The sequence below is a fragment of the Pseudosulfitobacter pseudonitzschiae genome, assembly GCF_900129395.1.
In the GTDB taxonomy this organism is placed as follows: domain Bacteria; phylum Pseudomonadota; class Alphaproteobacteria; order Rhodobacterales; family Rhodobacteraceae; genus Pseudosulfitobacter; species Pseudosulfitobacter pseudonitzschiae.
On sequence record NZ_FQVP01000010.1, the window covers coordinates 1 to 110775 of the forward strand.

Genomic DNA, 110775 nt, shown 5'->3' on the forward strand with positions numbered 1-110775 from the left:
ACTACTGCATGGCGGCGCTTTCGTCCAACATATAGTGCACAAAGCGCCCCACCTTACCACTCTCCACTATGTCCAATAAGTTTGCATTATCGGACGTATGTGGAATAGGCTTAGAAACATGAGCACAACTCCCAGAATCCAGCCCTCAGAGCACGAAAAACCGAACTCAGCGTCCATGGATGCGGCCACCGAAGACGAGGTCGACGAGAGCGTGTCTCCGGAAGAGCATGAGATTGCCCTGCCCTCTCATGTGGCGGGATCCGGCACACTCGATCGGCTGGTCGACACCGCCCGCGACTATGCCAAGGCCTCGACAGCCGAGAACACCAATAAGGCCTACGCCGCCGACTGGAAGCACTTCGCGCGCTGGTGCAGACTGAAAGGAACAGATCCCATTCCTCCGTCGCCCGAATTGGTTGGGCTCTATTTGGCAGATCTCGCGGCGCCGACGGACTCCTCCCCTCCGCAGTCGGCGTTCCGACCTCTCTCGGTCACGACCATCGAGCGTCGCTTGTCCGGGTTGTCGTGGAATTACACGCAGCGCGGGTTCACGCTCGATCGTAAAGACCGCCACATCGCCACCGTTCTTGCCGGGATCAAACGCAAGCACGCGCGTCCACCAGCTCAGAAAGAAGCCATCATGCCCGAGGACATCCTCGCCATGGTCGCCACCCTGCCCTTCGATCTGCGTGGGCTACGGGACCGGGCGATCCTGCTTTTGGGGTTTGCCGGCGGTCTCCGCCGTTCCGAAATCGTCAGCCTCGATGTCGGCAAGGACGATACCCCCGACAGCGGAGGTTGGATCGAAGTTCTTGACGGCAATGATGGCGGGGGCGTCGTACTGACCCTGAACGCCAAGACCGGCTGGCGTGAAGTTGAGATCGGGCGCGGATCCTCAGAGCAGACCTGTCCCGTGCATGCGTTGGAACAGTGGCTGCACTTTGCCAAGATCGACTTCGGACCCGTGTTCGTGCGCACCTCGCGCGACGGCAAGCGCGCCCTGGAGGCGCGGCTTAATGACAAACACGTCGCCCGACTCATCAAGGCCACAGTTCTCAAAAGCGGCATTCGCGCGGAGCTGCCCGAAAAGCAACGTCTGGCCCTGTTCTCTGGCCACTCCCTGCGCGCCGGGCTCGCCAGTTCTGCAGAGGTTGACGAGCGCTACGTTCAGAAACAGCTTGGGCACACCTCCGCCGAAATGACCCGCCGCTATCAACGCCGACGCGACCGCTTCCGCGTGAATCTCACCAAGGCCGCCGGGCTTTGAAATCCGTTCAAACCCACTGTTCCCGTGAAACGCTTAGGTGAAATTTCTGCGCCTGGCTTACAGCTTACCGCTTCAATTGAAATCGGGAGTTAAACGCGACAAACGGTCGATTGGTGACGTGATCCCTATTTGCAAAGAGCCAGAGAAGGGGAAGCCCGGGTGCCGGGCTTGAAAGGATAGAGAGAGTCTCATCCGGGTCCGGCGTGACAAGGATCCTGACCATGGCCAAGAACACGACCCGCCCGAAACCCACCACCGCGAAAAAGACCGAAGCCGCCGGATCGACCGCTCCCGACGGCGCCGCCGACATCCGGATGATTCCGCTCGACCAGCTGGAGCCGAGCCCTCTCAACGTCCGCAAGGTTGCGGCAAGCGCGAGCGATGACGCAGAACTTCTTGCCAGCATTCGCGAGACCGGTATCAAGCAGAACCTGGTGGTTCATGCGCTGTCTGAGACACGTTTTGCCGTCGATGCGGGCGGTCGTCGCCTCAAGGCGCTGAAACAACTCGCCGAGGACGGTGTGATCCCCGCAGACCACCCGGTGCCCTGCCTCGTTGAAGACGAGCGCAACGCCGTCCTCACCTCCGCCACGGAAAACCTTCAGCGCGCGGCCATGCACCTCGCTGACCAATTCGAGTCCTTCGATAAGTTGATCGGCGAGGGGCGCAGCGAGGACGAAGTTGCACTTAAGTTCGGCGTCTCCGTCGATCTGGTGCGCCGCCGTTTGAAACTCGCCCGTGTTGCGCCCGAGATCATCGAACATTTTCGTACGGGCAATCTGACCCTCGAATGCGTCATGGCCTTCACCCTCACCGACGATCATGATCGTCAGTTGGCGGTGTGGAACGTGGTGAAGGGCGGCTATCACATCCATCCGCAAAGTATCAAACGCCACCTGACTGAGACCGCGCATTCGGCGAACTCGGCCCTTGGGCGCTTTGTCGGCATCGAGGCATACGAGGCGGCGGGAGGTGTTCTGCTCCGCGATCTCTTCGATGACCGCGCCAGCGCCCATATGGAAAACCCCGAGCTCCTCGAGCGTCTCGCCATCGAGAAACTGAAGGCTGCGGCAAAACCCTTGGAGGCGGCGTGGAAATGGGTCGAGGTACATCTATCGGTGGATTACGGCGCGTTTCGCAGTTTCGGGCGGGTCTATCCGCAGGACATTGAACCCGATCCGGCCCTGCTCGCCGAAGAGGAACGTCTGATTGCGCGCGAGGAAGAACTGGCATCGCAGAATGACGGTGAGGACTGGACTGACGCGGAGACCGAAGAATACTACGCCATCGAGCCGCGGCTCCGCGAGATCGAGGCCTTGCAGCGCGAACGGCAACCTTACGCAGACGAAGATCGCGCTATCGCCGGTGTCGTTCTGACCATCGGCCATGACGGGGCGCTGCGTGTCGAGAAGGGCCTCGTGCGTCCCGAGGATATTCCAGCCGCACCCGAGCCTGACGAGACCACCGCAGATGCAGATGGCGCGCCCTACCCTTCCCGCCCGCATGTGACGCCGCCGACCTCATCGACACCGGTTCCGACCTCCGAGCCGGCGGCAACTTTGCGCAAGGCGGACGGTATTTCGGCAAGCCTGGCCGACGATCTTCGCGCGACGCGTCAGCACATCCTGCGGGCGCATCTGGCGGCGGATTTCGAGATGGCGTTCGACGCGATGCTCTACGCGCTCTGCGAGCAGGCACTGGGACGCTCCTACAACAACGAGGCACTCGACATCTCGATCCGGCCCTTCCAGGCGCAAAACTGGACCTGTCGCGGTTTGGTGCCGCTCCTTTGATAGCATAATGTGCAGCAAAGGAGACGAACTATGGGCACAGGAAGAACGGATGAATTTCGCAGAGACGCGGTGCGAATTGCACTGACCAGCGGGCTTACACGGCGTCAGGTTTATCTCCGGCACGGCGAGGACGCCCCCGATCTGCCGCAAAGGGCCCCTGCCCTGCTCGCGAAGATCACTGACAATCGGGGGCAGGTCACCGGATGAGCGCCAGCCCCCTCTGTGACGCCCGACAGGGCAAAGGTTCCGCAGGTTCGATCTGATCCCGTTTGGATTTCGGGAGCGATGGACCGGCGGGTCGGGGCAGAGCGCCCCCTGCCCCAGCCCGACGAGGTTGACCTCGCCATGGCGACACTGTTCGAGACCACCATCGGCCTCCTTACGGGCAGCCAGTTGGAGGACAATCTCGAAGAGTTGCTCTGGTCGCTCACCTCGATCTTCCATCGCCGGCTTGCCCATATCCAGAAGCTTCTCGACGACAGTGAATTCGAGGTCCGGGAAAGTCTGGCAATCCAGGACGGATCCGAGGTTGCCTCAGTCGAGCTCGAGCGCCTCCAGATGATCGGGCTCAAACTCTGGGACCACCGCGACGCCTTCGAACAGATGCGCGACCTGGCCGTAGATCGCTTCTCGGCTGCCACAGGCTCACCCTGGTTGCCCCGCACCGGATCCAAGGTTTCCCATCGCGGCTTGACTTCTGCGGTGGTGGACAGCCGGGCCTATCTCTCGGCCAAGCGCCGCAAGGAGACCGAGGTCCACTGCCCCGAAGGCACGCGGATCGCGTTTTCGGGCGGGGACTATAACGCCTTCGATCTGATCTGGTCCGTCCTCGACGCCACTCATGCGAAATACCCCGACATGGTGCTCTTGCACGGAGGCACGCCCAAGGGCGCCGAGATGATCGCGGCCCGCTGGGCAGATACGCGGGGAATCACCCAAGTGGTTTTCAAGCCGGACTGGAAGAGCCACGGCAAGGCCGCTCCCTTCAAGCGCAACGACAAGATGCTCGAGACCATGCCGCAGGGCCTGATCGCCACGCCCGGTTCGGGTATCACCGAGAACATCGTCGACAAGGCCCGCAAGCTCGGGATCCGTATCAAGAGGATCGGGGCTTAGGCCCCGGTTCACGCACCGCGGAGCAGATCTTGCACCACGGATGGTTTCTTGGCGATCAATGCCAGCAGAACCTGGGCCGGACCCGTCGGGTGCCTGCGCCCATGCTCCCAGTTCAAGAGCGTGCCCTTTGCCACGCCAATGCTCTTGGCGAACTCGGCTTGAGAGAGGCCAGTCCGTTGACGGACTTCGGCAACATCGACCTCTGCAACGGAAACTTCGTGCACCTTCGTGCCTGCCAAATCGCCATTTGCGAACGCCAGAGCCTCTTCCAGTCCCTTGGAGATGGATTCGAATGCAGTCATGTTGCGTCTCCATATTTCGCGATAAGCGCCTTGCTCATCCCTACCGCGGCGGCCTGTTCGGTCTTCGACAGGTTGGCCTTCTCGTTCTTGGCGAAGACCGTGATCAGGAAGATTGGCATATGGGTCCCACCAAAAACATACACCGTTCTAAAGCCACCACTCTTGCCGCCCCCTTCTCTTGGGATGCGGACCTTGCGCAGACCGCCTCCGAGAGAGACACCAGTCTCCGGATTGGCAGCAATGAAGTTGATCGCAGCCTCGCGTTCGTCTTCCGACAAGATTGCCTTGGCCCGTCTTTGGAATTCGGGCAGTTCAACCACTGTCTGCAATCGTGTCATCTCTTGTCCCATATAGGTTTCAGTGGTGTGTGTGTCAATGACGTATAGCCCATTCGCTAGGAGGGCAAGACGACATCTGATGCGTGAACCGGAGCCACTGTGTCCTTGCTTCTGCGTTCGCGCCGTGGGGGCTGTCGTGAGGGCCTGAAGGGTTGCAGCCGCTTGAACCTGCCTGATCGTCGTGCCGCATGGACAGATACCGAGTTTCGTATATGGCCATGGCGGCCTTCGTTCTGCTTGAGTGCTGCCGCATGGGATCCGCAGATGAGTGTGCATGTGGGCAGGAACTCGGCAATGGTGAGCGATCTGGGAACTGGCTAATTTCAGGTTCGACGTATGCCGTGTTCCTGATCGGTCTCGAAAATGGCTCTGAAACTTTTTGGCGGTTCTCCTCGGCTGTTCACCACCTTCATTCGCGGCCACCGCAATTCTCTTAATGTGTCGCGTTGCATGACATGCTGGTCGCAGCTGTCGTCCCGTCCACAAAGGTTGTCGCCGATCTTTTTCCCCTGCCCCTGCGGGTCATTCCGCGCGGATCAAAAAGACCGGCGCCTGCCCCTCTCCGCTGCGCTTCGCCTTCGGTGTTGCCGGGCCTTGGCCAGCTGCAAGGAGAAGAGCAATGACCACGAACTGCATCAAATTCACCAGCGACGACATCGAAACCGCAAAAGGTATAGGCTCCATCTCGACCCTGACCTTCGACCTCGACATCACGGTCGAACCCGTCGCGAGCTCGAATCCCATGGCCCCCACGCACCGCGTTCTCGGCCGCTCTCCGCGCGGCAAGCTGGTCGAGTGCGGCGGCATCTGGAAGAAGCAGAACAAGGAGACCGGCGCCGACTACTACACGCTGACCATTCGCGACCACGGCTTCAACGCCAACCTCGGCAAGGCCGCGAACCAGGATGATCTGTCCCTGCAGGCCATCATCCCCTGGGGTCCCAAAGACGCCGCCTAAGCCAAAGAATCGGCCGGGTTGCTCCGGCCGATTCCCATCCTTTCTACTAATATCTGTGTTTCAGGCTACCTTCCGCTGATGCGATTTGGTTGCCACAATTGGCTCGGCTTAAGAGCTTCGTCCCGGCGACGTTTTTCAAACTTACGACGCAAGCCACAGGGTCCCTCGTCCCGATTGGAAAGCGAACTTACAGCAAAGTATCGGCAGTTTGACAGCCGTGCAAATCTATAAATGCCTTTAATATCAAAGCTGTAAGCGTATCCGTCGCGCGAGCTGCATGATCAAATGTGGGCACGCGCGTGCGAGGAAATCTAGATGTTGGGCTGTGGTGTGACTAGGTCACTACCTTTTGCGACGCCACCTAACGTCAACATCTAGGCGGGTCAGAGTTGCGAGCAGAGCAATAATCGTTGTGAAGACTCATTTTTCCGTGTAGATGACACTTTAAAGAGCGAATTCGCTGAAAAAGCGATATTTAGAGGGCGGGCAGATGAGAGAAAGGTCTTTTGAGACTGATACGAAGGATCAACCCTTCGATGAGATCATTCTCCAGCAGGGGGAGCTGATCTCTGATCGCCTCAACATGTTGCGGCAAGAGCAGTATCCTCCGGACGCTCAAAAAGGTCTACGTCAGTTTTCCTTGGCGGAAGTTGCCTACTACCTTGGTGTAACGCAGTCGACAATCAAGAAGCTCCACCTAGAAGGTAAGGGGCCCGATCCCGAAACCTCGTCGTCGGGAAGGCGTAGTTATTCAGCCGAGCAAATGCTCGAACTGCGGGCGTATTTGGACAAGCATGGTCGGCCTGGAAAGCGGCGGTATGTGCCCCATCGGCGTGAAGGTGAGGAACTGCACGTAGTTTCTGTCGTCAACTTCAAAGGCGGGTCCGGGAAGACGACTACTGCGGCTCATCTGGCTCAGCATTTGGCGCTGAAAGGGCATCGTGTGCTGGCGATCGATCTTGACCCGCAGGCATCACTGACAGCTCTGCATGGCATTCAGCCAGAGCTCGATAATGTTCCATCGCTCTACGAAACGCTCCGCTACGATGATCAACGCAAGCCAATTACCGAAGTAATCCGACCAACGAACTTTCCTAACCTTGATATCGTGCCTGCAAGTTTGGAACTTCAAGAGTATGAGTACGATACCCCCGTTGCCTTGACGAGCAGCGACCCCCACGAGGGGCGGCTTTTCTTCACTCGGATCTCTAAGGCGCTCGACGAAGTCGATGATCGCTATGATGTCGTGGTGATCGATTGCCCACCGCAGCTTGGCTATCTCACGCTGACCGCACTGACAGCCTCGTCGTCAGTCATCGTCACCGTCCACCCACAGATGCTGGACGTTATGTCGATGAGTCAGTTTCTGCTCATGCTTGGCGGAATCATGAAGACAATACGGGAAGCTGGCGCGAACATGCGGCTGAAGTGGTTTCGCTATCTGGTCACCAGGTTTGAACCCACTGATGGCCCTCAAAAGCAGATGGTCGGGTTCCTGCAGGCGATGTTCCCGAACCAGATGCTTACCGCGCCTGTATTGAAATCCACGGCGATTTCCGACGCTGGGATTACTAAACAGACACTCTACGAGGTCGAGCGCTCCCAGTTTGTTCGCACAACCTATGACCGGGCAATCACTTCACTAAACGACGTGAACGATGAGGTTTCGGAGCTGATCCACAAAGCATGGGGGCGCGAATGACTACGTCTTTGACAGCCGTGCAGATTGTTAGTTTTGACAGCCGTGCAGACCGCCGTTTGTCCAGAGTGTGCACGGCTATGATCGCCCAGAAGGAGATAGCTCGATGGCTCGTAAAGACCTCCTGAAAAGTGTGATGGCCAGTTCTTCCGAGCAGCCGAAAGACTCTGGCCGATCAGGCTATGCGATGCGCGGCGCGTCAAAGTCCATGAAAGTCTCGATTGACAATCTCGCCGAAAATTCGAAGCGCTTGCTCGAAGGGGAAACCATCGTCGAAATCGATCCCCAATTGATCGATGTGTCCTTCGTCTCGGATCGTCTCAGCGACGACGACGAGGCTTTCAACGAGCTGAAGGAGTCGATTGCAGCTGGTCGCCAGGACACTCCAGTACTGCTTCGCCCGCACCCGGATCTGGCCGGGCGCTATATGATCGTCTTTGGCCATCGGCGAGTGCGAGTGGCGTCAGCCCTTGGCCGGACAGTTCGCGCTGTCGTCAAACCAATGGACGATGTGGCGCACATTCTCGCCCAAGGGCAAGAGAACACGGCGCGCGCGGATCTCTCATTCATCGAGAAGGCGCTTTTCGCGAAAAGCCTCCTTGATATGGGGCAGGCGAAGGATGTGATCCAGTCGGCTCTGACCATTGATGGAACGCTGTTGTCACGCATGTTGTCTGTCGCGCAGAACATCCCGAGGCACGTGATTGAGCGGATCGGTCCCGCCAAGCAGATTGGCCGTGACCGCTGGGAGGATTTCAAGAAGCTGGCTTCGGAGTCTGCGAACCAGAAGGTCCTTGAAGGTGCCTTGGAACTCGAGGGGCTTCACGAGCTGGATAGCGATGCAAGGTTCGAGCTCCTGCACAGCAGACTGGCAGAGGTGGGCAGGACACCCAAGCGCAGAAAGACGCGCGTGGCACCCAAGAAGCGCACCTGGACCGCCGGCAAAGGCCGCATCAAAGGGGTCATCGGCCGGTCCGGGAGAGCATTCAGTATTTCGCTGACAGCACAGGATTCAACCGAGTTCGGAGACTTTCTCTCCGGTCGACTGGATCAGCTCTACAGCGAATTCCTCGCAACAAAAGAGGAGCAGTCGGAACAATGATCTAGGCAAAAGAAAAGCCCCCAAGCAGCGTGGCCTGAGAGCTAATCTGAAAAGTTTGGTCGCTTAGAAGATACCTCTCCCACGAATCACTGTCAACGATGAACGCTTTTGAGCGAACGGCTTTCTTTTGCCTCCACATAACCGGAGGTGAGATACAGGCATGAAATATACAGGTTGGCGCAAGCCGACACCGGGTCTTGGGGTTGCTGAGCAGCTTGCCCAAGCCGGTGAACGGGTAGCAGTACCCAAGACACGAGCATTTGTCGCGCTCAAGCGCGTTGGGGCGCATATTGGCCTGAAGGCCGGCGACATGATGCTCCTCGATACACTGGGGGCCTTCACACAGGCCCAGGACTGGGAAGAGGGGCAGCGCCCGATCGTCTGGGCCTCGAACGCCTATCTGATGGAACAGACGGGCTATTCACTGTCTGCCCTCAAGCGCCATGCGCGGCGTCTGGCGGAGATCGGTGTGATCTCCTTCCAGGATAGCACCAATGGCAAGCGGTGGGGCCGCAGGGACGCTGAGGGGCGTATCGTCGAGGCCTACGGCTTCGACCTGTCGCCGCTTTCGGCCCGAGTCGAAGAGTTCGAAGAGCTGCAGGCCGAGTTGCAGGTCGAGCGCGATCTCTGCCAGCGCCTGAAGCGTCAGATCACGGTGGCGCGCCGAATGATCCGTGCTCGGATCGAGGCGGCCCTCAGCAGCGCGCTGCGCGGGCCTTGGAGGCAATTCACAGGTGTTTTCGAGGAGCTTCTGGACCGGCTTCCGCGCCGTCATGAAGCCTCAGAGCAGTTGGAGCGGCTACTGTCGTGGTTCAAGGATCTCCAGGAACGGGTCGAGGCGGCCTACCTCAAAGCGATAGGCGCGGTGAAACCTGTGGAAAACACCGATGACAAAGATGTCGAAGTCACGAAAAAGACTCAAGATATGAACCCCAGGGAGGTCATTTCCGAACCCCATATACTAACTACAAATCAACTTAATCCTGTAACTAGTAATTCCTCAAAAAACGAGGAAGCGGCGGGTGTGGTCCCCAATGCGCCACCCGAAGAGCGGATTGATAGGGATCTGGAAGACTGGGTTGCAGAGGTGCGCAAGAAGCGGACGGCCCTCGATCTGCCGACAATCATGCGAGCTTGTCCGGAATTTGCCTCCTGGGCGCGCAACATGGGAGGGTTCCTCAACGATTGGGGCGATCTGCATCGGGTTGCAGGGCAACTCAGGCCGATGATCGGGATCTCAGAACATGCCTGGAACGTGGCCCAGGACCGAATGGGCACACAGGTAGCCACGGCAGCCTTTGCACTCGTCTTCGAGAAGCACAGCGCGGGCGAGGTTGCCTCGCCGGGCGGCTATCTGCGGGGTATGGTCGAGAAAGCCGGGGCAGGGGAACTGCATCTTGAGCGCAGCTTCTACGGCAGGCTCAGCGGGCAGGCGGCGTGATAGGGCAGGGGCTCAGAGACCGGCGGCCTTGGTCAGGTTCATCCGGAACCTGTCGCCCCGGCGCTGGTAGCGGCGGGTCATCTCGGAGGAAGCGTGGCCGAGGTGTTTCTGGACATAACACTCGTCGACTTCGGCAGAGCTGGCGAGACCGGCGCGCAGCGAATGACCGGAAAACATCGCCAGGCGCTCTTTCTCGGGTAGTTCGGATCGGATGCTCGCGTCGAGCACGGTGCGCTTGATCAGCCGCGCGACGTGCTTGTCGTTCAGGCGCGTTTCGGATGCCTTTTTGCCATCGCCCGAGGGGCCGACGAAGATTGGACCGAAGTCGATCTTCGCGAAGTGCAGCCATTGCTCGAGCGTGTACACCGGACAGGTTTGATCCTTGGACCCGCGGCCGATCTCGACCTCGCGCCAGCCAGTCTTGGCGTTCAGGGTGAGGAGGGCACCCTTGTCGAAGATCTCGATCCAACCGCCCGAATCTGGCGTGTCGTCCTTGTGCACGTCGAGGCTGACGATTTCCGAGCGCCGGAGGCCGCCAGCATAACCCAAAAGCAAGATCGCCCGTTCCCGCAGGCCGCGCAGATCGTAGGGCAGGGTGGCCACCATCGCGAGAATGTCCTCGGCCAGGATCGCTTCCTTCTGCACCGGCGTGCGCGCGTGTTTGCGTTTGATCCCGGCCAGCACGGTGGCGATGTGGCGGTTCTTGCGATCGAGGGCGAAGCCACGCTGGGCGTAGTTCCATGCGAGACCCGACAGGCGCCGGTCGATGGTACTGACCGATAGGGCAGGGGAGGGGCCCGAACCGGACGCTAGGTCTGCAACATAGAGCCCGATCATTTCGTGCGGCGGGGGCAGAGGCTCTGCGCCTTTAATCCGACACCACCGCGCGAAATGCGCCCAATCCTTGGTATAGGCTTTCAGCGTATTGTCAGAAGCAGCGGCGCGCGCATAATCTCGGGCGGCGTCGACCAGGCGATCAAGGCTGCCGGATCCTACGACGTGGGCGGGTAGGTAGATGTCGTCGCTTTTTTCTTGATCGCTGTCGCCGTTCTGAGCGATACGAAACGCATCAGAGTTTGATGATGTCGACTTCTCGTCCTCTGAGGCCATTTTCCAGTGAATCCAGCGATGAAATTGAACTGTCTCGCAGCATATCTTTTTGTGTCCGATAATGCAAACTTATCGGACATAAGATTAACCCCTTATGTGGGGCGGTTTCTCTATACCATTGTACATAAAAGCGCCGTCGCAGAATAGTGTTGGGGCTTGCCCTATCAGCCCACAGTTATCTCCGACGACTTAAACAGCCTACCCAAGTTACTCGCATGGGTCACCTCCGGATGGGTGGAAACACTTTAAACTGTGACATTTCGGATTGCGGCCGCCCAGATGAACGGGCTTCTTGTTTGGTCGTCCTGAATCGTAACCTTTGTTTGCGACCAAACTTAATATGCGGTCCGAATTACCGCGGCTAGCTCTGTTTACGACGATCACATCATACTTTGCTGTTCAACCTCGAGAGAGTTGGTTGTAACGGGTCAAAGATCGATTAAGGTAGAGTTCTGATTTACGCGGAACCAGCAAAGATCTGCCCCACGGTCCCCGGCCCCACCAGAGACGTGCTATTGAGCCTACACCCCACCTCACTGACTGACCGTTCCGCTGAATTGCTGCTTGATGGTGTTGCACTGCGCCTGTCCGGGCGCGTGGTGCTGGAAGGGCTGTCGTTTTCTGCCGACGAACGGCGGATCGGCATTGTCGGGCGCAACGGGTCGGGCAAGACGTCGTTGGCGCGGCTGATTGCGGGCTTGATTGCGCCTAGCGCCGGGCAGATCACCATTGCGGCCACGGATATGGCGCGCGACCGCAAGGCGGCGCTGCGCAGTGTCGGTATTCTGTTCCAGAATCCCGATCATCAGATTATCTTTCCAACCGTGTCCGAAGAAGTCGGCTTTGGCCTGACTCAGCTTGGCCATGACAAGGCAGAGGTGGCGCGACAGACCGGCGCGATTTTGCAGCGCTTTGGCAAGGGGCATTGGGCCGACGCCGCCACCCACAGCTTGTCGCAGGGGCAAAAGCAGCTGGTCTGCCTGATGGCGGTGCTGGCGATGCGGCCCGCGCTGATTGTGCTGGACGAACCCTATTCCGGTCTGGACATTCCGACACGGCGGCAGCTGATGCGCTATGTCGACAGGGTCGAGGCCAGTGTTGTGCTGATTTCACATGATCCGGCAACACTTATGGGGTTTGACCGGGTGATCTGGCTGGATCAGGGCAAGATCCGCGATGACGGCCCGGCGGCGCGGGTTCTGCCCGTGTTCGAGGCACAGATGCGGGCATGGGGGGAAGAGGATGATCTCACTCACCTCGCCGGTTAGGATATGGGCCCACGACATGCGGGCAGGCGTCAAGCTGGGCCTCTTGTCGCTGGCCACGGTGGCGCTGTTTGCCAGTGAAAGCCCGCTTGTGCTGGGTGGCGCTGCGCTGGGTGTCGGGGCGCTGTACCTTACGGGTGGCGCGCGGTTTGCCCGCGCGGGGCTGGACGGGCTGCGTATGCTGTGGCCGTTTTTGGTGGTGATCGCGCTCTGGCACGGGGTGACGGGACAGATCGAGGCGGGGGTGGCCGTGACGATGCGGCTGCTGACGGCGGTGGCGCTGGCGAATTTTGTCACCATGACCACGCAGCTTTCGGATATGATTGCGGTGATGTCATGGCTGTTGACGCCGCTGCGACGTCTGGGCTTGTCGACCCGCGCGCTGGAACTGTCGGTGGCGCTGGTGGTGCGTTTTGCACCGGTGCTGGCGCAAAAGGGCGGGCGGTTGACCGAATCCTGGCGGGCGCGGTCGCCGCGCCGGGCCGGATGGAAAATCGTGACACCGTTGGCGGCGCTGGCCATCGACGATGCGGAATATGTCGCCGAGGCACTGCGCGCGCGCGGTGGTATGGAATAGAAGACCTTCAAACCAGAACAGGACCTACCTATGGAACGTAACCTTGCCCTTGTTGCCATGTTTGCCGCACTGATTGCAGCACTTGGCCTGATCCCAAAACTGACGCTAGGCTTTGGCGTGCCGATCACTGCGCAGACCATGGGTGTGATGCTGTGCGGCACCGTGCTGGGCGCGCGACGCGGGGCGTTGGCGGTGCTGTTGTTTCTGGCACTGGTGGCACTTGGTTTGCCGTTGCTGGCAGGCGGGCGCGGCGGGCTTGGCGTCTTTGCAACACCTTCGGTCGGGTTTCTGGTGGGCTGGCCGGTTGCGGCCTTTGTCACCGGTCTGATCGTGCAGAACTGGCGTGGGAATCTGGCGGTTGTCTCTGCCGTGGCCTCGGTGCTGGGCGGTATCGTGGTGCTGTATGGCTTTGGCGTGGTGGGCATGGCGTTTATGCTGGATAAGACGCTGGCCGAGGCCGCGCTGCTGGTCACCGCCTTTATTCCGGGCGATGTGCTCAAGGCGGTTCTGGCCGGTGGCATCACCTCGGGGCTGGCCAAGGCACGGCCCAACAGCATCCTGTCGCGCGGATGAGTGAAACCGAGGCCCTGCTGCTGCACCGCCGTTCGGTGCGGGGTTTCCTGCCCGATGCGGTGCCGGTGGCAGACCTTGTGCGCATCCTGCGGGTGGCCCGTGCCGCCCCCAGCGGGGCCAATCTGCAACCCGGTCGGTTCCATGTGCTGACCGGCGCGCCGCTGGACGCGCTTGCCGGCGCGCTGGAGGGCGCGGTGCGGGACGGGCGGCCCGAAGTGGCGCAGTATTCCTATTTTCCGCAACCGATGCCTGCCGATCTCAAGGCGAAACAGCGCGCGGCGGGCTTTGCGCTGTATCAGGCGCTTGGCATCGGGCGGCGGGATGTTGCAGCGCGGCGCGCGCAGTTCACTGCCAACTACCGGTTTTTTGGCGCGCCGGTGGGGATTGTGGTGACGATCCACCCCGAGATGGGCAAGGGCTGTTTCATGGATCTTGGCATGGCTCTGATGGGGCTGATGACCGGGGCCGAGGCCTTGGGATACGCCACCTGCGGCATCGGAGCACTGGCCAATCACGGTGATGTCGCCCATGCGCATCTGGGGCTTGGGGCCGACGAAATGGTGGTTTGTGGCATCGCATTGGGGCGGGCCGACCCGCAGGCGGCAGTGAACACCGTCAGAACCGAACGCGACCCTTTGGACAGTTACGCGACCTTCAGCGGCTTTGACCAGACGCCATAAGCAGTGCAGTGCCCAACCCGCCGGCGGCGGCGATGGCGGTTAGGCCGCTGCCGCCGGTGCGACGCAACTCATGAAACAGGCGCACCGCGTTGATCGCACCCGACGCACCAATCGGGTGGCCTCGGGCCAGTGCGCCGCCTCCGGGATTGACCACGGCGGGGGCAATGCCGGTCAGCCGGACACAGGCCATGGCCTGCACGGCATAGGCTTCCATTACTTCGGCCACAGACAGGTCGGTGGCTTTCAGGCTGTGGCGGGCCAGAATGGTGTTGATGGCCGCAACCGGCGCGACGCCGGGACTTTCGGGCCGGTCGCCCAGCGTGACGCCGCCCAGCAGTGAAACACCCGTGGCCCCCAGACGCGCCGCGACCCGGTCCGATACCAGAATGCAAAAGGCCGCCGCATCCGCCGCCACCGCCGCATTGGCCGCGCTGATCGTCCCGACCAACTGCGGCGCGCGGGCGCAAAGCCGTGTGTTCAGCGTGCGGGCAAAGGCATCTTTGGAAAGCCCGCGGAGCGGCAGGATTTCACCGGTTGGCGGGGCGGCCAATGCCTTGCGGTGGCTTTCGATGGCCCAGGCGTCCTGTTCGGCGCGGCTGATGCCCAGATCGGTGGCCAGCGCATCGGCGGCGGCGTCCATATCGGGGTCACGCGCGGGCCACGGTGCAAAGGGCGGGCGGTCATAGGGTTGTGGCGGGCCTCCGTCGGGATCGGTGCGCAGGCGCAGGGGACGGCGGGAATAGGATTCGACACCGCCCGCCGCGACCACATTGGCCTGACCCGACGCAATCAGGGCCGAGGCCAGCAACAGCGCATCCAGCCCACCGCAGCATTGCCGGTCGATGCTGAGGCCTGCAACGCGTTCGGGCAGACCGGCGGCAAGGGCAACCATCCGCGCCGGATTGCCACCGCCGCCAAGGGCATTGCCGGCAATCACCTCGTCGATGGCATCGGGTGTCAGCCCTGCGGAAGCAATCGCCGCCTGCAACACCGGCGCACCCAGATCGTGCAGCGCGAAACGGGCCAACGCGCCACCGCGCGGTGCCGCTGGCGAACGGATGGCCGACAGGATTTGCACCCCGCTCATGTGCGGTCCTCCACCAGCGCGGCAATGGCCCGCATGTCCGGTTTGCCCGAGGCCAGCAGCGGAAAGTCGGGCAGGGCAATCACCTGGCGCGGGGCCGCCAGCGGGCCAAAGGCGGCGCGGCACTGGGCGATCACCTCTTGCGCCTGACCAGCATCCGGCTGCCCCGCGATCACCGCAACCAGAACCGTGCCGCGCAGGTCGTCGGGCAGGGGCATCACCGCGCAATGGGGAATATCGGGGCGGCTTTGCAACAGCACCTCGATGTCTTCGGGAAAGACGTTCTGACCTGCGATGGTGACCATGCGGCTGTGCCGCCCGGCAACAAAGACATGGCCTGCGTTGTCGATGCGCCCCAACTCGCCCACAGTGACAAAGCCGTCGTGCCAGCGGGTGTCGCTACTGTGCCCTTCGGCATAGCCGTCAAACAGATAGGGGCTACGGACCCAGAGTTCGCCGGTGCCATCGACCGGATTGCGGATGTCGATCTCGACTCCCGGATAGGCCTTGCCGACCGCGCCGTCAGGGCCGGTGCCGTCTCCCCAAGCGATAAAACTGGTTTCCGAGGTGCCGTAAAATTCGGTCACGGTGGCCTGCGGGCAAAGCGCGGCAAGACGGCTGCGCAGGCCCTGCGGCATGCGTCCGCCGCCGCTCAGGATTTGGCGCAGCGATGGGATTTGTCCGCCTGCATCACAGAGCAGGCGCAATTGGGTTGGCGTGGCATAAAGCACTGTCGCGCCTGCACGGGCCAACTGTGCGACCTGTGCACGCGGGCGCAATTCTGCCAGCAGGTGCAGGTCGGCGTCCAGATGCGCGGCCTCGACGATGGCAAACAGCGCAAGCGAATGCGACGGCAGGCTTAGGACGCCGTAGACATCGCGGGCGGACAGGTTGAAGCGGTTCCGGCTGATTTCAAAGCTGGCAATCCACGAACGATGACTGCGCCGGATCGCTTTGGCCGGGCCGGTGGTGCCGCCCGAGCGGCTGTGAAACAGGCCCGGTTTTCCGGGGTCTGAGGGCAACACGTCGATCCCGTCCGGGCCGACCGAGAAATCGTGACCGCCGCGGATGGCTTGCCGCAGGGTGTGGATTTCGGCCTCGTAGGCAGGGGGGTGTGAGGTCTGGACATCGAGGGGGATGCCCTGCACGAACAGGCGCGTCGCATCGCTCCAGCGGAAGCGGTCGTTCGCCACGTTTGTTTGTTCCGGATGGTCGCGAGAAGGCTTTGCGGCGTTTTGCATCGGGCTCTGGGGGTTGGGGGCGCTGGCCCGCACAATAGACTGATTTCGCAGTGTTGGTATCATCTCCCGGTGCGCAATGGCAAATGTGAGTGTTTCATGCGCGCGATTGGTTGACGTCAGGCGGGTTCAGGCATTTTGTCGGACCCAGTTGGCAGGTCGGATCCAACCTTGACCGGTAGATTGTCGATCAACCGGACCCCGTTCAGCCAAGCCGCCACGAACAGACGCCCGGGACGGTCCGCCGACATCAGCGGCTGCAAGTCGGGATCGCCACGCAATTCAAAATAGTCGACTGCGTCAAAGCCTGCGGCGCGCAGGGTCTGACGGGCGGTATCAAGCGCCTGCGCGACGCTTTCGCCACGGGCGATTGCATTGGCCGCGTCGTCGAGCGCGCGGCCGAGACCGGGCGCCACGTTCCGCGCTTGCGGTTCAAGTCGCAGATTACGCGAAGCCATGGCAAGGCCGGCATCCTCGCGGACTGTGGGGCAGGCGACAATTTCGGTTTTCAAATCAAGGTCAGCGACAACACGACGAACCACCTGAAGCTGCTGGAAGTCTTTTTCTCCGAAGAACGTGAAATCGGCGTCGGTCTGTAGCAGCAGCTTGGTCACGACGGTCGCCACGCCATCGAAGTGACCGGGCCGGTCGCCGCCGCACAGTCCGGCGCTGACACCGGACACGGAAATCGTCGTGGAGAAATCTGTGGGGTATATTTCCTCGGGCTCTGGGATATAGAGCACGTCAATTTCAAGTGGCCCGAGTATGCGGGCATCGCTGTCTTCGGTTTTGGGGTATTTTGCCAGATCTTCGGGATTGTTGAACTGACGCGGGTTGACGAAGATCGTCACGATAACGCGGTCGGCGCGGCTAAGGGCGGCCTTGACCAGGCTCAGGTGTCCATCATGCAGCGCACCCATCGTCAGAACCACACCAATCGTGTCCCCCGTCTGGTGCCAGTTTTTTGTCAGGTCACGCAGCTCGGACTTGCGGCGGATGATTTTCATGACGTTGATCCTTGATCCGTAAAGATGTGTTCGGCGGCGGGAAAGGTGCGCGCGCGGACTTCGGCGGCATAGGTTTGGATGGCTGTGGATGCATCTGCGGCCAGATGGGCATAGCGTTTGACGAACTTTGGTTTGAATTCGTCGAACAGGCCCAGCATGTCATCAATCACCAGGATCTGGCCGTCGCATCCTGCTGACGCACCGATCCCGACCGTGGGAATTGCAATCTGGGCCGTAATGGTATCGGCCAAAGCGGCAGGCACCTTTTCCAGAACCACAGAAAACGCACCGGCATCCGTAACGGCTTGGGCGTCGTCCCGAATACGCGCTGCATCTGTTCCACGGCCTTGCACCTTGTAGCCGCCAATGGCGTTTACCGCCTGCGGGGTCAGCCCGATATGCGCCATCACGGGGATGCCGCGTTCGGTGAGAAACCGGATCGTATCGACCATGTGGCGTCCACCCTCCAGTTTGACGGCACCGGCGCCGGTGTCAGCCATCAGCCGTGCGGCGTTGCGAAACGCCTGGACCGGGCTTTCTTCGTAGCTGCCAAAAGGCATATCGATCACCATCAAGGCCCGTTTGATGCCCCGCGCCACGGCACGCCCGTGCAAGGTCATCATTTCCATGGTCACATCGAGGGTTGAGGTCAGACCGTGCAGCACCATCCCCACACTGTCGCCCACCAACACAAGATCGCAGTGTTCATCCGCGAGTTTTGCCACCGGTGTGGTATAGGCGGTCAGACAAACCAGGGGCGTCGAACCTTTGCGGGCAAGAATATCGGCGGCGTTCAACGCTTTGATCTGTGCAGGTCGGCTCATCTCAACATCCAAAGTTTACGTTAGGGCAACTCACTAAGAGGCTCCGGGGCACTTTGCAAGTGCAGCGTAATATTATTGCGCTAACATCGCGATGCTTTGCTGATTAGAAGTCCAGCCCGATGTCGAGCGTCTGTGCGGAATGTGTCAGCGCTCCTGACGAGATATAATCGACGCCGGTCGCTGCGACCTCGGCGATGCGGTCGATGCGCATGTTGCCCGAGGCTTCTAGCACCAGACGACCGGCATTGATCTTGACAGCATCCCGCAAGGTTAGCGTGTCCATGTTGTCCAGCAGGACCACGTCCGCGCCGCCTTCGTCCAGCACCTCTTGCAACTGGTCGAGCCGGTCGACTTCAATTTCGGTTCTGACCATATGCGACGCCTGGGCCTTTACGGCTTGCAACACAGTCCGGATACCGCCCGCAGCGGCAATGTGGTTGTCCTTGATCATGATCGCATCCGAGAGGGAGAACCGGTGATTGAACCCACCGCCGTGCAGCACGGCCTGCTTTTCGACCAGTCGCAAACCTGGCGTGGTTTTGCGGGTGCAGGTGATGCGCGTGGCGGTGCCTTTTGTTTCGGCCACAAAGCTGGCGGTCAAAGTGGCGATGCCCGAAAGACGGCCGACAAAGTTCAGCGCCACCCGCTCGGCCGATAGGATAGAAGCGGCGCGGCCTTCGATTTGCATCAGCACATCACCCGACGCGATGCTGTCACCGTCGCTTTTGTGGGCGGTGACTTTCAGGTCCGGGTCAATCAGCCGAAACGCCAGCGCCGCGATTTGTATGCCTGACAGCACACCGTCGGCGCGTGCATTCAAGCGTGCTGTATAGTGTGTATCAGCGGGGATCACCGTGCGCGTGGTGATGTCGCCATAGGTGCCCAGGTCTTCCATCAATGCGGCGCGGACCAACGGTTCAAGAATGAGGTCGGGCAGGGGGGCTTGGGTCATGTCGTCTCCAGTGGCGCGGAAAAACGCGCTTGGGTGAGTGTGAGAAAGGAGCGCGCGCCGGTTGCGCCGTCGCAGTCGGGATGGTCAGACCGGAAATGCGCCCCGCGGCTTTCGCGCCGGTTCAGCGCGGCGGTCGTAATCAGCGTTGCGGTTGCGGTCATATTTGCCAAGGCGGTGCAATCGGGTTGGTCCGCTTCGATTGTGGCGATCTCGTTCAGGGTCCGCTGTAGCCCTTGGGCCGTGCGGATCACGCCTGCGCCATGCGTCATCGTTTGGCGTAGCCGGTTCACCAGGTCGCTGCGCGGTGCTGTTGTGGGGGGCAGGTCAGGCAGGGTGACAGCTGCCTGTTTCATTGCAACAGGTCCAAGGACGGCATCCATGTCAATCGCTGCGCGCCGCCCGTAGACCAGGGCTTCGAGCAGGCCATTCGATGCCAGCCGGTTCGCACCGTGCAATCCGGTCGATGCCGCCTCGCCGCAGGCCCAATGTCCTTCCAGCGATGTGCGCCCCGCCGCATCTGTGGCAACGCCACCCATATGGTAATGGGCCGCGGCTGCCACGGGGATCGGGGTGACCAGCGGGTCCAGTCCCGATTGTTGGCAGGCCGTCGCGACAGCGGGAAAATCGCGCAACAATCGTGCGCCCAAGGCCGTGCGCGTGTCCAGGGCAGGGGCCAGACCGGCCTGCGATTGGGCAAAGACCGCACGGGCCACGATGTCGCGCGGGGCCAGTTCGGCGTCGGGGTGGGCCTCTTGCATGAACCGGATGCCGTGGCGGTTGATCAGGATGGCCCCTTCGCCCCGCAGGGCTTCGGTGGCCAATGGGGCGGGGTCCAGACCGCAGTCGATGGCCGTGGGGTGAAACTGCACGTATTCGGCATCTGCGATCACCGCGCCGGCCCGTGCGGCCATGCCGATCACCTGACCGCGCACACGCGGCGGATTGGTTGTCAGCGCGAACAAGCCGCCAGAGCCGCCGCCCGCCAGCAACACGGCGGCCCCACGGATCAGACACGGCGCGGATTGACCGTTGGTGCAGTGCACCACCTCGACGCCGCAGACGGCGCCGTTTGCCATTTCAAGGCCGGTGGCCATCACACCCTCCAGGATCTGAATATGTGGGGCGGCGCGCACCTGTGCGGTGAGGGCGCGCATGATTTCGGCCCCGGCCTGATCGCCCCGCACGCGTACCACGCGAGCAAAGGAATGCGCCGCCTCGCGCGACATGACGTATCCACCTTTGGGAGTCCGGTCGAAGAGGGTGCCAAGTTCAGTCAGGTCCAGAATATGCATCCGCGCCTCATTGGCCGCAGCGTGTGCGACCTGTGCGTCCACCGTGCCTGCACCAGCCTGCACCGTGTCGCGGGCATGGGCGGCGGCGCTGTCTGCCGGATGCATCGCCGCGGCCACGCCGCCTTGCGCCCAGGTCGAGGATGCGCCTTGTCCCAACGGTTCTGGCGAGATCATCAACACCGGGCGGGGTGCCAGATGCAGCGCTGCATACTGCGCTGCCAGCCCCGCGCCGACGATGACAAGGCGACCCGTGTTGATACGCTTCATGCGATCAGCCGGCCAACTGCCGGGACAGATCAATCATGCGCTCTACGGCGATGCGCGCCTTGTCTGCCACGGCTGCATCCACTTCGACCGCCCCCTGCATTGTGTGCAGGGTCCACAGCACTTTTTCGAGTGTGATCTTTTTCATGTAAGGGCACATGTTGCATGGCCCCACGAAGTCTACGTCCGGCAGGCTATCGGAAATATTCGAGGCCATTGAGCATTCGGTTACCAGCATTGCTTTGGCGGGGCGTTCGCGTTCCACATAAGCGATGATGCCGCTGGTTGAGCCTGAAAAATCCGCAGCTTCCACGACTTCAGGCGGGCATTCCGGGTGCGCGATGATGCGGGTGTCGGGGTTGTATGTGCGGAAATCGTTCAGATCCTGTGCGGTGAAACGTTCATGCACGATACAGGCGCCATCCCACCAGACAATGCGTTTGTGTGGCACCTGTTTGGCGACGTTCTGCGCCAGATATTTGTCCGGTGTCATGATCACCGTATCGCTTTGCTGTGCTGCGACGATCTGCGCGGCATTGGACGAGGTACAACAGATGTCAGACGCGGCTTTGACCTCAGCCGTGGTGTTCACATAGGTGACCACAGGCGCACCGGGATATTGCGTGCGCATCTGTGCGATGCCGTCTGCCGTGATACTTTCGGCCAGCGAGCAGCCTGCTTCCATATCAGGGATCAGCACAGTCTTGGAGGGGTTCAAGATCTTCGACGTTTCGGCCATGAAATGCACACCGCATTGCACGATGACATCGGCCTCGACCTTTGTTGCCTCGATCGCCAGTTGCAGGCTGTCGCCGACAACGTCGGCGATGCCGTGGTAGATCTCGGGGGTCATGTAGTTGTGGGCTAGGATCACTGCATTGCGCTGTTTCTTCAGCGTGTTGATCGCGACCACATAGGGGGCGAAGATCGCCCAGTCGGGCGGCGAGATCACCCGCTCCATCTTGCTGTAAATCCCGGCATGTGCCGCCGCCAGTTCGGCGGATGGGGCAAGATCGTAGTGATGGGCAAGTTCGGTGCGCAGCGCGGTCTGATCAAGCAAGTGCTAAATATCCTCGGGTTATTACAGCCCATTCCGGGCAGAGCGGTCGAACCGGCAACGTTGAGATTTCCGGTGGTGGGATGTTTAGGGGGCGGCTTACGTAAGGGCAAGCGAGTAACGGTGGCGCGATCCGAATGATCGCGTACCTTAGGTCGTGGGTCCATCTGTTGGGTTGCTCCGGCGGGTTTTGAAGGAAAGTGGCGCGCTTGCCTCTGCAAAGCTGTAAGGGCAAAAGAGGCTTCCATGACCTTCACCTAAGGACAAAGAAATTGATCCGGCACATCGTCTTTTTTACTGCCAAATCCGAACGCGACGTCACGGACATTTTAGAGGGACTTTCGATCCTGAAAGAGATTCCCCATGCATTGAAGTTGGAAGTGACAGCGAACCGGAAGACCGATCCTATCAGCCAAGAAGTTGACGTGGTTGTATACGGCGAATTCGAGGATTCCGCAGCACTCGATGCCTACAAAGCGCATGATATTTATCAAGCTTCCATACGCCGGGTACGTCCATTGCGTGAACTGCGGTTCGCTGCTGATTTCGAAGCATGAAGGCGCGCGGAGGGTATCCCGTCGTTTACTGATGGGTCAGGAAGAGTTCAACTGCGTGACGGGTTAGAAATGACTGACGCGGGATGAACGGCTTTCCAATCTGCGATTGCCCGATGAAGCGGCCCATATGGGCTGGCGTCGATCTTTCAACGGGTTGCTTAGGGGGAGCCGTGCTTTATAACATCCTTCGGGCGAGGTGCTCTTTGAGAGCGCGTGTGCTTTGAGCCGACGAACTTACGGGTTTGCGGTCACGTTGTTACATTCATCTGATGCGGTATGTGGGTATAGATGTGCGGATCATCTACTGTCCGGGCAAGCCCAGTGAGGAGACTTTCGATGAAACAATCTATTCTGCACGAACTGAAGAAACGAGGTGCTGTCAGCCCCATGGAAGCGGTTTCACCGGAAGTTATTCAGGAAAGCCTAGCAGTGGAGCCAGCGCAGTTTGCTGCGGTTTTATCTGAGCTCACAGATTTTGAGCAGGTAGGCATGGTCGCAGGTGAGATCTATCTACGAGACACGTCATGCTTATAGCCGATACAAAATAGGTGGTCTGTTCTATGACGATGCTCTGCAAGCGCGTCACCATTTATTGCCCAAGAGTTATCCCCAAAAAGTGGGGGTAACTCTGTTGATGAAATCAGCCTTGGGGAAGCCAGCTTGGGCGCGCTCTTGGGTGCTTGAATTTTAAGCATTTGTGACAGATGCGGCGCGCGGTTGGCCGCGATTGCGTTGATTTCCACGCAGAATTGACACCGGGGGTCGGGCAAAAATTTGGACAGTTTTCACAGCTTAAAGCGTCCCGCCCAAAACGATCGCCGGGATCGAGGCTGCACACATGATCCGAAAGAAAGCCCGGACAGCGTCTCATTTTTAGGTGATGCTGCCTCCAATGCTGCGATGTAATCTTCCCATGCGAACAGACCTTTAAACTGATCGTTCACGACGGTGCCAGAAGCATGGATATGTGGCTTTCAATGGCGTCATACGGACCCCCGACTAAGCATAGATATTCACTTTCTTCCCGTTCATGATTGGTCGTCTTTCGATTGCGGTTTGTGGCGCATTGCGGTGACCGCGGCCGGCATCAGAAATCCCGCCAACGTTTCAACCACCCCCGGCAACGGCCCCGGGTCGAAGGAGACGTCTCGAATGAAAGCCGCCCACTGGCGCTGCTTGGCTTCGTCTTTACTGAACGCGGCGGTCAACGCATCTGGGGCCTCTGTCGGAACGGCCGTATCGCGCCGTTCAAATGTCGCCGCGATTGCGCGGCCGAGTTGCGCTTCGTCAAACTCGAATGATCGGCTGAGCAACCAGACGTCATAATAGTCCTTGATCCTCGTATTGGTGAGGCCGAGGGCCACCATCGCCTGGAATTTCTCCGCGACGACGGTTTCGCGCGCATACCCCCGGAGCGGCGCAGTCGGCATGTCGAGAAGCCCAGGCAGATCAAGAATCTGTGGTTCGGGCTCCATGGCATCGCCAAACCCGACATCGACGCTGATCGAAACCCGGGCACCACCAACATTAGCGGTGGTCTTGATCCGCAGCCCTCCATACTCGGTGTCTTCGCGGATACGTCCAATCTGCGCACCGTCGGCGTCAAATTGGACACCGTCCGGTGCGTCCCCTGCGAAGATGTCTTTGAAAACGCCAAGAACGGCGCTTGGGTCAGGATCTCCGTGGCCCAGTAGATCGACATCACGGGTGCCGCGAAAGGGTTCGTCGAACCAAGCCATCAACAAAACAGCACCTTTGAGAACGAAACGTTCGGCATGCGCAGACTTTGCTAAGCGATAGAGCAAACGCTCATTGGCATAGCGTGTGAGGACAAGCTGATAGTTTTGTTCGCTGTCTTTGCTGATCTTGAGCAGCCGCGCGCGAACCGACGCGCCCATATTCTTGATCTCTCTAACCATTCGCCGTGAGCGCCTCGAGATACGGGCGGACGATTGTGGAGACGCCGCCGCTGGCCGCCGAGCGTGCAATCTCTGCCGGTGTAGCCTTGCGCTGTCTCAGCGCCTCCTGAAGCCCCTCCAGAGCAACCGATTGACCAACCGACCGCCTATGCCGAAAGCAATCGGCGATGGTTTTGGCGACAGCGAAGACCTTGACCGGGACACCTTCAATCGATGTCGTCTTGACGTCTTGGGCCAGGAGAGTGTCCGTGAACCGAACGATGCGCAGCGCTGGCTCATCCTGCGGGGACCAATCGTTCTTGCCGATTGCCATCCAGACAGACCGAGGCAGTTGATCGGTGAGCTCGTGAAACGCGAGCGCGGATGTAAGGCAGACAACACCTTTGGGAACACGCTTCGCCGCTTCGGCAAGGCTGTGATTGGCATCCAGCGGCGCATCCGGTAGTTGATATAGTCCTCGCGCCAGCCGAATTACATCGCCATCGTCCCGCATCCGGCCGATGGTCGCAGCCGTGATGCCCGCCGACTTGAATTCAGACAGCCGGACGATGCCCCTATCCCAGAGCATCTCTTTTGCTTGTTCACGCTGTGTTTTGCGCCCCGGCATTGATATCAAACCACCGATCTCTGGATCTATGTTATGAGGTTTAGTATCATAGCCACAGCTTCCGGTAAAGTCAGTCCGGTGGTCGAAAGCGTAAACTTACAAAGGAGTTCAGAACACGCACTTGATCCAAACCAGCCCCGTCTCAGGAAACCTCAGCTGTCTACGCACGCTCACGACGCCATTCGGAGACCCGCAGAGTCATCCCTGCAAAATGACCTCATCCGGGAGTGCCTGACGAGCTCGTTGTGCAGGATCAAAGCCAAGGCCCGCCCATGCAGCAGTAAAATCTATGGGATGGGGCCGCCCCTTACGCTGGAGATTGAAGACGAGCGCGACCGGGAGAAGGATCAGGAAGACGAGAAGTATCGTGATATCGACCTCGATTCGGGCCTCAGTCACTGAAGAGGCGATGAGAGGTCGTTTCCCCGTTCTTCATGGGAATGCTCGCCTGAAAGAACCCGACACCAACAAGGAATGAAATCACGCCGGTTGCCGTCTTGAATTCGCGCACCCTGATCGCATTCTGCGTCACGCGCGTTCTGGCAGTGACAAGGATTTTCGCCTGCCCATCACTCCCAACCGTCCGCATGATCCACAGGCCGTACCAGCTTGGTCCCTTGCGTTCAGGATCGGCTTTGCACAGCACTTCGACCGTGTGTCCCTCCTCAGCAAGTGCCCGAAGGCCTTGTTCGGTGGTGACGTTTAGTTCGAGGTCAATCGTCTGGTTCATCGCGCATACCAACAGAAACAATGATGGTCGTCTTGTGCCTGAATCTAACAAAGGCATCAATCGTATATTATCGAGTTAGATATGGCTCGATGGAGTTCAGTGATCCCGGCAGTGCGCCGGTATCGCTTTGAGCGATAGACAGGGCTGGGGATCGACGGGCTGACGCCCGCTCACCCCGGCCCTGACAGTTTCCAAATCCTGTTGATCCGCCTGCCATCCTGGCAGGTCCGAGAAAACCGGCAAGCGCCGCCCCAAGGCGTCGGTTCCGGTCGAGAATTCCGGTTCCTCCCACGCGCGAGGCGCGCGGTTCCCTCCCAAATTCACGCCCTCCACCCGGTTGTCACGGCCCTGCCAGGCCGCAGGACGGGCTTTGCCCTTACCTGCTCTGCCCTTCGGAATGCATGGGCATTCCAAAGATCAGAACAGGAAGGCCCGCCCATCGGCGGAAAGGGAAAGAGACCCGGCCCGCGTCACTCTAAGGAGGGTCACAAATGACCGCAGAGAAGTTTGACGTTTATTCCTATGTCACCAATCAGATCATCGCGCAGATCGAGGCGGGGACGCCGCCTTGGCGCAAGCCGTGGACCGGCGGAGGAGGAGGGGTCAGCTTGCCGGAACGGTTCAATGGCGAAGCCTATCGGGGCATCAATATTCTGATGCTTTGGGCCACGGCGATGGCTAAGGACTACAGCTCAGCACGCTGGATGACGTTCAATCAGGCCAAGCAGCTCGGGGGTCATGTCCGCAAAGGTGAGAAATCCGCAACCGTCGTGAAATACGGCACCGTTGAGCGTGAGGACGAGAACGGCGAGGAACGCCAGATCCCCTATGCCAAAGCCTACCGCGTGTTCAATGCCGACCAGATCGAGGGCTTGCCCGCTGAATTCTACATCTTGCCCGATCCGCCCCGTGATCTTGGCACCGTGGCCGACCCCGCGTTGGAGGCGTTCTTTGCAGCGAGTGGCGCTCAGATCGACGTGACCGAAGAGCCGCGCGCCTATTACAACATCAAGACCGACCGCATTCACATGCCGCCGATTGGCACCTTTCACAGGGCCGCAGGGTATTACGGCACCTTGGCGCATGAGCTGACCCACTGGACAGGGGCGACAAAGCGGCTGGACCGCTTGGGCCGGTTCAACGACCGCAAGGCCTACGCGTTCGAGGAGCTGGTCGCGGAAATCGGAAACTGCATGCTTTGCGCGCAGATCGGGGTAGAGCCTGAGTTCGACCAGAGCGCTGCCTATGTCGAAGGATGGCTTGAGGCGATGAAAGAAGACAGCCGCGCAATATTTCGGGCAGCCTCGGAGGCGCAGAAGGCCGTGGATTACATCATGGACCGCACCGCACAGGCCGACCGGATGGCCGCCGAGTAACAGCCCGCACCACTGAAATAATCGAGGCCCCCGTCAGCAAGTGGGGGTCTTTTTGCGTTGTGGCGTGATCGTGGGCGTGGACGGTTTCAGGGTGACCTGTCGGCGGGCAACCTGAAGGCCACCCGCCGACAGGCCCGGCGCTTCGCGCGGACGCCCCAAGGGCGAGGGCGACGTAATGTCTGCTGTAGCTTCAATGCTTCAGATCGCGTATTTCTTCATTGGAAGCTATGCATAGCCCACCCGGACAAGTGGCAAACCTTCGGCCACGTGCTAATGCTGGTTGGGTTGATAGCTGACCGCAATGTCGCCCCGGCCAGCCGCAACCAGTTTCGGCGGGGCGGACGGATCAGCGGGTGGGATAATCTCGACCTCAAGGCCTTGATCGGCGAAATAGCCCAGCTCCTTGACCACGATGATCGGGCGGTGATCGGATTTGATGAACCAGTCCAGCAACACGGTCATTTTGTTTTGTGCCAATGCTGGCGTTGCGACCAATAGCGCCGCAGCGGTGATGAGGTATTTCATATGGGTTTCCTTACCCTCCGAGTGCGAGAAGTTTGATCTCCCCCTGCCAATGTTGTGAAAGCCGCTCCGCCGCCTGCCAGGCGCGAAGGCCCGACCGACAGGCCAGAACGGCGCGTTGGGTGTCGTGTGGTGTGGGGCCGTCTGGTCCAAAATCGGATACGGCATGGCGTGTGGCGCGCGGCAGGTCCGGGCCAGGCTCTCCCTGAGAGCGCAGGTCGATCAGAAAATCGGCTCCGGTGATGTCGCAGGGTGCAATAAAGGCCGGGCTGGGCGCGGGATCGACGGCTGTGTCAAAGCGGAACCCGCCGAACCGTAGCGTGGCGGCATCGTAGCTCACAAGCTGACCCAAGCCGCGCATGTCGCCCGTCAGGACCGCCATCGCCATTTGCGCTTGAAGGCTGCCGATCACGCCGACGCTCGGCCCCAGCACACCATCCGTGTCGCAAGATCCAAGTTGGTCCGGCAGATCCGGAAACACCGCGCGCAAGCCCGGTTTGCCGCCACAAAAGCCGCCGACATAGCCGTCGCGCCCCACCACGCTGGCGCAGATCAGCGGCTGGCCCGTGCCAAGGCAATGATCGGACGCGATATAGCTCACCGCAAAGCTGTCCGCACAATCAAGAACCAGCGTCATGCCTTTAGACAGCGCCGCAATATTGGCCGGGTCGACGCGATGGTGAACTGGTTCAATGGTGGTGTCAGGGTTCAATGCGGCCATCGCGGTGGCAATCACGTCGACCTTGGGCCGACCAATATCCGCCTCGCGAAACAGCGTCTGGCGGTGCAGGTTGGACAGGCTAACCACATCTGCATCCGCAATTCGAATATGCCCGACCCCACCGCCCACGAGGTATTGCATCACAGGGGCGGCCAGACCGCCACCGCCAATCACAAGCACCGAAGCGCTGGCAAGACGCGCCTGCGCGCCATTTCCCAGGACAGCCGTTTGGCGGGCGTAGCGGCTCATCCGCAGACCTCAAGCCACGCTTTGACGCGGTTCTCAGGGTCGTCATGCAGCGTGATATCCGTCACCGCCGAGACCACATCCGCCCCGGCTTCGAATGCCCCCGTTGCGCGGTCCGTACTCATCCCGCCAATGGCGACAAGCGGGATGTCCCCCACAAGCGCCTTCCACACGCTCAGCTTTTCAATACCCTGCTGATGCCATTTCATCTTTTTCAGGATCGTCGGATATATCGGACCAAGGGCCACATAGTCGGGCTGCAACACCAGCGCGCGGGCCAACTCGGCCTTGTCATGGGTAGAGACCCCTAGCTTGAGACCCGCGGTCCGGATTGCCGTCACATCTGCCGCGTTAAGATCCTCTTGACCCAGATGGACCCAGTCGCAGCCCAGCTCGATGGCCAGCTGCCAATGGTCATTGACCACCAGCACAGCCCCATGAGCCGCGCAGAGTTCACGCGCTTCGCTCAGTTGGGCGCGCAGCGCGTCTTCGGGTTTGTCCTTCAGGCGCATCTGCACCAGCTTGATCCCCAAGGGCAGCATCCGCCGTAGCCATGCCACATCGTCGAAAATCGGGTAAAAGCGAGGCAGCATCATAGCATGGCCTTTCCAAAGACAGGAGTCGACGGGGCCGCCATATCGCGCGCGTCCATCGGATCGGCGCGGGCGGCCAGCGCGCCAGCCTCCACTGCAAGGCCAAAGGCCTGTGCCATCGCCGCAGGGTCGCCCGCTTTTGCGACGGCGGTGTTCAGCAAAACGGCGTCATAGCCCAGCTCCAGCGCGTGGGCGGCTTGCGACGGTAAGCCCAGCCCTGCATCGACCACCAACGGAATGTCGGGAAAATGCGCCCGCAAGCTGCGCAGCCCGTAGATGTTGTTCAGGCCCAGCCCTGTACCGATGGGCGCGCCCCATGGCATCAACACCTTGCAGCCCACTTCCACCAGCTGCTCGCACAGCACCAGATCCTCGGTGCAATAGGGGAACACCTCGAACCCGTCCTCGGCCAGCTGTGCCGCCGCGTCGACCAGGCCGAACGGGTCAGGTTGCAGCGTGTCCGCATGGCCAATGACCTCCAGCTTGATCCAGTTGGTGTCGAACAATTCCCGCGCCATCTGTGCCGTGGTCACGGCCTCGCGCACGGAATAGCAGCCGGCCGTGTTGGGTAGCACCGCGACGCCCAGATCGCGAATCAACGCCCAGAAATCCTGCCCTGCCTGATCGCCGCCCGCCTCGCGGCGCACAGACACTGTCGCGATCCCCGCGCCGGAGCGGCGAAACGCCTCCGCCAACACAGCCGGAGAGGGGTATTGCGCGGTGCCCAGCATCAGCCGCGATGTCACTTCGGTGCCGTAAAACGTAGGCATGCTATCCTCCTTGTCGGGGGGCGACGATTTCGACGCGGTCACCCTCCTGCAAGCTGCGATCCGCGCGCTGTTGTTTGGGCACGAACCCCTCGTTGACGGACGTAGCGACCTTGGCCGCGCCCTTTCCAAGCGCATCCAGCAGCGCCGCCAGCGTGGACGCGCCGGTCTCAAGCGCCTCACCGTTCACGATAATCTTCATACCAAACCTCCGGTATCTTGCCCTCCAGCACCAGATCCACCGTCATCTGCGCCAAAGCCGGTGCAAGCAGAAACCCGTGCCGAAACAGGCCATTTGCGTAAATCACATCCCCAATCCGCCGAATGCGGGGCTGGTTGTCGGGAAAGGCGGGGCGTGCATCGACGCCGATCTCCAGCAGCTCCGCCTCGCCAAAGGCGGGGTGCAGGGCGTAGGCCGCATTCATCAATTCCATGACGGACCGCAGGGTGGCCCGGCTGCGCTCGCCGGTTTCAATCTGCGTGGCGCCCAACATGAACACCCCGTCGCCGCGCGGCACAATATAAAGCGGAAACCGCGGATGAAGCAGTCGAACGGGCCGCGACAGCGTCACGTCCGTGCAGCGGACCACAAGCATCTCGCCTTTCACGCCGCGTAAATCTGTGAGGGTGTCACGCGCAACAAGGCCACGGCAGTCAATCACCTGACCCGCGATATCACCGCCAAAACGCACGCCCCGTTGCGCAAGCCTCGCATGCAAAGCCGTCAGGGTCGCGCGGGGGTCAAGATGGCCTTCATCCGCCAAAAACAACGCCTTGGAATAGCGCTCTGCCAGATGCGGCTCCTGCTCGGCGATCTGCGTTTTCGGCAGGGTGGCAGCACGCGGCGCACGCCGCGCAAACGTCGCCAGATCGCTTTGATCGCGATTAAGTGCGACTACAAGCGTCCCCGCATGATGGACCGCCGCCCCTTGGCTTTCCCACCACCCGGCGGCCTTGCGGCCTTGGCGCACGATCTCAGGCTCTGCGCTCACCCCTTCGCAATCAGGCGCCAGCATGCCACCGGCCCACCACGAACAGGCATGACCGCCGGGCGCCCCTTTTGGGTCAATGACCGTGACCCGCGCGCCGCGAGACGACAGTTCGGCAGCCATGGCAAGGCCACACACACCGCCACCAAGGATGGTGAAAGGGCCGCTCATGGCCAAAGCGCGTGAAAGTGGTGAACCGGCCCATGGCCTTGCCCAACATGCAGCCCATCTGCATGCAAGATCGCCTGATGCAGCCACGTATGGGCCCGCAATACCGCATCGTTCAATTCCATGCCCTGAGCCAACCCCGCCGCGATGGCCGAGGAATAGGAACACCCCGTGCCATGGGTGTTGCGTGTGTTCACACGTTGGGCCGAAATTTCCTGCGTGCCCGTTTGCGAAACAAGCTGATCCATACAAACTGCCCCATTCGCATGCCCGCCCTTCATCAAAACCGCCCCGACGCCAAGCTTCAAAAGCGCGTTCGCCTGTGCGTCGGCGCTACCTTCGCCGACCAGTTTCGCAGCTTCAGGCAGGTTCGGTGTCAGCAGGGTCGCGCGGCCAAACAGCAAAGATGTCAAAGCGTCAATCGCGCTATCTGCCAGCAGCATATCCCCTGATTTGGCGACCATTACCGGGTCCAGCACAATCGGGCCGTCATAGCCCGCCAGCGCCTCCGCCACCGCCGCGATCAGCAACGGGGTCCCCAGCATCCCGATCTTGATCGCGTCAATTTCGATATCGTCCAAAACCGCCCTGATCTGCGCCGCAACCACGCCATCGGGGACCGGGTGAATAGCCGTAACCGCCTGCGTATTCTGCGCGGTCACCGCCGTGACCACTGACGCCCCATAGACACCCATCGCTGAAAACGCCTTGAGGTCCGCCTGAATACCAGCCCCGCCACCGGAATCGGACCCGGCAATCGTTAACGCCTTAGCCACCATGTCGCCGCCCCTTGGTTCAAGGATCAGGATGGCAAAGTGAGGAAAGGCCAATGCGGACGAGAGCTCCGCAAGCTGTTCCCTCCGCCGGTCCTAACCGGTTCAGGTTCAATGGGTTTGCAGCGCGTGCATCTCAGCCCGGTTAGGGCACCCCAACAGTTGTGCCCTTATCGTTAGATTGATCGCGCATATGCGTCAAATGGATAAATGATCTCAGATGACCTGCTCTGACCGGTTCCAAAAATGAGCTTTGAAAGAGGTGGTGAGCCGGGACTATGGGCTCTCTACCAAGCGAGAAGAAACGGCTTCCTATCGCTGGGATGGATGACTGCTTTTTGCATGCCTTAATAACGCAAGTCTTTTTGCCCCTGCAGCGATTTTCGTGCTGCATTACACACGCAGCGAGAAACGAAGATCACCGGGTTGGGCTCAATCCAGACCTTCGCCGCAACTGGCACGAACGGCTGCTGTTGGACTAAAACCTCTGGTCAGAACGTGTGAGACTAATATGGTCCTTTGCGTCTGTGTCACAAACGCAGGGTTTTGACCAATTTGGTCGGCTAATTTGACGTTTGGCATGCGTCTATTGAAGAACCGCTACTCAGGACAAAACAACCCGTCTGAGGCATCTTCTGCGATACCCGTCCCGATATTGGCCCACTTAGCGTAAATCAAGCGAACCGAATGTTTGGTGACTTGAGCGTTGGTTGATAGTTGCCTTACCTTTCCGCCACGTGGGTCATAGAGACCGCGGATGCTTTTCTCACTCAATTATCCCCACCTGATGATCTGGGCCCGTCCTGCCCTCTGATCAGGACCGCGCCCTAGTCGGTCGGCTGCACGCATCCGCCCTCCCCGAGCTAAAACGCCGCCTCTCCCTGCGACGGCTGGTCGTGGCAACGCTTCATCTCGGCCGTTCCAGTTACGGTCGCTGGGGCGGGCAAGTGACATCATTGATCTCGTACCTCGCGTCTCGGCCGGTGTTGTTCCTCGCTTTGTCGGACATGCTGTGCTCCCAATCTTCCTGGGTCGCAAACGGTTTTAGACACTCGGTGGATTGCATTGGCCCCAGCCGACAGAAGGCCGGTGATTGTCGTGATGCGCGGATCGCAGGTTATCGGGGTGCCGTAGAGGGTCCGTTAGAAATCCGGGTGAGTCGAGCACGGTATCGATGCTTCGACGGTCTTCCTGCTGCTCTTCCAGACAACACACATCGCGTTACCATGGAAACCAGCCGACGCGGCACGTGAGCCTGGGTCAGGGAAAAGCTCTGACTCGCCCGGATCCGGATCGGTGCAAGAAGACAGAGAAGACACCCCCCCGCAGCATCTCTGTCTGCAGTTCACATTTCCTTCGTGGCCACCGCACTTCTCCCTCTGTCTGAGTTGCATGACATGCTGGTCGCAGCTGTCGTCCCGTCCACAAAGGTTGTCACCGATCTTTTTCCCCTGCCCCTGCGGGCCATTCCGCGCGGAGCAAAAAGACCGGCGCCTGCCCCTCTCCGCTCACGCTTCGCCTTCGGTGTGGCCGGGCCTTGGCCAGCTGCAAGGTGACCATCATTGCAACGCAAACAAGGAGAAGAGCAATGACCACGAACTGCATCAAATTCACCAGCGCCGACTTTGAGACCGCCAAGGGCGTCGGCTCCATCTCGACCCTGACCTTTGACCTCGACATCACGGTCGAACCCGTCGCGAGCACGAACCCGATGGCCCCCACACACCGCGTCCTCGGGCGCTCCCCGCGTGGCAAGCTGGTCGAGTGCGGCGGCATCTGGAAGAAGCAGAACAAGGAGACCGGCGCCGACTACTACACGCTGACCATCCGCGATCACGGCTTTAACGCCAACCTCGGCAAGGCCGCCAACCAGGATGATCTGTCTTTGCAGGCCGTCATCCCCTGGGGTCCCAAAGAGGCCGCCTAAGCCATCGGCCAGACCGCTTCGGCGGTCTGGCTTTCCTCGTCCTGAGGGGTGGCCTCCGGCTTGGGCCCGAGACTGGTGTCCGAAGGATGTGGCATATTTCGGACGCGGACGCAGAGGCGGGGCGTCAGACCGGATAGGTCGCGGATGCGGGCTCCGATCATTCAGTTAATTGACAGCGTGGATCACGCGCGGCGGAGGCTGAACCGAAAGTCAGCAGGGAGAACTGGCAGCCCGCTGAGCGAGGCAAGCGCACCCTTTCTCTCATTCGAGCAACCCGCGCCTAGGTCGTGTTGGCGGAGCTGCCAGGGGCGCCGAAATCACCCTGTGCCGCGAGGGTGGAAACCGCAAACCAACGTCATGCTACCGAGGGCAACGTATCACGTGAAGGTCACCGCCGTGCGCCTTTCCGTCGACTTGTTGGCCTCAGAGATCGCTAGCCCGGGGTCGAGCGGTCAGCAACGCCGGGGGCAAGTTTCTGGACGGCTGGCGCTTTACGTTTGATTAGCCTCGAAACACGCTGCCTCTCGCCTGTGGCTCGAACGCGTGTTTCGAACATCATTGTTCTTTTGAAAACGTAAAGCACCGTGACGCCTTGAGCGCTGCGGTGCATCGCTCACAACAAACCTGCCCCCGGCGTGCTCCATTTCATTCCGCCCCGTGCCGGGTGCAGCCCGCTCTCATGCCCCCGGTCTTTTCCACGATCCGTTTGGGCGACGATCGTTGGGCCGGATCGCACCATGACACTCGAACAATCCATCGACCTCGCCGAACTGCAAGCCGAAATGGTCTTCGATGCCTACCTCGCCGCCTTTGATGAAGACGCCCATCCCGAGACTCTCGACAGCCTCGAGACCGAGGCTCTGATCGCCCGCAGCCGCTACGACGATCTGCGCAATCAGGGATTAGGTCACTGACCCAGACACCCCTGCGGGTCTTCGGATCCGCAGGGGTCTGACGTCGACTCTCAGAAGCATCGTGCCGCCCTCAGAGGGTATGATCCGCGTCATCCCGCGCGGGTCGTTTTCGTGTTCCTGGCGCTCGATCCGTGACCGGCTCGGGCGCTCGGTTTGCCTTTCGTCGCGTGCGTCTTGAACACAAGTTTCGGAAGCTTTTTCGAACTGGTTGTCCTGCATCCACGAGGGCGGGACCCGTTCCGTGTCGCGCCGCGACGAGGGGTCTTGATCGCGTCCAATGGCAGCAAAAATATACATCATTCAAAACGTAATATTGCGCAATATGATTTATTGAGTTATAAACGAAGGAGAGAAGGAAGACGTTGGCAGGATATGGCCAATGTTTACACATTTTGTCCGAGGGGTCTGACCCGTGCCGAGGCCAGCGAAAAACCTGAAGCTCGAGCAGCGCATCGAAGTGGCGCGGCGCTTTGCTGCGGGCGAGAGCGCGAAGGATCTGGCGGCGGCGTTTGGCATCTCTCCGCGCCATGTGAACAGGCTCGCGAAAGAAGAGGCGGGCGAGGGCATCACGGTGCGCGATCCGAGCGAGACGGTGGCATTCCGGGCCAGCCGATCCGAGCTCGAAGCCTTCGATGCGGAGTGGTGCGAACGGGGCTATGCCAACCGGTCGCAGGCGCTCAATGCAGTGCTGCGCGGACGGTGCGGTTTCCTCGATGTACCGCGTGATCTGGTCGCGGAGTTCTGTGCCGCGTGGCGTCAGGCGAAGGATGTGAGCGACGCCGGGTTGTTACTCGCCAAGGCGGTCCATCGTGGTCGGCTGGAGGTTTCGGAGGCGGATCGCGCGGTACTGATCGAGATCCTTGATCTGGCGCAGTCCATGAGCCGTGAGATGGGCCGGATGAAGGATGCGGCGCAGGCACTGCGTCAACAGGAGTGGCCGCAAAAGGAAGAAGGGCAGGGGGCGGAGAATGAAGTTCTGGAGGACAGCCCGCGCACGATCGAGCGCGGATTGAGGCTCGTCAAGAATGGTTGATCCGCTCGCCCTCTACACCTCGGTCATGGGCAGGCTCTGGGAGGATGAGCGCATCCGGGGTCAGGCCGGGGCGCGGATCGACGCGCGGCTGGCGGGCCGTCGACAGGGGCGGAGTTTTGCGCGCGTCGGATCCCTGTCGGCGCGCAACGCGCTGAAGGCCGCATCGGGCCAGAGCCAGGCGGCAGTTTTCAAACGGATTCGGGCGGGGGGCTGCAAGACGAGAGGAAGCCTCGGGGCGCAGCTCTCCTACATCAACGACAAGGCGGTCTACACCTACTCGACGATGACCAACGCGCTGACCGACGCGGAGGTCCTGACCGACGAGCAGAAGGAATACATCATCGAGGACTGGGCCGGGACATGGCGCGGCTCGACCAAGCTCGGTTTCACCTCGCACATGCTGCTGTCCTTCCCGACAGACGTGACGGTCGACCAGGTGCGCGACATCGCGATGGACTGGGCGGAGCATTTCTTTGAGAGCGGCGAATACGGCGATCAGTGGGACTATGTACTCGCGGTCCATGACGACCGGGCGCACAAACACGCCCATATCATTCTGAACAATCGCGGGGTCGAGAAGGGCTCCTGGTTTTCCTGCTGGGCCGAAGGCGTGATGTCGCCGCAGCTCATGCGGGAGAAGCAGGCCGAGATCGCTGAAGGCTATGGCGTGATGCTCGACGCCACCACCCGGCTCGAGCGCGGCATCTTCGAGAAGCCCGCCGAGATCGAGGAAATCTACCGCGCCAAGGAAGAGGCCCGCCTGCCGCGCGAAATCGTCATGACCGCCGGGGAATCCGCCATCGCCCACGCGCAGGTGGTGGGCTTCGCCAAGGACTACAAGAACCTCGCCGACCTGCTGGACCGGATGGACCGGCGCCACATGGCGCGCGCCGTGCGCGGCATGGCGGACGGTCTCGGCTCTGGCACGCCGTGGAACTTCACCGAAGGAGAGATAGACATGAAGGACATCAGGACCGTCGGTGATGCGATCGACTATTCCGAACGCACGATCGAGGCGCTGCGGCTCAAGGCCGAGGAACTGGACCCGACCGAGCGCGCTGCCTTCGAAGCCAAGGCCGCGCCGGTCATTGCTGACCTGTCGCAGATGGTGCCCGACCCAGAGCTGCGCACACGCTTTGGCAAACAGCTCGAGGAACCCTATCCGCCGGTGGCGGGCAGCGACGCGCTGATCGCCACCTTTCAGTTCGGCAATGACGAGGGGTTGCGCGACGTGCTCGAGCGCGCCGAAGAAGCAGGCATGGACAGCGAGGAACTGGTGGCCCGGATCGCTGCCGGCGGTACGCGCAACTACGGCATGGCGCAGGACTGGGTCGAGCGGGACATGAACGCGGTGCTGGTGAAGGACGGGCTCAGCGTGGAGTCGGCTACCGATGACCAGCTTGATGCCGCGCTGGAGAAGGTCGACGGGGTGATGGACGCCCTGATGGAACGCGCCAAGGAACTTGGCGTCGAGATCGGCCGGACCCTCACGGACGAAGAACAGGGGGTCCTGCCGCTTATCGACGAAGACGACCGGACGCCTAATCCCTACCTGCAGGACCTCGCTGACATGCTGCGCGATGGCAAGCTCACCGAAGAGCAGGAGGAGACGGTCGAGCGGACCCTGCAATCCGAGCTCTTCAAGGAGCTGGGGGAGGAAGGCTTGGCCGAACTTCGGCGCGGCAACTACGAGGTGTTGGATGCGGCACTGCCAAGCAAGCTCGACCAGATCACCGTCACGCAGGAATTTCTCGAAATGACCTTCGAAGAAAGGGGCGATCAGGTCTTCACCGATCGCGCCGCCGGGTTGCAGCAGGACAAGGCGACCGAGGTGGCGCGGATGCGAGGTCAGCAGGAGGCGCAGCAGTTGGGGCGTGATCTTGGCCGCGACCGCGGACTTGATGACGAGATGGAATTCTAAGGGGGAGATGACCACCATGACCAAGACACTTCCCCTTTGGGCAGCGCTCCTCTTCGGCGTGATCTGCGGCGCCGTCATTGGCACCATCGTTGCCGCCTTCTACCTGACCCTTGCCCTGAAAACCGGGTTTCAGAGTTTCGACATGCTGGCGCTCTGGAAGGCCGGCACCGCGACACGCGCGGCGCATCCCGAGGCCTTCAAGGTCGGGTTTGGCGCTGTCGGCTTCGGCGCAATCGGCCTCGGCGCCCTGGCGCTGGCCTGGACCTGGAAGAAGGAGCGCGACGACTACGGATCGGCCCATTGGCAGACCAAGGCGGAGCTGAAGAAGAACGACATGTTACAGGCGCCGGGCAAGGGCTTCGTCTGTGGCAAGCTTGGCGCGCCGACCTCGAAGGCCGAGTTCATCTCCTCGACCACGATCCCGCATGTGATGATGGTGGCGCCGACCCGTGCGGGTAAGGGCGTCGGCTTTGTGATCCCGAATCTCTTGGGTTTCGCAGGCTCGGTTGTGGTGCTCGATGTGAAGGGCGAGAACTTCGAGAAGACCGCCCGGCTTCGGGCGCTGAACGGAGACGAGGTCTATCGTTTCAGCCCCTTCGACTGGGCCAACGCCACGCACCGCTACAACCCTCTGGCGCGGATCGCCAAGGCCCCGAGCTTCGCGCAGCGCTTCACCGAGGTCTCAATCTTGGCCGACCTCTTCCTCGACAAGGACAACAAGCAACTCGACACCTTCTCCGAAGCCGGCAAGTCGATCTTTGTCGCCGCCTGTCTGCTGGCGATCCAGCGCGGCACGCCGAACCTTGGCGAGGTAAACAAGATCGTCGCCGGGGGCGAGTACAAGAACGCGCAATACAAGACCTATGCCGACGAGGCCGAAGAAGACATCCTGCGCGAGCTGTGGACCAACGCGGCCTCAGCCTCGTCGCGGCTGCTGACCTCGAACATCCAGGCACTGATGACCGCCGGTCTCAAGCAATGGGACAACCCGGCGGTGCGCTCGGCCACACAAGACAGCGACTTTGATTTCTCGACCTTCCGGAAAACCCCGCAGTCGCTCTATATCGCCGTGTCCGAAGATCACATCGCGACCCTCGCCCCGCTCCTGCGTCTGATGTTCGCCGACCTTATCGCCTCGATCCGCCTGAACGAGCCCGGCCCCGATGAGCCCTGGCCCGTCATGATGATGATCGATGAGTTCCAGCAGATGGGGGCGATGCCCTATCTTGAACGCGCGATCCATTCTCTGGCAAGCTATGGCGGCCGCGTCGCGATGATCGCGCAGTCGCTGGCTTCGCTCGACCGGATCTACGGGCCCGAGGGGCGCGAAAGCCTCGAGAACGGGGCAGGGCTGAAGCTCTATATCACCCCGCGGGACCAGCGCACCGTGAAGGAGGTCTCGGCCGCCGTCGGGAGCACCACCCGTGAGGCGGTCACCCGAATGTACGGGCGCAACAAAGGGTTTCTCGGCGCGACCTCGACCTCGGCGCGGCTGGAAGAGCGGCCTCTGCTCTCTGAGACTGAAGCGCGCTTGATGGATCCAGATGAGGTCATCATCCTCGCCTCGCCCCAGCACCCGATCAAGGCGAGCCGGATCAAGTATTACGACGATCCGTTCTTCGTGGACATGCTGGCTCGGCAGGACGGCAAGCCGTTTCCTTATCCGCCGAGTGTGCAGGGCGTGGGGCCTTGGAATGGAATAGTGGGCGGAGATGGCGGTGGTGACGATGTTGGCGCTGATGAGCCAGTGAAACCAGCGGAATGTGAGCCTGTCCGGGATCGCTCGCAGCGCCGTGAGGCGCGCGCGATGAGCGTTATGGCGATAGAGGCCGGGCGCGGGCATCCTGAGCCGGAGACGCTCGAGCGGGCAGCGGCTGCGCCGAAGGAATGGGAGGCGGCGCTCGACCGGCAGGAGGATCTGGTCGAGGAACTGTTAGGTGGGTGAAGGCCTGACCATGACGCGATCGGCCCTTTGCTGCCGTCCAGCTATAGGATGCGATGCTGCATCCGGAGCCCGCTAGAGCGTGTTGCGGCCTATTCGATTCAGGATTCCCACGGGATTTGATCTGTGATTCCCTGGCGCGTCCTGCGCAGCCTCGGCCTGACACACAAAAAAAGACCTCCAAGCCGCCGAACAGAAGCGGCCTGATGTCCAGCAGGCTCGCCATATCTGGATCACGCGGCGTCAGCATTTCATGCGCAACCTGTTGCCCCGCATCGGTTTCATCGACGAAACCTCCCTGAAGACGAACATGGTCAAGACCACCGGCTGGTCACTAAAAGGCGCGCGCCTGATCGACCACGCGCCCTTCGGCCACTGGAAAACCCAGACATTCGTCGCCGCCCTGCGCCATGACCGGTTGGATGCCCCTTGGGTCATCAATGGTGTGATGAACGGCGAGCTGTTCGATCTTTACGTCGAGACCCAGTTGGCGCCAACTTTGCAGATCGGCGACGTGATCATCCTGGACAACCTGTCATCGCACAAAAGCCCGACTGCAGCGGCGGCACTGAAGGCTGTCGGCGCATGGTTTCTATTCCTTCCGCCCTATAGCCCGGACTTGAACCCTATCGAGATGGCGTTCGCAAAGCTCAAAGCCTTGATCCAGCGAGCCGCTGCCCGCACATACGATGAGCTGTGGCAGGCCGTCGGACATGTCTGCGACCTCTTCACCGAGGAGGAATGCTACAACTTCTTCAAGGCCGCAGGGTATGAAATCAATTGAACGCAACACGCTCTAGCAGTCATTCGCTGCACCTCCTATGACCAATTGTCTCGGAGGTTGGGTGTTTTGCGATAGAATTGTTCTTTGCCCATTGGCTAAATGGTATAGCAATCAACAAAGGCACGACTTAACAATAGATTAGAAAAGGCTAGTTATGTTTGAGGTTGAATTTCAGATGGCTGAGACAAATGCTGCTTCGAACTTGGTAGAAACTGGAAATGGGCTGTCTGGTCAAACTCTGCTTGCAAAGCACCAGAGCAACGAACTCTTTGTCGCTATAGTAGGTCCAGCCGGTGCTGGATCTGGAACCGCTGCTAAACGCATCCAGTCTTTCTTTGAAGATGACTATCAATATGAGGCGGTGATCATCAAAGCCAGTTTGCTCATACACGATGCAGCGTTGAGCTTTGGCTTGGAAGTTCCAGAAAACGGAGCCAGGAAGAGCCTTGAGAGCATCACCAAAATGCAAGACCGAGGAGATGACCTAAGAAAAGGAAATTACTCTGGAGGGACGGAAGATCATTCCGCGGTCGCCCGGTACATTCTGAAGAAGATCACCAGCGAAAGAGCGAGGATGCAGAAGGTGGAGGGCGCCTTAGAAGGTGGGGTCGAACCCGACGGGCGTAAACGCGTCTACATTATCGACTCCCTTCGTCACCCTGCGGAAGCGAACCTCTTGCGTAGAGTATACCAGGACGCGTTTGCGTTGGTTGGGATCGTTTGCGACCCAGTGGTGCGCGAAAAACGAATCCGAGAGAACCTATTTGATCGCGCTGAGTGGGGCTCCACCGAGACGAAGGAGAGTGTTCGTCTTTTCCTCGAGAGGGATGAAGACGCACCAGAAAAATTTGGACAGCATGTGTCTGACACATTTCATGAAGCTGATTTCTTTGTGGATAACTCCGCTGCTGGGGAGGACGATCTCAGCATCACTGGGATGAATGACCAATTGAAGCGGTTCGTCTCCTTGATCGCGCAGGACCGCATCGTAAGGCCGACCATCGCAGAAACAGCTATGCACCATGCGAGAAGCGCTCAAATGAGAAGCGCGTGCCTTTCAAGACAGGTGGGTGCAGCCCTCGTTAACCAATCTGGAACTATTGTCTCCACAGGCACGAACGAAGCGCCTAAAGCAGGCGGAGGAGTCTACGGGGAAGATTTTGAGCCGTCGCACCACAGCGATCATAGATGCGCTTTCAGAGAAACCGTGTTCTGCAGCAGTAACAAAGAGCAAAATCAAATTATCGAGGAGCTGATAGACGCATTTCCTGAACTGACCTCGTCAGCAACCAGGGGTGACGTTTTGAAAAAAATCCGTGGTACGCGACTGGGAGGATTGATTGAATTCAGCCGGGCTGTGCACGCTGAAATGGATGCCATCCTTTCAGCCTCGCTAGCAGGGGTATCACCGAAAGGCTGTAGACTGTTTGTAACAACCTATCCTTGTCACTACTGTGCGCGCCACATTGTGGCGGCGGGCATTGATGAGGTTCAGTTCATTGAACCGTACCCAAAGAGTCGAGCTACGGCCCTTCACTCCGATGCAATCACCACAGAGTCCGACGATTGGGTGGCGCCCTCTGCGATCGAGAGCAGGCAAGTTCGTGGGCAAGCTGGGTTGCCGAGCGACGATGTCGCTCGATCAGAAGCGACATCAAAGGTACTTTTTAAGCCTTTTGTAGGTGTCTCTCCCCGAATGTATCGGCGAGTTTTCTTGAAAGACAGAGACTACAAAGATAAGATCACAGGCGAGCGACTAGGCGGGTCACCAGCTTGGGGCGGGCCGTTGGACAACTATAAAGTCTCGTACGTGACATTGGAGAGCAGATTGGGTCGAGAAGTGTCAGATGCGTAGAGCGAACCTAACGCTCGTTCACGACGCATCCGAGGGTGAGGATGTTTCGCAGTCACGCGAACAATGGAGTTTTGAGAACGCCAAACAGTTGAGTCTGTTTGACGATTTCGAGCGCGATTACTTGTTCGTTGTACCTATGAGTGAGATGGATTATTTCGGTTTTTCAAATCTGCTTGCCAACCAAAAACCAGTATCAATCATCGATACTCGAAAATATCCTGATTTTTTCGGACTTTATAAATCTACCAAATCCGCATTAGATCATTTTAAAATGTCGCGAGTTGAGTACGTACATGCACCAGTAAGTTGGATAGCTCATCGTGAGTCTGTAAACACTTGGACAGTTCGTTCGACACTGATTGAAGGCTTGTCGCGTGCTAAGAGTGTTTCAGTCCTTCATGGCCGATCATTTTTGCTCTTGATCTCCACAGACGAAATGAAGGTTTCTTGCACGGAAACATTTGCATCACTGCCCGACTTCGAAGATCATTGGCAACTGCAAGCTCTTTAAGTTCATCGTCCTCCACATTTGCTGTCGCGGCACCAGACCACATCGCCTTTCTTAAACCAGTAATGCGCTTTGCAGGCATTCCTTTGATGGATTGACGGCGACAAAGACGCCCGACCAATCCAATCATAGGTGATGGTCCAACGTGGTGTGTGCTGTCTCATCATCGGCAGGCGCATGACATGCCCACAGGCTCCAGGACAGGACAGAACAGCCCATTTTGGGTTTTGTTTTGGGCCGACCACGTAGAGAGATGCGGGGTCCATGTCTGTAAGAGCGGGTTGTACGTCGACATGACGGATTTCAAACTCTGGTTTGTCAACCAACCGGCACGTAATCAGCGCGCGACGGAAAACCTCTTTCCACATATCAAGACACCCGATCAAGAAACGGTGTTACATCTCCAAGACCCCAGCACTCGATCTCGCTGCAGATTGGGCAATCCGGATCTGTTTTAGCGCCAGTCCGGCGGTCTTCGGGTACCTGAAACCGGCGTAATCTTTGGGTGACAACGCCACCGTCGCCTCTAAAACCGGTCATCAACTGAAGGAGTTCTTCCATCGCCAGGGTCGCGACCGAAGTAGTCATAGAGATGAAGGCCGGCTCCGGATCACCACCACCAAGAATGTAGCCCTCGTTCACCTGGAATGCGTAAGCCTCGGGATCCTTCGCGCGCAGCTCTTCTTCTCTCGCCCTCCGCGGATCGACGATATTGCGGCACAACAAGCATGGGCTGCCCGGCCCCAGGCGCGTGACCCGACCGGTCATGTCTTTGACATCCACCTCACCCCGTTCGATGGCGAGCCCAATATCAATGACGGGTAATTCATAAAAGTAGGCAAAGCGGTTGAGCAACAGCCGACTTGCGTGATCATCCGTGCAACAGAATATCACGTCTGCGCTTTTAAGGAGATCACGATGCGCGACATCCAAAAGGTTGCCTTGGATGCCAAGGGCGTTTGTATCCAGACCAAAACCGTTGAGATGCGCTGCGAGGACCGTCGCCTTGGGGGATCCGATATCCTTGACTGTCGCACCATAGAGGCGATGAAGGTTGGTCTCCTCAATTACATCCGGGTCCAAAATGACCGGCGACTGAACACCGGAGCGCGCCAACATGACCGAAAGAGGTGAGCCCGTACCACCAGCACCGACAATGAGCACCTTGAGCGATTGGAGCTGGGCATTAAACCCAGGGCCAAAAACCCGAGTTTGACGGTCCAATGCCTGCGTCTCCAGGATATCATCCTCATGAACGAAGCACTTGCGAAGCCTGTGGCCTGTGATGGTGACGGTTGCGGGATAAGATGTATCGGGGTCAGTCCAGACACGCGCAAGCAACCGACCTGATGGCAAGGCCAGTAAGCTGACAAATGCACGCCCGGGTCCGCTTTTGTTGCGATGCGCGCGGCTGAGCGCAGCTTCGTTTTGATCATCCCGGCTCGAGAAGGCAGCATATCCACTTGGATGGCCATGCAAGAACCCGGGCACCAACTCGTCGAGCTGTGCCTGACCCAGAACTTTGACAAAGGAGCCAGTCTTGACCGTCAGATGCTTTTCTGACGAGGAGACGACATCGGTTTGCATGAGCGGCACGACCTTGTTCAGGATATACCGGCGCGTGGCACGGCCTGTAACAGGATCACAATCAACATGGGCAACTCTGAAGAGAGTCCAGGCCCCTGCCTCCTTTTGTCCGTCGAAAGCTGTACTTTGGATCGTGTCGAGAAGGCGATGCGGTACGATGAGGTTAAAATCCATCACGCGGCCTCCGCGATCGCACGCTCGACGCGCTTGACCATCGTCCAGATACCGTCTTTGCCTGAACGCCATTGTGAGTTGTGACGGGACCAGCGCTGCCAGTTGGTTCCACCGAAAACATGGGGGACGTCTGCACATTTTGGGAATGCGCCACTGGCCTTCAATCTCATCCACGGACTGCAGTAAAACATGTCCGGCGCAGTGTCGGGGTACCCGCTCGGCATCAGGATCAAAATGTCGACGCTGTCGGCGTCAAACTTGCCCGCAGGTAAGGGGTAGTTTTTCAAAATGACACCGGTTTGGCCACGGTCACTCATCTCGGCAAACGTTGCCAGACTTGAGGCAAGGTAGCTTTTGTCGCGGCGGGGAAGGACCCCGCCGGACGAAGCGTCACCAGCTGTTGTTTGTTCGATGACCGTAAAGAAGCGTTCCAGACCATCATCACTCAGATCGATGATCTGATCGTTGTTGATCGGAACGTCCTCACCGCCGCGAACCTCCTGCCAGAGAGCATATGTCGCCGGATCAACACCTGCGAGTTCTTTGAGCTTCAGGCCTGTGATCAGCTTTGTGCCCCATTCGATCCGCTGACCGTCGATCTCCAGACGGTAGGAAGCGGAGCTCTCGAAGGTCAAAAACCGCTCGGTTCCGCGACGGGTAAGATCAATGGTTTCATCAAGCTGGATTTCTTCAAATCGACCACCGCGCAGGATCAAAAAGATGAGATACTCATCGGTTGGGCGTTTGTCGGCGAGCGCCAGTAGTTGGCGACCCGTCGGTTTGGGATCTTCGATGTTGTAGCGGTCGTGATCGATCCGAACGCGGAAACGTGTTGCGGTTGGCTCATGGCGATCCTCAAGCGCGCAGCTCTCAAGATCAATAAAGTCATTTTGTGCGGACATGACAGTGTCTCCTTTGTAGATGTCGTGGTGTTTACTGTTCGCACCTACAAAGGCTTGTGGTAGATGAGGTTTCGGACACCTGAAAAAAATATTTGAACCTGTCTGAATCACGTCGGTTGAAGCGCCTTGATTCATGCTGCTGCTTTGATTGGAGGGCACGAAATTGGGGGCACATGAGCCTGTGACATATAAAGAGCCGGAAGAGCTTTATGATGAGTACTTGGCTTTGTCTCCCCGAGACAAAAAACGCCTGACGCTTGTCGCAAAGAAATATGCGGCTTTTACCAAAGACCTGGAACCTGAGGACCTGATCCAGGAGGCCCTCATGAAGGTGTTTGAAGAAAAGCGCAGTTGTAAATCAGACTTGGACGTTTTCACGTTTTTGGCAGGTGCGATGCGTTCGCTTGCCAATAATCAAATAGAGATGCGCGCGCGTCGGCGTGACGCAAATATGTTGGAGGTACAGCATGCCAAATACGATCTACTCACTGAACACAGATCAAACCCAGACCACCTGAATGGGGAAGAAACCATTATTGATGAAGAAACGGAACGTGCGTTCCAGGACTTCCTCCTTGAGGCCTGCAATGGCTGTGAAAAAACCCAGCTCGTTTTGCTGGGCGGGTTTGATGGCCTGCGGGGCACGGACCTTTGTGAAACCGCAGGCGTGTCTAAACAGGAGCTTGCGACCATTCATCGGCGCATTGGGCGCATGATGGACAGATTTAAGAGAGAAAGGAGTGTGTCATGACAAAGAAGTCCAAGAGAGATGAGCTTTTCGATCTTGCTGACAATGTTGTCGATACAATCCTGAACATGTCGGACGAAGAGTTGGACGCCGAACTTGAACGGGAGGGTATCGCACCCGAAGATGCCGTCAAAGCCTTTGACAGTCTTGTCGATAGCGCGCGGATGAAGGCCGGACAAAAATCACTTCTGCGCGCGCGCGAAGAACTGGTCGCAGATAAACGATCAGCGCGCAGCTGCCGTCCGCGGTCGGCAGCGGAAGCGCGAGCGTTGGTTGAGCGTGCGGCAAAAGAACATCCACAAATGACCCAAGCTGCAAGAAACGCGCAAAGCGGCGCTATGTCTGATAGTGATGTCTTTGATCTATTGGACGATCTTGAAGAGCTCGGATTCTCCTTCGGAGATGCAGAAACGTGAGGCGGCTTTCGCATGCAGAGCAGTATTTGATTGACTACGGGGTAACGAAACCGCGTCACATCGATCTGGAAGCTCTGGCGTGGACGATGGGGGCTAAGGTCAAGTACAAACGCTTGTCGTCTTGCGAAGCGAAGATTACCGGGCTTGGAGATCGCGCCATTATCACGATTGATGACAGCTCTGGCGACCGCCGTGCGCGGTTTTCACTCTCTCACGAGATCGGGCATTGGCAACGCCACAGAAACCAGATTCTGAGTTGTTCAAAGCAGGATATTGGTGGGGTAAATGGCCAGGGGGCGCATAAGGAGCGGGAGGCAGATCGTTATGCTGCGGACTTTATGATGCCCGCCTATCTGTATCGGCCGCTGATGCGTGAGTTCAAAAAGCCATCGTTCAAGTCGATTGACGCGTTGGCAGAGGAGTTCCAGGCAAGCCGCAAAGCCTCGGCACTACGCTATATCGATGTGGACAGATCTGAATCGATGTTAATCTGTTTTGGGCCCAATGGACGCAAATGGTTTCGCGGCTCAAAGGATTGGCCGGACGAATGGGCACCCAAGCGTGACCACGACCCCGATAGCGGGGTTATGGAGTTATTGTTTGGGAAAACAACGCCGGGCGCGGATCGCTCTTTGGTGCCTGCAAGTGCGTTTTTTGGCCGGTACAGCGCAGAAAACCACAATGTTTACGCACATTCCGTGATCTCGCGATCCCGCGGCGGCCAAACCGACGCAGAGGTTATGACTTTCATCGTTCCTCAAAACTCTGACATGTTTGATGATGTCTATGCTTCTCGAGGTTGGTAAACCTCGATCTCATCAAAAGGTGTGACAAGAGCATTGCTAAACAGTTCGATGAAAGCGCCTTATGGCGGTGAAGCAATGTCTGCTTTCAACAACCTTGAAAAATTCTTTGCACTCGCAGCGGACTTCTGCTTTCCGCCCATCTTGTCAGAAGTACACTTCAGCCTGGCAAATAGCACTCCGTGATCCCCCGCTTCCCCTCGGCCCGCCCAAGCTGGACAATTACGTCGATGGACTTCCGGATGTACTCCCGCACCTCGGCGAAGGTCAGAGGTGTGCCAGCCTGCAGAACCATGATCGCCAGCCGATCTATGGCCAGTGCGGCAGTCTCGGCGTGGATGGTCGAAACCGACCCCCCATGGCCGGTGTTGATCGCCTCGAGATAGGTCAGGGCCTCGGCCCCGCGCAGCTCGCCGACGATGATGCGGTCGGGGCGCATGCGGAGGGACGCCTGAAGGAGCGCATTGGCGCTGCGTTGCGATCCGGCCCCTCGGTCAGCCAGAAGGGCGACGGTATTGGGCTGGCTGGGGAAAAGCTCAAAGGCGTCTTCGATGGTGATCAGCCGTTCGTGCTCGCCCACATGCGTCAGAAGGTGGCGGGCGAAGGTGGTCTTGCCGGTCGAGGTGCCGCCGCTGATCAGGACGTTTAGCCGAGCCTCGACAAGGGTCTGCAGCGCGGCCCCGAGGTTTTCCTCGGCGAGACTGGCGATGTTCTTCATCTTCTCGGCGCGGAGCGCATCGACCGAGACAGCCTTGCCGAAGAGATACGCCGGGGCGTAATCCCTGACGCTGCCCGAGGCGAAGAGGCGGATGGTGATCGAGGCGCCGCGGTCTATGGCGGGCGGCACGGCGACCTGGACCCGAAGGGGACGACCTGCATATTCCACCTTGCCGGACACGAGAGGGTTCTTTTCAGAGACGCGGGCCTTGGCATCGCCGACGATGGTCTGGGCCATGTTGAGGGCTGTGGTCCGGTCTACGGTCTGACCTTCGTGTCGCATGGTGGCGTCGCCCGCAACCTCGAGCCAGACCTTGCCGTCCGGGTTGATCGCGATCTCGACCACGTCGTCACGCCTTAGAAGGTCGCGGAACGGGTCGAGATATCGCTCGAGGTAAGAGGCTGGTGACGCCTGCTCCATCAGTAAATCACCACATCACGGTCCACGAGCACAGTGACCGAGGCCCCCTGGTCGACATAGATGGTCGGCGCGATGGAGACCTGATCGGCGATGACCGACCCGACCGTGTCCTGAAGGTCGCTGCCGACATCGCCCAGAACGATGCTGGTCGTCTCGTTATTGGCACTTTCGGCTGCGACCGCTGGCGCGGCCCCGATCACGGAAATCAGCGCAGCCCCGCCGAAGCGCTCGGCGAACTTGGTATCGACGAGACCGGTGAGGCCCGAGCGGCCGAGTTGATCCCCGCCCACGGCGGCGATTTCCATCGAAGTGCCGTCCGGTGTCAGGACGCGGGTCCAGAGGATCAGGATACGCTTCTGATGCATCTCGATGCCGGAGCGGTATTGGCCGAAAAGGCGGGAGCCCCGGGGGATCAGGATCCGGTCCCCGGAAAACGCCGAAACAGGCTCAGAGACGACCGCGACAACGGAGCCCGGCAGATCGCTGTTGATGGCGGTCTGGAGCGCGGCCTGGATGACGGACCCTTGGGTCAGGGTGCGCTCGGGATGAGTAAGACGGGCGGCCTCCTGCACTTCGAGCGGCCGCGCGGTCTGCAGGAACTGCTCATTGCCCGAGAGGACCGGCCCCCCGAGGCCAGCGGCAGCAGGATCGGCCACCGCCGCGCCGCTCGTACTCCCGCGCGGCCCGTGGGCATAGACCACGGCGGGGGATTTGATCTGCGCGGTCAGAAGCTCCTCGGCGACCCGCTCAGCCTCGCGCTGGCGCTGCTCCTCTTCCTGGCGCTGGCGCTCTTCGAGAAGGCGTTGATCGGCGATCAAGCCCTCGCGGTCCAGCTCTGCCTCGAGCCCCTCGCGCTGCGCCCGCTCTGCATGGAGCATGGCTTGCAGCCCTTCAATGCGGGTCTCGGTCTGACGCTGCAGGTTGGCAAGTTCGGTTTCCTTTGCGGCGAGCGTCGCTTCGAGTGCTGCTTTTTGCTCGTCGAAGGCTTCCCGCAGGTCAGCAACGGCGGACTGGATTTCTGAATTTCGCGCGGCCTGGCTGGCGGCGAGGGCCTCGCGCAGTTTGGCGATTTCGGCCAGAACCTCAGCGCTTGCCTCCGGGGCAGGAGCGGCGGGCACGTCGAGCGCTTCCTCGGCGGCGATCAGTGCGTCGTTGACCCTTTGCTCGGTCTCGTCGGGTGGGAACTCGAGCCGGCCGCCGGTACCGGGTCGGCGGTCCTGGAAGGTTTCGACATCGGAGGTCTCGAGTGCGCTGTCACCTTCTTGCAAACCGGTGGCCAGAAAATACGCAACCCCGGCCCCGCCAAGGGCGAGGGCGGCAGCGAGCGCACCAACCCCAAGACTGTTGCCCCGGCGTTTGGATTTACCGCGTTGGCTGAATTGGTCGAGGCGGTCCTGAAGGTCGGGAGGGGGTTGATCGGCCATGGTCAGTTGCTCACATAGATCGCGCTTTCGTCACGCCAGGCGCAGATCGCCTCATCGCCGATGCGCAACGTCCAATAGGTGTTTACCCCGAGCACCCGGACCGTGGTGCCTTGCTGGGTCCAGTTGACCGTGCGCTCGCGGCCTTGGTCATCGGCCTTGAAGAGGGCGGGTTGGCGACCGTTCTCCGGGAAAACGAAATACGTATAGCGCCCGTCGTCATAGATATGGCTGGGGCGGAAGTCGCCTTCCCCCGAGACGCGGTAATTGTAGTTGCGGGGCGCCTCGAACCCTTTTGGTTGGGTGGCACCTGCCGCGCGGCGTTCCTCGTCCGGGTAGCGGAAGCGGACTTCGAAGAACATGGCGGTGCGGTTCGGGATCGAGCCTTCACGCAGGTGGAAGGAATAGGTGCGCCGGTTGGTGATCACCGTCATATTGGTCGAGGCATTGACCACATGCGGCTTGATGGTCAGCACATTGCCAAGCTCGGGGATCGGGTCGACCTGGAAGCTTTCCGTGTCGCCGACAATCACCGCCTCAAAGCGTTCCCCCGCCCCGAAATGAATCGTTGTCGAATGGCGAAGATCGGTCTCGATCCGGTAGACCTGGTTTTCGTTATAGACGGCGGTGCGAATGCGGATATCGAGCGGGCCGCCCTGGGGCGTGGCCTCGGCGAGTGCGGTCATAGGGAAGGCAAGCGCCAGGAGGAGCGCGGGCAGGGATTTCATCTTGGTCAGTTCTCCAGGGTCTCGGCGTCGACGCGGTAGGAGGTCACCACGAAGCCCAAGGGGTTGGCCCAGACGTCCTGAAGGCGCTGGCGGGTTTCGGGTTGGAAGGCGTAGCCGACGGTGGCCACGTAAGACCGGGTGACGGTGCGCGTATCGCGGGGACGGCGCAGCGTGCGGGTGAAGCGGACCTGGGCCACGCCGCGCTCAATCTGGTTCACGGACTTGATGACCACCTCGATCTTGGCGTCGCGCCCGTAGACGGTGATCGGGTAGTCCTCATTGGTGGAGGACCAGAGATCGCGCAGCGTCCGGGCGGCATCGAGATCCGAGCGGTCGAGCACCGAGTTGATGCGTTGCTCGCCATCGGTCAGGTCATAGGTCTCGCGGTCATCAACATAGGCTACGAGATTGGCCTGGATGATGGCGTCACTTTCGGAAAGCGTGAGCGCCTGGACAGCCGCAACCCGGTCCATCTCGCCGGTTTCCTTGTCGACCACGACCACGAAGGTCTCGGTCGTCTTGAGGGGAAAGAGGCTTGCGCCCGCGACCATGCCAGCGACGCCAACTAGCACGCCTGCGGCCGCGACGAACCATGCAAAACGTTCGCGCCGCCGTGGCCCGTAGATGAAATCCGCCTCGAAAGCGTCGCGGTCGGGCGCGGAAGAACTGGGCACAGGCTTCTTCAAATCAGTCGTCTTTCAAATCTGGTTTGCGGAAGGTCTTGGCGGCGGAGAGAAGCGCGCCGGGGCTTTGGCGGATCAACTCGCCGGTCTTGACCACGCCGACGTTCGCCATCTGGTTCAGCTCGTGGGGGGATTTTCCGGTGACGAGGCGCGAGGCGGCACCCGTGCCATATTGGCGCGTGTTCACGAAACCGTGCCGCGCGAGGCCGGTCAGACCCACCGCATTGGACGCAATGCCCACGACCCCGGTGAGGTTGGAGGCGATGTAGGGCACCGAGGCCATGATCCCGGCGCTGAGGATGAGGATCACGAGGAAGGGCAGGATGAGGCTGACGGTTTCGACATCGTTTGGGTCGGCAGAGGCGTCCCCGATGGCTTCGGCGATGGCCACGATGATGCCGGCGGCCCCGGCCGCCGCGACGGGCATGAGCGCATAGCCGATGGTGGCGCGGCTCCAGGCCTCGAAGAGAGATTGGGTGGGTTTGAAGAGCGAGGTCACGATCATGAAGGGGGCGATCACGATCATCAGCGCGAAGACGATCTTAGCGAAGGCGATAATGCCTGCAGTGACGGCGGCGAAGACGGCGGAGAGGACGAAGAAGATGGCGCCCAGGACCGCGCCGAAGACCCAGCCCGCCCGGTCGCCGATCGTATCACCATAAGCGGTGATACGCGCGACCATATTGTCGAGGCTTTCATAGACTCCCGCCTCGTTGCCAGAGCCGGTGAGGGCAAGGATCGAGGCGCCGAGCGACTCAGGCACCTGCGTGACGATGCCATAGATGACGCTGAAATTGTCCCAACTCTGCGCAAATATCCCCACCAGCGCGACCTTGATTCCGAAGGCAAAGCCGGTGCCGAAGGGTAGGGGGCGAAGTTGCATGACTGCGTTAATCCCAAGGAGCACGAAGAGGAGTGTAGCGCCCGCCGAGATGACATTACCGACCGAGGCGGCCGAAGAGATAAAACCGTCCTGCGCCACAGTGTTCACCGCGGCGTCGACCTGGCTCAAGATGTCGCGAATGACTCCCATCTACTCCGCACAGGCCTCCGCAAGTTGGACTTCCAGCGCATCGGCCTTGGCGTAGAGGTCCAGCACCTTGAACGGCAGGCGCGGATTGTCCGAGGTTTGGAACCTGGGCAGGGCCTCCAGCGCCTGATCCCAAGTGAACTGATCAAGCAGGCAGGTACAGGTTTCAGAAGCGAGCGCCTCTTCGGCAATCAGGATGCGCAGGATCGCGCGGTAGCCATTGCGCAGGTAGGCGGTCTCGGCAAGATCTGAGGGCGATTTCGGGACCCGGCATGCATCCTCTTCATCCCGTGCGATTTCCATCGATGTGAAGGGCCGATCCTGACCCGCTGCCGCGTCGGGCAAGACGAGAATGCCGAGGGACAGAGTAAGCGAAAGGCCGAGAAGTCCGGCTTCCATCAAGGTGAAACGGCTCGGGATGCGTTTGGACATTCTCATGGATCCACCGCCATCGAGCGGAACTTGCGCTCATCCGCGAGGGTCGCGGCATCGACGACGCCGAGTTGGCCGGCGCTGACGCCTTGCGCCGCTTCGAGCCGCCAGATCTGGGTCAGGATGATGCCGAGCTCGGCGGTGACGCGGGTATTGAGATCGACGGCGGCCTTCAGCCCGTCCTGATCGTCGATGAGCCCGACCATGGTTTCGAGCCGCTCGAGGCTTTGACCGGCTTCTTCATGGCTTTCCTGCGCGGCGACCGACAACATTGCGCTGGCCCCGGCGGAGGCGGCGATGCGGTTGTCGGCAGGCTGGTCGGAGCCCGAGAGCGTGCTCAGGCGTTCTGAGGTGAAACCGCTGCCCGACAGCACGCGCTCGACCGAGGCCGACAGTTCCGCGCCGGGATTGAAGCCGCCGAGGAAATCACCGCTGGCCAGTGACTGCGCGGTGTTGAGGGGCGCCACCAGCTTGCCACGCAGCGTGCGGAATTCCTCGACCGTGGCGAAGAGTTCACCCAACCCGCTGCCTTCGATCAGCGAGGTCAGTTGCGCCTCGAGGTTGGTCAGCTGCGACAGTTGGGTTTCCAACTCCAGCCGCATGGTGGCGAGCTGTTGCATCTGGACGTTCAGATCCTTGGCCATGTGTTCGAGCTGCGCCACGAACTGCTGTAGCGCAGAGCCGTCGAAAGTCGGCACACCCTGGGCCGAAACGGGCGAGGCGAGCCCGAGCGTTGTGACCGCGGCCACGGTCAGGAGAAGATGTCTCATTCGGGAACTCCCATCTGCATGAAGTCGCGCTCGGCCAGCCGGTCGGCGACGAGGTGCTGCGCATAGGACGCCTCGCGCTGCTGGTTTGCCGCCATCAGCCGGACGCGAAGGTTGAGGATGCGGCCGATCTCGGCCTTGGCGTAGGTGTTGAGCTCCCAGGCCGCCTTGGCATTGGGCTGCGCGTCGATCTGAAGGATGATCGCGCGGAGACGATTTATGACCTGTTCGGTGGTCGCCGAACTGTCGGCGGCGTAATAGGCGCCCGCCTCGGAGATGCTGGCATATTCGGCGAGCGCAAAGTCCGAGGGCGAGAGCGTGCCGAGCGCGTCGGCCCCGCCGATCACGGCGAGGTATTCGTTGTAGAACTTGGAGATGTTGCGCACATAGCCTTGGGTCTCGGCAAAGGGCGGCACCCCGCCGTATTCTATCACGCGTCCCGGCCCCGCGTTATAGGCCGCAAGCGCATGGGGGATGTTGCCGAAGCGGTTGAGCTGGGTGGTGATGTAGCGCGCGCCGCCGCGCAGGTTGTCTTTCACGTTATAGCGGTCGACGCCGAGGTCCGAGGCGGTGCCGGGCATGAGCTGGGTCAATCCATAGGCTCCGACCGGGCTTTCGGCGGCGACGTTGAAGCGGCTTTCCTGCTTGATCAGGGCCTGGAAGAGGCAGCGCCATTGGGTGGACGAGAGACCCGCGCGGGCCACGCCGGGGGCACCTGCGAACTCGCCCGCAACCTCGACGATCATCATCTCGACAGTCTCGCGACCTTCACCGAAGAGGCGGCTGTTCATCGGGTTTGGATCGGTATTGGGATAGACCGCTGCCACCCCGAAATCCGCATTGCCTTCGAGTGCGCGGATATCGAAGCCGGGACCGGTGATGGCCGCCGTCATCTCCTCGAGCACGCGCAACTGGTCGGCCTGGACATCGGCCAGAGAGGTCTCGGTGTGATCCTTGTCCTGCTGGACGCCCAGATCCTCGGCCAGATCCGTCACCCGCGCGATGGCACGACCGATCGCGGAATTGTCCTGTGTCGGCACACCTTGGGCGAGCGCGGGCAGGGCGCCAAGACCAAGGCAGAGCCCAGCGGATATAATCGCGGCGCAGTTCATTCCGGACGGGGCAGGGGCTCGAAGCTGCAGTCGGGCTCGGCCGCCTCCTGAGCCGGAGCGCCCATGGTCGAGAAGGTGAGCGTGGACCGCGTCACCTGCGGCGCGCCATTGCGCCCGAAGCAGGGCGAGGTCTGTTCGGTGTATGTCTCACACGCCGAAAGGACGCCTGCGGCGGCGCAAAGGACGAAGTGGGGCTTCAAACTCATGTCACATGTCTCCAGAAATCGGGATCGGAGCGCCAATCGGCAGGCACGCGGGCCTCTCCGGTGGCGCCGCCGCCAAGGATGGGGAGGAGGTCTCCAAGGGCCGAGAGATCGGCATCGACAAAGACGCTGTCGCCCGCCGAGCGCACGAGCGCGATGCGCTGGCCGATTGTGGGCTGCACGAGGAGGGCAGCCTCCTTGGCGTTTACGCGCAGAAAGTCGTAGTCGGAGATCGTGGCGCGATCGTTCGGGAAAAGGATCTGGGTCGGCACCGTCTCGACGATGGTCTTGCCGACGCGGCTGTCCCGCAGCTGGCTCGGATACTGCGTCATCATAATTACGACGCAGTTCATCTTGCGAAGTGTCACCAGCCAATTCTCGAGCCGTGCCCCGAAATACGGATCGTCCAGGAGCTTCCACGCCTCGTCGAGCACGATGATAGTGGGGTGGCGATCTTCGACCACGCGTTCGATCTGGCGGAAGATGTAGGAGAGCACCGCCATCCGCTCGGTGGTCATATCGAGAATCTCGGTCATGTCGAAGCCGATGATGTCGGAGGCCAGTTCAAGCCCGGCACCATGTTCCGGCTCGTCGAAGACCCAGCCATAGCGGCCGCCCGGGGCCCATTCGGCGACGCGGGACTGTAACTCGCCATCGTCGTCGAGTGACTGGAACAGGGTCTCGAAACTCGCGAAGCGTCTGAGCGAGCCCTCTGCATGGGCATTTTGCGCGACCGCGCTCTGGATGTGGCGGGATTGCTCGCCCGTCAGGGTTCCATTGCGCGTGAGAAGGGTCGCGAGCCAGTCCGAGAGCCAGGCGCGGCCGCGCTCGTCGATCTCGGTCATCAGCGGGTTGAGGCCCGTCTGCACGCCCGCGCGGATCTCGTTATAGCGACCTCCAAGCGCGCGAACGGCCATCTCGAGGCCGCGATCCTTGTCGAAGAAGAAGAGCCGCGCGCCGACCCGTTGCGCTTGGGCTGCGAGGAAAGCGGTGGTCAGCGTCTTGCCGGTGCCGGTGCGTCCCAGAACGAGGGTATGGCCAACGGTGGGTTCCTTGCCCGGGCTGCCTGGCTCGTGGAAGTTGAAGCGATAGCCCGAAGTGCCGACCGTCGGCAGCACAGAGATAGTCTGGCCCCAAGGCGACTGATCCGAGCCGCGTCCCTCGACGCTGCCGTGAAGCGCCGCGAAATCGGCGAAGTTGATCGAGGAGATCGGCGTCTTGCGGGCGCGGTAGCCAAAGTTGCCGGGCGACTGCGCGAAGTAGGTGGCTTTCAGGGCCATGTTTTCGCGGACGATGACAGACATGATTTCCTGGCCCACGCGCTTGATCTGGGCGGCGGCGCGTTCCAGCGTGTCGCGGTCGGGCGCATAGACCGCGATGGAGAGGTGATGGTCGCCGAAGGCGATGCGGCCCGCCTCCTGGTCGTCGGCGGCTTGTCCGAGCTGTTCCCGCAAGGAGACGGCGGCATCGTCGGAGGCGTGCATCTGGCGGATGATCCGTTGGATGCGTTCGGCCATGATGTTGTTCGGAATCGGGCTGAAGGAGTTTGTGAGCACGATGTCGAGCGGCAGATCGAGCGCATCGAGCAGCGTGACGTCGGTGAGCGCCGGATAGGTTTTCATCGAGAAGAGCGCGCCGTATTTGACCGCACCTGTCACAGCGTCGGTCAAGGTGACAACGTCGCCGTCGAGGGTCGCGCGGCAATTGCTTAGGGTGTGCGAGAGGGGCAGAGCGCTTTGGCCGAAGGCGATTGGGGAAAAGCTGCCCGCGTTCAGTGTGTTGAGATAGCCCAGCCATTCACCGCCTGACTTCGTGAGCCTCACGGGATTGGCCGAGGCAAGCGCCACCTCGAAAAAGCCCATGATCTCATTCAGCTCCTGCATGCGTGCCGCGCGATCTTTGACCCAGGCCTTGCGGGCCAGCGCGCGCAGCAGTGGAATCCGCGCCGAGATATCAGGCCGTCGGATGACGCTGAGATAGAGCTGACGCTTGGCCGGGCGCAAATCTTTGACATGGGCTTGCCAGCGCGCATCAATCGCGGCTGCAAAGCTGTCCCCCTCGATGGGGCGCATTCCGAGGTCCTGCGGCACGGAGATGCGGTGGATGTAGAAGCCGAAGGCGTTGCCGGTCTGGGCGACGATGGCCGCAACCGCGCGTTTGAGCGCATCGAGCTGGGCGTCTTCGCTGGTCATCGGGTTCAGACCATCAAGGCGCAGGGTCGCCATAAGGTCGCCTTCGCGCAGCACCATGACATCCTCATCCGCGAGCGCGAAATACGGCAAGTGTTCGGCCAGGTAGTTCTCCCGCGCGAACTCTCCACCGCCCGCTTGAAGCAGGGCGGGTCCGTGAGTGGAAAGTGTGCCCGCATCAAGCGCCAAAGCTGTCGCCTCCGTGCAGGGCCCGGTTCTTCGTCGGGCGCACCGATCCGTAGGAGACGCGCAGCACCTCGAAGAAATGCGGCTCGCGGTCAGCGACGAACCAGAGGAGCGGATAGGCAACGAGTCCGATCAGGAAGAAGACCATCGACTTCGTCCAGATGAACGGCAGAACGACCCCCGTCGCCAGCACCATGAGGTATCCGACAGGGAGACCCAGATACTTGGGCGGACGGGCGAGGCCTAGAAAGAGGGGGGATCGTTCTGCCACTTTGATGCGTCCCTGCTTAGAGTTGCAAGTGAATCCGCAGGTCGGCTCGAGGCAGCGTTTGCGCAGCACAACGCGTTCGAGTTGATCGCAGGATTCCGTTTTGCGGGATTGTCACAGTGATGCTCCGGCACATCAGGAGAAGCCGTCAACGATGGTGCCGGCCGAGAAGATTAGCACGATCCCGATGATGACGGATGCGAACCAGCCCCAGTTCAACCGCCCCATCATGCACATGAAACCGGTGCCAATGACGGCGAGCGTGGAGACCGCAATCCCGATCGGACCGGTCAGCGCGGCCTCGACGGTCTCGAGCATGGTCTGGATCGGAGACAAGTCTTGCGCGAGAGCTGGCGTGGCGAGTGTCGCCAGGGTTGTAGCGGCGGGCAAGAGGCGGCTGAGGCGATGTCTGAGCATGCGGGAGTTCCCTCGTTTTACTGAAGATCGATGAGTACAGGCGCGCGGGCGGGCACCCGGTCTGCGACGCGGATGTCCGGCGCGGAAACGGGTGTGCCCGCCAGCCGGGATCGGATCCGGTGGATACGCGCGATGTAGTCGCGGGTCTCGGCGAAGGGCGGGACGCCCGAATACTCGACCACCCGGTGTGGCCCTGCATTATAGGCCGCCAGCGCCAAGTTGACGTCTTTGAAGGTGGCGAGCTGCGCGAGCAGGTAGCGCGCCGCGCCGTCGAGATTCTGGGAGGGGTCGCGCGGGTCAACACCGAGGGCATGGGCGGTGCCCGGCATCAACTGGCCCAAGCCATAGGCGCCCTTGGGGCTAACGGCAGTCGGATTGTAGCTGCTTTCGGCCTCGACGAGAGCGCGGAACAGGTTCTGCCAGTCGTCCGCATCGAGGCCAACTTGGCGCAGCACACGGTTGCCCCGATGTCGGACGGCAGTTGTCTGGATCAGGGCGAGTATCTCAGTGCGTGTGGCCGTTGAAGGGACAGATAGGGATAGGGACGCCGCCACGCTTTTGGCATTGCTGCCTTCCTCTACATCTGCCCATGGTGGCTTTCCCTCGTGAAACGTCCAGCCTGATGTTCTGGCCGAGCCGTCTCGCGCGAATGCGATGACGTCAGCTGCGCTCCTCGAGGGAGAGGCTGTAGTCAGAGCCAAAACGCAAATCGCGCCCGTCACCGAACTCGTGATGATGTTTAAAGAGCCCTGGCCATATGTTGAAATATCGCGGTTCTGGCCCATGCGGGGTAATCCGGGTCGAGACCAAGATGGCTTCGGGTTCGCCATCGCGCAGATAGATGCATTGGTAGCGCGGCTTGCCATCGTCCGTGAACCCCACGAGTTCATACCGGCAGCGGAACGCAATGCCCTTTTCGGACAAGTCTTTGACACCATCAATGGTGATCAGGATCTGGTTGCGCGCTATCGGCATGTTCGGACTCTCCCTTTGAGAGTCCTTCTATTTGGCCTGACCATCTTCATAAAGTCATATAGTGTCAATAAGACATATTGCAGAAAAAGACATAATGTTGGTAACTGGGGCAACCAGATGAGGTATAGCAGATGCGCAAACGGATCTTGGCCGCGACGATGAGTGCTGTTTCCGGGCTGGGTTTGTCACAACAAGCTCAGGCTTATGACATTGATTGCGCCATTATGCTTTGCATGGCGGGTGGCTTCCCACCAGGAGCGGTTTGTGCGCGTGCTTATCGCACAATGATTCGTCGAATCACACCCTGGCCGAGTTTGCCACCGTTCGGTGTATGCACCTTCGCTGCAGCTCCTGTGCAGCTTGGGGGAACAGGGGGGATGAGTGAAATTGACACCAGTTTACCTGAATATAATTGGCTAAACCGAACGCGTGTCATCTGGTGGCATATGTCCCGTGTAGGCGAACGCGAGGGAGGAGTGTCTTATAGTTGGACAATCAAGTCTTGTGATGGGGAGAATGAGCACTGCAGGGATCTCGAATCTGTGTTTTTCTCTGGCCTTCCGCGGGGCACGTTCAAAACGGAAAATGGTCAGGAAGTGATGAGGCCTACAGCCCATAGCCGCGGAGTGATGATCGAGTTTGGTGATTATGAAGGCAGCATGTCCAAATCCGAATGGTTTTTCTACTAACTTGAGGGGCTGCTTGAAGTGATCAAGAACGGTCGCAATTCTACGTCTGAACCATTTGTATCAAAGGGAGTGATCTTCCAGGACCGCTCTACTAGGCCTGTGTTCCAGCGGTAGTCGGTGAAGGCATGAACAGACTCGCCATCTTTCCACAGGTATCCCTCTTGAAAGGGTACGCCCATCTGCTTGGTCACCATCTTTAGACCACCTCAAAAATTTCTGACTCTGGAAATGGGTTGCGTGAAGCTGCCTCGATTCAATGACGTCAAGCCTATACTTTAGATACCAAGGGCTAGACAAAAGTTCAACTAATGCGGGAAGTTTTAAAGGTCAACCAGGCAAAATTGAGTTTTACGATTTCAGTTTTTGGTTGTCGAATGCTGAGCCATCATTGGGAAACCCATCATACGGAAACGATCAGCAGGTTAAATTCAAGTTTAGGGGCGGTCTGGGTTAGTATAGCCTTTTCAAAGGCAACACATAATATATCCTACCTATAAGGTTAATTATGTAAGTTATTTTCCTGTTGTTGTGTTCACTGCGCGGATTAGAAAACCCTGACCTGGGTGCCAACTTCTGCGAGATCGAACAACTCCGCAATGTGTTCGTTGTACAAACCGATGCAGCCGTTGGAAGACTGCCGCCCGATCTTGCGCGTGTCACCGGTTCCATGGATACGATAATACTGCCATGACAGATAAAGCGCATGCATGCCAAGAGGGTTATCCGGTCCGGGCGGCCAGTAGTCAGACCATTCAGGGTTGCGCTCTTTCATGGATGGTGTCGGTCTCCAACTCGGTCCTTCGACCTTGCGAACAACTTTCTTGTATCCTCGTCGGGTCAATTCTTGCGAAGCAGGTACGCTCGACGGGTAGAGTTTGTATACGCTCTCGTCTTCAGACCAGTATTTCACCGCCCTCGAATCAATATCTCATAGGATCGCCCCATGTGTGAGGTCCTCAAAATGGTCTTGCCATGGCTGGACCTGGAACGCAGAGGTGTTTCTGCGCACCGCAGTTCCTTCTGGCTCATTAAAAGACTGGGCTATTCACCAATGAAGGAAGACCGATAACAGCAGCAGATGCCGTCAATAGAAACTGTCTGCGATTTTGCATAACCTTACTTTCACTTTCCTCAGATTTTTTGCATTTTGGGACCTCTAGTAGCTAGAGGGTCAACTCCCCAAACATGACGTTTTTGTGAGGGATTTCAGAGAATCCGGCGCATGGCTTCAGGGTATGCGTCAAACTTCGCACGGTACTAATCTTCCAGACGCGGCTCTTCCGTAAATGCCGCGGAAGACCATTGCAATTATAGCTAGAGCGCTAACGAGGGCACAGAATAAGAAAATGACGCTGCAATCACCTGTTGCGTACCCAAGCGATTGCCACATCCATTTCCGCCGTGTCGAAATGGCGGACTTCGGCCTTGGTCAGCAGATCGGCGAATCTAGTGCCCCACTCCATCAAAGCTCCCTCGCTAACCACAGCGACCCGACGAAAGTCATCCCTATGAGCTGTGTCGATCTTCAGATCTTCAAGCAGAGCAGACGGCCCATCGTAGCCTTCGAACCTTGTGAGATCGAGAACCAGGCCGGGCTTGCTCATCTCCTGAAAGCGCTCATGAAGCAGGGCGTGCATCTCTTTCAGGTCGCTCTCGCTGAGCTTGCCCTGACAGGCGAGGCCAATCGCTTCATCATGATCTGTCAGTGTCTCGGTGAACATGGCTTTCCTCCTCTTCTTCGGGCTTGCCGTGACCGTAGAGGTCGGCATTTTCATGCGCGCGGTCTTCGTGTTCGAATTCCAAACTCGAATGGCCGATGCCGAAATCGTCCTTCAGCTGGTCCTTGATCGCGGCCTTGACCTTTTCGATTTGACCCCAGCCGTCAGCTGTCAGCACAACGTGGCAGTCCAGCGCCGCCTCTTGCTCCTGCATCTGCCACAGATGCACGTGATGAACGTCCGCAACACCATCGACGCCCCGCATCGTCTCAACGACGGCTTCATTGGCGATGTCGGGTGGGCTGCCGAGCATCAACGTCCGGATCGGACCGCCGATCTCGGTGAAAGCCAGATAGAGAATGTAAAGGGCGATGCCGATGGTGATCGCTGGGTCGACCCAACGCATGTCGTAGAGGAGGATAAGCGATCCGCCAATGATGACTGCCACGGAGGCCAAAGCATCCGATAGGTTGTGTAGGAAGAGCGCGCGGATGTTCACGCTGCCCTTCTGCATCGAATAGGTGAGCATCGCCGTCAGTGTGTCGATGAAAAGCGCGATGCCGCCTAGGATCACGACGGTCCATCCCGCCACTGCGGGCGGGTCGATCATGCGCATGCCACCCTCATAGATCAAGTAAAAGCCGATCAGGATCAGGGTCGTGTAGTTGATGAGGGCTGCAACGATTTCGACTCGCCCATAGCCGAAGGTCATCTGCTCGTCTGCGGGCCGTCGCGAGATTTTCCGGGCGGCAAAGGCGATCACCAATGACGCCATGTCCGAGAAATTGTGCAGCGCATCCGCGATCAGCGCCAAGCTCCCTGACAGAATGCCGCCGACGATCTGCGCGACTGTCAGAAGGCCGTTGGCCCAGATGGCGATGGCGACCCGTTGATCACCAGATTCAGGATCGATGTGGGCGTGGCCGTGATCATGCGGCACGATTTGTCTCCTCGTGGCTATGATTGGGCCGACTGAGACCCGGGACCCGTGGCAAAACTCCCCGGCGAATCGCACGCACCCGTGCATTCATCCATTGCCGAAGGACATGGCGATAGAGCAGGTCACGCGCGAATCCGAAGCTCTGGCGATATTTCAAATAAAAGTCGTCGGGTGCATCGAAGGTTCCGAAATCATTAATGATACCTGTTTTCTGAATGTAAGTGCTGCCGCCGCTCCAACTGACTGGTGGCGCGCTCAGGCAATCCGTTCCGGCCCCGTAGCCGCAAAGGCTTTCTGTGTCGCTGAACTCCTTCTGAAGCGTCTGCAAGAAGTGCGCGTCCAGAATGAAGCCTTCCAGATTGATCCATCCCTCATCGGTTTCGACTTCGACCCATGAATGAAGGATTTCGGACGGTGCGAGGGGGTAGACCAATTCGGGCACCACGCCGCGCTGAAGCGCCTTGTGGATGGTGAAACCGTGCAGTCGGCAGCGAATGCCCACGCTGCGCAACAGTGCCATGAGAAGCGTACCTTTCGTGTTGCACTGCCCGTAACCATCCGCCAGTACCGCAGAGGCAGGAATGTCGTCGGCGCGGTTGTAGCCGAAGGCAATCTCGTTTCGGACGAAATCGTAGATGGCCCCAATTCGGTTGTAACGGTGAAGTTCTGCCCAGCCGCGCTCTTCGATCAGTTTTGCTATTGAAGGCGCGTCAAAATCCAGCAGCCGGGTTTTGGCCAAATGAGGGTCGGCGGGGTTCACGGAATATCTCCTCGAATCGTTCACAAGACAATGTAGTTGCTACAGTCACTGTAGCTTCAAGCCCCAATTTCAGGTCGTGTCCTTGGTCACCTGGTCGTCATTGTGCTTTGCCTTGTGGTGTTCACCATGCGCGTCTTTCAGGATTCCGACGCCACCCCAGGCCGCGATACCGGCGACAATCACGCCCACCACAAGGTCCGGCCAGTTCGTACCGAGCCAGGCCACGAGCCCTCCTGCGGCGACGATTCCGAGATTGGCCGCGAAGTCGTTCCAGCTGAATGTATTCGCCGCTCGGATGTTCACGTCTGGATCGCGAAGCCGCGCCAACAACCAGACGCAAAGTGCGTTGATCGCCGCCGCGACCAGCGCCATGATGATCATGATGGTGCCAATAGGATCCGATCCGCCAACGTAGCGGCGCCAGGCGTCATAAAGGATGCCAAGGGCGAAGAGGATCAGCAGTCCGCCCGAAACATTAGCCGCTCCGCGCTTCCATGTGGCGGAACGAGACAGTGCAAAGAGGCTGATTGCATAGACAAAACTATCCGACAGATTGTCGAGCCCATTGGCGATAAGCGCGCTTGAATCGCCGAATGCGCCCGAGGCGAAGAAAGCGATTGCCAGCCCGATGTTGAGAGCCAGCACGATCCAGAGTGTGCGTCTTTCCGATGCGTTCTTCTGCTCCGCCATGCCGGGTGTCCCATTTCAGTGAATTGCCAATGAGTAACTAACACCGGGCTTTTTGTGTTCCGATCAAAGGTGGTCAAAATAGCTCAGGCGCCAATGTCCTCATGCTCTGTCAGGCATTCGGAATGGTCGCGCAGCACCTCGAGCACACGGCAATCAGAAGTCTGTCCGCCGCTGCACTCATGCACCATCCGCTTCAATTCCGTGCGCAGCGCCTCTAGCCGAGCCAGTCGTTGCTCCACTTGCTTAAGCTGTCGACGGGCAATTGCATCCGCCTCTGCGCAGGACTTTCCTGGATGATCGCTGAGATCAAGCAGTTCGCGGATCGCATCCAGCGAGAACCCCAGTTGCCGTGCGTGCCGCACGAACGAAAGACGGTCGAGTTCGGCATTGCCATAGCGGCGTTGGCCCCCCTCGGTCCTGCCGGGCTCAGGCATGAGCCCGATCTGCTCGTAATATCGGATGGTCTGCACTTTCGTTCCGGTCTTCTTCGCAAGCGTCCCAATCGTCAGCATTTCAGGCTCTCCACATTACCTACAGTGGGTGTAGCTTTATGCAGTGCGCATCACAAGCTTCACCTGAGTTTCACAGATCGGTGATTGTTGGCCGATCGATGACAATCGCGCTTGAACCTACAGTAGCTAGAGGATGTAGACCCACAGAAACATAGAATCAATTTCGGGCGGAGCGGTGTGAGGCTTTCAGGTCTTCAAAATGTATTGTGGGTGCTTGCGGGCGTGGCCGCGTTCGTTTCCATCTGGCTGTTCCTGTGGGCTGACTATTGTATCGCCCAGCTTCGACTCTCGACAGGCTCCCTATCGGAAGTACCGTGAACAGCTGGTTGATGACTGAACTTTAAGGGGCCCTAGCCTACAAATGCGACCACATGGAGAGCGGATCAAATTTGTTCTCAAAAGAACGGCTGTTGTACAGGAGGTTCAAACGAACAGCGCTGTTGCCCAGTTACTCGGACTCTTGGATGGGCTCACTGCACAAGGGGTTGACGGCGTCAAAAGGCATTAGGAAATAGCACGTTACAGGAACTTCCTGAGACCGAGCGCGAAGAAAAAAGAGGTCAGAATATGCGTATAGCCTTGTCAGGATTGCTTGTCAGTCTCGCACTCTTTCTTGTTTTTGTGGCAAGCCCTGTTCGCGCCTTGGAATCCAATGCATATCGTTCCGAAGCACTGACTGCGCGCTTGATCGTCGCGGAAGCGGGAATCGCCCCAGGGTCGCGGTTCCTTTCGGCGGGTTTGAAGATTGAACTGGAGGAAGGATGGAAAGCGTACTGGCGGTCGCCGGGCGAGGTTGGCCTGCCGCCGGAGATCGATTGGGAGGAGTCCACAAACCTGGAAGACGTCGAAATCCTTTGGCCTGCACCCACGCGGTTCCGAGCCTTCGGAATTGAAAACTTCGGCTACGCCAAGCAAGTGACATTTCCGTTACAACTGCAGCTTGTGAACTCTGATAGGTCAGCCGAGCTGAAGGCAATCGTCAATCTGCTGATCTGCTCCAATGTGTGCGTTCCGGAAAGGTTTGAACTGACTCTCCCTGTTCCATTGGGATCCGGCGTCGACGCTAAAGCCGCGACCGAAATCGCGATATGGGCCGCTCGCGTACCTGTCGCAGGAACAGAAAGTGCAATAGCGATCTCGGGCGCAGCGCTGAAGCAGGGTCAAGCTTTGGTTATTCAGATGACGCGGCCTTCTGGCTGGAACAATCCCGATGTTTTTCCAGAATTTGGTGCAGGCACTGTATTCGGCGCGCCCGATATCCGACTCACAGATGATCGAACAGGTCTTTGGGCAAGCTTCCCAATTCTTGCGTTGAGCGAGGAACAATCCTCCCTTCGAATTACCGTCGTAGACGAGGACGTCGCGGTGACATTCGATGATGTGAACACCACCGACTTGGCGCCTTCTCCACCCTACGTATCCGAAACCAGTCAGGATAACGTTAAGTTCTTCCTTATTATACTGCTGTCTTTCCTGGGAGGTTTGATCCTGAACATAATGCCGTGCGTCTTGCCGGTTCTATCGATTAAATTCGCATCGGCGCTCCGAAATGAGGATCGCTCCGTCTCACAATTGCGCGCCGGATTTCTCGCCACGGCTGGCGGAACTGTTGCTTTCATGTGGGTGCTGGCCTTTTCGATCATAACGCTTCAGACGCTCGGATATGCCGTTGGATGGGGTATGCAATTTCAGAATGCATATTTTCTGATCGCACTCATCCTCGTTGTCGGACTCTTCTCAGCAAACTTGTTCGGAATTTTTGAAGTGTCCTTGCCAAGTAGCTGGATGGCTAGGCTATCTGGCCGCTTTGGGCGGGGGTATGTCGAAGACTTCTCCACCGGCGCACTGACTGCGGTACTTGCAACGCCTTGTTCCGCCCCTTTGCTGGGAACAGCCATTGCCTTCGCCCTTTCCGGCACGGCAGGAGATATACTTGCGGTTTTCACGGCGATGGGGATTGGGCTTGCACTGCCATATATTCTGACCGCCGTTTGGCCTGGTTTCCTCTCCCGACTGCCCAAACCGGGACCCTGGATGATGAGCTTAAAGATTGTTCTCGGATTGTTGCTTGCCGGAACCGTTGTATGGCTATGCTGGGTCTTGATTGGTGTAACGTCGCCAACCCTCACAGGCTTGGTGCTGTTGGGCCTTGGGCTTATCGTACCGACTGCAAGAGCCTATCAGGTCCAGCCCCGTAGAGGTTTGCTGTGGGGGATGACCGCAATTTTAGGCATGACATTGGCGGCCCCTGCACTGCTGCCTAATAGGCCCGCTGACGCAACAAACTCAAGTGCTTCTTACTGGGTCGAGTTCGATCGGTCCCGGATCGCGCGTGAAGTGTCGCAGGGCAAAACTGTATTCGTGGACGTTACTGCGGATTGGTGCATTACTTGCAAAGCAAACAAGACGCTGGTCCTGGATCGTGAACCAGTTTTTGGAGCACTTGGCGGGGAAGGCGTGATTGCGATGCGCGCGGATTGGACGCGACCGGACGCGACAGTCCAATCCTATCTCGAGGCGCACGGCCGATACGCAATTCCGTTCAACATCGTTTACGGTCCAGATGCGCCTGAAGGTATCATTTTATCCGAATTGCTATCCGTGGATGCCGTTCTCGAAGCGCTGTCGACTGCCAATCTCAGCGCTGTCCCAAAACGATGAAACGGCGCCGTTGCATTGCTCAAGAGAGGCAGAAATTGCAACGGTTTGGTTTTAGGAGAGGAGAAAGTGCTCTTGTATCGGTGACCTCGTGGCCCAAATCTATTTTTTGATCTGATCCAATCGGGCCGTGATAGCGGCACGCGTAGGATCGGTTTCCGGAAGGCTTTCTGCCAAGTTGCGCGCTTTGTTGGCAGCGTTCTGAGCAGCATCAATGTTGCCCAATACACTGTACGCCTCCGCAAGCCGAAGCCATCCTTCAAGATTGTCAGGGTCATCCAACAATCGCGCCGCCTTGCGGTCAACCATGGAGCGGACAAAAGCCCTGCGCTCCTCGACTGACATATCCTGGGCGGCCTCGATGTCGGCCGCACTGGGACCACGCACATCCTGCGGTTCTGGCAGAAAGTCAGCGAGATTTACAGGATATTTCTCGACCTGTTCTCCCAACCGGTTGGCGAAAGAGACGAAAACCTCCATCCACGGATAGGCGCGATCCGCTCTCTTGAGACGATCGATCAAAAGCGCCCGAGCTTCATCTGGAACCCCATTCTGTTCGAGGGCTTGGGCCCTGAAGAAAATCGCGCCCGGATCGTCAGCGTCCATCTCTAGTGCCCGTTCGATCACTCTTTCCGCTTGCGGCGTCACCACTCCGTTCTCGGCTGCGATCAGAGACTCGGCAAACTGTAATAGAGCAGCAATACCCGCATTATCGCGAACGGCGACGTGTTCGAATGCATCCACGGCATCATTGTACCGAGCCATACGCATGTAGGTCTGACCGAGCAGAAGCCAACCATCGCTTGGTCCACCAGACTCGTCTGCTTCAAGACGAGTTTTTAATTTCTGGGTCAACTCTGCGAGGTTTGCGGCTTCCAGGATTTCAGATGCGCGAGACGCCAGAGGCTGGCTTTCGATGTGCGGAGAGCCGATTTGCGAATACAGAGCGAAGGCGACCAACGGTACGACAATGGCCGATGCGAGGATGGTGCTTCGCCCACTTGCGCGCGACGACCTGCGTATCGCAAGCCGACCAGCGGCCAGAATGCGCCGTTTGATTTCAACCTTGGCCGCGGCGGCTTCGGTACCGGAAATCAGGTTCCGCTCTTGATCAGCATCAATTTCGGAAAGCTGATCCTTGAGGATTGCCAACGCCCCATCCTTTCTGTTCAGGCCTTCGCCCGTTCGAAAGAGACCGGACAAGAACAGGAGGGCAGTGATGGATGCCATCGCGCTAAACACCAACCAAATCATGGATATTTCTGTCCTTCATCTTCATGAAAAATGGCCTCGAACTCACGCTCTTCATCGGGACTCAGTGGATCAGTAGCGCCATCAAGAACCGCAGTGCTTCGGCGCCGGAGTGTGATTAGAACAACACCAATCCCAATGGCAAAAAGAACTACAGGTCCGAACCACAACAGATACGTAGCGGGTTTGAGCCTTGGTTGGAACAGGACGAAATCACCATAGCGATCAACGAAAAATGCGGTGATCTCGCCATCTGTATCACCTGCAATCAGGCGTTCGCGCAGCAACGTGCGCATTGTTCTGGCAACACCTGCATTTGAGCTGTCGATATCTTGATTTTGACAGACAACGCAGCGCAGTTGCTTTGAGAGCTCCCGGGCGCGCATTTCCAGCACCGGATCATCCAACAGCTCATCGGGTTCAACTGCCCACACAGATGATGTCGCGGAAAGCGCTAGCACCAGCACCAGTGAACCGAGCCAACCTTTCATGATTGACCACCTGCTGCGGCCAACGCAGCACGAATTTCAGCCTGTGCCTCTGGCGTCACGATGGGACCAACATAGCGATAGACAACGATCCCCATTCCATCGATCACAAAAGTCTCCGGCACGCCGGAGATACCCCACTCAATCCCGACGCGGCCTTCGCTGTCTGATCCGATCCTCTCATAGGGGTTGCCAAGTTCATCCAGCCAATTGGCTGCATCTGCTGGTTTGTCCATGTAGTTGATCCCCATCAGCCGGATACCGTCCTGTTCGACAAACCGGGTGAGCACCGCATGCTCAGCACGGCATGGCACGCACCATGAAGCGAATACATTGACCAAAAACGGCTCGCCAATGCTGCGAAGGGCTGCGGCTGACAAGCCAGGTGTCTTCGTGCCATCTACTGGTGGCAGTTCAAAATTCGGTACTGGATCGGAGATTAAAGCGGAAGGAATTGCATTAGGATCTCGGTCAGGGTTGAGTCCCCAGAACAAAAAACCACCCAAGACTACTGCGACCAGCGCAGGTGTCGCGAGAAGGATTTTCTTCATCATATCATTCCGCCGGCTGAAGCGCAGACGACTGGCTCTTTGGCGACGGCGCACCCACCCGCAATCTGCGATCCGATAGCGAAAGGGACCCGCCAAGCACCAGCATCGTGGCTCCGATCCATATCCAGTTGACCAGTGGCTCGTAGAGAATGCGCAAATTCCATTCGCCCGACGCCGTATCGGCCGCGGGCTCACTGATGGTGACGTAGAGATCTCCGACGAGGGTTGATCGGATTGCAGATTCGGTTGTGGAAGTGCCCGCGACCGGATAACTTCTGCGCTCCGGATGCAGCTTCGCAATCTCACTCCCATCTTTCAAGACGCGAAGCTGGCCTTGTTGTGCGATGTAGTTTGGACCACGCAACTGTTCGACGCCGTCGAATATCACCTCAAAACCGGCAATTTCCACGGTCGTCCCCGGTCTTGCGAATAGCACACGTTCTTCCTTCCAGGCAGTTGAACCTACGAACCCAAGCACAAGCATTGCAACGCCAAGATGCGCGAGGGTCATACCGTGCGCAGCGCGCGGCAGGTTGCGCGCGCGACGCAGAGACTGAGAAAGCGGTAGATCAAAGAGCTTGATGCGCATTGCCCATTCGCGCAACGTCGCAACAAAAACCCAGGCGGCAATCCCTATTGAGACCACAGCAAGCAGTGGCCCGTCTGTTTGAAAGTACCAAACGATCCCTGCAACACCAATCGCGACACCAAAAACCCAACGCAGCCGCTGCCAGATTCCGGGCAGATCAGCGCGTTTCCAGGAAAGGAACGGGCCAACTCCCATGATGATGACGAGGGGCAGCATGAACGGAATAAACGTCGCGTTGAAATATGGTGGACCAACCGATATTTTTTCTTCAGTCACCGCTTCCACAAACAATGGATAGAGTGTTCCAAAAAGAACCGTCGCTGCTGCGGTCGCAAGCAGAAGGTTGTTGAGCAAAAGCCCAGCCTCGCGGCTGATTGGCCGAAAGACGCCACCCGATCCAAGCTGAGGCGCGCGCCATGCGTAGAGCGTCAGAGATCCCACAATTGTCACACCAAGAAGGCCGAGAATGTACACGCCGCGCGCAGGGTCAACCGCAAACGCGTGAACAGATGTCAAAATGCCGGACCGGACGATAAATGTCCCCAGAAGTGACAGTGAAAAGGTCAGGATCGCCAGAAGTATAGTCCAACTTTTGAACGTATCCCGCTTTTCCGTGACAATAGCGGAGTGCAGAAGTGCAGTGCCCAGAAGCCATGGCATGAAGGATGCGTTTTCAACCGGATCCCAAAACCACCAGCCGCCCCAGCCAAGTTCGTAGTAAGCCCACCAAGAGCCGAGGGCGATCCCTGCAGTGAGGCTGATCCAGGCCGTCAATGTCCAGGGCCGCACCCAACGTGCCCACGCAGGATCCACCCGACCCTCTATCAGAGCCGCGACTGCGAAGGAAAATACGATAGAGAAGCCGACATACCCGAAATATAAGAGTGGGGGATGCATCGCCAACCCGATGTCCTGCAGAAGCGGGTTGAGATCCGTGCCATCTAGAGGCGGCGGGAAAACCCGATCAAACGGATTGGACGTGAAAAGCATGAAGCTCAGGAAGCCGACGCTGATCCAGGCTTGAACGGACAACGTTCGTGCCTTGAGACCCGTCGGAATGTTTCTGCCCAGCAGCGCGACCCCAGCCCCGAAAATAACGAGAATAAGAGTCCATAGAAGTAGAGACCCTTCGTGGCTGCCCCAGGTGCCCGCAACCTTGAAGAGCATCGGCTTCAGCGAGTGGGAATTCTCCACTACGTTGCGGACTGTGAAGTCACTGACAACAAAAGATCGCATGAGTGCGCCGAACGCTATGGCAACCAACGTCACCTGAAGCGCGGCAGTCGTTTTGGCGCTTTCCATCCAAAGCATGCGCCCAGTGCTTGCCCCGACAATCGGCAGGATGCTTTGGACCATCGCGACAGCAAGCGCCAAGATCAGTGCGAATTGTCCGATTTCAGGCGTCATTTTTCTATCTCCCTGAGTAGCGCTTCTGCATCCTAGCCGGACAAAGTTCCCGCATCGGCTGAATTCAGCATGATCTTCGAGTATCCCATTGCGCTTCGGTGGATCGCAAATGGGGTGAAAGCGGGCGGAAAACCAAGCGGGTTGAAGTATTTCGTGCTTGCATGCCGTGAGCAGGACCCCATCAATGATTCGCAACGTTTCTAGCTCCTACAGTAGCTGTAGGTTCAAGCATTATTTTGAACTGATAACTTTGAAAATGACCCATGCTTGCAGTGCATCTGATTGGCAGCTTAATGTCTGCGGGACCGTTTTCCTCAAGCATCTGACTTAGTGGAATCTGCTCGGAGCTTCCCTTGATGGCCACCCTTAGCGTCAGACGAAATAGGGAAAAACCGAGTGTTGGCAGGTTTTGAAGCGCTGAATAGTGAACATTGACTTCACAGGTGCGTGACGCGCTGTCGCAGATGCAGAATCATGCTTGAACCTACAGTAGCTAGAGGATGTAACCACACACAAAACATAGAATCAATTTCGGGCGGAGCGGCGTGAGGCTTTCAGGTCTTCAAAAGGTATTGTGGGTGTTTGCGGGCGTGGCAGCGTTCGTTTTCGTCTGGCTGTTGCTATGGTCCGACTACCGTGCCGACCTTGCCCGAGCCGAGGATGAGCCACCGTTTTTCGCTGATTTCGAAATGACCGATCATCGCGGCATGGTCCAAACGGAGGAAGATTTCAAAGGTCGCTGGATGTTGGTCTTCTTCGGCTTCACCAATTGCCCCGACGTATGTCCGACAACACTGTCCGAAGTCGCGGCCGTGATGGAGGGCTTGGGCGACGAGGCGGCAAAGGTCCAGCCGGTTTTCATAACGATTGATCCGGAGCGGGATACGCCGATGGCACTTGCCGAGTATGTGCCCCTGTTCGACGCAGGGATCATCGGGCTGACCGGCACGCCGGAGCAGATCGCCGCAACATCCGAGACCTTCCCAATTTTCTTTGAGCGGATCGAGGAGGCCACTGCGCCGGGTGGATACACGATGGGTCACACGTCGCACCTTTTCCTTTTCGACACGCAGGCAGGCTTCGCGGACTCTTGGCCCTATGGCACGCCCGCCGAAGAGATCCTCGTCGATCTGAGAGAGAGGATCTGATCGTCATGACCCGACTGTCCGGAGAAACGGCCCTTGTTCTTGCTTGGATCATTGCGCTTATCGCATCGCTTGCCGTGCTCTTCATTGGCGAGGTTCTTGGTCAAACGCCTTGCGTTCTTTGCTGGTTCCAGCGCGCCTTCATGTTCCCCCTGGCTATCGTTCTTGGGCTCGGGCTGTGGTGGCAGGATCCCCGCGTGGGGCGCTATGGCGTTGCGCTGGCGCTTGGGGGGGCGGCAGTAGCGTTGTATCACATCGGCCTCTATGTCGGGGTGATCCCCGAGGCGATCCAGCCCTGCACGGCGACCGGCCCCTCTTGTACCGACGACAACCAGGTGGTCTTCGGCATTCCGATTCCGCTGATGGCGCTTGCCGCCTTCACGATGATCGGGATGCTGTCAGCCCTTTCACTGAAGGAAAAGCAAACATGAATCGACGCGGCCTCATTCTATCCGTTCTGGCTGTTGGTGCCGCAGGTTTTGGCGGCGCGGCCTGGTATGCCACCCGCCCCCAACCCATGGCAGAGGCAGTCCCTGTCGCGCCCGAAGTGAACGATGTGCTGATCCGGCCTTATTCCCCGATCCTCGGCCCCGAAACGGCACCTGTCACGATTGTCGAGTTTTTCGATCCAGCTTGCGAGGCCTGCCGCGCCTTCTATCCCGTGGTCAAAGAGATCATGGCTGAGCACGGTGATGCGGTCCGTGTCGTCATTCGATACACCGCGTTTCACGGGGACGCGTCGGTAGAAGCGATCCGTGTTCTCGAAGCTGCGCGGATGCAGGATGTGTTCGAACCCGTGCTGGAAGCGGTCCTGCGCGAGCAGCCCCGATGGGCGTCCCATGGCACTCCGGCACCGGGTTTGATCCTTGAGATTGCCGCAAGCGGTGGTCTGGATGTCGAAGCTGCCCGGACACAGATGCTGTCCCCCGGTGTCGTGGCGGTACTCAATCAGGACCGCGCTGATGTCGAAGCGGTTGGCGTACGACAAACGCCCACGTTCTTCGTCAACTCCAAGCCATTAGACCCGTTCGGTGAGGCCGAACTGCGGCGACTAGTGGCGGCGGAAGTTGCGGCCAGCCAAAGTTGACGCTCGGCCAGATACAGGAGAATTCATCATGAAAAAGCCACCATACACCAAGGGGTTGGCCTTTATTTTACTACTCTCGGGCCTGTCGGCCCCGGCATTTGCCGACTCGGGGGATGTGGTCGTCGAGAACGCGTGGTCCCGCGCCTCGATCGGCGTCAACCGACCGGGCGCTGCCTATTTGACCGTGCGAAACACGGGTAACGAAGCGGTCACGCTGACCGGGCTTACAACACCACTGGCCGTGATGCCCCAGATCCATGAGACGAAAACCAACGCCGACGGCGTCAGTTCTATGGCGCCTGCTGGCGAGATGACGATAGACGCAGGGGAAAGCGTGGCATTGGAACCGGGCGGACTGCACGCCATGCTCATGAAGCTGCAAAACCCGATGATCGAAGGCGAGACCTTCCCGCTGACGCTGACCTTCTCGGACGGTGGCGAAGTGACTGTCGAGGTCCCGATCCTGGGCATTGCCGCGCGCGGGCCTGAGGGCTGATGCAGCGTCGGCATTTGCTTGGATACGGTGCAGCCGGTGTTGGCGCTCTCGGTCTGATGCTCGGGGTCGGCTGGTGGCGCGTCGACGGGCCCGGTGCCCCCCAACCTGCTGGCCAACGGCCACTACCCCTATCGGCGATGGATTTCCGTCTGACCGATCATGAAGGCAATGAAGTAGGCCCGGACACCCTGATCGGACGCCCGACCATGGTGTTTTTCGGGTTCACCTACTGCCCGGATGTCTGCCCCACGACGTTATCGGATATCTCAGGCTGGCTTGAAGATCTCGGAGACGAAGCCGCGCAGATGAACGTGGTCTTCATCACAGTCGATCCGGAGCGGGACACGGTCGAGGCCATGGCCGAATATGTCGGCTATTTTCATCCGGCTATTCGCGGCTGGACTGGGCCGGCAAACCAGGTTGCCCGCGTTGCAGAAGGATTTCGTGCCTCGTATGAGCGCGTCCCAACCGAAGGCGGCGACTATACAATGAACCATACGGCAGGCGTATTCCTGTTCGATGCCAAGGGTGAACTTGTCACCATGATCGACTATCACGAGCCAAGAGAATTCGCAGTGCCGAAGATCCGGCGTGCACTGACAGAAGACGTAGAGGGGGCAACATGAAGATTAGAATTGTTTTGGCGAGCGTGGCCATCGCAGGCACATGTTCGGTTACTGCCATCGCGATCTCTGGGATGCTGTCCAAAGAGCCGGTGCCCCTGGCGATTGCGAAAGCGACGCTTTGGACCCCCGATCCGCTCTCGGCACCACGACTTGCCGACAGTGTTGTGTCGCTGCCCACAGCAATACAGATCGACGTGGCACGCTCAATTCGACCTACCCCTCTCGTGCAGCCTGCCTTCACTGAAACCGCCTTGCCCGAGATTGAACCGCCTTTGATCACCTGGTCGCGTGAGATCGCGGCGGGCGAGACGCTGGATGCGCTCCTGGCGAACGCGGGTATCGCTGCGCCTGTGCGTGCCGAAATCGCGCTCGCGCTTGGTGCAGAATATGACTTGCGCCGATTGCGCCCGGGCCATGAGATCACTGTGATCTCAAAGGTGGACGGAAATCCGAGCCGCGTGCAACTGTCAGTTGACGATGGGGTGCGGATTGAAACGGTCTTTGGTCAAGAACTTGTCACACGCGTGTTGGAGCCAGACCCTGAAATGGTGACGTTCGCGGGCGAGGCAGTGATCGAAAGCTCTGTCTTCGCGGCTTTGGACAAGGCGGGCATCCCTGCTCGCTTTGCGGTCGACATGGCGCAGATGCTGGGCGGCACAGTGGATTTTCGACGCGAACTTTCCGGTGGCGAGACGATGCGTCTTCTTTGGCGCGAAGCGCGCGACGGAAACGAGAGGATCGGTCAGCCCGAACTTGCCTTTGCCGCACTGAATCTTGGTGAAACGGTCTACGAGATCGTCTGGCCGGATGATGGCAGCGGTAAAGCGACGATCTATGTTGATGGAGAGGTCCTGCGTGTCTTTGCCCAACCGGTGGAAGGAGCGCGGCTGAGTTCCGTCTTTGGCCGTCGCACACACCCGGTCTATGGGAATGTGCGCATGCACACCGGCGTCGACTTTGCTGCGGCCCGCGGTACGCCGGTAAATGCAACGGCGCCAGGACGCGTGAGCTTCATCGGACGTCGTGGTGGATATGGCCGGGTGGTGGAGATAGCGCATGGGTCCGACACCCTGACACGATACGCACATCTCAGCGAGGTGCCGGACACACTCGAACAAGGGCAGCGCGTGATGGCCGGAGACATGATCGGTCGCGTCGGTGCAACCGGCACCGCGACCGGCCCAAATCTGCATTATGAAGTTCTGTTGAATGGTCGCCCGACCGATCCCCTCTCGGACGACCGATTGGCAGAGGCGGCTGAGCGTGAAGCGGACGACACGGTCGCGATTAAGCGACTGACTGAGGCACGCTCGCTTCTGGCTGAGAGGCTCGCCAGTGATTTTGCGCAAACGACAACCGAAAGGCTTTGACCCATGAAAAAGTACGCTCCCGCTCTTGCCATCGTATTGGCGTTGCTTCCTGCGGCACAAGCCGTCGCAAAGGCGATCCCGATCGATGTCCGGAAGACAAACGGCTGCGGCTGTTGCCTGTCCTGGATGAAGCACCTCGAGGAGAACGGCTTCGCGCCGACGGGCGAGGACATGTTCGGAGGATCTCTTGTGCGCTTCAAGCTCGACAATGGGGTGCCTCAGCGCATGGTGTCCTGCCATACGGCTCTGGTCGATGGCTACATGATCGAGGGTCACGTACCGGCCGCAGACATCCAACGCCTGCTGGAGGACCGGCCAGACGCGGTGGGCCTGGCGGTGCCGGGAATGCCCTACGGCTCGCCCGGCATGGGACCGGAGGACGACCGTGAAGCTTACGATGTCTTCTTGATCCGCGCAGACGGGTCGACCGGGGTCTACACCAGCTACCCCGGTTCCTGACTGAACTCGCTGCAAGACTTTAGCAATTGGAACCCCTCTCCCCAATAGCGCTTGGCTTTCTTGGAAGCCTGGCAGCCGGATCGCTTACCGCGGTCGGCGCGGTACCCGTGCTCTTCGGGCGCATCCCGTCCCGGGCCGCGCGCGATCTGCTGCTTGGCTTCGCGGCGGGTGTCATGCTCGCGGCCTCGTTCTTCTCGCTGATAATCCCGGCCCTCGACGCGGCCGAAGGGCAGTTCGAGAATGCTGCCGCCCCCGCAGCCATTGTTTGCCTTGCGATCCTGCTCGGTATGGGCGCGGTTGCTTTGATGAACGAAAAGCTACCGCACGAGCATTTCAAGTCCGGACGCGAGGGCCCCGATGCAGCCTCTCTGCGTCGCGTCTGGCTCTTCATCATCGCGATTACCATCCACAATTTCCCCGAAGGGCTTGCCGTTGGCGTCGGGTTCGGGGCTGACGGATTCTCGGGTGGGTTGCCGCTTGCGATCGGTATCGGACTGCAAAACGCCCCGGAAGGTCTGGCGGTTGCGGTCTCGTTGCTTGGCGAAGGCTATTCCAGGTTTCGCGCATGGGGTATCGCCGCCCTGACCGGCCTCGTAGAGCCCGTCGGCGGACTTCTCGGTGCGGGCATCATCAGTCTTTCGCAGCCACTCCTCCCTTGGGGTCTCGCCTTCGCGGCAGGTGCGATGCTCTACGTCATCAGCCACGAGATCATTCCCGAAACCCATCGTTCCGGCCATCAGAACAAGGCGACGCTCGGCCTCGCGGTCGGTCTTGTGATTATGCTGTTCCTCGACGTCTGGCTGGGATGAACTAATGAGAAGGTCTCTCTTGATCGGTCTGCTTGCGGCTCTGATTGCCTTTCTGGTCGATCAGGCAACGAAGGCAATTGTTGTCGCCAATGCGGCAGATTTGAGCGCCGGAATTCCGGTCTTTCCCGGTTTCAATCTCATCTACCTGCGCAACGATGGCGTGACATTCGGACTACTTGGTGGAGCGCCATGGTGGAGCCTTACAGTGTTGGCCCTCGCTGTCTGTGGCTGGTTGACGGTCATGTTGGTGCGCACTGCCAGCCCGGTTGAGGCTATCGCCTATGGTGCGATTATCGGTGGCGCGCTTGGCAACGTCCTCGACCGCATCCGGTTTCGGGGTGTTACGGACTTCCTCGATTTCTACGCCGGATCCACGCATTGGCCCGCCTTCAACATGGCGGATGTTTTCGTGGTCGGCGGGGTGGGCCTACTGCTCATAGCTCCTTGGTTGAGCGCCAAGTTTCAGAATGGCACATGATGACGGGTTTGGCGCACATGTCTGTCTGGGGCTATTACATTCCTCTGCGTTCCGGAATTAGTTTTGTGGCGGGCGGTTTGACGGTTTTAGCCCTTCCGCCGTTCTCATGGCTCATCGCCGTTCCGGTTGCCTTCTCGGCGCTCTTTCTCATACTCCGACAGGTTTCCACAGCGCACGCTTTCTTCATCGGCTGGGTCTTCGGAATTGGCCAGTTCGGGTTCGGAATCTCTTGGATCGCCGAGAGTTTTTACGTCGATGCCGAACGTTTCGCCGCGCTGGCGATCCCGGCCGTCGCGGGGTTGTCAGCGGGCCTAGCCATTTTCCCGGCCATGGCTGCGGCGCTCTATGCCGTCATCGCGCAGCGCAGACCCCTCGGGAGCATTGCCGCAAGTCTGCTTCTCGCAACCTGCTGGGTGGCGACGGAATGGTTGCGAGGTCATGTCCTGACAGGTTTTCCGTGGAACTTGGCCGCTTATGCTCTGGTCGATCACGCCGCGCTGCGACAGCCGGCAGCCTGGGTCGGAAGCTACGGGTTGAGCTTTCTCACCGTCCTTGTCGGCGTCATGCCGGGAGCTGCGTATTCCGCCGTGCCACGTCAACGGTCAGCCGTTCTGGTGTTGTGCGCGATGGCCATCATAGGACTCTGGGGTGCCGGTACGTTCCGCCTTGGATCAGAGGCACCCTTGCCTCGCGTCGACCTGCGCATCGTGCAAGGCAACGTGCCGCAACGGGAGAAATGGGCGCCCGGAAACCGGGACGCGACCCTTGAGCTCTACCTCGACCTCTCATCTCGTCCCGGCAACGTCGATCTTCTGCTTTGGCCGGAGACGGCCTTTCCCGGTTTTCTCGACGAGGACGCGGCAGCCCGTGCCCGGATCACCGGTTCTCTGCCCGAAGGTACGCTGCTTCTGACGGGAGTGCCCGATCGAGTGGAGAGCGATGCGGGTACCCGCTATTTCAATACGGTCCAGGCCTATGACAGCAGCGGGGAAATACTGACCGGATATGCAAAGCATCATCTCGTGCCGTTCGGGGAATACGTTCCCTTCCGGGGCTGGCTGCCTTTCGCACGGCTGACCGAGGGATTGGGCGATTTCACGCCCGGACCGGGACCACGCACGCTCGCGCTCCCGGGTACGCCGCTGGTCGCGGTCGCGATCTGCTACGAGATAATCTTTCCGGGCCACGTGGTCGATGATCTTTTCCGCCCCGACTGGATATTCAATGCCACCAACGATGCCTGGTTCGGAACCAGCATCGGGCCCGAGCAGCACCTCGCGGCCGCGCGCATGCGCGCGGTCGAAGAAGGTCTTCCCGTGGTCCGCGCGGCCAACACCGGGATATCCGCGATCATCGACGCCAATGGAGATGTCGTCGCGCGTCTCGATACCGGGGAAACAGGCGTCATTGACGCCAGCCTGCCCGGCGCGCGCGCTCCCACGCCCTACGCACGTTTCGGCGACTGGACAATACTGGTGCTTATCGTTGCGTCTTGGAGCCTGGTCTATTCTTTCGGCTTGATCCGACGACGTCTCGATGCGGAGCATTCAAGAATGGAGGAATGGTGATGCTGGTACTCGCGGGCTTTGTCGGAGGTGCGATCTGGGGTGGCTATCTGGCGCGGCGGCGGAAAGGAAACCGCCTGGATATGCTTCAATATGCGACAAGCTTCGGCATTGCCTTCGGCCTCCTCGCCTTTTTCGCATCGGTGATCCTCTTGCGCATCCTTTCCTGAAAATGCTTCAGCATCGGCAACGAATTGAAACGACTGTTCAACATATTGCTTTACACTTTCCTGGCGGCCTGCGCAGCGGGATTGGCCGTTTCCGGTACCGTCTACTTTCTGCTGCGTGCCTCCGTTCCCGACTATGACGAGGACTTCAGCGTTGCAGGCATAGATAGCCCGGTCGATATCCTGCGGGATTCTTCAGCCTTACCGCACATCACGGCGGGGTCCGCCGAGGATGTCTATTTCGCCATCGGCTTCGTTCACGCGCAAGACAGGCTCGGTCAGTTGTTGAGGGCAAGGCGTGCAACGAAAGACCTGTTGCCACTGGAGCCGACGACCGAAATTGACTCTTCGACATCCGATGCGCTCGAAGCATACGCCGCCGGTGTCAACGCGTGGCTTGGGCTGGTTTCCGAAGGCGGGCGCGGCAGGGGCTCACCCGAACTGTTGATCGCTGACGAGAGAATGATAGCGGCCTGGAGACCTGTCGATAGCCTCAGAATAGCCCATGCATTTTTGAGCGATCTTCGACCCAAGAGCCGGCAAGAATTGTCAGTCTCGTCAGATTTGCGGGTCCCGTCAGATCGCCCCGCCACACCCGAGTTGTTTGCGACCCCGCCCGAAGTCAGCCTCAATGCTTGGGCGCTGTCCGGTGACCGAACGGCCACAGGGGCACCAATTCTCGCCGCGGACATCGTTGGCCCTTTGTCGCTCCCCTCTGAATGGTACCTGGCGGATCTTCAGCTTCCGACAGGGGCCGCGATTGGCGCCACGTTGCCGGGCGTGCCGTTCGTTGTCATCGGCCGCAACGAGCGCGTCGCATGGGCGTTTCGATCAACTTCCCAAAATGCCGTCAGAGAGCCAGAAGCTCCTACAGGCAGGGGTGCTGGCGATTATCTGATGATGCTTGACCGTCTCGCGAGGTCAACCGATGCGAACAACGCCCTTAGCGGAACCTCCGAAATGTTATCGGCCGGAATGGAGGTTCTAGCGATCGACCGTGAAACCTTGGCCCGCTGGCCCGAAAGGGAGATCGAGCGCCCTGCATCGTTTCGAGACGCCCGTTTGGCTGTGCTTGATGATCGACAGCTGATATTCTCGGTCGAGGGCGCGATTACGGTTCAACGCGACACTGTCAGCGCAGCCGCACGCGCCCTTCTTCCTCTGATGGCAAAAGAGCTTTGGTTCGTGAGGTCCGCAAGCGGCATCGAAGAGACCCGCACCGAAAGGCTTCGCAACGAAATACTGGACAAGCTTGCGCAATGGAATGGCGACATGGATCGCTATTCACAGGAGCCGCTCGTGTTCTGGGCATGGGTCAGTGCTTTGCAACGACGCATTCTTCAGGACGAATTTCCGGCGGCGAAAGAGGTTTGGACCAGACCGAATCCCGATTTCCTTTACGCGGTCCTTTCCGGTCGCGACAGGAGCGAAGTCTGGTGCGACATCCGCCCTTCCGCACGCACAGAAACCTGCGAAGATCAGGTTCGAGCGGCTCTGGATGATGCCCTCGGCTGGCTGGTCGACCGCTACGGATCCGATCCCTCCGACTGGTCCTGGGGTGAGGCGCATACTTTGAACATGCAGTGGTCGCCGATCAGACCGGGCGGGATGGTGAGCGACTTGTTGTCTCTCGAAGCACCAACGCCGGGCGATCCCTTTACTCTGATGTCGACAGTATTTGCATCTGACGATGATCGGCCATTTGTCTCCGATGCGGGCACCAACCTTCAGGCGGTCATGTCGCTTTCGGACGAAAGCGGTTCCTATTTCATCACGCCCGCCGGTCAGTCCGGGCACCCTCTCTCAAGGTTCTACGAAAACCTCTTTCCGAAGTGGATGCAGGGTGAATACATAATGATGAGCACGGATCTGTCCTTGGCCCGCGGTGGCGCCGCAGGAACATCTCGACTGTCACCCAAATCAGAGGACAGCTCGAGTACGAAAGAGGATAGGAGCCAATGATCACGTATCTCATCCACTACGATCCGTTTGGCTATGCGATTTCACCGGTGTCGTTTGTTTCCGTCGGATTGGCCGCATGGCTCTACATGCGCGGCCTCGCGGGATCCTCTCGCATTCTCGGAAGGATTACTGTCTGGCGACAGGTTCAGTTCTTCACCGGCATTGCCTGCCTCCTCGTCGCCACGAACGTGCCCCTGGCCCCGTTGGGACACAGTCTCTTCTCCCTGCACCAGGTGGAGCATCTTCTTCTCCGCCTTGCCGGACCGCTGCTTTTCGCGGTGTCCCAACCATGGCGCATACTGCAAGCTGGTCTGGCAAGAGAATGGCGACGGCACCTCAATGCGCTTGGCAATCGTGGCATCGTGCGGTTCATGGCGCATCCCGCGATCGCCACTGCCTTGCTTGTTGCCGCGCTATACGTTTGGCAGGTTCCTGTCCTTTACGGACTTGCGCAGCGCGTTGCGGCGATCGAGATGCTCGCGCACCTGTCGATGGTGTTGGCAGGGATCTGGTATTTCGGCATGCTGTTCGACCCTAGGGATCCGCCTGATGGTGCGCGGCGAGGGGCGCGGCTGATATCCGGTTTTGTAGTGATCGTTTCGAATATTTTTCTGGGCGCCCTCACGACGCTAAAAGAGGTAGGTCTCTATGCGTCCTACCAAACGGCAAGGAACAGTAGCGGACTTAGCGCCTTGGCTGACGAGACGATCGGTGGCTACACAATCTGGGTCCCGTCCTCGATGGTTTTGATTGCGGCAATTATCCTTGTGCTGAACGGCTGGAACGCGGCGGAAGTGCGCCGATGGAACACCCGATACGAGTTGATGCGGGGTTCGAATGCGGCGGCGCTCGAGTTTCCGGAAACCGCCGCGGAGTTGCGTCTGAAAGTGAAAAAGCCAAATCGCGACATGGGCCGAACACTAGCTCTGGGCGCATTCGCCATGTTCTCGATTGTCATGATCACGCTGGTGACGATCGTCTACGCGCTCTGAACGATCGACAAAAATTCAGGGTAGCGCCCACGGCATGTCCCAACGACCGGAAACTTCGGCCAGCAGTCAGTCGTAAAGAGAGGATTAGGTACGCACCACCTCCGGCTTACCTGGGTACTAAAGACCCAATCGGCTTTTAGCGCCAGAGTTCGGAGTCAGCATACAAGCCTCGTCCCGGACTTTGACCGCTGGCCTCGCTTCCCTGGTCGTTGTGACCTCATCACTATCGCGAGAGCCCGCTGAGGCGCTATTCATGCCTCCAGGATTGCTTCAGCGCTTGTCCGAAAGCCTCCAGCGTTGTTTTGCTGACGTGATGCTCGATCCCTTCCGCATCGCGTTCCGCGGTTTCTTCGTCGATCCCGAGGCTGCAAAGAAACGCAACGACGATCCGGTGGCGCTGTCGACAGGCCTCCGCCAGCTCCTGGCCAGAATCGGTGAGGAATATCGCGCGGTATGGCTCCCTCCGAACAAGGCCAGCGGCCTTGAGCCGCGAAATGTTCTTCGTCACGGTTGGCGGTTTCACGCCAAGTCGTTCTGCAATCTCGACCGGTCTGGCCTCTCCGCGCGTCTCGATGAGTTCCGCGATCAACTCGACGTAGTCCTCCGCCATTTCGCTCTCATGCGCCTGACGCACGGTCGCAAACCCCTCGGCCTGTGCTTCGGGAGCTCTGTCGACAGTTTCAAACGGTTCACGCCCATGTGATTGCAGCTTTGTCATACTTGGGACTTTGCAGCGAAACAGCGGGATTGACAACTTGTTTGCTGAGGGTAGATAAGTTAGCCATGTCTAACTTTTGTCTCTGGAGGTTATGGTGATACGAAATTTCCTGGGAGTGCTGCTCGCCACGTTGGCCAGTGTGCTCGTCCTGTCCGGACCTGCGGCCGCAACACCTGCTAAGGAGACCCCCTGGCTTCCCGAGGCGGGGGCCTACCGGCTGACGCTCTTTCTTGGAAATCTCGAGCCGTTGCCCTGGGATGATATTGAGACCGCCTGGAGGGAACCCTACCGGGGTTCGGAATTCTCCATCGGTGCCCTGGCGTGGCTGGATCGCGAAAGCGACATTGACGCTGCCCAGCTTCTGAACGCGATCACGCATGAAGACCGGCAGGCGGTCTTTGCAGAGGCGACGCGGCTCATAGCGCTCAGGATCGAAGAGGAACTGAACCGGGCTGTTGCGGCCGAAGACCCGGCGCATGCGCAGCAGGCCGTGCGGACAGCTCGGGAACTCTATCGCGCGTTTGCGGACGGTATCGCCACCGCCGAGCCTGATGTTGCGCGGCAGATCGGCCTTGCCTGGCTGGAGTTGAACAGCAGTACGGGTTCCGCAGGGGTCCTGGGCGCGGGCGTCACATCCGCTGACCGCGACACGATGGCAGCCGCGCGCAGGGTCATCTCCGGTTACATTGCGGAGAACTACCTCATTGCCGATTTTGCTCCTCGCCAGACACTGAGCGCCTTGCCGGAAACTGCGATACTCAGCGGTCGCGCCATCGAGGTGCCGCCAAGCCTGCCGCCCGGCTCCGACATATTCGACCAGGATCCGTTGCCTCGGCTTGTTCTCAATTTCGAGGAACAGGGCATTGACGAGACCGATCTGCCGCTCGTGGCCTACGGCGACATGCTGTTCGACAGCGCGCAAATCTTCGGAAGCCCGGCGCGCGATCTCGGTCTCGCCTGCTCGACCTGTCACAACCGTTCGGACGTCAACCAACGGCTGTTCATTCCGGGTGCCAGTCACCAGCCGGGCGCGATCGACGTCGACGGCGCCTTTTTCAACCCAATCTTCAACGACCGGCGTAGCGACCCGCTCGACATCCCGAGCCTTCGCGGCTTGCGTTTCACCGGGCCCTATGGCCGCGACGGTCGTTTTGCCTCCCTGCGCGACTTCACCCGCAACGTTGTCGTCAACGAGTTCGGCGGCGCGGAGCCGACGCCTTTCATGATGGACGCGCTGGTCGCCTACATGCTCGAGTTCGACTTCCTACCCAACTCCATGCTGACACCGGACGGCCAACTGACCGAGTCGGCCCCAGAGGCCGCGCAACGCGGCGAAGCGATCTTCAACACGCCCTTCGCGGGACTCGGCGACCGCTCCTGTGCCAGTTGCCATATGCCGGACGCCAACTTCCTGGACCGACAGGCGCACGACATCGGCTCCGTTGCGCCGGCCTATGAAGGCGCCCGTGCTGGTGCGCTGGACACCCCCACCCTGCTCGGCACCGCCTATACCGCGCCCTATTTCCATGACGGATCGCTGCCGACCCTGGCGGCTGTCGTAGACTGGTTCGACGAGACGAAGACGCTCGGGCTGACCGAAGCGGAACGAACTGATCTGACCGCCTATCTGCAGACCGTGGGCGCGGCGGACGAGCCCTATGAAGCTTTCGATGCCGAGAACACCGCCTTCGGACTGGCATTCGCCGAACTGACGACCTTCGCCTCGACAATCGACACGCTGCTGCCGCGGCGCGATGTGCGGCACATCTTGCTCTTGACCGACACCGTGGCTGCGGACCTGTCGGCTGACGCCAGCACCATGTCGAACCTCGCCGCACGGCCTGACGTCTACGCGCTGGCCGAGAAGCTGGCCGAGGTCGGCACCGCCGTGCGTGACGGCGACTGGGCAGCCGCCGAAGCAAGCTGGAGCGCGTTCCAGACCGAGGCCGATACAATCGAAGCGAGGGCCTTCTGATGGCGATGCACGTGAACCGCAGAACGGCCCTGCTTCTGGCCAGCGCGAGCGCTATGTCTCTGGCGACCCCGCTCGCCGCGCAGGACGTCAGGTTGCGGCTAGCCTTCATCCCGCAAGAGAACCCGGAAAAGCTGCTGGGCGATATCGAGGCCATCACCGGCTGGCTGACCAGTGAGGTCGGCGTCCCCGTCGAAGGGTTCGTCACCATCGACCACGCCGCCGCGGTCGAGGCTCTGAGAAACGGCGATGCAGATATTTCCTTCATGGGCGCCCTGCCCTTCGTTCTGGCCGAGGCCGAGATCGGTGCCGTGCCGCTTCTGTCCGAGGTCTACCGCGACGCGCCGAGTTACACGGGCCGCATCTTCGTGCGCCGCGACAGCGGCATCGGCTCGCTCGCCGACCTGCGCGGGCGTAACATTGCCTTCGCTGATCCAATCTCGGAATCGGGCTATCTCTATCCGCTCGCCGAATTCGTTAAGGCCGGGCTGATCGAAGGCCCCACCGCGGCGGATGCGTTCTTCGGCCGCGTCTTCTTCGCGGGCGGCTACCAGCAGGCGATGCAAGCGATGGCCGAGGGTCTGGTCGATGCCGCAGGCGCCAGCCAATACGCCGATCTGCTTCTGACGCCGCGGCAGCAGGCAGAAGTAACCTGGATCGTGGAAAGCGAGCCAATCCCGAGTCACCTCGTGATCGCACGCCCGGGGCTCGACGCCGGCCTTCAGGACCGGTTCATCGACGCGATGCTGCGGCTCAACGCACCAGAGAACCGCAAAAAGCTGCGCTATCTCTACGGCCCGGACGGCTATGTCAGGTCCGACTCCGCCGCCTACGACGGCGTGCGCGACATGGCGCGCCGATACGGGCTGTTGGAATGAGCATTGCCGCCCAAATCGACGACCTGAGCTTTACCCATCCGGGAACGGACCTCCCGGCGCTGGAACGGGTTTCGCTTACGATTCCGGCGGGTGAAAGCGTCGCTTTGCTGGGCCCATCCGGGGCAGGGAAAACGACCCTGCTGGCACTGCTCGACGGCCGGCTCCGGGGCTGGAGCGGGCGGGTATCGGTTCTGGGGGCACCGCTCGATCCCGACCAGCCGCCGCCGCGTGTGCGCCGTCCGGATAGCGGTTTCGTGTTTCAGGAGTTTGCGTTGGTCGAACGCTCCACGGTTCTGCGCAACGTCCTCAATGGTCGCCTGGGACGCATGCCCCCCCTACGGGCCCTGCTGGGATCACCAACCGCGCATGATCTGGAGATTGCGCGCGCAGCCCTTGCCGATTGCGGCATTGGTGATCTCGCCGGGCGCCGGGTCGACAGTCTCAGCGGCGGTCAGCGGCAGCGTGTGGCCATCGCGCGCTGTCTGGCCCAGGAACCGCGTCTGATCCTCGCCGATGAGCCGGTGAGCAGTCTCGACCCCGCCCGCGCCGGCGAAATCCTCTCGCTGCTGACCGGGGCGGCGCGGGCGCGCGGAGCGACGGCGCTGTTTTCCTCGCACCAGCCTGACCTGGCGCGGCGTTTCGCGCAGCGTATCATCGGCATTCGCGGCGGGCGGATCGTCTTTGACGTGCCGACCCCCGAGTTGAACGAGGCTGCAACAGCGGATCTCTACAGGGAGACAGAACCAATGCCCGGTACCGGCCTCCGGGCGGTGTCCTGATGCGGTTTCGCGAATTCGGCGGGTACGCGACAAGCGCCCTGATCGCCGGCGCGATCCTGTGGTCCTTCGCCACGGCCAACGTCGAGTTGTCGCGTCTCATGTCCGCCGGTCCGCGGATCGCCGATTTTCTTGGTCGGATGTTTCCGCCTGACCCGACGGTGATGGCCGAGATCAAGAAGGGCAGCGCGGAAACGCTGAGGATCGCGATCCTCGGCACTCTCGGCGCGGTGATCCTGTCAATCCCACTCGGCATTCTGGCGTCCGAGACGATGGTAGCGCGTGCAGTTTTTCGGCCGGTTCGAACGCTGCTTGCTTTCATCAGGGCGATTCCGCTGATCCTGGTGGCCATGCTCATGGTGGGCGCTGTCGGGCTCGGGCCGCTGCCCGGCATCATCGCGGTCGCGTTTCATGCGACGGGGATGCTCGCCAAATTCTATGCCGAGGCGATCGACGGCGTGTCCCGCGCGCCTATCGCCGCACTGGAAAGCGCGGGCGCTGGACCGCTCGTGCGGCTCAGACATGCGATCTGGCCGCAGATGGCACCGGTCGTCGCCCGCGACACGATCTTTCGGTTCGAACTGAACCTGCGCGAGTCGCTGATCCTCGGGATTGTCGGCGCGGGCGGGATCGGCTTTTACATCCAGACCTACGTGCGCTCTTTCCAGTATGACAAGGCGGCCAGCGTCACGGTTGCCGTCGTCGTCATGGTCATCGCCATTGAGGCGATCAACGTCGCGATGCGGCGCCGCTTCACCTGATCCTTAGGCGTAAATGTCGATCGGCGTCCCGTCCCTGACCATGGCATAGATTTCCTCGATCTGGCGGTCAGTGACGGCGATGCAGCCTGCCGTCCAGTCGCGGACATTTATTGGGTCGATCCCCTTGCGCGGTCCGCCGTGGATGAAAATGTCGCCACCGGGCGACTTTCCTTCAGCCTGCGCCAAAGCGATGTCTGCGGCGTTGGGATATGAGATGCCGATGGAGAGGTGAAAAAGGCTGTCCGGGTTGCGCCGATCAATCACGTAGGAGCCCTCCGGCGTACGGCCATCCCCCTCGAACTGCTTGTGACCTTCGGGCGCGAAGCCTAATCCGATGGGATAGGTCCGCAAGACGTCATCCGTTCCGTCCAGAACCAGAAACCGCTGTGCCTTATACATGCGCAGCCGGGTCACTTCGGGTCCGTTGTACGACCGGAACTTGCTGGCACAGCCTGATAGAAAGGCAACCAATCCGCCCATCAGAAAGGCACGCCGCGGAAATTTGGTGTTTGTCACTGCTCGACGCCCCTTTTTGCGAGGTCTGCTTGATAACAGACGTTACTCTACCGAAGACGTCGGATCAATGACCGTGCGCCAGTGCTTCCTTCGCTATTTGCTCGCCCACCGGTTCACCGCCCGAAGGCCCGTCCTTGATCCGATGGCCGTTCAAAAGCCGCAGCGCATTGGCGACCACCAACAGGGATACGCCCACATCCGCTGCGATGGCGCCCCACATCGAGGCCATGCCAAACGCGGTCAGCCCGACGAACAGCGCCTTGGTCGCCAACGATATGCCGATATTCTGGTGGATGATTGTCATTGTCCGGCGAGAGTGGCCGATGAGCCACGGCACTTTGCCGATATCGTCGGTCATCAGCGCGATATCGGCCGTCTCGATGGCCGCGTCCGATCCTACAGCCCCCATGGCGATGGCATAGTGCGCCCGCGCCATGGCCGGTGCGTCGTTCACACCGTCACCGATCATCGCGACCATGTCGTGGTTCGCGACGAGTTCTTCGATGGCTGTCACCTTGTCTTCTGGCAAGAGCTCGGCGCGCACCTCGTCAATGCCGACCTCGGCCGCCACGGCACGCGCGGTGCGTTCGTTGTCGCCTGTCAGCATCACAATCGTTTTCACTCCCTGCGCGTGCAGCCGCGCAACGATTCCCTTGGCATCGGGGCGGATGCGGTCGCGAAGCTCTAGTACGCCGGTCACGCCGGTCTCGTCACCCACGGCAACGAGGGTGTTCCCTGCCCCTTCGATCCGCTCCCGCAGATCCGACGGAATGGAATTGCCGAACCCTTTCTCCTCGGCGAATCGATCCGAGCCGAGCCAGATAGCGCGCCCATCGGCGCGCCCTTCCAGCCCGCGCCCGGGCACGGTGCGTGTGTCCTCTGCGGCAGACACAGAAACACCATCGGCTTCGGCGCGGGCGAGGATGGCGCGCGCAAGCGGGTGCGAGGACCGCGCCTCTAGACTTGCTGCCAGCATCATGAGATCGCGTGCGGAGGTGCCGCCCAGTGGGTGAACTGCCGCCACCTCGGGCTCGCCCATGGTGATCGTTCCGGTCTTGTCCATCGCCAGTGCCGTGGTGCGCCCTGGCGCTTCGACATAGGCGCCTCCCTTGATGAGCACCCCAGCACGCGCCGAAGCGGTGAGCGCCGCGACGATGGAGACCGGTGTCGAGATGACAAGGGCACAGGGGCAGGCGATGACCAGCAGAACCAGCGCATTGTAGAACCAGTAGTTCCAGGCACCGCCCAACAGGAGAGGTGGAACCAACGCGATGGCGATCGCCATCGCCATCACGATCGGTGTGTAAATGCGTGCGAACTTCGCGACCCACTGCTCGACCGGCGCTCGGCGGGCATGAGCATCGCCCACCATTCGGATGATCTTTGCGAGCACCGTGTCCGAGGCGGCCTTCGTCGCCCGCACCGTCAGTGTGCCCTCGCCGTTGATCGTGCCGGCATAGACCTCGTCGCCGGGTTCCTTTGGTACCAGTGCGCTTTCCCCAGTAATCGGGGCCTGATCGACGGCCCCTGCCCCGTCCACGACCTCACCGTCGAGGGGGATCCGGTCGCCGCCGCGCACGATAAACCTTGCATTGACTGCCACGGCAGCGGCCGGAACGTCGGCTTCCGATCCGTCGTCGTAAAGAACCCGCGCCGTTGGCGGCGCCAGATCGAGGAGCGCGGAAACCGCATTACGCGCCCGCCCCACGCTCCAGCTCTCCAGAAAAAGCGAGAGCGAGAAGAAGAAGGCGACCGTCGCGGCCTCGAAGAACTCGCCGAGGCCGATGGCGCCCGCTACGGCCACCACCATGAGCAAGTTCATGTCGGGGCTAAGCCTTCGCGCCGAAGACCAGGCCTTGGGCGCGACAAGCCAGACGCCAAAAAGAATTGCGACGGCGAAGAGCCCTGCTTCCGCCATAGGCATCGGCACCTCGCCATGCCCCGCAAAGAGCCCGAGCGCGCCGCCCATGCCGGTCTCGACAATGTGGAAAAGGAATCCCGCTGCCCAGAAGCCGCCGCTCAACGAGGTGAAGCGCTTCTGACGTGCCAGATGCGCCGCCTGGTCCTCTGCTGCGTTGTCGGCATCCCACGGCTTCGCGCTCATGCCGGTCGTCGCGACCAACTGCGTGACTTCGTCGTCTGGTATCCTCTCGGCGCTGTCGAGGATGGTCATCCGTCCGTTGATGACGTCGAACGCAAGATGCTCGGTTCCGCCAACTTTTGGACCGACAACCCTGTTCAGAATCGCCACCTCTTCGGCACAATCCAGACCGGAGACTTGAAAACTTCGTCCATTCGACGGGATGGGTTGTGCCGGTCCCGTGTTGGCTCCAGCACCGCAGCACGCAGCACCTTCTCCATTAGAGTGGGAAACTCCGCTCGCATGTTTGTGATCATCACCATGATCGTGACTGCAGTCAGAGCTGTGCTTGTGGTCGTGGCGTTGGCCATTGGAAGACATGGGATTGACCTCGGGATTCGTTCATTCCACATTGAGATAGCCCCTACAGTAACTAGAGCTTCAAGAGCTAAAACCAAAACTTGGTCAAATAAGGACACCGACCTGCGGAACCTTGAAACGCGCCGCTAAGTCTGAAGACGCGGCTGACCTGCCAAAGAGTGAGATAGATATGCTTCAAAAATATGCGGTGATCATGGTTGCAACATTGGCCCTGGCTGGCTGTGCGGTGCCTCCGAAGGAAGACAACGATCCATTCAGGATCGGGAATATTCCAGAGTCTGTCGCAGCCCTCGCTGCACCCGACCAAGATCTCAACGCGGCACGGCTACGTCCCGAAGATAATTGCTATTGGTATGAGCATAGTGGGCCGGTGGAAACGACCTTGGTCCCGTTGCGATCGGCGGGCGGCAATCCCATCTGCGTCGCGCGCCAATCCTGATTGGCACGTTCGAGCTTCGGACTGACGACGCGCCTTGGGTCAACTCTGCGGAGTCACGCTGTCCTCGGCCGAATATAGGAACGCCGTCGAGCCAATCTCCACATTCGGATACAGATCGTTTATGTGCGCCATGACCATCCGGACGCAACCGGAACTTGCTCGGCCGCCGATGCTTCGCGGCTGTGGAGTACCGTGGATGCGCAGATAGGTGTCTCGGTCCCCGACATAGAGATAAAGCGCCCGTGACCCGAGCGCGTTCTCAGGTCCGGGTTCCATACCGTCAACGATGTCGGCGTAGAGCTCCGGGTCGCGGTCAATCATGTTCTGTGTTGGCTGCCAATGCGGCCACCTGACCTTGCGCTTGATCGTGTAGACACCCGGCTCATAAAGTTTGCCGCGAGCGATCGCGACGCCGTAGCGCATCGCAGTGCCGCCTTCCTCGATATGGTAAAGATAGCGCGCCACGGCATCCACATGGATGTCACCGGCCACAAGCCCATCTTTAGCTACAACCCGCTGCGGCAGAAAGCGCGGGTGCAGGCCCCACGGGTTTGATGTGGCTGGGTTATAGCCCGGCGGTGTAACCTGTGCATCCCAGGCAGCCTTTTCCGCCTCGGTGGGCCAGGTGTCAGCGAGGAGCGGACTTGAGATAGACGCGGAGAAAAGTGCAGCGGTCGTCTGGATGAAATGTCGTCTTGTCAGCATCTTTCTGGTTCCTTTCACGCTATGGGCGGCGATCCAACCCATATCCCGAACGTTTTTGCCTAGGAAGGAGTCAAGGTGTTACAGACGACTTGCTCCATAGGGCCGACCGTTATCGATGCCTTAACTCTTAAAGTTACTAGAGGTTCAAGAAAAATATTGATCCCGCACGGGCATGTGTTTTCGCAACTTACGTATGGACAACCCTTAATGCCTAGGTCAGTTCAAAAACCTCTGACCTCAACCGCCCTTCATTGTCACCGTCTCGAGTTCAGGCTGCCTCGTAGTTTGTGAACGGCTCCGTGGTCCCCTCTCGATTGACCAAATGTACAACATAGGCCTCACGTTCCGATTCTGGCCCATGCCCTGGCGATCCGTAAGGCACACCGGGGACTTCGAGGCCAACAGCGTTTGGGCGCTCATCCAACAGACGGCGAATGTCGGCGACCGGGACGTGGCCTTCGATCATATAGCCGCCGAAGGTTAATGACTTTTCGTTTTCCATAGTGAGACCTCTTGCTCCAGATAACTTCGGAGATAGGGGTTCCAGCGGGTGGAAGATCAAGGGCTATAAGGTCCGATCTCATAATCGTCGCCCCTTTCACTCGGGGACGAGTTCTGCTATCTTTTCAAGAAGTGTGCCGCGCTCGATCACACCGGGGATTATTTCCTCACCCAATACGAACGTCGGCGTTCCAGTTATACCCAAAGCTTCTGCGAAACGCAGAGAGGCAGCAATGTGATCACTCACTAAATCAGATTGCATATCTGTTTTCAAAATTTCGAGATCGAGCCCCACATCGCCTGCAATTTTCATAACGCTTGCTTCAACGGCTTGCGCGTTCAATGCCATCATTGCCTCGTGAAACTGCTGATATTTACCTTGATTTCTCGAGGCAAGTGACGCGCGCGCCGCAACTTCGGAACCGGGCCCTAGGATTGGGAATTCACGATAAATAATGCGGACATCCTTGCTTGCCTCCAGTACCGCTTTGACCTCAGGTGCCGCGCGGCGGCAATATCCGCAGTTATAATCAAAAAATTCGACTAGCGTGACGCTGCCATCCAAGTTCCCGAAGATCGGAGCATTCTGTTCGAAATCATCGCGCAACTCAGACAGGGCATCAGTCTGCGCTTCGGCGAGCGCTACATTTTCACGTTCCTGAAGGATTGAAAGCGCTTCGATCAGAATTTCGGGTTTTTCCAAGATCGCTTCAAGTGCGAGACGCTTGATATCTGCTTCATTGAGCTCTTGTGCTGCCACAGTAGTAACAGGAAATGCTGCTAATACTGTTGCAAGAACAATTTTCGACAGGCCGCGTCGCGCTAATAACATCTTGAATCCTTCCTAGGATTGAGAGAGATCCGGGGTGATTGAGTTATCTTCCCTAGGAAATCTTCTGCTGAAAAGCTATCAAAAACACGCTGATCTCGCCAAGGCATTGTTCTAAGTTGCGGGATACAGGATCACACGCGTGTCCAGCGGGACTTTATCATAAAATTGGACAATCTGATCGTTCACCAATCTGGCGCACCCGTTTGAGACTGCACGGCCGATAGTGCTTGGGTCATTTGTGCCATGCACACGCAAAAAGGTATCGCCGCGACCGGGTTGAAAGAGGTAGAGGGCCCGCGCACCTAGAGGGTTGCTCAGACCGCCAGGCATTCCATTCCGAAACGGCCCATATTTCTGAGGCTCACGACGCAACATGCCCGGGGTCGGTGTCCAGCTGGGCCATTCCTTCTTTGCCCCCACATAGAATTCGCCTGCCTCATAAAGACCCGGGCGACCGATCCCAACGGTATAGCGAATTGCAGTGTTATCAGGTTGGGTCCAGAACAGGGCAAACTGGCTTGGGAAAACATGAATTTCGTAGGGATCAGCGCCTCCTGGGATGCTTACTATTTGAGGCAGGTACTCCGGCGGCAAATCATACTTTGGCAGCACTACATGAGCTGAAACCGGTTGACTGCCCAAAGCCCCGACAGCCCCGGCTGCAAGGACGAATTTTCTTCGTTTCATGAGGCTATGGCTTTCGGATAGTGGACGTAGAATGAGCCCTGGTACACGAGCTCAGACTTTAACAAGTCATGCGGAATCAAAACAGTTTCACTTGTGTTCCTACTTCGGCCAAAGCGAACAATTCTTTGATATGTTCGTTATAAAGACCAATGCACCCATTTGATGATCGGCGGCCAATCTTCCGCGTGTCTCCTGTCCCGTGGACGCGATAATACTGCCATGACAGGTAGAGAGCGTGCGTGCCCAAAGGATTATCAGGACCAGGTGGAAAGTAGTCGGGCCATTCAGGATTGCGGATTTTCATTGAAGGAGTTGGGCGCCAGCTTGGTCCCTCCACTTTTTTGATCACGCTAGTGTACCCGCGTTTGGTAAGATCTTCGGACTCAGGCACACTGGAAGGATAAAGCTTATAAACGCTTTGGTCTTCGGACCAATACTGCACCGCTCGGGAATCTATATCGCAGAGTATTACCCCATGTTTCAGGTTGTCGAAGTGATCCTCCCAATTCGCGACAGCAAAACCGGACGAGTTCCTACGTACAACCGGTGATGCTAGCGGAGGCGTGTTTTGGGCAAATGCGGTGCCCGCTTTCAGAGTGAGGCCGCTCGCCGCTGCTCCAAGCAGGATACTGCGCCGCGAGATAGCCGCATCTTTTACAAACCTCATTCCACTACCCTCAAACTAAACTTTTCCGGTTTCTACAACCTTCACCCACTGGAGGTTCAACCAATTTAATATCACAAAAATGTGAGGTCAGTAATTCTGAGATTTTCTACAGGCGAGTGATAGCGTCTGAGATGCTCCCCGAAATTCAGACACTGGCGTAAGCTGCGATTTGTAGTCTGCTGATCTTCAACACGAAGGAGATCTGACATGTCGAAACGGAAGCAGCATCGCCCAGAATTTAAGACCAAGGCCGCATTAGAGGCGCTGAAGGGCGAAGAGACGGTCAGCGAGTTGACCAGTTGATTTGGGGTTCACTCAACGATGCCCCCTCAATGGAAATTATATGCCTGCCCGGGTCACTTCTGAGTGGAAATCAACAGCCTGCGGCAGGAAATGGATGCCGCCCTGCAATTTCCCGGCGTATCGAACGCCTGGACGATGCCGATCCGGGCGCGCATCGACATGCTGTCCACCGGCATCCGCACGCCGGTGGGCATCAAGGTTTATGGCACGAGTCTGACCGAGATGGAAAAGGTCGCCCGCGAGGTCGAAGCCGTGGTACGCACGGTGCCCGGAACGACCAGCGCCTATGCCGAACGGGTGATCGGCGGCTATTACCTCGACATCACCCCGGACCGTACGGCGCTTGGCCGCTACGGCCTGTCGGTGCAGGATGTGCAAGAGGTGATCGGCATGGCCCTGGGAGCCAAGGCGATCACGCAGACCGTCGAGGGCCGCGAGCGCTACGACGTCGCTGTGCGTTATCCGGCGACCCTGAGGTCAGATCCGGAGGCCATCGGGCGTGAGGTTCAGGTTGCACTGCCGGACGGAGGCACCATTCCGCTGGGAGATGTGGCCACCATCGAACGCACCCGTGGCGCCACTTCGATCCGGACCGAAAACGGACAGCTTGCCGTCTATATCTTCGTCGATATCATCGGACGCGATCTAGGCGGCTACGTGGCGGAAGCTCAAGCGGCAGTCGCGACCTCCGTCACCCTGCCACCTGGCTATTCCCTGGGCTGGAGCGGCCAGTTCGAATATCTTGAACGTGCGAAACAGCGGCTGGCCACCGTTGTGCCGCTGACACTGGCGCTGATCTTCCTGCTGCTTTACCTAAACTTCCGCCGCCTGACGGAAACCTTGATCGTGATGCTGTCGCTGCCCTTCGCTTTGGTAGGTGGCATCTGGCTCATGTGGTTCATGGGCTTCAATATGTCAGTTGCGGTGGCCGTCGGGTTTATCGCGCTGGCCGGGGTGGCGGCTGAAACCGGGGTGATCATGTTGATCTATCTCGATCAGGCGTTGAATGAAGCGCGTGACCGCGCGGACGGTCGGGACCTGACCCGCGACGAACTTTACGCCGCGATCATGGTGGGTGCAGTAGATCGAGTGCGCCCCAAGATGATGACGGTTGTAGCGATCATGGCGGGCCTGATGCCGATCCTTTGGGCGCACGGCACAGGCTCTGAAATCATGCAGCGCATCGCCGTCCCGATGATCGGCGGGATGGTGTCGTCCACCTTACTGACCCTGATCGTGATTCCGGCGGTCTACGGTATCATCAAGGGCTGGAGCCTGAAGAAAACTGTCGCCGCGGATCATTGGCCTCTCGACCGGGCCGCAGAGCAGGTGTAGCGGAATTAAGGAAGAACGGGCACATTCAAATGGTCGCTGCAATTCATGGCGCCAGCGCAACTTCGACCACGCGGACTGTGGTGCTTCTGTCTGAAGCTCCTGTCGGTTGGGTCCAGGCCACAAATGCACCGGCTTCTCCGCGTGTCATTCGCGGAAAGCCGACCGATCCAGCACCCCGATTGACGTAGAGAGCCTGGGGCGCGGCGCATCCGGTACCACGGGATACATGGCACAGAACGATCGCCTCACCGCCACTCACATATTCCATCCAGAGTGCCAAAACGCTTCCATCCAGCATTTGCAGAACATCGACCCGACCCGAGGCCGCGCCGAGGTCGAGGCGGAGCGGTTCGTCGAACTGCATTCCTCCATCGTCCGAAAAGGCAATACGAACCCTCGGTTCGTCTGATGCTGCAGTAAACCAGATGACGGTTGCCTTGTCGCCGATCGCATCAATGGCTGGGCCATTTACGGGGCAGCCGGCAATTTCCCATCCGTCGTTGTGAACAGTGAGGGGTTGCGTCCATTCCCCTCCGATAGATCGGACAATCGAAATATCGCGGATTTCCTCGGCGGTTCGATCACGATAGACCGCCACGAAATCGCCCGAGGCGGTCCGCGCTGCGGACGTCTGACAACAAGTACAAGCGCGCGCGTCCAACAGGCTTTCTGGCTTCATCGCTCCGTCAGAGTCGACCTGTCGCGCGCGCAGCTGCATCGCATTCTCGAAGCTTTCGCCTTCTGTCTGATTGTCATACTCCCGGCCATCCAGCCACAGCGCCGTCAACCCGCCAAACTGATCGGGAATTAACGAAACAAAACCGTGCTCGCGTTGAGATCTGTCATCGTGCGGAATAAGCGGTTCCGTCCAGCTTCTGCCCTCATCCATGGAAAAAGCGATATTGACGTCATACTGGTAGTCACCTTCCCCATTCAGTTTCAGCCATTGTGCCGCCAGTCCACCATCGGCCAGTACCGCTACCGATGGGAAATCGGCCCAGTTGATGTAAATCTTTGACGATTTATGAATTGTGCGAGCGTCCGACCACTCACTGCCATCGAGTATGGCCATGCGAACTTCCGCTTCGGCTCCGTTTTCTTCTGTCCAGCTCAATATGATCCGGCCATCCGGCAAGGTTGCAAGTGATGGTTCACGGGCACTGATGCCGACCGGTGCTGCACGGTCGGTCAATCTGAAGAGGGCGGTTTCCTCGGCATGAGTTGCAGGGAAAGAACTGAAAAATGCAGCAAGGATCAGGATCGATGCAGCGAGACACTTACTCATACAGAGAATTATCCCCACTAGTCGTGGCCATGTTGCGGCGAACCCATTGGTAGTTGATCGGGAACCAAATCCCACCCTTTTGTCCGTCGAAACGGCTCAGTTTATCCCGTTGGCACGCTGCAATACACGAATGTAAGCCACGATATCGAGAATATCTGATCGCGTCACGCCTTCAACCGCTGGCATGTTACCAAATTTCCAATGATGCGCCCGAACTCCATTTTGCGCCGCGAGGACAAACGCCATGTCGCCGTGGTGGCTCGGTTCATAGATTTTGTGAACAAGCGGTGGAGCGATGCCATCCTGGCCTTGCCCGTTCAGGCCGTGGCAGGCGGCACATACCGCATCATAAGCGCTTGCGCCGATTTGCTCCTGCTCTGTAAAACTGGAGGGCAAATTGACGGCTGCAAGTGCGCCTGCGGGAAGCGCCATGCTTTCGCCGGTTTGGGTGCCCGTTTGGGAGTCGGTCTGCTGCTTGAAATACCATCCCGCCGCAGCAACGGCGACCAGAGCAAAAAATATCGCTGCACATCTCATTCTATCAGACTCCTTCATGATGTTGCGATCGCCCCCTGTCTCTTCACAGACAAAGCCGGGTAACTCAGTGTAGCTTCCTCGAATTGGCTGACCTCTTCCAGCTTGGGGTTGTCTGCCTGAGCTTTCCCCGATCGCTGAATCGATCCAGTGAAAAAGGTCGTGATTTCCTGGTACCGGATCCGCGTGTCTTCCAGCGTCTGATAGTAACTGAAGAGCTCTTTCAGCGGTGCCGAGAAGTCCTTGTGTGCTGCCAGGACGGCCACCAACGCGCCGAGTGTAATGCGACCTTCGATGACAAAATATCCACCCAAAGAGTAGAATAGGAATGGCGTCAGCGCGGTCAGAAAATTGTTGAGGGCCTTGATGAAGAACTTCAGGCGGAAGATCTTCCTGCGCACGTGCTCAAGCTCTCTGAAGCTTGCACTCGCTGGGAGCAGCCCGGCAGGATTGACCTGACGTTCGCGCAATTGATCGCTCAGCTGCCTGCCAAGCTGTCGGACTTCCTTGATCCTGGTGCGCGAAAGCGCGTTGACCCGGCGCTGCAGCTTGGGCAGCAGCACGAGCTGAATTGGCAGTACGGTCAGTGCTGCGGCACCCAAGACAGGGTCCTGAACGAACATGAAAAACAGGATCGTCAAAAGCGTACCGCCTTGCAGGATTGGCAGCGTAAGGACATCTGCCGCAAAGCCACCTATGGGCTCGACTTCCTGCGCGAGAATAGGGACGATTTCGCTCTGGTTTTGGGAGTCTGGATCGCTGCGCCATTGCCGATAGACCAGCAGGCGGAAGCGCCGCAGAAAACGCTCGGCGACATACCCTTTGAAGACGTTAAGGCCATATTTGTTTAGCCCATTCAGGATAATAGCCAAAAGGTAGAGACCGCAAAGAAGCATGAGGAAAACGACCTGGTCGACGTCTCGTCCCAAAACGGCAACTGGGAAACGGCCAGAATCCAGAGCGTTGTTTACGATCTGTTTTGGCAGTTCCAAAGTCAGATAGAGTATAGGCATCGCGATGAGGCTAACCACGATCATCAACGCCTGCTGCCTTCTTGAATAGCGCAAGACGGTGCTGAAAAGACTTCCTTCGAGCCCTCGTATGGGCTCTGGGTGGATCGCAGGCGTGCTGCGGTACTTCCAAAGCTTCAGAATGCCGCGAATAGCAAGATATGAGCCAACGGTGATCAGCAGCGCGGGGGCCAAGACCAGTATGAGATGAATGAACGGGTGCACCCAGTCTGGCGTGACATCGTTGTAGTCGTACCCAAAGGCGGCAGCTATGTCGTGTACAAGCAGGTGATACCTATCCAAGAGTGACATTGAAAATGTCTAACCTTTGGATTTCGGCGCAAGGTGATCGTGCACGATGATGACGCCCCACATGCCCGCTTCCCGGTGGCCGGGGATCAAGCATACGAACTCCAAGTTGGTCATATCGGAGAACTCCCAGATCAACTCTGCATTTTGCCCACTAGGGATCGAAACTGAATTGGCGTTGTCATGTTGCATTTCGGGATGTTCGCGCATCCACTGCTGGTGTTCTGCAACCTCGTCAAAGGAGCCGAGAAAAAACTCGTGTTCCAGCCCGCCCAGATTGCTGACCAAAAAGCGGACAACTGAACCGCTCTCGATGTGGAGTGCGTCCGGCTCGAAAAGCATGTAGCCGCTTTCTGTCTCCCTGATGGACAATTCAATCGTCCTGTCGATTGAGGAGCCATCACCGGGCCTCCCGATCGGATCATGGCCAGGCACTTCGAATGCACGCGCGTGAGGCTGCTGGCCCTTGCCACTGGAAGCGCCCACTGAAAAAGCCGGAAGGACAAGCGCAAGGGCGATGGTGCAGGTTCTCAGGAAATTCGTCATGCTCGGCTACCTCCGTAGCGCTTGATTTTTTGTGATCTTCTTGCTTGCTCGGGCCAAGCCTCAAAGCGATGGGGCCGGAGTGTTTACCCCCGGCCCCATTGTTAGTAGTTACTTCATCTGCGTGACGGTCAGTTTACCCTTGACCCGGTCGGCAACGAACTCGATGTCCTGACCTTCCGCCATCTTGGCCACCATCGCCTCATCGGCGCGGAACACCATGGTCATTGCGGGCATATCCAGGTTGACGAGAGGGCCGTGGATAATTGTGACCTTGCCGGCTTTGGCGTCGATTTTCTTGATGGTCCCGCTCGTGTATTCCACGTCAGCCTGAGCCATCTGGTCACCGACTGCGACCTCACGGTGCATGCCGGATTCGTAGTGGCCAGGGATCAGGCACGCCGCTTCGAACGTACCAGAATTTGCGAAAGTCCACACAACCTCGCCCGAGGCGCCCGCATCGAGACGAATACGGTTCGGATCGTCATGTTCCATGTCCATCTTGGCCATTTCGATCTTATGCTCGGCATTACGCTCTACAGTGTCGAGGACGAATTCATGCTCCAGCTCACCCTTGTTGGTGATGTTGAAGCGGATGGTTTCGCCCTCCTTGATATCCATCGGCTCACTCTCGATCAGCATCTGGCCCTCATCGTTTTCGAGCAAAGTGACGTCGATTGTACGATCCACCTTGGCGGCGTCACCCGGCATGCCGACCATCATTGCGGCCGGCTTGTTCTCCCCATGCCCACCGTCGTGTGTACCTGCAGCAAAGGCCGGTGCTGATAACGCGATCGCAAAGCTTGTCGTCAAAAGAAGATTTCTCATTTTATTGTCCTGTAGGTTGGTTTGGTTGGAGTTGACGAAGGGCCGCTCAGCCCTTCGAGGTTGGTTTCGGTGTGAGAATGGTCTTGGGGCTGTTGTTGGAGGCAAATTCGGGTAATTCGCCGGTCCATTCGTAGGCCATCTCGCCCGGAGGATTTTCGTACCAGCCGGGATCGGAGTAATCGTCCGCGTCGATGCCGTCTCGCACCTTCACGACCGAAAACATGCCGCCCATCTCGATGGGTCCGTACGGGCCCCAACCCGTCATCATCGGGATGGTATTGTCAGGCAGCGGCATTTCCATTTTTGCCATGTCCCCCATGCCGGACATGCCCATCGGCATGTATTCCGGCTGGAATTGACGTATCTTCTGGGTCAGCGGCTTCTTGTTCACCCCGATGAACGTCGGCACGTCATGGCCCATAGCGTTCATCGTATGGTGAGATTTGTGGCAATGGATCGCCCAATCACCCAGATGATCAGCTGTGAATTCGTAGGCGCGCATCGCACCTACGGGAATGTCGATGCTCACCTCCGGCCACTGTGCTTCAGGCGGCACCCAGCCGCCATCCGTGCAGGTGACCTTGAAGTCATAGCCGTGCATATGGATCGGGTGGTTCGTCATCGTAAGATTCCCAACCCGCACTCGCACCCGGTCGCCCTTGTTCACGACCAGCGGATCGATGTCGGGGAAGATCCGGCTGTTCCAGGTCCAAAGGTTGAAATCCGTCATCGTCATGATGCGGGGTACATAGGTCCCTGGATCGATGTCGAAAGCGTTCAGCATGATCAGGAAATCACGATCTACCGGCATGAATGTGGGATCCTTGGGGTGGACCACGAACATGCCCATCATCCCCATCGCCATCTGGGTCATTTCATCGCCGTGGGGGTGGTACATGAACGTTCCGGACTTCACCAAGTCGAATTCATAGACGAAGGTTTTGCCCGGTGGGATGCTGGGATGGCTCAACCCGGAGACCCCATCCATGCCCGAGGGGAGAATCAGCCCGTGCCAATGTACCGTTGTGCCTTCCGGCAGCTTATTGGTGACGTAGATGCGCACCCTGTCGCCTTCGACAGCTTCGATCGTCGGGCCGGTGGATTGGCCGTTGTAGCCCCACAAATGCGCGATCATGCCATCGGCCAGCTCGCGTTCTACCGGTTCGGCCACGAGGTGAAATTCTTTCACCCCGTTGTTCATCCGGTGCGGCAGGGTCCACCCGTTCAATGTGACCACAGGTGTGTAGTCCGGCCCGGAATTGGGACGCGCCGTGATCGCCGTAGCCGCACTGTCCATCTGCGCGGCTTCGGGCAAACCCATGTTCAGGGTTTGACCCCAGGCTTTCGAAGAGACCAGCGTTGCACCTGCCGCGCCGGCTCCGAGTAATTGACGTCTGTTCAACATGTCAGTTCCTTTCAGTGTCCTGCGCCGCCACCGGCGGCAAGTGTCGCGCCTTCTCCACCAGCACCACCGCCGTCGCCACCGCCATAGATCGCAGCGGTCAGATCAGCCTGTGCCATGTAGAATTCGCGTTTTGCGTTTGCCGCTTCCAGCGATGCGCCAAGTTTTTCGCGCACATCTGTCAGCAGCTCGAAAGTGTTGGTGATCATGCCGTTATAAGACAGCAGCCCTTCTTCTTCGACGGTCGTGCGTAGAGGCACAAGAACGTCGCGATAGTGGCGGGCGATCTTATATGCGGCGTGATAGGAGGCTTCAGCGCCACGCGCTTCGGACCTGACATTGACAGCTCTCTCTGCCAGCACGTTGGCTGCTTGCAGGTAAGACAATTCCGCCTTGCGCATCCGGGCCTTGCCGGTGTCGTAGATCGGGATTGCGAACTCCACCTCCACCTGAGGGGTGGTTACGGTCTCCGTTTCTCCGTCCTCAACCTCCCGCTCCGCTTCGAACCCGGCAATGAATTCGAGATCGCTGATAATGCGAGTCTGATCAGTCAGACCAAACGCTTTGGCCTGTGCTTCCAGGCCAAGTTTGGCAACGCGCAGATCAACCCGATTTCGCAATGCTTTCGCTTCGATGTCAGTCACACGGCCGACGGAACGCGGCAGCGCAGGAAGGGCATCGGGCACATAATAGTCGACTTCGGTGCCCCACAGCCCCATGAGCCTGGTCAGCTGCTCCTTGGACCGGGTAGCATTCAGGCGTGCCTGGGCAAGTTGTCCGGCGAGTTCGGCGTTGAAGGCCTGTTCACGGGCCTGCCCGGCTTTGTTCAGCGCGCCGGTCTCGCCAAGCCTCATCGCCAATTCCGATCCGGCGTCAGAGGTCGCTTTCGCACGGCGCAGATAGCTCACGGCCTCGAAGGCAGCTACGGCATCGACCCATGCCTTCCGCGTCTGATTGGCCAGTGCGAGTGTTTCGTTCACGGCGCTCAGTTGAGCCTGCCGGAAGTTTGCGTCTGCAATGGCCGTACGCTGCTTGCGAGTGGTGGCATCGAGCACATTCGACCGTATCAGTCCCTCGATCGCCCTGTAGGCACCTAGTTCGGGCGCACCGATGCCCAGTACACCGATCGCGACGATCGGATTTTCCGGGGTCGATTGCTGCCAGGCCTCAGCGGCGGATAGGCCGACATTCGCATATGACGCCTGCAAACCCTTGTTGTTCAGAAGCGCGACCTGAACGGCGGTGTCCGCCGAAATGGTCTTGCGGTGCACCATTGCGTGCACCTGCTTCTTCAAGGCCTCGTTTTCGGCCTGGGTTTCGGCGAAGGCTGTCCGTTTGCCGATGGCTGGTGTGACCTGGCTGGAAATGTTGGCGAAGCCAGCTTTTGGTTCCGTGTAGATGCCCGGTACAGCTGCAGCACAGGCACCCAAGATTAGCGGAAAGCCGAAAACCAGCGGAAACTTCGATACCCGCATCAGTTGCCCTCCGTCTGTTCTTGATTGACGGAACGCCAGTCGCGGGGACCTGTGGGGCCGCGGTAGGTGTAGCCCGCCAAGGGGTCCTGATAGCTGATCAGCGATGAAACTGCCGTGTTGGCGACGGCCTGTTGGGTCGCGACGGACGGCAACGGGGTGGGCTCATAGGCGCATGCGCCAAGCCCGAGGGCCGAAGCCCCCATAAGTAGATGAATTTTCATGAACGTAACCTGATTGATGAACGTTGTCTCACGCAGACTCTGCGCAAGGCTCACACCCGTTTTGGGCGTCGGTTCAGATCAGGAATCGAGGGGGCCGCAGGAACCCTGCTGTTTCCACCGAATACGTTTGACCGTCGAGAATGACATATTCACTTGTACCAACCGGCTCTGCTTCGATCTTGGTGTCTTCGAGGAAGACGACAGAAATACAGATACCGTTGCAACACTCTTGGGATTGTTGCTCTTTGCCATCCTTGTCGGACGCTGCGATGTCGCTTGCGACCCTAAGCTTCTCATGCGCGTGATGCGCATCGCTTCCGGTGTCATGAGTCATGGCGGCACCAACGACAACAATAGACTTGGCTTGATGTCCGTCATGCATGCCGGACGCCGCGTGAGCGGCAGAAGGTGGTGACAATACCAATGCCAGCGCAAACGCAATGCACGTAAACGCCCTTGACCAGCTTGATATGAAAACTCGAAAGCTCATGCCGCGAACATCGGATACCCATGCAGTACAGTCAATCCGTCCTGCGCAGGAAGGTTCGTCGCTTTTTTTGAAACCGGCGAGTTTTGGCCGCTGCTGTCAGAGAATGTTGCATATCAGCGACATAGAGAGAGCCGCTATTTCCGTTCAGCAGAGCGTTGCTGACGCATCTTGGCTACTGAACCTCTGCCAGCTTCTCAGACCTGTAGCCCGCATCGCGGATCGCTGCGGCCAATGCAGTTTCACCCAGGGTGCTGTTGACGTCGACGATACGTGCAGTCAGATCGCACGAAACCGTTGCATCCGGGTCGGCAGCCATGATGGCCTTTTGGATAGAAGCGGTACAATGGCCGCAACTCATGTTCGGTACGCTGAATCTGAACATCGCAGTCTCCTTTGAAGACATGCATGTAAGGCGTTCCTGCATGGGAAGGTCAATGGCCAGAATTTTACTCAACATGGCTGTTGACCTTCCAGTAACTGGAGGCCCTATCTATAGGAGGATCAGATCAAGGAGATTCTCATGTCGGATCCGCGCACCCTTCAGCTTTCGCTGCAAAACATGTCCTGCGCTTCCTGCGTCGGGCGCGTGGAACGTGGCCTCACGGCTCTGCCGGGGGTCAGCAATGTCCGCGTCAATCTCGCCAACGAGACCGCCCAGGCGCAGATCGACGCACCGGAGCGCATTGCCGAAATTGCGACAACCCTTGATGAGATCGGGTATCCGGCCCGTACCCGAAGCGTTCGTCTGAACATCGCATCCATGTCCTGTGCTTCGTGCGTCGGTCGGGTGGACAAGGCTCTGGCAGTGCTGCCGGGCGTGCTGGACGTGAACGTCAACCTGGCATCGGAAACCGCTACGGTCACCTACCTGGAGGGCGCGGTCGCGGTTGCCGACCTCATCAAGGCGGCCAGCGACGCGGGTTACCCCGCCACGCAGGCCGAAGACAGTTCATCCGAAGACGCAGGAGCCCGTAGGAACGAAGAGGCGCGGGTTCTGGCACGACGGACTGTCGTGGCGGCGACCCTCGCCCTGCCGGTGTTCCTGCTCGAGATGGGCGCACATCTGATCCCCGGCATGCACGGTCTGATCGGCGACACCATTGGCCATCGGGCCAGCTGGATGATCCAGTTCGTGTTGACCACGGCTGTCCTGTTTGGGCCGGGACGTACGTTTTACACACGCGGTTTCCCGGCATTTTTAAAAGGCGCGCCGGACATGAACAGTCTTGTCGCGGTTGGCACATCGGCGGCCTATATCTATTCGCTCGTGGCGCTTTTCGCACCGACGCTGCTGCCCGCGGGATCGCGCGCGGTCTATTTCGAGGCGGCGGCAGTCATCGTGGTGCTGATCCTTCTGGGCCGCTGGCTGGAGGCCCGCGCGAAGGGCCGGACCGGGGTTGCGATACAGAAACTGCTCGGCCTTCAGGCCAAGACAGCCCGTGTGCTGGTTGACGGCGAGCCGCAGGATGTGGCCATCGACCGCATCGTCGCGGGCGACATTCTGATCGTGCGCCCTGGCGAGCGGATCGCAGTGGATGGCGAACTGACCGAAGGCAGTGCCCGTGTCGACGAGAGCATGATCACCGGCGAACCGGTGCCGGTCGCCAAATCCGTGGGCGATCCCGTCACCGGCGGCACCGTCAACGGCAGCGGTGCCTTCCACTTCCGCGCGACGCGTGTGGGTGCCGACACGACACTGGCCCAGATCATCCGGATGGTCGAAGAGGCACAGGGCGCCAAGCTGCCGATCCAGGGCCTGGTGGACCGGATCACGCTCTGGTTCGTGCCCGCGGTCATGGCATTGGCGCTGTTGACGGTGATTGTCTGGCTGTTGGTCGGTCCTTCGCCCGCGCTGTCCTTTGCGCTGGTGGCCGGCGTCTCCGTGCTGATCATCGCCTGCCCCTGCGCGATGGGGCTCGCCACGCCGACGTCGATCATGGTCGGCACGGGACGTGCCGCCGAGATGGGCGTGCTCTTTCGCAAGGGCGATGCCTTGCAACAGCTATCCAGCGTGGATGTTGTGGCGCTGGACAAGACCGGAACGGTTACCCAGGGCCGCCCGGAACTGACCGATCTCGTGCTTGCGGACGGCTTTGACCGCGCCGAGGTGCTGGCATTGGTCGCCGCTGTCGAGGCGCAATCGGAACACCCGATCGCCGAGGCAATCGTGCGCGCGGCAAAGGTCGAGGGCGTCGCGCGGCATGACGTCATGGATTTCGCATCCATCACCGGCTACGGCGTGCGGGCCAGGGTGGCGGGCCGCGAGGTGCTTGTCGGGGCCGACCGCCTGATGACCCGCGAGGGGCTGAAGATCGGCGACCTGGCCGACGAGGAGCGCCGACTGGCCGAACAGGGCCGCACCGCACTTTTCGCGGCAATCGACGGTCGTGTCGCCGCCGTCATCGCGGTAGCCGATCCGGTGAAGCCGTCCAGCGCCGCTGCAATCCGCGCCTTGCACGCACAGGGACTGAAGGTGGCCATGATCACCGGTGACAAGCGCGAAACGGCAGAGGCTATCGCCCGCGAAACCGGGATAGACCATGTGATCGCGGGCGTTCTGCCCGACGGCAAGGTGGCGGCGCTGGACGATCTGCGGGGCACCGGCCAGCGCATCGCGTTCGTTGGCGACGGGATCAACGACGCACCCGCGCTCGCCCATTCGGACGTGGGTATCGCTATCGGCACCGGCACCGACGTGGCCATCGAATCCGCAGATGTGGTGCTGATGTCCGGCGATCTGCGCGGCGTCGTGAACGCCCTCGAGGTGTCGCGGAGCACCATGCGCAACATCCGCCAGAACCTTTTCTGGGCATTTGGATACAACGTCGCCCTGATCCCGGTTGCGGCGGGCGTGCTTTATCCGGTGTCAGGACTTCTGCTCTCACCTGTTCTGGCAGCAGGTGCGATGGCGCTCAGCTCTGTCTTCGTGCTGACGAATGCGCTGCGGCTGCGCCGCGTGCGCCCGGCGATGGACGAAACGGCGCGCCCCGTCTCCGAAGCCTCGGCATCCCCGATTCCAGCTGAATGAACTCAAGGAGGAAACGATTATGAACATCGGAGATGTGGCCGACCTTTCCGGCCTTCCCGCCAAAACGATCCGCTACTACGAAGACATCGGTCTTGTCGAACCGCTGCGCAGTTCAAATGGCTATCGCAGCTTTCGGCAAAGCGACGTGCACAAGCTGGCCTTTCTCGCCCGGGCACGGGCCCTTGGGTTCACCATCGAGGATTGCCGGAGCCTGCTGAAGCTTTATGCCGATACTGACCGCGCCAGTGCCGAGGTGAAGCAGATTGCCGAAGAGCATCTTGATCGGATTGACAGCAAGATCGCTGAACTAACCGAAATGCGCGCGACGCTGTCGCATCTTGTGGATGCATGCGCGGGTGATCACCGCCCCGATTGCCCCATCTTGGCCGATCTGGCGATGGAACAAAAGGCGGGCAGTATCAGCAAGGCGTCCGGATAGCTCTGACGTCTGCAAAAGCCGAACTTTCCCGAAAACTACGGAACATTCCAGCGCAGCAATGTTGTTCCTTCTATAGGACATCAATTTTTCGAGACTGGAGGTTTCCAATGACATACATACGCTTTTTCGCGATGATCGCCACATCCACGGTGGTGATGTTCATCCTAATGTATCTCAACACCTATCTGCTGAGCCATATCTTCTGGTCCGAAACACGCGCCTATATGGCCGTGCTGATGGGGGCCACAATGTCGATCATCATGCTGGGCTTCATGCTGTCGATGTACTCCAGCAAGGCGATCAACGCTGCCATCTTCATTGGCGGCGCTGTGGTGTTTGCCGGATCCCTCTGGTTGGTCCGGAGCCAGGTAACCGTTGGCGATACCAGCTACATGCGCGCGATGATCCCGCACCATTCGATCGCGATCATGACGTCGAGCCGCGCCAACATTTCTGACCCGCGGGTGCGCAAACTGGCTGACGAGATCATCTTTGCCCAGGACAAGGAAATCGCCGAGATGCGGTATCTGGTGAATGACATCGACGCGAATGGTGACGCGGCCGATGAGAGCCCGGATGGTCCGGCCCGCATCGTCGATCTGAACGAGGCGCTCTCATCCGCCGAAATCGCTATCCTCGATCTGGAATTCCTGACCGGCGACGAGATCGCGCAGCTTTTCCCGGATGGGGCCATCTGCACCTTCAAGTATACCGCGACCAGCAAACCTGTGCTTGCCGCAGGACAGATCGATGGCGCCCCGGCGGCGCTGGCAAAGATCAGCGGCGATCTGGTGCGTCTTGGTTCAACCGACGGAACCGGCACCCTGCGCACCGAAGGAATGTCCGTGGCCCTCAGTGCGCCGGACGGGGCTGCGGCGCTGGAAAACAGTGGTGAAGTGCAGGACGCCAACCTCGTGCTCGAGCTCGATGCCGGCCTGCGGGCAGGCTATCGCGGCTATTATGGCTGCGACGCCTGAACCCTGAAACGGAGGATATGACCTGCCAAGAGACACAACCCAGACAGCCAAGCTTTACCGGATGGTGATGCCCGACCACCTCTGTCCCTATGGGCTCAAATCCAAGGACCTGCTGGAGCGCAAGGGTTTTGAAGTCAAGGATCACCCTTTGACCACGCGTGAGGAAACCGACGCGTTCATGGAAGAGCACGGCGTCGAAACCACCCCGCAAACCTGGATCGGCGACGAGCGGATCGGCGGATATGACGACCTTCGGGTCCATTTCGGCATGGATGCGCCCGAAGACGAACGCTCGGACACATCCTATCAGCCGGTGATTGCGATCTTTGCCGTCGCGTTCCTGATGGCGCTCGGTTTGTCGTGGTACAGCTTCGAGACCATTATTACCCTGCGCGCCCTGGAATGGTTCATTTCCATCTCGATGTGCTTTCTGGCCGTACAAAAACTTCAGGATGTCGAAAGCTTTTCGACCATGTTCCTGAACTACGACCTGCTGGCGCGTCGGTGGGTGCGATATGGCAAGATCTATCCGTTCGGAGAGGCGTTCGCAGGCATCCTCATGGTCGCCGGGGCGCTGACCTGGCTTTCGGCACCGGTGGCCCTGTTCATCGGCACTGTTGGCGCAGTATCGGTTTTCAAGGCGGTCTATATCGACAAGCGTGAATTGAAATGCGCCTGTGTCGGCGGTGACAGCAATGTGCCGCTTGGCTTTGTCTCGCTCACGGAGAACCTGATGATGATGGTCATGGGGATTTGGATGCCGATCAGGGTCTATCTGATCGGCTGAAAGGCGGGTGCCTTTTTCACATCCCTCAGACCCGTTCTCCCGACAGGTGCGCAGGTCAGACAGCACTGCGAAAAAGGTCAAGCTGAATGGACCAGATAGTCGAAGCATTCACGACCGGGGCGGGCATGCTCTGGAAGGCGCTCTGGGCGCTGATCTTCGGCTATATCATCTCCGCAGGCATCCAAATCTTCGTGACACGGGATCAGATGGCGCGTGTTCTGGGTGATCGTGGTGCCAGGAAGCCAAGCATTGCCGGCTCCTTTGGTTTCGTGTCGTCGTCCTGTTCCTTCGCGGCTCTTGCCGCGTCGCGTTCGATCCTCGTGAAAGGTGCGCATCCGGTCAATTCGATCGCCTTCCTGATTTCATCGACAAATCTGGTGATCGAGCTTGGAATCGTCCTTCTGGTCCTGCTGGGCTGGAAATTCATGGTGGCGAATTTCCTGCTTGGCATCCTGATGACGATCTACGCCTATGCCCTCTCCCTGATGTGGCTTCCAAGGTCGTTTGTCGAAAGCGAAAAAGAGCATGCGGAGAAGGCCCAGTCCGACGAAGGTATGGACACCGACCAGACCATGAAGGGATCGTTCCGCGACAAACTGCTGTCCCGCGAAGGATGGGACCGGATCGCCCGCGTTTTCTTCATGGAATGGAAGATGGTCTGGAAGGAGATCCTCTTCGGCTTCACGGTCGCGGGATTCATTTCCGTCTTTGTGCCGCAGAGCTTCTGGAACGCGATCTTCCTGGTCGCAGATGGCGGTGCGCAGGACGCGCCGGGCTTCCTGATCGTTCTCGAAAACGCGCTGGTGGCACCGGTCGTCGCTTTCTTCACCTTCATCGGGTCGATGGGCAATGTCCCCCTGGCCGCGATGCTCTGGTCGCGTGATGCGTCGTTCGGAGGCGTGATCGCCTTTCTCGGAGCCGATCTTGTTGCTGCCACGGTGATATGGGTGCACGCAAAGTATTATGGCTGGCAGTATGCGCTCTATCTTTCAGGCTTGCTGTACCTGTGCATGGTCGCTGCGGGAATTACGGTGCATTACCTGTTTGCTCTCGTAGGGATGATCCCGACCGAGCGGCCCTCGCTTCAGGAAATGGTCCGGTTCAGCATCGACTACACGTTCTTCCTCAACCTGATATTTCTCGTCATCGGGGCAATACTGATCTGGCTTCACCTCAGAAACGCCAAGGAAAATTAACCGATTGAAGCCAGGAATGGGAAGGTTCCCAGAAGCCAGTAGGCAAACCGGGACAATTGGCCGGTCATGATGGCAACGCCCATGATGATCATGGCGACGCCTGCGCCCTTGTAGAGCCAGCGACCGGCCTTGCCGATCTGTCTGACCCGCGCGGCGATGGCGTCGGTGAACAGCGCGGCCAGCAGGAACGGCACGCCTAGCCCGGCGGAATAGATCGACAGCAGCCAAATGCCGTCCGACATGCCGCCGGAAGTCGAACTGAGTGTCAGGATCGCGCCAAGGATCGGTCCGATGCACGGCGTCCATCCAAACGCGAAGGCC

At 59.3% G+C, this 110775-nt stretch carries 113 protein-coding genes, 3 pseudogenes and 1 riboswitch (1 of these 117 only partly in view); of the genes and pseudogenes, 51 read left to right on the forward strand and 65 right to left on the reverse strand.

All coding sequences use genetic code 11. The features are described 5' to 3' along the window. Nucleotides 1-175 precede the first annotated feature (175 nt). The 3 genes from BUC08_RS20590 to BUC08_RS20600 all read left to right on the forward strand — a co-directional run bounded on the left by BUC08_RS20590 (nt 176) and on the right by BUC08_RS20600 (nt 4176). Nucleotides 176-1267, forward strand: coding sequence for a tyrosine-type recombinase/integrase (locus BUC08_RS20590; RefSeq protein WP_051694722.1), 1092 nt, complete (start codon nt 176-178; stop codon nt 1265-1267). 221 nt (nt 1268-1488) lie between these two features. After that, on the forward strand, nt 1489-3060 hold the full coding sequence (locus BUC08_RS20595; protein ID WP_224769551.1) for a ParB/RepB/Spo0J family partition protein: 1572 nt from the start codon (nt 1489-1491) through the stop codon (nt 3058-3060). Nucleotides 3061-3405: 345 nt separating this feature from the next. Further along, the gene (locus BUC08_RS20600) at nt 3406-4176 is read left to right on the forward strand and encodes a DUF2493 domain-containing protein (RefSeq protein ID WP_224769552.1); all 771 of its coding nucleotides are present in this window, start codon (nt 3406-3408) and stop codon (nt 4174-4176) included. 8 nt (nt 4177-4184) lie between these two features. Here the strand turns inward: BUC08_RS20600 and BUC08_RS20605 are convergent, their stop codons facing one another. After that, nucleotides 4185-4478: a helix-turn-helix domain-containing protein gene (locus BUC08_RS20605; RefSeq protein WP_037931991.1), complete on the reverse strand. Its 294-nt coding sequence runs from the start codon at nt 4476-4478 to the stop codon at nt 4185-4187. Next, nucleotides 4475-4816: a type II toxin-antitoxin system RelE/ParE family toxin gene (locus tag BUC08_RS20610; RefSeq protein ID WP_037931994.1), complete on the reverse strand. Its 342-nt coding sequence runs from the start codon at nt 4814-4816 to the stop codon at nt 4475-4477. The genes BUC08_RS20605 and BUC08_RS20610 overlap by 4 nt, the downstream gene beginning before the upstream one ends. A gap of 619 nt (nt 4817-5435) precedes the next feature. Here BUC08_RS20610 and BUC08_RS20620 point away from each other — a divergent pair. From BUC08_RS20620 to repC, 4 genes are all read left to right on the forward strand, one after another. Further along, entirely contained in the window at nt 5436-5774 is a 339-nt protein-coding gene (locus tag BUC08_RS20620; protein ID WP_037931997.1) for a DUF736 domain-containing protein, read from the forward strand. Between the two features lie 490 nt (nt 5775-6264). Next, nucleotides 6265-7476, forward strand: a complete 1212-nt coding sequence (gene repA, locus BUC08_RS20625) for a plasmid partitioning protein RepA (protein ID WP_037932002.1) — start codon at nt 6265-6267, stop codon at nt 7474-7476. Nucleotides 7477-7579: 103 nt separating this feature from the next. After that, nucleotides 7580-8575 (forward strand): plasmid partitioning protein RepB, encoded by a 996-nt coding sequence (gene repB / locus BUC08_RS20630; protein ID WP_037932005.1) that lies wholly within the window; start codon nt 7580-7582, stop codon nt 8573-8575. Between the two features lie 160 nt (nt 8576-8735). Beyond that, the gene (gene repC / locus BUC08_RS20635; protein WP_037932008.1) at nt 8736-10016 is read left to right on the forward strand and encodes a plasmid replication protein RepC; all 1281 of its coding nucleotides are present in this window, start codon (nt 8736-8738) and stop codon (nt 10014-10016) included. A gap of 12 nt (nt 10017-10028) precedes the next feature. On the opposite strand, the gene BUC08_RS20640 is transcribed toward repC, so the two are convergent. Further along, on the reverse strand, nt 10029-11126 hold the full coding sequence (locus BUC08_RS20640; RefSeq protein ID WP_073194466.1) for a tyrosine-type recombinase/integrase: 1098 nt from the start codon (nt 11124-11126) through the stop codon (nt 10029-10031). 515 nt (nt 11127-11641) lie between these two features. On the opposite strand from BUC08_RS20640, the gene BUC08_RS20645 reads away from it, so the two are divergent. Genes BUC08_RS20645 through BUC08_RS20660 form a run of 4 tightly spaced genes read left to right on the forward strand, consistent with a single transcriptional unit; the run spans nt 11642 to nt 14221 of the window. Continuing rightward, nucleotides 11642-12394, forward strand: a complete 753-nt coding sequence (locus tag BUC08_RS20645) for an energy-coupling factor ABC transporter ATP-binding protein (protein WP_224769599.1) — start codon at nt 11642-11644, stop codon at nt 12392-12394. Further along, nucleotides 12369-12968 (forward strand): energy-coupling factor transporter transmembrane component T family protein, encoded by a 600-nt coding sequence (locus BUC08_RS20650; protein ID WP_037931881.1) that lies wholly within the window; start codon nt 12369-12371, stop codon nt 12966-12968. Before BUC08_RS20645 ends, BUC08_RS20650 begins: the two co-directional genes overlap by 26 nt. A 30-nt stretch (nt 12969-12998) precedes the next feature. Further along, nucleotides 12999-13541 carry a biotin transporter BioY gene (locus tag BUC08_RS20655; protein ID WP_037931884.1) on the forward strand — a complete coding sequence of 181 codons (543 nt, stop codon included), beginning with the start codon at nt 12999-13001 and terminating at the stop codon, nt 13539-13541. Continuing rightward, entirely contained in the window at nt 13538-14221 is a 684-nt protein-coding gene (locus tag BUC08_RS20660; protein ID WP_037931887.1) for a nitroreductase, read from the forward strand. The genes BUC08_RS20655 and BUC08_RS20660 overlap by 4 nt, the downstream gene beginning before the upstream one ends. Here BUC08_RS20660 and BUC08_RS20665 read toward each other — a convergent pair. The 7 genes from BUC08_RS20665 to nadA all read right to left on the reverse strand — a co-directional run bounded on the left by BUC08_RS20665 (nt 14196) and on the right by nadA (nt 21942). After that, complete coding sequence (locus tag BUC08_RS20665; protein ID WP_037931890.1) at nt 14196-15308, reverse strand: acetyl-CoA C-acyltransferase; 1113 nt, start codon at nt 15306-15308, stop codon at nt 14196-14198. The genes BUC08_RS20660 and BUC08_RS20665 overlap by 26 nt on opposite strands. Then, nucleotides 15305-16498: an AMP-binding protein gene (locus BUC08_RS20670; protein ID WP_159436712.1), complete on the reverse strand. Its 1194-nt coding sequence runs from the start codon at nt 16496-16498 to the stop codon at nt 15305-15307. The genes BUC08_RS20665 and BUC08_RS20670 overlap by 4 nt, the downstream gene beginning before the upstream one ends. 164 nt (nt 16499-16662) lie before the next feature. Beyond that, entirely contained in the window at nt 16663-17550 is an 888-nt protein-coding gene (panC, locus tag BUC08_RS20675; protein ID WP_037931893.1) for a pantoate--beta-alanine ligase, read from the reverse strand. Continuing rightward, nucleotides 17547-18374, reverse strand: a complete 828-nt coding sequence (gene panB / locus BUC08_RS20680) for a 3-methyl-2-oxobutanoate hydroxymethyltransferase (RefSeq protein ID WP_037931896.1) — start codon at nt 18372-18374, stop codon at nt 17547-17549. The genes panC and panB overlap by 4 nt, the downstream gene beginning before the upstream one ends. Before the next feature lie 103 nt (nt 18375-18477). Further along, on the reverse strand, nt 18478-19326 hold the full coding sequence (gene nadC / locus BUC08_RS20685) for a carboxylating nicotinate-nucleotide diphosphorylase (protein WP_037931898.1): 849 nt from the start codon (nt 19324-19326) through the stop codon (nt 18478-18480). Next, entirely contained in the window at nt 19323-20885 is a 1563-nt protein-coding gene (locus BUC08_RS20690; RefSeq protein WP_037931902.1) for an L-aspartate oxidase, read from the reverse strand. Before BUC08_RS20690 ends, nadC begins: the two co-directional genes overlap by 4 nt. 4 nt (nt 20886-20889) lie before the next feature. Further along, on the reverse strand, nt 20890-21942 hold the full coding sequence (nadA, locus tag BUC08_RS20695) for a quinolinate synthase NadA (RefSeq protein WP_037931904.1): 1053 nt from the start codon (nt 21940-21942) through the stop codon (nt 20890-20892). A 269-nt stretch (nt 21943-22211) separates the two neighbouring features. On the opposite strand from nadA, the gene BUC08_RS20700 reads away from it, so the two are divergent. Next, nucleotides 22212-22496, forward strand: a complete 285-nt coding sequence (locus tag BUC08_RS20700) for a Dabb family protein (RefSeq protein ID WP_037931907.1) — start codon at nt 22212-22214, stop codon at nt 22494-22496. 336 nt (nt 22497-22832) lie between these two features. Further along, nucleotides 22833-23030, forward strand: coding sequence for a hypothetical protein (locus BUC08_RS20705; protein WP_073194470.1), 198 nt, complete (start codon nt 22833-22835; stop codon nt 23028-23030). A gap of 494 nt (nt 23031-23524) precedes the next feature. On the opposite strand, the gene BUC08_RS20710 is transcribed toward BUC08_RS20705, so the two are convergent. From BUC08_RS20710 to BUC08_RS20720, 3 genes are all read right to left on the reverse strand, one after another. Next, on the reverse strand, nt 23525-24415 hold the full coding sequence (locus BUC08_RS20710; RefSeq protein WP_037931910.1) for a nucleotidyl transferase AbiEii/AbiGii toxin family protein: 891 nt from the start codon (nt 24413-24415) through the stop codon (nt 23525-23527). Beyond that, entirely contained in the window at nt 24408-25022 is a 615-nt protein-coding gene (locus tag BUC08_RS20715) for a type IV toxin-antitoxin system AbiEi family antitoxin domain-containing protein (RefSeq protein WP_037931913.1), read from the reverse strand. Before BUC08_RS20715 ends, BUC08_RS20710 begins: the two co-directional genes overlap by 8 nt. 391 nt (nt 25023-25413) lie before the next feature. Further along, the gene (locus BUC08_RS20720; RefSeq protein ID WP_037931919.1) at nt 25414-25752 is read right to left on the reverse strand and encodes a hypothetical protein; all 339 of its coding nucleotides are present in this window, start codon (nt 25750-25752) and stop codon (nt 25414-25416) included. Between the two features lie 491 nt (nt 25753-26243). Between BUC08_RS20720 and BUC08_RS20725 the strand changes: the two genes are divergently transcribed. Then, the gene (locus BUC08_RS20725) at nt 26244-27128 is read left to right on the forward strand and encodes an ArdC family protein (RefSeq protein WP_073194473.1); all 885 of its coding nucleotides are present in this window, start codon (nt 26244-26246) and stop codon (nt 27126-27128) included. A gap of 273 nt (nt 27129-27401) precedes the next feature. On the opposite strand, the pseudogene BUC08_RS20730 reads toward BUC08_RS20725, so the two are convergent. The 7 genes and pseudogenes from BUC08_RS20730 to thiD form a co-directional block, all read right to left on the reverse strand. Then, nucleotides 27402-27653, reverse strand: a pseudogene (locus BUC08_RS20730) (ABC transporter substrate-binding protein); the annotation flags it as partial. Nucleotides 27654-27663: 10 nt separating this feature from the next. Next, nucleotides 27664-28620 carry a HesA/MoeB/ThiF family protein gene (locus tag BUC08_RS20735; protein WP_037929714.1) on the reverse strand — a complete coding sequence of 319 codons (957 nt, stop codon included), beginning with the start codon at nt 28618-28620 and terminating at the stop codon, nt 27664-27666. Then, entirely contained in the window at nt 28617-29213 is a 597-nt protein-coding gene (locus tag BUC08_RS20740; RefSeq protein ID WP_037929711.1) for a thiamine phosphate synthase, read from the reverse strand. The genes BUC08_RS20735 and BUC08_RS20740 overlap by 4 nt, the downstream gene beginning before the upstream one ends. Then, nucleotides 29210-29980 (reverse strand): thiazole synthase, encoded by a 771-nt coding sequence (locus BUC08_RS20745; protein WP_037929708.1) that lies wholly within the window; start codon nt 29978-29980, stop codon nt 29210-29212. The genes BUC08_RS20740 and BUC08_RS20745 overlap by 4 nt, the downstream gene beginning before the upstream one ends. A 1-nt stretch (nt 29981) precedes the next feature. After that, nucleotides 29982-30179: a sulfur carrier protein ThiS gene (thiS, locus tag BUC08_RS20750; RefSeq protein WP_037929705.1), complete on the reverse strand. Its 198-nt coding sequence runs from the start codon at nt 30177-30179 to the stop codon at nt 29982-29984. Further along, nucleotides 30157-31137, reverse strand: a complete 981-nt coding sequence (locus BUC08_RS20755) for an FAD-dependent oxidoreductase (protein ID WP_037929701.1) — start codon at nt 31135-31137, stop codon at nt 30157-30159. The genes thiS and BUC08_RS20755 overlap by 23 nt, the downstream gene beginning before the upstream one ends. Then, nucleotides 31134-31913: a bifunctional hydroxymethylpyrimidine kinase/phosphomethylpyrimidine kinase gene (gene thiD / locus BUC08_RS20760; RefSeq protein WP_037929698.1), complete on the reverse strand. Its 780-nt coding sequence runs from the start codon at nt 31911-31913 to the stop codon at nt 31134-31136. Before thiD ends, BUC08_RS20755 begins: the two co-directional genes overlap by 4 nt. Nucleotides 31914-31972: 59 nt before the next feature. Then, a riboswitch (TPP riboswitch) is annotated at nt 31973-32075 on the reverse strand. Nucleotides 32076-33495: 1420 nt separating this feature from the next. Between thiD and BUC08_RS20770 the strand changes: the two genes are divergently transcribed. The 8 genes from BUC08_RS20770 to BUC08_RS24430 all read left to right on the forward strand — a co-directional run bounded on the left by BUC08_RS20770 (nt 33496) and on the right by BUC08_RS24430 (nt 42794). Further along, entirely contained in the window at nt 33496-33834 is a 339-nt protein-coding gene (locus BUC08_RS20770; protein WP_037929695.1) for a DUF736 domain-containing protein, read from the forward strand. 737 nt (nt 33835-34571) lie between these two features. Next, a complete protein-coding gene (locus BUC08_RS24860) occupies nt 34572-34748 on the forward strand; it encodes a hypothetical protein (RefSeq protein ID WP_169741854.1) in 177 nt (58 codons plus the stop codon). 412 nt (nt 34749-35160) lie between these two features. Continuing rightward, complete coding sequence (locus BUC08_RS20780) at nt 35161-35781, forward strand: helix-turn-helix domain-containing protein (RefSeq protein WP_037929689.1); 621 nt, start codon at nt 35161-35163, stop codon at nt 35779-35781. Continuing rightward, on the forward strand, nt 35774-37702 hold the full coding sequence (locus tag BUC08_RS20785; protein WP_037929686.1) for a relaxase/mobilization nuclease domain-containing protein: 1929 nt from the start codon (nt 35774-35776) through the stop codon (nt 37700-37702). The genes BUC08_RS20780 and BUC08_RS20785 overlap by 8 nt, the downstream gene beginning before the upstream one ends. A gap of 16 nt (nt 37703-37718) precedes the next feature. Then, entirely contained in the window at nt 37719-39647 is a 1929-nt protein-coding gene (locus BUC08_RS20790; RefSeq protein ID WP_037929760.1) for a type IV secretory system conjugative DNA transfer family protein, read from the forward strand. Between the two features lie 250 nt (nt 39648-39897). Further along, on the forward strand, nt 39898-40428 hold the full coding sequence (locus BUC08_RS20795) for an IS630 family transposase (RefSeq protein WP_037929683.1): 531 nt from the start codon (nt 39898-39900) through the stop codon (nt 40426-40428). Nucleotides 40429-40582: 154 nt separating this feature from the next. Continuing rightward, on the forward strand, nt 40583-42283 hold the full coding sequence (locus tag BUC08_RS20800) for an anti-phage dCTP deaminase (RefSeq protein ID WP_073194479.1): 1701 nt from the start codon (nt 40583-40585) through the stop codon (nt 42281-42283). Beyond that, nucleotides 42276-42794, forward strand: a complete 519-nt coding sequence (locus BUC08_RS24430) for a hypothetical protein (RefSeq protein ID WP_143186802.1) — start codon at nt 42276-42278, stop codon at nt 42792-42794. The genes BUC08_RS20800 and BUC08_RS24430 overlap by 8 nt, the downstream gene beginning before the upstream one ends. A gap of 2 nt (nt 42795-42796) precedes the next feature. Here the strand turns inward: BUC08_RS24430 and BUC08_RS25250 are convergent, their stop codons facing one another. From BUC08_RS25250 to BUC08_RS20810, 3 genes are read right to left on the reverse strand one after another with little or no spacing between them, the layout of a single operon-like run. After that, nucleotides 42797-43159: a ubiquitination-like system serine protease family protein gene (locus BUC08_RS25250; protein ID WP_397466992.1), complete on the reverse strand. Its 363-nt coding sequence runs from the start codon at nt 43157-43159 to the stop codon at nt 42797-42799. 1 nt (nt 43160) lies between these two features. After that, a complete protein-coding gene (locus BUC08_RS20805) occupies nt 43161-44552 on the reverse strand; it encodes a ThiF family adenylyltransferase (RefSeq protein ID WP_051694605.1) in 1392 nt (463 codons plus the stop codon). Continuing rightward, complete coding sequence (locus BUC08_RS20810; protein ID WP_073194481.1) at nt 44552-45454, reverse strand: multiubiquitin domain-containing protein; 903 nt, start codon at nt 45452-45454, stop codon at nt 44552-44554. Before BUC08_RS20810 ends, BUC08_RS20805 begins: the two co-directional genes overlap by 1 nt. Nucleotides 45455-45635: 181 nt before the next feature. On the opposite strand from BUC08_RS20810, the gene BUC08_RS20815 reads away from it, so the two are divergent. Genes BUC08_RS20815 through BUC08_RS20825 form a run of 3 tightly spaced genes read left to right on the forward strand, consistent with a single transcriptional unit; the run spans nt 45636 to nt 47424 of the window. Continuing rightward, entirely contained in the window at nt 45636-46205 is a 570-nt protein-coding gene (locus BUC08_RS20815) for a sigma-70 RNA polymerase sigma factor region 4 domain-containing protein (RefSeq protein WP_037929678.1), read from the forward strand. After that, nucleotides 46202-46618 carry a hypothetical protein gene (locus BUC08_RS20820; protein ID WP_037929675.1) on the forward strand — a complete coding sequence of 139 codons (417 nt, stop codon included), beginning with the start codon at nt 46202-46204 and terminating at the stop codon, nt 46616-46618. Before BUC08_RS20815 ends, BUC08_RS20820 begins: the two co-directional genes overlap by 4 nt. Nucleotides 46619-46644: 26 nt before the next feature. Beyond that, entirely contained in the window at nt 46645-47424 is a 780-nt protein-coding gene (locus BUC08_RS20825; RefSeq protein WP_143186803.1) for an ImmA/IrrE family metallo-endopeptidase, read from the forward strand. Nucleotides 47425-47581: 157 nt separating this feature from the next. On the opposite strand, the gene BUC08_RS20830 is transcribed toward BUC08_RS20825, so the two are convergent. From BUC08_RS20830 to BUC08_RS20895, 13 genes are all read right to left on the reverse strand, one after another. Continuing rightward, complete coding sequence (locus tag BUC08_RS20830; RefSeq protein WP_037929670.1) at nt 47582-48559, reverse strand: ATPase, T2SS/T4P/T4SS family; 978 nt, start codon at nt 48557-48559, stop codon at nt 47582-47584. Then, nucleotides 48559-49983 carry a TraB/TrbI/VirB10 family type IV secretion system protein gene (locus BUC08_RS20835; RefSeq protein ID WP_037929668.1) on the reverse strand — a complete coding sequence of 475 codons (1425 nt, stop codon included), beginning with the start codon at nt 49981-49983 and terminating at the stop codon, nt 48559-48561. The genes BUC08_RS20830 and BUC08_RS20835 overlap by 1 nt, the downstream gene beginning before the upstream one ends. A gap of 2 nt (nt 49984-49985) precedes the next feature. Next, nucleotides 49986-50708 (reverse strand): TrbG/VirB9 family P-type conjugative transfer protein, encoded by a 723-nt coding sequence (locus BUC08_RS20840; RefSeq protein ID WP_073194484.1) that lies wholly within the window; start codon nt 50706-50708, stop codon nt 49986-49988. A gap of 5 nt (nt 50709-50713) precedes the next feature. Next, on the reverse strand, nt 50714-51394 hold the full coding sequence (locus tag BUC08_RS20845; protein WP_073194487.1) for a VirB8 family type IV secretion system protein: 681 nt from the start codon (nt 51392-51394) through the stop codon (nt 50714-50716). A 1-nt stretch (nt 51395) separates the two neighbouring features. Then, the gene (locus BUC08_RS20850; protein ID WP_037929659.1) at nt 51396-52424 is read right to left on the reverse strand and encodes a TrbL/VirB6 family protein; all 1029 of its coding nucleotides are present in this window, start codon (nt 52422-52424) and stop codon (nt 51396-51398) included. Beyond that, nucleotides 52425-52853, reverse strand: a complete 429-nt coding sequence (locus BUC08_RS20855; protein WP_224769600.1) for a hypothetical protein — start codon at nt 52851-52853, stop codon at nt 52425-52427. It abuts the gene before it with no gap. A gap of 2 nt (nt 52854-52855) precedes the next feature. Then, nucleotides 52856-53623, reverse strand: coding sequence for a type IV secretion system protein (locus BUC08_RS20860; protein WP_037929656.1), 768 nt, complete (start codon nt 53621-53623; stop codon nt 52856-52858). After that, the gene (locus BUC08_RS20865) at nt 53620-54732 is read right to left on the reverse strand and encodes a lytic transglycosylase domain-containing protein (RefSeq protein ID WP_037929654.1); all 1113 of its coding nucleotides are present in this window, start codon (nt 54730-54732) and stop codon (nt 53620-53622) included. The genes BUC08_RS20860 and BUC08_RS20865 overlap by 4 nt, the downstream gene beginning before the upstream one ends. A 202-nt stretch (nt 54733-54934) precedes the next feature. Continuing rightward, nucleotides 54935-57313, reverse strand: coding sequence for a VirB4 family type IV secretion/conjugal transfer ATPase (locus BUC08_RS20875; protein WP_037929646.1), 2379 nt, complete (start codon nt 57311-57313; stop codon nt 54935-54937). Further along, nucleotides 57303-57650, reverse strand: a complete 348-nt coding sequence (locus BUC08_RS20880) for a VirB3 family type IV secretion system protein (protein WP_397466995.1) — start codon at nt 57648-57650, stop codon at nt 57303-57305. Before BUC08_RS20880 ends, BUC08_RS20875 begins: the two co-directional genes overlap by 11 nt. A gap of 63 nt (nt 57651-57713) precedes the next feature. Beyond that, nucleotides 57714-57995 carry a TrbC/VirB2 family protein gene (locus tag BUC08_RS20885; RefSeq protein ID WP_037916065.1) on the reverse strand — a complete coding sequence of 94 codons (282 nt, stop codon included), beginning with the start codon at nt 57993-57995 and terminating at the stop codon, nt 57714-57716. 17 nt (nt 57996-58012) lie between these two features. Continuing rightward, a complete protein-coding gene (locus BUC08_RS20890) occupies nt 58013-58450 on the reverse strand; it encodes a lytic transglycosylase domain-containing protein (RefSeq protein ID WP_397466997.1) in 438 nt (145 codons plus the stop codon). 205 nt (nt 58451-58655) lie between these two features. After that, nucleotides 58656-58970, reverse strand: a complete 315-nt coding sequence (locus BUC08_RS20895; RefSeq protein WP_028957459.1) for a hypothetical protein — start codon at nt 58968-58970, stop codon at nt 58656-58658. Nucleotides 58971-59101: 131 nt separating this feature from the next. On the opposite strand from BUC08_RS20895, the gene BUC08_RS20900 reads away from it, so the two are divergent. Further along, the gene (locus tag BUC08_RS20900; protein WP_073194490.1) at nt 59102-59659 is read left to right on the forward strand and encodes a hypothetical protein; all 558 of its coding nucleotides are present in this window, start codon (nt 59102-59104) and stop codon (nt 59657-59659) included. A 544-nt stretch (nt 59660-60203) separates the two neighbouring features. Here BUC08_RS20900 and BUC08_RS20910 read toward each other — a convergent pair. The 6 genes and pseudogenes from BUC08_RS20910 to BUC08_RS20935 form a co-directional block, all read right to left on the reverse strand. Continuing rightward, nucleotides 60204-60704: pseudogene (locus tag BUC08_RS20910) on the reverse strand (L,D-transpeptidase). A 313-nt stretch (nt 60705-61017) separates the two neighbouring features. Continuing rightward, nucleotides 61018-61380 carry a SpoIIAA family protein gene (locus tag BUC08_RS20915; protein WP_037929640.1) on the reverse strand — a complete coding sequence of 121 codons (363 nt, stop codon included), beginning with the start codon at nt 61378-61380 and terminating at the stop codon, nt 61018-61020. Then, nucleotides 61352-62317, reverse strand: coding sequence for a cation diffusion facilitator family transporter (locus BUC08_RS20920; RefSeq protein ID WP_037929638.1), 966 nt, complete (start codon nt 62315-62317; stop codon nt 61352-61354). Before BUC08_RS20920 ends, BUC08_RS20915 begins: the two co-directional genes overlap by 29 nt. Beyond that, complete coding sequence (locus BUC08_RS20925; RefSeq protein WP_037929635.1) at nt 62307-63077, reverse strand: transglutaminase-like domain-containing protein; 771 nt, start codon at nt 63075-63077, stop codon at nt 62307-62309. Before BUC08_RS20925 ends, BUC08_RS20920 begins: the two co-directional genes overlap by 11 nt. Before the next feature lie 69 nt (nt 63078-63146). Continuing rightward, nucleotides 63147-63767, reverse strand: a complete 621-nt coding sequence (locus BUC08_RS20930) for a cation efflux transmembrane domain-containing protein (protein WP_037929632.1) — start codon at nt 63765-63767, stop codon at nt 63147-63149. 83 nt (nt 63768-63850) lie between these two features. Continuing rightward, nucleotides 63851-64279, reverse strand: a complete 429-nt coding sequence (locus BUC08_RS20935; RefSeq protein WP_009820106.1) for a MerR family transcriptional regulator — start codon at nt 64277-64279, stop codon at nt 63851-63853. A gap of 567 nt (nt 64280-64846) precedes the next feature. Between BUC08_RS20935 and BUC08_RS20940 the strand changes: the two genes are divergently transcribed. After that, complete coding sequence (locus BUC08_RS20940) at nt 64847-66940, forward strand: protein-disulfide reductase DsbD family protein (protein WP_037929628.1); 2094 nt, start codon at nt 64847-64849, stop codon at nt 66938-66940. A gap of 99 nt (nt 66941-67039) precedes the next feature. Here BUC08_RS20940 and ccmI read toward each other — a convergent pair whose 3' ends face one another. The 4 genes from ccmI to BUC08_RS20960 are packed head-to-tail and all read right to left on the reverse strand — an operon-like array spanning nt 67040 to nt 71223. After that, nucleotides 67040-68191 carry a c-type cytochrome biogenesis protein CcmI gene (gene ccmI, locus BUC08_RS20945; protein WP_037929625.1) on the reverse strand — a complete coding sequence of 384 codons (1152 nt, stop codon included), beginning with the start codon at nt 68189-68191 and terminating at the stop codon, nt 67040-67042. Then, nucleotides 68188-68679 carry a cytochrome c-type biogenesis protein gene (locus BUC08_RS20950; RefSeq protein ID WP_051694604.1) on the reverse strand — a complete coding sequence of 164 codons (492 nt, stop codon included), beginning with the start codon at nt 68677-68679 and terminating at the stop codon, nt 68188-68190. Before BUC08_RS20950 ends, ccmI begins: the two co-directional genes overlap by 4 nt. Beyond that, nucleotides 68676-69230 (reverse strand): DsbE family thiol:disulfide interchange protein, encoded by a 555-nt coding sequence (locus BUC08_RS20955; RefSeq protein ID WP_428829749.1) that lies wholly within the window; start codon nt 69228-69230, stop codon nt 68676-68678. Before BUC08_RS20955 ends, BUC08_RS20950 begins: the two co-directional genes overlap by 4 nt. Nucleotide 69231: 1 nt before the next feature. Next, nucleotides 69232-71223 (reverse strand): heme lyase CcmF/NrfE family subunit, encoded by a 1992-nt coding sequence (locus BUC08_RS20960; RefSeq protein ID WP_037929622.1) that lies wholly within the window; start codon nt 71221-71223, stop codon nt 69232-69234. A gap of 572 nt (nt 71224-71795) precedes the next feature. Here BUC08_RS20960 and BUC08_RS20965 point away from each other — a divergent pair. The 13 genes from BUC08_RS20965 to BUC08_RS21020 are packed head-to-tail and all read left to right on the forward strand — an operon-like array spanning nt 71796 to nt 82379. Next, nucleotides 71796-72371, forward strand: a complete 576-nt coding sequence (locus BUC08_RS20965) for an SCO family protein (RefSeq protein ID WP_224769609.1) — start codon at nt 71796-71798, stop codon at nt 72369-72371. A gap of 5 nt (nt 72372-72376) precedes the next feature. Beyond that, the gene (locus BUC08_RS20970; protein ID WP_037929611.1) at nt 72377-72799 is read left to right on the forward strand and encodes a disulfide bond formation protein B; all 423 of its coding nucleotides are present in this window, start codon (nt 72377-72379) and stop codon (nt 72797-72799) included. After that, complete coding sequence (locus tag BUC08_RS20975; RefSeq protein ID WP_037929608.1) at nt 72796-73455, forward strand: DsbA family protein; 660 nt, start codon at nt 72796-72798, stop codon at nt 73453-73455. The genes BUC08_RS20970 and BUC08_RS20975 overlap by 4 nt, the downstream gene beginning before the upstream one ends. 28 nt (nt 73456-73483) lie before the next feature. Beyond that, on the forward strand, nt 73484-73951 hold the full coding sequence (locus tag BUC08_RS20980; protein ID WP_037929605.1) for a copper chaperone PCu(A)C: 468 nt from the start codon (nt 73484-73486) through the stop codon (nt 73949-73951). After that, entirely contained in the window at nt 73951-74577 is a 627-nt protein-coding gene (locus tag BUC08_RS20985; RefSeq protein WP_037929602.1) for an SCO family protein, read from the forward strand. Before BUC08_RS20980 ends, BUC08_RS20985 begins: the two co-directional genes overlap by 1 nt. After that, on the forward strand, nt 74574-75947 hold the full coding sequence (locus BUC08_RS20990) for a M23 family metallopeptidase (RefSeq protein ID WP_037929600.1): 1374 nt from the start codon (nt 74574-74576) through the stop codon (nt 75945-75947). The genes BUC08_RS20985 and BUC08_RS20990 overlap by 4 nt, the downstream gene beginning before the upstream one ends. 3 nt (nt 75948-75950) lie before the next feature. Then, nucleotides 75951-76406 carry a DUF411 domain-containing protein gene (locus tag BUC08_RS20995; protein WP_037929597.1) on the forward strand — a complete coding sequence of 152 codons (456 nt, stop codon included), beginning with the start codon at nt 75951-75953 and terminating at the stop codon, nt 76404-76406. 26 nt (nt 76407-76432) lie between these two features. Beyond that, nucleotides 76433-77215, forward strand: coding sequence for a ZIP family metal transporter (locus BUC08_RS21000; RefSeq protein ID WP_037929594.1), 783 nt, complete (start codon nt 76433-76435; stop codon nt 77213-77215). Between the two features lie 4 nt (nt 77216-77219). Further along, complete coding sequence (gene lspA / locus BUC08_RS21005; RefSeq protein WP_037929591.1) at nt 77220-77693, forward strand: signal peptidase II; 474 nt, start codon at nt 77220-77222, stop codon at nt 77691-77693. Further along, nucleotides 77690-79261 carry an apolipoprotein N-acyltransferase gene (gene lnt / locus BUC08_RS21010; protein WP_051694602.1) on the forward strand — a complete coding sequence of 524 codons (1572 nt, stop codon included), beginning with the start codon at nt 77690-77692 and terminating at the stop codon, nt 79259-79261. The genes lspA and lnt overlap by 4 nt, the downstream gene beginning before the upstream one ends. Next, the gene (locus tag BUC08_RS24865) at nt 79261-79428 is read left to right on the forward strand and encodes a hypothetical protein (protein WP_037929736.1); all 168 of its coding nucleotides are present in this window, start codon (nt 79261-79263) and stop codon (nt 79426-79428) included. Before lnt ends, BUC08_RS24865 begins: the two co-directional genes overlap by 1 nt. Nucleotides 79429-79452: 24 nt before the next feature. Continuing rightward, on the forward strand, nt 79453-81387 hold the full coding sequence (locus tag BUC08_RS21015; RefSeq protein WP_037929588.1) for a penicillin acylase family protein: 1935 nt from the start codon (nt 79453-79455) through the stop codon (nt 81385-81387). After that, complete coding sequence (locus tag BUC08_RS21020) at nt 81384-82379, forward strand: cytochrome c oxidase assembly protein (RefSeq protein ID WP_037929585.1); 996 nt, start codon at nt 81384-81386, stop codon at nt 82377-82379. The genes BUC08_RS21015 and BUC08_RS21020 overlap by 4 nt, the downstream gene beginning before the upstream one ends. Nucleotides 82380-82626: 247 nt before the next feature. Here the strand turns inward: BUC08_RS21020 and mntR are convergent, their stop codons facing one another. Then, nucleotides 82627-83097 (reverse strand): manganese-binding transcriptional regulator MntR, encoded by a 471-nt coding sequence (mntR, locus tag BUC08_RS21025; protein ID WP_037929582.1) that lies wholly within the window; start codon nt 83095-83097, stop codon nt 82627-82629. A gap of 91 nt (nt 83098-83188) precedes the next feature. Between mntR and BUC08_RS21030 the strand changes: the two genes are divergently transcribed. The 4 genes from BUC08_RS21030 to phnE are packed head-to-tail and all read left to right on the forward strand — an operon-like array spanning nt 83189 to nt 87484. After that, nucleotides 83189-85072, forward strand: coding sequence for a cytochrome c peroxidase (locus tag BUC08_RS21030; protein ID WP_073194496.1), 1884 nt, complete (start codon nt 83189-83191; stop codon nt 85070-85072). Then, on the forward strand, nt 85072-85947 hold the full coding sequence (locus tag BUC08_RS21035) for a phosphate/phosphite/phosphonate ABC transporter substrate-binding protein (protein ID WP_037929580.1): 876 nt from the start codon (nt 85072-85074) through the stop codon (nt 85945-85947). The genes BUC08_RS21030 and BUC08_RS21035 overlap by 1 nt, the downstream gene beginning before the upstream one ends. Further along, nucleotides 85944-86726, forward strand: a complete 783-nt coding sequence (locus BUC08_RS21040) for a phosphonate ABC transporter ATP-binding protein (RefSeq protein WP_037929578.1) — start codon at nt 85944-85946, stop codon at nt 86724-86726. Before BUC08_RS21035 ends, BUC08_RS21040 begins: the two co-directional genes overlap by 4 nt. Continuing rightward, nucleotides 86726-87484 (forward strand): phosphonate ABC transporter, permease protein PhnE, encoded by a 759-nt coding sequence (gene phnE, locus BUC08_RS21045; protein WP_037929575.1) that lies wholly within the window; start codon nt 86726-86728, stop codon nt 87482-87484. The genes BUC08_RS21040 and phnE overlap by 1 nt, the downstream gene beginning before the upstream one ends. Nucleotides 87485-87487: 3 nt before the next feature. Here the strand turns inward: phnE and BUC08_RS21050 are convergent, their stop codons facing one another. Both BUC08_RS21050 and BUC08_RS21055 read right to left on the reverse strand, forming a co-directional pair. After that, nucleotides 87488-87964 carry a L,D-transpeptidase family protein gene (locus BUC08_RS21050; protein ID WP_037929730.1) on the reverse strand — a complete coding sequence of 159 codons (477 nt, stop codon included), beginning with the start codon at nt 87962-87964 and terminating at the stop codon, nt 87488-87490. A gap of 100 nt (nt 87965-88064) precedes the next feature. Continuing rightward, a complete protein-coding gene (locus tag BUC08_RS21055) occupies nt 88065-90461 on the reverse strand; it encodes a heavy metal translocating P-type ATPase (RefSeq protein ID WP_224769601.1) in 2397 nt (798 codons plus the stop codon). Between the two features lie 169 nt (nt 90462-90630). On the opposite strand from BUC08_RS21055, the gene BUC08_RS21065 reads away from it, so the two are divergent. Next, nucleotides 90631-90900 (forward strand): hypothetical protein, encoded by a 270-nt coding sequence (locus tag BUC08_RS21065; protein ID WP_073194501.1) that lies wholly within the window; start codon nt 90631-90633, stop codon nt 90898-90900. A gap of 39 nt (nt 90901-90939) precedes the next feature. On the opposite strand, the gene BUC08_RS21070 is transcribed toward BUC08_RS21065, so the two are convergent. The 5 genes and pseudogenes from BUC08_RS21070 to BUC08_RS21090 all read right to left on the reverse strand — a co-directional run bounded on the left by BUC08_RS21070 (nt 90940) and on the right by BUC08_RS21090 (nt 94292). Further along, complete coding sequence (locus BUC08_RS21070; protein WP_037929568.1) at nt 90940-91605, reverse strand: L,D-transpeptidase; 666 nt, start codon at nt 91603-91605, stop codon at nt 90940-90942. Nucleotides 91606-91873: 268 nt separating this feature from the next. Beyond that, a pseudogene (locus BUC08_RS21075) lies at nt 91874-92077 on the reverse strand (DUF411 domain-containing protein); the annotation flags it as partial. 126 nt (nt 92078-92203) lie between these two features. After that, nucleotides 92204-92938: a DsbA family protein gene (locus tag BUC08_RS21080; protein ID WP_224769602.1), complete on the reverse strand. Its 735-nt coding sequence runs from the start codon at nt 92936-92938 to the stop codon at nt 92204-92206. Between the two features lie 111 nt (nt 92939-93049). Beyond that, on the reverse strand, nt 93050-93625 hold the full coding sequence (locus BUC08_RS21085) for a L,D-transpeptidase (protein WP_073194504.1): 576 nt from the start codon (nt 93623-93625) through the stop codon (nt 93050-93052). 76 nt (nt 93626-93701) lie between these two features. Further along, nucleotides 93702-94292 (reverse strand): L,D-transpeptidase, encoded by a 591-nt coding sequence (locus BUC08_RS21090; protein ID WP_073194507.1) that lies wholly within the window; start codon nt 94290-94292, stop codon nt 93702-93704. Nucleotides 94293-94658: 366 nt separating this feature from the next. On the opposite strand from BUC08_RS21090, the gene BUC08_RS21095 reads away from it, so the two are divergent. After that, nucleotides 94659-95930 carry an efflux RND transporter permease subunit gene (locus BUC08_RS21095; RefSeq protein WP_234973785.1) on the forward strand — a complete coding sequence of 424 codons (1272 nt, stop codon included), beginning with the start codon at nt 94659-94661 and terminating at the stop codon, nt 95928-95930. Between the two features lie 43 nt (nt 95931-95973). On the opposite strand, the gene BUC08_RS21100 is transcribed toward BUC08_RS21095, so the two are convergent. The 10 genes from BUC08_RS21100 to BUC08_RS21145 all read right to left on the reverse strand — a co-directional run bounded on the left by BUC08_RS21100 (nt 95974) and on the right by BUC08_RS21145 (nt 104484). Next, nucleotides 95974-97215 (reverse strand): sialidase family protein, encoded by a 1242-nt coding sequence (locus tag BUC08_RS21100; protein ID WP_037929566.1) that lies wholly within the window; start codon nt 97213-97215, stop codon nt 95974-95976. Nucleotides 97216-97311: 96 nt separating this feature from the next. Continuing rightward, nucleotides 97312-97752 (reverse strand): c-type cytochrome, encoded by a 441-nt coding sequence (locus BUC08_RS21105; protein WP_009820142.1) that lies wholly within the window; start codon nt 97750-97752, stop codon nt 97312-97314. A 14-nt stretch (nt 97753-97766) separates the two neighbouring features. Next, complete coding sequence (locus tag BUC08_RS21110) at nt 97767-99071, reverse strand: ABC transporter transmembrane domain-containing protein (protein WP_037929560.1); 1305 nt, start codon at nt 99069-99071, stop codon at nt 97767-97769. 9 nt (nt 99072-99080) lie between these two features. Then, nucleotides 99081-99614, reverse strand: a complete 534-nt coding sequence (locus BUC08_RS21115; RefSeq protein ID WP_037929557.1) for a cupredoxin domain-containing protein — start codon at nt 99612-99614, stop codon at nt 99081-99083. A 108-nt stretch (nt 99615-99722) separates the two neighbouring features. Further along, the gene (locus BUC08_RS21120) at nt 99723-100439 is read right to left on the reverse strand and encodes a copper-binding protein (protein WP_037929554.1); all 717 of its coding nucleotides are present in this window, start codon (nt 100437-100439) and stop codon (nt 99723-99725) included. Between the two features lie 46 nt (nt 100440-100485). After that, a complete protein-coding gene (locus BUC08_RS21125; protein WP_114276243.1) occupies nt 100486-101844 on the reverse strand; it encodes a multicopper oxidase family protein in 1359 nt (452 codons plus the stop codon). A gap of 11 nt (nt 101845-101855) precedes the next feature. Continuing rightward, nucleotides 101856-103316, reverse strand: a complete 1461-nt coding sequence (locus BUC08_RS21130; protein WP_037929551.1) for a TolC family protein — start codon at nt 103314-103316, stop codon at nt 101856-101858. After that, nucleotides 103316-103537 carry a hypothetical protein gene (locus BUC08_RS21135; protein WP_223865963.1) on the reverse strand — a complete coding sequence of 74 codons (222 nt, stop codon included), beginning with the start codon at nt 103535-103537 and terminating at the stop codon, nt 103316-103318. Before BUC08_RS21135 ends, BUC08_RS21130 begins: the two co-directional genes overlap by 1 nt. Nucleotides 103538-103610: 73 nt before the next feature. Next, nucleotides 103611-104027, reverse strand: a complete 417-nt coding sequence (locus BUC08_RS21140) for a hypothetical protein (protein ID WP_037929545.1) — start codon at nt 104025-104027, stop codon at nt 103611-103613. 172 nt (nt 104028-104199) lie between these two features. Continuing rightward, entirely contained in the window at nt 104200-104484 is a 285-nt protein-coding gene (locus BUC08_RS21145) for a heavy-metal-associated domain-containing protein (protein WP_397467004.1), read from the reverse strand. 63 nt (nt 104485-104547) lie between these two features. Between BUC08_RS21145 and BUC08_RS21150 the strand changes: the two genes are divergently transcribed. The 5 genes from BUC08_RS21150 (at nt 104548) to BUC08_RS21170 (ending at nt 110454) form a co-directional block, all read left to right on the forward strand. Beyond that, a complete protein-coding gene (locus BUC08_RS21150) occupies nt 104548-107055 on the forward strand; it encodes a heavy metal translocating P-type ATPase (RefSeq protein ID WP_037929542.1) in 2508 nt (835 codons plus the stop codon). A 19-nt stretch (nt 107056-107074) separates the two neighbouring features. Next, nucleotides 107075-107494: a Cu(I)-responsive transcriptional regulator gene (gene cueR, locus BUC08_RS21155; protein WP_037929540.1), complete on the forward strand. Its 420-nt coding sequence runs from the start codon at nt 107075-107077 to the stop codon at nt 107492-107494. A 107-nt stretch (nt 107495-107601) separates the two neighbouring features. After that, nucleotides 107602-108471 (forward strand): DUF305 domain-containing protein, encoded by an 870-nt coding sequence (locus tag BUC08_RS21160; protein WP_037929537.1) that lies wholly within the window; start codon nt 107602-107604, stop codon nt 108469-108471. Between the two features lie 61 nt (nt 108472-108532). Continuing rightward, nucleotides 108533-109258 carry a MauE/DoxX family redox-associated membrane protein gene (locus tag BUC08_RS21165; RefSeq protein WP_037929534.1) on the forward strand — a complete coding sequence of 242 codons (726 nt, stop codon included), beginning with the start codon at nt 108533-108535 and terminating at the stop codon, nt 109256-109258. Nucleotides 109259-109344: 86 nt separating this feature from the next. Next, entirely contained in the window at nt 109345-110454 is a 1110-nt protein-coding gene (locus BUC08_RS21170) for a permease (RefSeq protein ID WP_037929531.1), read from the forward strand. Here the strand turns inward: BUC08_RS21170 and BUC08_RS21175 are convergent. Further along, on the reverse strand, nt 110451-110775 hold the end of the coding sequence (locus BUC08_RS21175) for a cytochrome c biogenesis CcdA family protein (RefSeq protein ID WP_037929528.1). The gene runs 416 nt beyond the window's last position; 325 of the gene's 741 nt are visible here — the last part of the coding sequence; its start codon lies beyond the right edge, outside the window — the gene reads right to left on this strand; the stop codon is at nt 110451-110453. The genes BUC08_RS21170 and BUC08_RS21175 overlap by 4 nt on opposite strands.

What these genes read in the sequence shown, in the direction of transcription:
- BUC08_RS20590 (WP_051694722.1), top strand. Translation starts at nt 176, where the DNA reads ATGGATGCGGCCACCGAAGACGAGGTCGACGAGAGCGTGTCTCCGGAA.
- BUC08_RS20595 (WP_224769551.1), top strand. Translation starts at nt 1,489, where the DNA reads ATGGCCAAGAACACGACCCGCCCGAAACCCACCACCGCGAAAAAGACC.
- BUC08_RS20600 (WP_224769552.1), top strand. Translation starts at nt 3,406, where the DNA reads ATGGCGACACTGTTCGAGACCACCATCGGCCTCCTTACGGGCAGCCAG.
- BUC08_RS20605 (WP_037931991.1), bottom strand. Translation starts at nt 4,478, where the DNA reads ATGACTGCATTCGAATCCATCTCCAAGGGACTGGAAGAGGCTCTGGCG.
- BUC08_RS20610 (WP_037931994.1), bottom strand. Translation starts at nt 4,816, where the DNA reads ATGACACGATTGCAGACAGTGGTTGAACTGCCCGAATTCCAAAGACGG.
- BUC08_RS20620 (WP_037931997.1), top strand. Translation starts at nt 5,436, where the DNA reads ATGACCACGAACTGCATCAAATTCACCAGCGACGACATCGAAACCGCA.
- repA (WP_037932002.1), top strand. Translation starts at nt 6,265, where the DNA reads ATGAGAGAAAGGTCTTTTGAGACTGATACGAAGGATCAACCCTTCGAT.
- repB (WP_037932005.1), top strand. Translation starts at nt 7,580, where the DNA reads ATGGCTCGTAAAGACCTCCTGAAAAGTGTGATGGCCAGTTCTTCCGAG.
- repC (WP_037932008.1), top strand. Translation starts at nt 8,736, where the DNA reads ATGAAATATACAGGTTGGCGCAAGCCGACACCGGGTCTTGGGGTTGCT.
- BUC08_RS20640 (WP_073194466.1), bottom strand. Translation starts at nt 11,126, where the DNA reads ATGGCCTCAGAGGACGAGAAGTCGACATCATCAAACTCTGATGCGTTT.
- BUC08_RS20650 (WP_037931881.1), top strand. Translation starts at nt 12,369, where the DNA reads ATGATCTCACTCACCTCGCCGGTTAGGATATGGGCCCACGACATGCGG.
- BUC08_RS20655 (WP_037931884.1), top strand. Translation starts at nt 12,999, where the DNA reads ATGGAACGTAACCTTGCCCTTGTTGCCATGTTTGCCGCACTGATTGCA.
- BUC08_RS20660 (WP_037931887.1), top strand. Translation starts at nt 13,538, where the DNA reads ATGAGTGAAACCGAGGCCCTGCTGCTGCACCGCCGTTCGGTGCGGGGT.
- BUC08_RS20665 (WP_037931890.1), bottom strand. Translation starts at nt 15,308, where the DNA reads ATGAGCGGGGTGCAAATCCTGTCGGCCATCCGTTCGCCAGCGGCACCG.
- panC (WP_037931893.1), bottom strand. Translation starts at nt 17,550, where the DNA reads ATGAAAATCATCCGCCGCAAGTCCGAGCTGCGTGACCTGACAAAAAAC.
- panB (WP_037931896.1), bottom strand. Translation starts at nt 18,374, where the DNA reads ATGAGCCGACCTGCACAGATCAAAGCGTTGAACGCCGCCGATATTCTT.
- nadC (WP_037931898.1), bottom strand. Translation starts at nt 19,326, where the DNA reads ATGACCCAAGCCCCCCTGCCCGACCTCATTCTTGAACCGTTGGTCCGC.
- BUC08_RS20690 (WP_037931902.1), bottom strand. Translation starts at nt 20,885, where the DNA reads ATGAAGCGTATCAACACGGGTCGCCTTGTCATCGTCGGCGCGGGGCTG.
- BUC08_RS20705 (WP_073194470.1), top strand. Translation starts at nt 22,833, where the DNA reads ATGAAACAATCTATTCTGCACGAACTGAAGAAACGAGGTGCTGTCAGC.
- BUC08_RS20710 (WP_037931910.1), bottom strand. Translation starts at nt 24,415, where the DNA reads ATGGTTAGAGAGATCAAGAATATGGGCGCGTCGGTTCGCGCGCGGCTG.
- BUC08_RS20715 (WP_037931913.1), bottom strand. Translation starts at nt 25,022, where the DNA reads ATGCCGGGGCGCAAAACACAGCGTGAACAAGCAAAAGAGATGCTCTGG.
- BUC08_RS20720 (WP_037931919.1), bottom strand. Translation starts at nt 25,752, where the DNA reads ATGAACCAGACGATTGACCTCGAACTAAACGTCACCACCGAACAAGGC.
- BUC08_RS20725 (WP_073194473.1), top strand. Translation starts at nt 26,244, where the DNA reads ATGACCGCAGAGAAGTTTGACGTTTATTCCTATGTCACCAATCAGATC.
- BUC08_RS20735 (WP_037929714.1), bottom strand. Translation starts at nt 28,620, where the DNA reads ATGAGCCGCTACGCCCGCCAAACGGCTGTCCTGGGAAATGGCGCGCAG.
- BUC08_RS20740 (WP_037929711.1), bottom strand. Translation starts at nt 29,213, where the DNA reads ATGATGCTGCCTCGCTTTTACCCGATTTTCGACGATGTGGCATGGCTA.
- BUC08_RS20745 (WP_037929708.1), bottom strand. Translation starts at nt 29,980, where the DNA reads ATGCCTACGTTTTACGGCACCGAAGTGACATCGCGGCTGATGCTGGGC.
- thiS (WP_037929705.1), bottom strand. Translation starts at nt 30,179, where the DNA reads ATGAAGATTATCGTGAACGGTGAGGCGCTTGAGACCGGCGCGTCCACG.
- BUC08_RS20755 (WP_037929701.1), bottom strand. Translation starts at nt 31,137, where the DNA reads ATGAGCGGCCCTTTCACCATCCTTGGTGGCGGTGTGTGTGGCCTTGCC.
- thiD (WP_037929698.1), bottom strand. Translation starts at nt 31,913, where the DNA reads ATGGTGGCTAAGGCGTTAACGATTGCCGGGTCCGATTCCGGTGGCGGG.
- BUC08_RS20770 (WP_037929695.1), top strand. Translation starts at nt 33,496, where the DNA reads ATGACCACGAACTGCATCAAATTCACCAGCGCCGACTTTGAGACCGCC.
- BUC08_RS24860 (WP_169741854.1), top strand. Translation starts at nt 34,572, where the DNA reads ATGACACTCGAACAATCCATCGACCTCGCCGAACTGCAAGCCGAAATG.
- BUC08_RS20785 (WP_037929686.1), top strand. Translation starts at nt 35,774, where the DNA reads ATGGTTGATCCGCTCGCCCTCTACACCTCGGTCATGGGCAGGCTCTGG.
- BUC08_RS20790 (WP_037929760.1), top strand. Translation starts at nt 37,719, where the DNA reads ATGACCAAGACACTTCCCCTTTGGGCAGCGCTCCTCTTCGGCGTGATC.
- BUC08_RS20795 (WP_037929683.1), top strand. Translation starts at nt 39,898, where the DNA reads ATGCGCAACCTGTTGCCCCGCATCGGTTTCATCGACGAAACCTCCCTG.
- BUC08_RS20800 (WP_073194479.1), top strand. Translation starts at nt 40,583, where the DNA reads ATGTTTGAGGTTGAATTTCAGATGGCTGAGACAAATGCTGCTTCGAAC.
- BUC08_RS24430 (WP_143186802.1), top strand. Translation starts at nt 42,276, where the DNA reads ATGCGTAGAGCGAACCTAACGCTCGTTCACGACGCATCCGAGGGTGAG.
- BUC08_RS25250 (WP_397466992.1), bottom strand. Translation starts at nt 43,159, where the DNA reads ATGTGGAAAGAGGTTTTCCGTCGCGCGCTGATTACGTGCCGGTTGGTT.
- BUC08_RS20805 (WP_051694605.1), bottom strand. Translation starts at nt 44,552, where the DNA reads ATGGATTTTAACCTCATCGTACCGCATCGCCTTCTCGACACGATCCAA.
- BUC08_RS20810 (WP_073194481.1), bottom strand. Translation starts at nt 45,454, where the DNA reads ATGTCCGCACAAAATGACTTTATTGATCTTGAGAGCTGCGCGCTTGAG.
- BUC08_RS20820 (WP_037929675.1), top strand. Translation starts at nt 46,202, where the DNA reads ATGACAAAGAAGTCCAAGAGAGATGAGCTTTTCGATCTTGCTGACAAT.
- BUC08_RS20830 (WP_037929670.1), bottom strand. Translation starts at nt 48,559, where the DNA reads ATGGAGCAGGCGTCACCAGCCTCTTACCTCGAGCGATATCTCGACCCG.
- BUC08_RS20835 (WP_037929668.1), bottom strand. Translation starts at nt 49,983, where the DNA reads ATGGCCGATCAACCCCCTCCCGACCTTCAGGACCGCCTCGACCAATTC.
- BUC08_RS20840 (WP_073194484.1), bottom strand. Translation starts at nt 50,708, where the DNA reads ATGAAATCCCTGCCCGCGCTCCTCCTGGCGCTTGCCTTCCCTATGACC.
- BUC08_RS20850 (WP_037929659.1), bottom strand. Translation starts at nt 52,424, where the DNA reads ATGGGAGTCATTCGCGACATCTTGAGCCAGGTCGACGCCGCGGTGAAC.
- BUC08_RS20855 (WP_224769600.1), bottom strand. Translation starts at nt 52,853, where the DNA reads ATGTCCAAACGCATCCCGAGCCGTTTCACCTTGATGGAAGCCGGACTT.
- BUC08_RS20860 (WP_037929656.1), bottom strand. Translation starts at nt 53,623, where the DNA reads ATGAGACATCTTCTCCTGACCGTGGCCGCGGTCACAACGCTCGGGCTC.
- BUC08_RS20865 (WP_037929654.1), bottom strand. Translation starts at nt 54,732, where the DNA reads ATGAACTGCGCCGCGATTATATCCGCTGGGCTCTGCCTTGGTCTTGGC.
- BUC08_RS20885 (WP_037916065.1), bottom strand. Translation starts at nt 57,995, where the DNA reads ATGCTCAGACATCGCCTCAGCCGCCTCTTGCCCGCCGCTACAACCCTG.
- BUC08_RS20895 (WP_028957459.1), bottom strand. Translation starts at nt 58,970, where the DNA reads ATGCCGATAGCGCGCAACCAGATCCTGATCACCATTGATGGTGTCAAA.
- BUC08_RS20900 (WP_073194490.1), top strand. Translation starts at nt 59,102, where the DNA reads ATGCGCAAACGGATCTTGGCCGCGACGATGAGTGCTGTTTCCGGGCTG.
- BUC08_RS20915 (WP_037929640.1), bottom strand. Translation starts at nt 61,380, where the DNA reads ATGTTCACCGAGACACTGACAGATCATGATGAAGCGATTGGCCTCGCC.
- BUC08_RS20930 (WP_037929632.1), bottom strand. Translation starts at nt 63,767, where the DNA reads ATGGCGGAGCAGAAGAACGCATCGGAAAGACGCACACTCTGGATCGTG.
- BUC08_RS20935 (WP_009820106.1), bottom strand. Translation starts at nt 64,279, where the DNA reads ATGCTGACGATTGGGACGCTTGCGAAGAAGACCGGAACGAAAGTGCAG.
- BUC08_RS20940 (WP_037929628.1), top strand. Translation starts at nt 64,847, where the DNA reads ATGCGTATAGCCTTGTCAGGATTGCTTGTCAGTCTCGCACTCTTTCTT.
- ccmI (WP_037929625.1), bottom strand. Translation starts at nt 68,191, where the DNA reads ATGATTTGGTTGGTGTTTAGCGCGATGGCATCCATCACTGCCCTCCTG.
- BUC08_RS20950 (WP_051694604.1), bottom strand. Translation starts at nt 68,679, where the DNA reads ATGAAAGGTTGGCTCGGTTCACTGGTGCTGGTGCTAGCGCTTTCCGCG.
- BUC08_RS20955 (WP_428829749.1), bottom strand. Translation starts at nt 69,230, where the DNA reads ATGATGAAGAAAATCCTTCTCGCGACACCTGCGCTGGTCGCAGTAGTC.
- BUC08_RS20960 (WP_037929622.1), bottom strand. Translation starts at nt 71,223, where the DNA reads ATGACGCCTGAAATCGGACAATTCGCACTGATCTTGGCGCTTGCTGTC.
- BUC08_RS20970 (WP_037929611.1), top strand. Translation starts at nt 72,377, where the DNA reads ATGACCCGACTGTCCGGAGAAACGGCCCTTGTTCTTGCTTGGATCATT.
- BUC08_RS20975 (WP_037929608.1), top strand. Translation starts at nt 72,796, where the DNA reads ATGAATCGACGCGGCCTCATTCTATCCGTTCTGGCTGTTGGTGCCGCA.
- BUC08_RS20980 (WP_037929605.1), top strand. Translation starts at nt 73,484, where the DNA reads ATGAAAAAGCCACCATACACCAAGGGGTTGGCCTTTATTTTACTACTC.
- BUC08_RS20985 (WP_037929602.1), top strand. Translation starts at nt 73,951, where the DNA reads ATGCAGCGTCGGCATTTGCTTGGATACGGTGCAGCCGGTGTTGGCGCT.
- BUC08_RS20990 (WP_037929600.1), top strand. Translation starts at nt 74,574, where the DNA reads ATGAAGATTAGAATTGTTTTGGCGAGCGTGGCCATCGCAGGCACATGT.
- BUC08_RS20995 (WP_037929597.1), top strand. Translation starts at nt 75,951, where the DNA reads ATGAAAAAGTACGCTCCCGCTCTTGCCATCGTATTGGCGTTGCTTCCT.
- lspA (WP_037929591.1), top strand. Translation starts at nt 77,220, where the DNA reads ATGAGAAGGTCTCTCTTGATCGGTCTGCTTGCGGCTCTGATTGCCTTT.
- lnt (WP_051694602.1), top strand. Translation starts at nt 77,690, where the DNA reads ATGATGACGGGTTTGGCGCACATGTCTGTCTGGGGCTATTACATTCCT.
- BUC08_RS24865 (WP_037929736.1), top strand. Translation starts at nt 79,261, where the DNA reads ATGCTGGTACTCGCGGGCTTTGTCGGAGGTGCGATCTGGGGTGGCTAT.
- BUC08_RS21020 (WP_037929585.1), top strand. Translation starts at nt 81,384, where the DNA reads ATGATCACGTATCTCATCCACTACGATCCGTTTGGCTATGCGATTTCA.
- mntR (WP_037929582.1), bottom strand. Translation starts at nt 83,097, where the DNA reads ATGACAAAGCTGCAATCACATGGGCGTGAACCGTTTGAAACTGTCGAC.
- BUC08_RS21030 (WP_073194496.1), top strand. Translation starts at nt 83,189, where the DNA reads ATGGTGATACGAAATTTCCTGGGAGTGCTGCTCGCCACGTTGGCCAGT.
- BUC08_RS21035 (WP_037929580.1), top strand. Translation starts at nt 85,072, where the DNA reads ATGGCGATGCACGTGAACCGCAGAACGGCCCTGCTTCTGGCCAGCGCG.
- BUC08_RS21040 (WP_037929578.1), top strand. Translation starts at nt 85,944, where the DNA reads ATGAGCATTGCCGCCCAAATCGACGACCTGAGCTTTACCCATCCGGGA.
- phnE (WP_037929575.1), top strand. Translation starts at nt 86,726, where the DNA reads ATGCGGTTTCGCGAATTCGGCGGGTACGCGACAAGCGCCCTGATCGCC.
- BUC08_RS21050 (WP_037929730.1), bottom strand. Translation starts at nt 87,964, where the DNA reads ATGGGCGGATTGGTTGCCTTTCTATCAGGCTGTGCCAGCAAGTTCCGG.
- BUC08_RS21055 (WP_224769601.1), bottom strand. Translation starts at nt 90,461, where the DNA reads ATGTCTTCCAATGGCCAACGCCACGACCACAAGCACAGCTCTGACTGC.
- BUC08_RS21065 (WP_073194501.1), top strand. Translation starts at nt 90,631, where the DNA reads ATGCTTCAAAAATATGCGGTGATCATGGTTGCAACATTGGCCCTGGCT.
- BUC08_RS21070 (WP_037929568.1), bottom strand. Translation starts at nt 91,605, where the DNA reads ATGCTGACAAGACGACATTTCATCCAGACGACCGCTGCACTTTTCTCC.
- BUC08_RS21080 (WP_224769602.1), bottom strand. Translation starts at nt 92,938, where the DNA reads ATGTTATTAGCGCGACGCGGCCTGTCGAAAATTGTTCTTGCAACAGTA.
- BUC08_RS21085 (WP_073194504.1), bottom strand. Translation starts at nt 93,625, where the DNA reads ATGAAACGAAGAAAATTCGTCCTTGCAGCCGGGGCTGTCGGGGCTTTG.
- BUC08_RS21090 (WP_073194507.1), bottom strand. Translation starts at nt 94,292, where the DNA reads ATGAGGTTTGTAAAAGATGCGGCTATCTCGCGGCGCAGTATCCTGCTT.
- BUC08_RS21100 (WP_037929566.1), bottom strand. Translation starts at nt 97,215, where the DNA reads ATGAGTAAGTGTCTCGCTGCATCGATCCTGATCCTTGCTGCATTTTTC.
- BUC08_RS21105 (WP_009820142.1), bottom strand. Translation starts at nt 97,752, where the DNA reads ATGAGATGTGCAGCGATATTTTTTGCTCTGGTCGCCGTTGCTGCGGCG.
- BUC08_RS21110 (WP_037929560.1), bottom strand. Translation starts at nt 99,071, where the DNA reads ATGTCACTCTTGGATAGGTATCACCTGCTTGTACACGACATAGCTGCC.
- BUC08_RS21115 (WP_037929557.1), bottom strand. Translation starts at nt 99,614, where the DNA reads ATGACGAATTTCCTGAGAACCTGCACCATCGCCCTTGCGCTTGTCCTT.
- BUC08_RS21120 (WP_037929554.1), bottom strand. Translation starts at nt 100,439, where the DNA reads ATGAGAAATCTTCTTTTGACGACAAGCTTTGCGATCGCGTTATCAGCA.
- BUC08_RS21125 (WP_114276243.1), bottom strand. Translation starts at nt 101,844, where the DNA reads ATGTTGAACAGACGTCAATTACTCGGAGCCGGCGCGGCAGGTGCAACG.
- BUC08_RS21130 (WP_037929551.1), bottom strand. Translation starts at nt 103,316, where the DNA reads ATGCGGGTATCGAAGTTTCCGCTGGTTTTCGGCTTTCCGCTAATCTTG.
- BUC08_RS21135 (WP_223865963.1), bottom strand. Translation starts at nt 103,537, where the DNA reads ATGAAAATTCATCTACTTATGGGGGCTTCGGCCCTCGGGCTTGGCGCA.
- BUC08_RS21140 (WP_037929545.1), bottom strand. Translation starts at nt 104,027, where the DNA reads ATGAGCTTTCGAGTTTTCATATCAAGCTGGTCAAGGGCGTTTACGTGC.
- BUC08_RS21145 (WP_397467004.1), bottom strand. Translation starts at nt 104,484, where the DNA reads ATGTTGAGTAAAATTCTGGCCATTGACCTTCCCATGCAGGAACGCCTT.
- BUC08_RS21150 (WP_037929542.1), top strand. Translation starts at nt 104,548, where the DNA reads ATGTCGGATCCGCGCACCCTTCAGCTTTCGCTGCAAAACATGTCCTGC.
- cueR (WP_037929540.1), top strand. Translation starts at nt 107,075, where the DNA reads ATGAACATCGGAGATGTGGCCGACCTTTCCGGCCTTCCCGCCAAAACG.
- BUC08_RS21160 (WP_037929537.1), top strand. Translation starts at nt 107,602, where the DNA reads ATGACATACATACGCTTTTTCGCGATGATCGCCACATCCACGGTGGTG.
- BUC08_RS21165 (WP_037929534.1), top strand. Translation starts at nt 108,533, where the DNA reads ATGGTGATGCCCGACCACCTCTGTCCCTATGGGCTCAAATCCAAGGAC.
- BUC08_RS21170 (WP_037929531.1), top strand. Translation starts at nt 109,345, where the DNA reads ATGGACCAGATAGTCGAAGCATTCACGACCGGGGCGGGCATGCTCTGG.